This window comes from Pseudoalteromonas sp. BDTF-M6 (genome assembly GCF_018334135.1).
GTDB lineage: Bacteria > Pseudomonadota > Gammaproteobacteria > Enterobacterales > Alteromonadaceae > Pseudoalteromonas.
On the sequence record NZ_JAGXTQ010000008.1, the window covers coordinates 1 to 108999 of the forward strand.

At 49.3% G+C, this 108999-nt stretch carries 96 protein-coding genes, 1 other RNA gene, 1 pseudogene and 1 riboswitch; of the genes and pseudogenes, 45 read left to right on the forward strand and 53 right to left on the reverse strand.

Annotated features, from left to right (window positions below):
• The coding region (locus tag KD147_RS15340) for an IS3 family transposase (RefSeq protein WP_212547736.1) at positions 1–109 on the forward strand (109 nt) is incomplete at its 5' end.
• Between the two features lie 597 nt (positions 110–706).
• On the opposite strand, the gene KD147_RS15345 is transcribed toward KD147_RS15340, so the two are convergent.
• On the reverse strand, positions 707–1873 hold the full coding sequence (locus tag KD147_RS15345) for a hypothetical protein (protein WP_212548415.1): 1167 nt from the start codon (positions 1871–1873) through the stop codon (positions 707–709).
• 57 nt (positions 1874–1930) lie between these two features.
• Positions 1931–3391, reverse strand: coding sequence for a hypothetical protein (locus KD147_RS15350; RefSeq protein WP_212548416.1), 1461 nt, complete (start codon positions 3389–3391; stop codon positions 1931–1933).
• A 149-nt stretch (positions 3392–3540) separates the two neighbouring features.
• Between KD147_RS15350 and KD147_RS15355 the strand changes: the two genes are divergently transcribed.
• Positions 3541–3801, forward strand: coding sequence for a helix-turn-helix domain-containing protein (locus KD147_RS15355; RefSeq protein WP_212548417.1), 261 nt, complete (start codon positions 3541–3543; stop codon positions 3799–3801).
• 57 nt (positions 3802–3858) lie between these two features.
• Here KD147_RS15355 and KD147_RS15360 read toward each other — a convergent pair whose 3' ends face one another.
• Entirely contained in the window at positions 3859–5493 is a 1635-nt protein-coding gene (locus KD147_RS15360) for a GIY-YIG nuclease family protein (protein WP_212548418.1), read from the reverse strand.
• 329 nt (positions 5494–5822) lie between these two features.
• Between KD147_RS15360 and KD147_RS15365 the strand changes: the two genes are divergently transcribed.
• Together KD147_RS15365 and KD147_RS15370 are read left to right on the forward strand one after the other, a co-directional pair.
• Positions 5823–7859 (forward strand): AAA family ATPase, encoded by a 2037-nt coding sequence (locus KD147_RS15365; RefSeq protein ID WP_212548419.1) that lies wholly within the window; start codon positions 5823–5825, stop codon positions 7857–7859.
• A gap of 23 nt (positions 7860–7882) precedes the next feature.
• Complete coding sequence (locus KD147_RS15370; RefSeq protein ID WP_212548420.1) at positions 7883–8320, forward strand: DUF6641 family protein; 438 nt, start codon at positions 7883–7885, stop codon at positions 8318–8320.
• Positions 8321–8549: 229 nt separating this feature from the next.
• Here KD147_RS15370 and KD147_RS15375 read toward each other — a convergent pair whose 3' ends face one another.
• Together KD147_RS15375 and KD147_RS15380 are read right to left on the reverse strand one after the other, a co-directional pair.
• A complete protein-coding gene (locus KD147_RS15375) occupies positions 8550–8975 on the reverse strand; it encodes a hypothetical protein (RefSeq protein ID WP_212548421.1) in 426 nt (141 codons plus the stop codon).
• A 55-nt stretch (positions 8976–9030) separates the two neighbouring features.
• Positions 9031–9726: a hypothetical protein gene (locus tag KD147_RS15380; protein ID WP_212548422.1), complete on the reverse strand. Its 696-nt coding sequence runs from the start codon at positions 9724–9726 to the stop codon at positions 9031–9033.
• Positions 9727–9941: 215 nt separating this feature from the next.
• Between KD147_RS15380 and KD147_RS15385 the strand changes: the two genes are divergently transcribed.
• Entirely contained in the window at positions 9942–10352 is a 411-nt protein-coding gene (locus tag KD147_RS15385; protein WP_212548423.1) for a hypothetical protein, read from the forward strand.
• A gap of 208 nt (positions 10353–10560) precedes the next feature.
• Here the strand turns inward: KD147_RS15385 and KD147_RS15390 are convergent, their stop codons facing one another.
• The 4 genes and pseudogenes from KD147_RS15390 to rsmI all read right to left on the reverse strand — a co-directional run bounded on the left by KD147_RS15390 (position 10561) and on the right by rsmI (position 13950).
• Entirely contained in the window at positions 10561–12087 is a 1527-nt protein-coding gene (locus KD147_RS15390; RefSeq protein ID WP_212548424.1) for a DUF3258 domain-containing protein, read from the reverse strand.
• 108 nt (positions 12088–12195) lie between these two features.
• Positions 12196–12405 (reverse strand): annotated as a pseudogene (locus KD147_RS17070) (DUF6538 domain-containing protein); the annotation flags it as partial.
• Positions 12406–12623: 218 nt separating this feature from the next.
• Positions 12624–12980: RNase P RNA component class A (rnpB, locus tag KD147_RS15395), an RNA gene on the reverse strand.
• 100 nt (positions 12981–13080) lie between these two features.
• Positions 13081–13950, reverse strand: coding sequence for a 16S rRNA (cytidine(1402)-2'-O)-methyltransferase (gene rsmI, locus KD147_RS15400; protein ID WP_212548425.1), 870 nt, complete (start codon positions 13948–13950; stop codon positions 13081–13083).
• 66 nt (positions 13951–14016) lie between these two features.
• On the opposite strand from rsmI, the gene KD147_RS15405 reads away from it, so the two are divergent.
• Genes KD147_RS15405 through dolP form a run of 4 tightly spaced genes read left to right on the forward strand, consistent with a single transcriptional unit; the run spans position 14017 to position 17431 of the window.
• Positions 14017–15930, forward strand: a complete 1914-nt coding sequence (locus KD147_RS15405; RefSeq protein WP_212548426.1) for a penicillin-binding protein activator — start codon at positions 14017–14019, stop codon at positions 15928–15930.
• Positions 15899–16270: a YraN family protein gene (locus tag KD147_RS15410; protein ID WP_105253226.1), complete on the forward strand. Its 372-nt coding sequence runs from the start codon at positions 15899–15901 to the stop codon at positions 16268–16270. Before KD147_RS15405 ends, KD147_RS15410 begins: the two co-directional genes overlap by 32 nt.
• Positions 16271–16861, forward strand: coding sequence for an SIS domain-containing protein (locus KD147_RS15415; RefSeq protein WP_105253227.1), 591 nt, complete (start codon positions 16271–16273; stop codon positions 16859–16861).
• Entirely contained in the window at positions 16862–17431 is a 570-nt protein-coding gene (gene dolP, locus KD147_RS15420; RefSeq protein WP_105253228.1) for a division/outer membrane stress-associated lipid-binding lipoprotein, read from the forward strand.
• Positions 17432–17556: 125 nt separating this feature from the next.
• On the opposite strand, the gene KD147_RS15425 is transcribed toward dolP, so the two are convergent.
• The 5 genes from KD147_RS15425 to KD147_RS15445 are packed head-to-tail and all read right to left on the reverse strand — an operon-like array spanning position 17557 to position 22399.
• Positions 17557–19650 (reverse strand): type IV pilus secretin PilQ, encoded by a 2094-nt coding sequence (locus KD147_RS15425; protein WP_212548476.1) that lies wholly within the window; start codon positions 19648–19650, stop codon positions 17557–17559.
• Entirely contained in the window at positions 19634–20170 is a 537-nt protein-coding gene (locus tag KD147_RS15430) for a pilus assembly protein PilP (protein WP_212548427.1), read from the reverse strand. The genes KD147_RS15425 and KD147_RS15430 overlap by 17 nt, the downstream gene beginning before the upstream one ends.
• Complete coding sequence (locus KD147_RS15435) at positions 20170–20769, reverse strand: type IV pilus inner membrane component PilO (RefSeq protein WP_212548428.1); 600 nt, start codon at positions 20767–20769, stop codon at positions 20170–20172. Before KD147_RS15435 ends, KD147_RS15430 begins: the two co-directional genes overlap by 1 nt.
• Positions 20766–21332, reverse strand: coding sequence for a PilN domain-containing protein (locus KD147_RS15440; protein ID WP_212548429.1), 567 nt, complete (start codon positions 21330–21332; stop codon positions 20766–20768). Before KD147_RS15440 ends, KD147_RS15435 begins: the two co-directional genes overlap by 4 nt.
• The gene (locus KD147_RS15445) at positions 21320–22399 is read right to left on the reverse strand and encodes a pilus assembly protein PilM (RefSeq protein ID WP_212548430.1); all 1080 of its coding nucleotides are present in this window, start codon (positions 22397–22399) and stop codon (positions 21320–21322) included. The genes KD147_RS15440 and KD147_RS15445 overlap by 13 nt, the downstream gene beginning before the upstream one ends.
• A gap of 134 nt (positions 22400–22533) precedes the next feature.
• Here KD147_RS15445 and KD147_RS15450 point away from each other — a divergent pair, with 134 nt between their 5' ends.
• A complete protein-coding gene (locus KD147_RS15450; RefSeq protein ID WP_105253234.1) occupies positions 22534–25128 on the forward strand; it encodes a penicillin-binding protein 1A in 2595 nt (864 codons plus the stop codon).
• 55 nt (positions 25129–25183) lie between these two features.
• Here KD147_RS15450 and metL read toward each other — a convergent pair whose 3' ends face one another.
• Complete coding sequence (gene metL, locus KD147_RS15455) at positions 25184–27529, reverse strand: bifunctional aspartate kinase/homoserine dehydrogenase II (protein WP_212548431.1); 2346 nt, start codon at positions 27527–27529, stop codon at positions 25184–25186.
• Between the two features lie 16 nt (positions 27530–27545).
• Positions 27546–28706, reverse strand: coding sequence for a cystathionine gamma-synthase (gene metB, locus KD147_RS15460; protein WP_212548432.1), 1161 nt, complete (start codon positions 28704–28706; stop codon positions 27546–27548).
• A 175-nt stretch (positions 28707–28881) separates the two neighbouring features.
• Here metB and metJ point away from each other — a divergent pair, with 175 nt between their 5' ends.
• Positions 28882–29202, forward strand: a complete 321-nt coding sequence (metJ, locus tag KD147_RS15465) for a met regulon transcriptional regulator MetJ (RefSeq protein WP_105188540.1) — start codon at positions 28882–28884, stop codon at positions 29200–29202.
• 228 nt (positions 29203–29430) lie between these two features.
• Here the strand turns inward: metJ and KD147_RS15470 are convergent, their stop codons facing one another.
• Together KD147_RS15470 and rpmE are read right to left on the reverse strand one after the other, a co-directional pair.
• Positions 29431–30678 (reverse strand): malic enzyme-like NAD(P)-binding protein, encoded by a 1248-nt coding sequence (locus KD147_RS15470; RefSeq protein WP_105253237.1) that lies wholly within the window; start codon positions 30676–30678, stop codon positions 29431–29433.
• Between the two features lie 525 nt (positions 30679–31203).
• The gene (gene rpmE / locus KD147_RS15475; RefSeq protein WP_105253238.1) at positions 31204–31419 is read right to left on the reverse strand and encodes a 50S ribosomal protein L31; all 216 of its coding nucleotides are present in this window, start codon (positions 31417–31419) and stop codon (positions 31204–31206) included.
• A gap of 251 nt (positions 31420–31670) precedes the next feature.
• Between rpmE and priA the strand changes: the two genes are divergently transcribed.
• The 5 genes from priA to KD147_RS15500 all read left to right on the forward strand — a co-directional run bounded on the left by priA (position 31671) and on the right by KD147_RS15500 (position 36991).
• Positions 31671–33869 (forward strand): primosomal protein N', encoded by a 2199-nt coding sequence (priA, locus tag KD147_RS15480; protein WP_212548477.1) that lies wholly within the window; start codon positions 31671–31673, stop codon positions 33867–33869.
• Between the two features lie 19 nt (positions 33870–33888).
• Positions 33889–34422, forward strand: coding sequence for an SPOR domain-containing protein (locus KD147_RS15485; RefSeq protein WP_212548433.1), 534 nt, complete (start codon positions 33889–33891; stop codon positions 34420–34422).
• A 296-nt stretch (positions 34423–34718) separates the two neighbouring features.
• Positions 34719–35237, forward strand: coding sequence for an ATP-dependent protease subunit HslV (hslV, locus tag KD147_RS15490; protein ID WP_105199337.1), 519 nt, complete (start codon positions 34719–34721; stop codon positions 35235–35237).
• Positions 35238–35250: 13 nt separating this feature from the next.
• A complete protein-coding gene (gene hslU, locus KD147_RS15495; protein ID WP_105253241.1) occupies positions 35251–36579 on the forward strand; it encodes an ATP-dependent protease ATPase subunit HslU in 1329 nt (442 codons plus the stop codon).
• A 37-nt stretch (positions 36580–36616) separates the two neighbouring features.
• Entirely contained in the window at positions 36617–36991 is a 375-nt protein-coding gene (locus KD147_RS15500; protein ID WP_105253242.1) for a gamma-butyrobetaine hydroxylase family protein, read from the forward strand.
• Positions 36992–37063: 72 nt separating this feature from the next.
• On the opposite strand, the gene KD147_RS15505 is transcribed toward KD147_RS15500, so the two are convergent.
• The 3 genes from KD147_RS15505 to KD147_RS15515 form a co-directional block, all read right to left on the reverse strand.
• Entirely contained in the window at positions 37064–38944 is a 1881-nt protein-coding gene (locus KD147_RS15505; protein ID WP_212548434.1) for a methyl-accepting chemotaxis protein, read from the reverse strand.
• A 138-nt stretch (positions 38945–39082) separates the two neighbouring features.
• Positions 39083–40111 (reverse strand): MJ1255/VC2487 family glycosyltransferase, encoded by a 1029-nt coding sequence (locus KD147_RS15510; protein WP_212548435.1) that lies wholly within the window; start codon positions 40109–40111, stop codon positions 39083–39085.
• The gene (locus KD147_RS15515) at positions 40108–40632 is read right to left on the reverse strand and encodes a phosphatase PAP2 family protein (RefSeq protein ID WP_212548436.1); all 525 of its coding nucleotides are present in this window, start codon (positions 40630–40632) and stop codon (positions 40108–40110) included. Before KD147_RS15515 ends, KD147_RS15510 begins: the two co-directional genes overlap by 4 nt.
• A gap of 202 nt (positions 40633–40834) precedes the next feature.
• On the opposite strand from KD147_RS15515, the gene rraA reads away from it, so the two are divergent.
• The gene (gene rraA, locus KD147_RS15520; protein ID WP_212548437.1) at positions 40835–41356 is read left to right on the forward strand and encodes a ribonuclease E activity regulator RraA; all 522 of its coding nucleotides are present in this window, start codon (positions 40835–40837) and stop codon (positions 41354–41356) included.
• An 8-nt stretch (positions 41357–41364) separates the two neighbouring features.
• On the forward strand, positions 41365–42417 hold the full coding sequence (locus tag KD147_RS15525; RefSeq protein ID WP_212548438.1) for a formimidoylglutamase: 1053 nt from the start codon (positions 41365–41367) through the stop codon (positions 42415–42417).
• A 17-nt stretch (positions 42418–42434) separates the two neighbouring features.
• On the opposite strand, the gene KD147_RS15530 is transcribed toward KD147_RS15525, so the two are convergent.
• The 3 genes from KD147_RS15530 to KD147_RS15540 all read right to left on the reverse strand — a co-directional run bounded on the left by KD147_RS15530 (position 42435) and on the right by KD147_RS15540 (position 46360).
• Positions 42435–44159, reverse strand: coding sequence for an EAL domain-containing protein (locus tag KD147_RS15530; protein ID WP_212548439.1), 1725 nt, complete (start codon positions 44157–44159; stop codon positions 42435–42437).
• A gap of 63 nt (positions 44160–44222) precedes the next feature.
• Positions 44223–45449, reverse strand: coding sequence for an imidazolonepropionase (hutI, locus tag KD147_RS15535; protein WP_212548440.1), 1227 nt, complete (start codon positions 45447–45449; stop codon positions 44223–44225).
• Positions 45450–45598: 149 nt separating this feature from the next.
• The gene (locus KD147_RS15540; RefSeq protein ID WP_212548441.1) at positions 45599–46360 is read right to left on the reverse strand and encodes a Rossmann-fold NAD(P)-binding domain-containing protein; all 762 of its coding nucleotides are present in this window, start codon (positions 46358–46360) and stop codon (positions 45599–45601) included.
• A 166-nt stretch (positions 46361–46526) separates the two neighbouring features.
• On the opposite strand from KD147_RS15540, the gene hemN reads away from it, so the two are divergent.
• Complete coding sequence (gene hemN / locus KD147_RS15545) at positions 46527–47897, forward strand: oxygen-independent coproporphyrinogen III oxidase (RefSeq protein ID WP_212548442.1); 1371 nt, start codon at positions 46527–46529, stop codon at positions 47895–47897.
• A 71-nt stretch (positions 47898–47968) separates the two neighbouring features.
• Here the strand turns inward: hemN and KD147_RS15550 are convergent, their stop codons facing one another.
• The 4 genes from KD147_RS15550 to KD147_RS15565 form a co-directional block, all read right to left on the reverse strand.
• Positions 47969–48469 (reverse strand): DUF2489 domain-containing protein, encoded by a 501-nt coding sequence (locus tag KD147_RS15550; protein WP_212548443.1) that lies wholly within the window; start codon positions 48467–48469, stop codon positions 47969–47971.
• Positions 48466–49041, reverse strand: a complete 576-nt coding sequence (gene yihI, locus KD147_RS15555) for a Der GTPase-activating protein YihI (RefSeq protein WP_212548444.1) — start codon at positions 49039–49041, stop codon at positions 48466–48468. The genes KD147_RS15550 and yihI overlap by 4 nt, the downstream gene beginning before the upstream one ends.
• A gap of 9 nt (positions 49042–49050) precedes the next feature.
• Entirely contained in the window at positions 49051–49707 is a 657-nt protein-coding gene (locus KD147_RS15560) for a class I SAM-dependent methyltransferase (RefSeq protein WP_105253252.1), read from the reverse strand.
• 573 nt (positions 49708–50280) lie between these two features.
• Positions 50281–50913, reverse strand: coding sequence for a c-type cytochrome (locus KD147_RS15565; RefSeq protein WP_212548445.1), 633 nt, complete (start codon positions 50911–50913; stop codon positions 50281–50283).
• Positions 50914–51169: 256 nt separating this feature from the next.
• On the opposite strand from KD147_RS15565, the gene yihA reads away from it, so the two are divergent.
• Entirely contained in the window at positions 51170–51817 is a 648-nt protein-coding gene (yihA, locus tag KD147_RS15570; RefSeq protein ID WP_212548446.1) for a ribosome biogenesis GTP-binding protein YihA/YsxC, read from the forward strand.
• Here yihA and KD147_RS15575 read toward each other — a convergent pair.
• The 3 genes from KD147_RS15575 to polA form a co-directional block, all read right to left on the reverse strand.
• On the reverse strand, positions 51775–52332 hold the full coding sequence (locus KD147_RS15575; RefSeq protein ID WP_212548447.1) for a DUF1285 domain-containing protein: 558 nt from the start codon (positions 52330–52332) through the stop codon (positions 51775–51777). The two genes, yihA and KD147_RS15575, sit on opposite strands and share 43 nt — an antisense overlap.
• Positions 52319–52906, reverse strand: coding sequence for a YceI family protein (locus KD147_RS15580; RefSeq protein WP_105188563.1), 588 nt, complete (start codon positions 52904–52906; stop codon positions 52319–52321). Before KD147_RS15580 ends, KD147_RS15575 begins: the two co-directional genes overlap by 14 nt.
• Positions 52907–53354: 448 nt before the next feature.
• Positions 53355–56087 carry a DNA polymerase I gene (gene polA, locus KD147_RS15585; protein ID WP_212548448.1) on the reverse strand — a complete coding sequence of 911 codons (2733 nt, stop codon included), beginning with the start codon at positions 56085–56087 and terminating at the stop codon, positions 53355–53357.
• Positions 56088–56664: 577 nt separating this feature from the next.
• Here polA and elbB point away from each other — a divergent pair.
• The 3 genes from elbB to KD147_RS15600 all read left to right on the forward strand — a co-directional run bounded on the left by elbB (position 56665) and on the right by KD147_RS15600 (position 60578).
• Positions 56665–57315 (forward strand): isoprenoid biosynthesis glyoxalase ElbB, encoded by a 651-nt coding sequence (elbB, locus tag KD147_RS15590; protein WP_105253258.1) that lies wholly within the window; start codon positions 56665–56667, stop codon positions 57313–57315.
• A gap of 177 nt (positions 57316–57492) precedes the next feature.
• Complete coding sequence (locus KD147_RS15595) at positions 57493–57885, forward strand: c-type cytochrome (protein ID WP_105253259.1); 393 nt, start codon at positions 57493–57495, stop codon at positions 57883–57885.
• Between the two features lie 122 nt (positions 57886–58007).
• Positions 58008–60578, forward strand: coding sequence for a bifunctional diguanylate cyclase/phosphodiesterase (locus KD147_RS15600; RefSeq protein WP_349304704.1), 2571 nt, complete (start codon positions 58008–58010; stop codon positions 60576–60578).
• Here KD147_RS15600 and rep read toward each other — a convergent pair.
• Positions 60550–62562: a DNA helicase Rep gene (gene rep, locus KD147_RS15605; RefSeq protein WP_212548449.1), complete on the reverse strand. Its 2013-nt coding sequence runs from the start codon at positions 62560–62562 to the stop codon at positions 60550–60552. The genes KD147_RS15600 and rep overlap by 29 nt on opposite strands.
• 123 nt (positions 62563–62685) lie before the next feature.
• On the opposite strand from rep, the gene ubiK reads away from it, so the two are divergent.
• The 4 genes from ubiK to KD147_RS15630 all read left to right on the forward strand — a co-directional run bounded on the left by ubiK (position 62686) and on the right by KD147_RS15630 (position 65387).
• Positions 62686–62958, forward strand: coding sequence for a ubiquinone biosynthesis accessory factor UbiK (ubiK, locus tag KD147_RS15610; protein WP_105253261.1), 273 nt, complete (start codon positions 62686–62688; stop codon positions 62956–62958).
• Between the two features lie 416 nt (positions 62959–63374).
• Positions 63375–63962: a hypothetical protein gene (locus KD147_RS15615; RefSeq protein WP_212548450.1), complete on the forward strand. Its 588-nt coding sequence runs from the start codon at positions 63375–63377 to the stop codon at positions 63960–63962.
• A gap of 159 nt (positions 63963–64121) precedes the next feature.
• Positions 64122–64331: a hypothetical protein gene (locus KD147_RS15625; RefSeq protein WP_212548452.1), complete on the forward strand. Its 210-nt coding sequence runs from the start codon at positions 64122–64124 to the stop codon at positions 64329–64331.
• A gap of 393 nt (positions 64332–64724) precedes the next feature.
• Positions 64725–65387 (forward strand): Bax inhibitor-1 family protein, encoded by a 663-nt coding sequence (locus tag KD147_RS15630; protein ID WP_212548453.1) that lies wholly within the window; start codon positions 64725–64727, stop codon positions 65385–65387.
• 44 nt (positions 65388–65431) lie between these two features.
• On the opposite strand, the gene can is transcribed toward KD147_RS15630, so the two are convergent.
• The 8 genes from can to ilvG all read right to left on the reverse strand — a co-directional run bounded on the left by can (position 65432) and on the right by ilvG (position 74860).
• Positions 65432–66100: a carbonate dehydratase gene (gene can / locus KD147_RS15635; RefSeq protein WP_105253264.1), complete on the reverse strand. Its 669-nt coding sequence runs from the start codon at positions 66098–66100 to the stop codon at positions 65432–65434.
• Between the two features lie 8 nt (positions 66101–66108).
• Positions 66109–67302 (reverse strand): methyltransferase, encoded by a 1194-nt coding sequence (locus KD147_RS15640; protein ID WP_212548454.1) that lies wholly within the window; start codon positions 67300–67302, stop codon positions 66109–66111.
• A 67-nt stretch (positions 67303–67369) separates the two neighbouring features.
• Positions 67370–68443: an ABC transporter substrate-binding protein gene (locus KD147_RS15645; protein WP_349304705.1), complete on the reverse strand. Its 1074-nt coding sequence runs from the start codon at positions 68441–68443 to the stop codon at positions 67370–67372.
• 30 nt (positions 68444–68473) lie between these two features.
• Positions 68474–70036 (reverse strand): threonine ammonia-lyase, biosynthetic, encoded by a 1563-nt coding sequence (gene ilvA, locus KD147_RS15650; RefSeq protein ID WP_212548455.1) that lies wholly within the window; start codon positions 70034–70036, stop codon positions 68474–68476.
• Positions 70036–71892, reverse strand: a complete 1857-nt coding sequence (ilvD, locus tag KD147_RS15655) for a dihydroxy-acid dehydratase (RefSeq protein WP_212548456.1) — start codon at positions 71890–71892, stop codon at positions 70036–70038. The genes ilvA and ilvD overlap by 1 nt, the downstream gene beginning before the upstream one ends.
• An 89-nt stretch (positions 71893–71981) precedes the next feature.
• Positions 71982–72905: a branched-chain amino acid transaminase gene (locus KD147_RS15660; RefSeq protein WP_105253268.1), complete on the reverse strand. Its 924-nt coding sequence runs from the start codon at positions 72903–72905 to the stop codon at positions 71982–71984.
• A gap of 54 nt (positions 72906–72959) precedes the next feature.
• The gene (ilvM, locus tag KD147_RS15665; protein ID WP_105253269.1) at positions 72960–73202 is read right to left on the reverse strand and encodes an acetolactate synthase 2 small subunit; all 243 of its coding nucleotides are present in this window, start codon (positions 73200–73202) and stop codon (positions 72960–72962) included.
• 8 nt (positions 73203–73210) lie between these two features.
• The gene (ilvG, locus tag KD147_RS15670) at positions 73211–74860 is read right to left on the reverse strand and encodes an acetolactate synthase 2 catalytic subunit (RefSeq protein ID WP_212548457.1); all 1650 of its coding nucleotides are present in this window, start codon (positions 74858–74860) and stop codon (positions 73211–73213) included.
• Positions 74861–75352: 492 nt separating this feature from the next.
• On the opposite strand from ilvG, the gene KD147_RS15675 reads away from it, so the two are divergent.
• From KD147_RS15675 to KD147_RS15700, 6 genes are all read left to right on the forward strand, one after another.
• Positions 75353–76228, forward strand: coding sequence for a TraB/GumN family protein (locus tag KD147_RS15675; protein WP_212548458.1), 876 nt, complete (start codon positions 75353–75355; stop codon positions 76226–76228).
• A gap of 121 nt (positions 76229–76349) precedes the next feature.
• Positions 76350–76541, forward strand: a riboswitch (Lysine riboswitch).
• A 128-nt stretch (positions 76542–76669) separates the two neighbouring features.
• Positions 76670–77566 carry a 4-hydroxy-tetrahydrodipicolinate synthase gene (gene dapA / locus KD147_RS15680; RefSeq protein WP_212548480.1) on the forward strand — a complete coding sequence of 299 codons (897 nt, stop codon included), beginning with the start codon at positions 76670–76672 and terminating at the stop codon, positions 77564–77566.
• Positions 77567–77573: 7 nt separating this feature from the next.
• Positions 77574–78314, forward strand: a complete 741-nt coding sequence (locus KD147_RS15685; RefSeq protein WP_212548459.1) for a 2,3,4,5-tetrahydropyridine-2,6-dicarboxylate N-succinyltransferase — start codon at positions 77574–77576, stop codon at positions 78312–78314.
• Entirely contained in the window at positions 78314–79519 is a 1206-nt protein-coding gene (locus KD147_RS15690) for a PLP-dependent decarboxylase (protein ID WP_105188582.1), read from the forward strand. Before KD147_RS15685 ends, KD147_RS15690 begins: the two co-directional genes overlap by 1 nt.
• Positions 79520–79524: 5 nt before the next feature.
• On the forward strand, positions 79525–80637 hold the full coding sequence (locus tag KD147_RS15695; RefSeq protein WP_212548460.1) for a succinylglutamate desuccinylase/aspartoacylase family protein: 1113 nt from the start codon (positions 79525–79527) through the stop codon (positions 80635–80637).
• Between the two features lie 150 nt (positions 80638–80787).
• The gene (locus KD147_RS15700) at positions 80788–81828 is read left to right on the forward strand and encodes a phospholipase A (RefSeq protein ID WP_212548461.1); all 1041 of its coding nucleotides are present in this window, start codon (positions 80788–80790) and stop codon (positions 81826–81828) included.
• 77 nt (positions 81829–81905) lie between these two features.
• Here the strand turns inward: KD147_RS15700 and KD147_RS15705 are convergent, their stop codons facing one another.
• The gene (locus KD147_RS15705; protein WP_212548462.1) at positions 81906–82802 is read right to left on the reverse strand and encodes a bifunctional GNAT family N-acetyltransferase/hotdog fold thioesterase; all 897 of its coding nucleotides are present in this window, start codon (positions 82800–82802) and stop codon (positions 81906–81908) included.
• Between the two features lie 131 nt (positions 82803–82933).
• Here KD147_RS15705 and KD147_RS15710 point away from each other — a divergent pair, with 131 nt between their 5' ends.
• Positions 82934–83623: a spermidine synthase gene (locus KD147_RS15710; protein ID WP_212548463.1), complete on the forward strand. Its 690-nt coding sequence runs from the start codon at positions 82934–82936 to the stop codon at positions 83621–83623.
• On the opposite strand, the gene dtd is transcribed toward KD147_RS15710, so the two are convergent.
• The 3 genes from dtd to KD147_RS15725 are packed head-to-tail and all read right to left on the reverse strand — an operon-like array spanning position 83620 to position 85876.
• Positions 83620–84057, reverse strand: coding sequence for a D-aminoacyl-tRNA deacylase (gene dtd / locus KD147_RS15715; RefSeq protein WP_212548464.1), 438 nt, complete (start codon positions 84055–84057; stop codon positions 83620–83622). The genes KD147_RS15710 and dtd overlap by 4 nt on opposite strands.
• Positions 84045–84980, reverse strand: a complete 936-nt coding sequence (locus KD147_RS15720) for an alpha/beta fold hydrolase (protein WP_212548465.1) — start codon at positions 84978–84980, stop codon at positions 84045–84047. Before KD147_RS15720 ends, dtd begins: the two co-directional genes overlap by 13 nt.
• Before the next feature lie 2 nt (positions 84981–84982).
• Entirely contained in the window at positions 84983–85876 is an 894-nt protein-coding gene (locus KD147_RS15725) for a virulence factor BrkB family protein (RefSeq protein ID WP_212548466.1), read from the reverse strand.
• An 86-nt stretch (positions 85877–85962) separates the two neighbouring features.
• Here KD147_RS15725 and KD147_RS15730 point away from each other — a divergent pair, with 86 nt between their 5' ends.
• Positions 85963–86604, forward strand: coding sequence for a DUF2959 domain-containing protein (locus KD147_RS15730; RefSeq protein ID WP_212548467.1), 642 nt, complete (start codon positions 85963–85965; stop codon positions 86602–86604).
• Between the two features lie 47 nt (positions 86605–86651).
• Here the strand turns inward: KD147_RS15730 and KD147_RS15735 are convergent, their stop codons facing one another.
• Positions 86652–89009 carry a nitric-oxide reductase large subunit gene (locus tag KD147_RS15735; protein ID WP_212548468.1) on the reverse strand — a complete coding sequence of 786 codons (2358 nt, stop codon included), beginning with the start codon at positions 89007–89009 and terminating at the stop codon, positions 86652–86654.
• Positions 89010–89021: 12 nt separating this feature from the next.
• Positions 89022–89678 carry a DUF542 domain-containing protein gene (locus KD147_RS15740; RefSeq protein ID WP_105188590.1) on the reverse strand — a complete coding sequence of 219 codons (657 nt, stop codon included), beginning with the start codon at positions 89676–89678 and terminating at the stop codon, positions 89022–89024.
• Positions 89679–89809: 131 nt separating this feature from the next.
• Here KD147_RS15740 and KD147_RS15745 point away from each other — a divergent pair, with 131 nt between their 5' ends.
• Complete coding sequence (locus KD147_RS15745; RefSeq protein WP_105188591.1) at positions 89810–90262, forward strand: Rrf2 family transcriptional regulator; 453 nt, start codon at positions 89810–89812, stop codon at positions 90260–90262.
• A gap of 20 nt (positions 90263–90282) precedes the next feature.
• Positions 90283–91497 carry an NnrS family protein gene (locus tag KD147_RS15750; protein ID WP_105188592.1) on the forward strand — a complete coding sequence of 405 codons (1215 nt, stop codon included), beginning with the start codon at positions 90283–90285 and terminating at the stop codon, positions 91495–91497.
• 29 nt (positions 91498–91526) lie between these two features.
• On the opposite strand, the gene KD147_RS15755 is transcribed toward KD147_RS15750, so the two are convergent.
• Positions 91527–92249: a helix-turn-helix domain-containing protein gene (locus KD147_RS15755; protein WP_212548469.1), complete on the reverse strand. Its 723-nt coding sequence runs from the start codon at positions 92247–92249 to the stop codon at positions 91527–91529.
• Between the two features lie 205 nt (positions 92250–92454).
• The gene (typA, locus tag KD147_RS15760) at positions 92455–94281 is read right to left on the reverse strand and encodes a translational GTPase TypA (protein ID WP_105253285.1); all 1827 of its coding nucleotides are present in this window, start codon (positions 94279–94281) and stop codon (positions 92455–92457) included.
• Between the two features lie 487 nt (positions 94282–94768).
• Here typA and glnA point away from each other — a divergent pair, with 487 nt between their 5' ends.
• The 5 genes from glnA (at position 94769) to KD147_RS15785 (ending at position 99920) form a co-directional block, all read left to right on the forward strand.
• A complete protein-coding gene (glnA, locus tag KD147_RS15765; protein ID WP_105253286.1) occupies positions 94769–96175 on the forward strand; it encodes a glutamate--ammonia ligase in 1407 nt (468 codons plus the stop codon).
• Between the two features lie 163 nt (positions 96176–96338).
• A complete protein-coding gene (locus KD147_RS15770) occupies positions 96339–96872 on the forward strand; it encodes a DUF4124 domain-containing protein (protein WP_349304706.1) in 534 nt (177 codons plus the stop codon).
• A gap of 87 nt (positions 96873–96959) precedes the next feature.
• Positions 96960–98012, forward strand: a complete 1053-nt coding sequence (glnL, locus tag KD147_RS15775; RefSeq protein WP_105253288.1) for a nitrogen regulation protein NR(II) — start codon at positions 96960–96962, stop codon at positions 98010–98012.
• Positions 98013–98030: 18 nt separating this feature from the next.
• Positions 98031–99422 (forward strand): nitrogen regulation protein NR(I), encoded by a 1392-nt coding sequence (ntrC, locus tag KD147_RS15780; protein ID WP_105253289.1) that lies wholly within the window; start codon positions 98031–98033, stop codon positions 99420–99422.
• A 15-nt stretch (positions 99423–99437) separates the two neighbouring features.
• Positions 99438–99920, forward strand: a complete 483-nt coding sequence (locus KD147_RS15785) for a cyclic nucleotide-binding domain-containing protein (RefSeq protein WP_105253290.1) — start codon at positions 99438–99440, stop codon at positions 99918–99920.
• On the opposite strand, the gene KD147_RS15790 is transcribed toward KD147_RS15785, so the two are convergent.
• Complete coding sequence (locus KD147_RS15790) at positions 99892–100272, reverse strand: YacL family protein (RefSeq protein ID WP_212548470.1); 381 nt, start codon at positions 100270–100272, stop codon at positions 99892–99894. The genes KD147_RS15785 and KD147_RS15790 overlap by 29 nt on opposite strands.
• A 243-nt stretch (positions 100273–100515) precedes the next feature.
• Between KD147_RS15790 and KD147_RS15795 the strand changes: the two genes are divergently transcribed.
• A complete protein-coding gene (locus tag KD147_RS15795) occupies positions 100516–101463 on the forward strand; it encodes an AEC family transporter (protein ID WP_234399057.1) in 948 nt (315 codons plus the stop codon).
• Positions 101464–101496: 33 nt separating this feature from the next.
• Here KD147_RS15795 and KD147_RS15800 read toward each other — a convergent pair whose 3' ends face one another.
• The gene (locus tag KD147_RS15800; protein ID WP_105253292.1) at positions 101497–101721 is read right to left on the reverse strand and encodes a hypothetical protein; all 225 of its coding nucleotides are present in this window, start codon (positions 101719–101721) and stop codon (positions 101497–101499) included.
• A 571-nt stretch (positions 101722–102292) separates the two neighbouring features.
• Here KD147_RS15800 and KD147_RS15805 point away from each other — a divergent pair.
• Positions 102293–103603, forward strand: coding sequence for a short-chain fatty acid transporter (locus KD147_RS15805; protein ID WP_212548471.1), 1311 nt, complete (start codon positions 102293–102295; stop codon positions 103601–103603).
• A gap of 223 nt (positions 103604–103826) precedes the next feature.
• Complete coding sequence (locus KD147_RS15810) at positions 103827–104540, forward strand: response regulator transcription factor (protein ID WP_212548472.1); 714 nt, start codon at positions 103827–103829, stop codon at positions 104538–104540.
• 4 nt (positions 104541–104544) lie between these two features.
• On the opposite strand, the gene KD147_RS15815 is transcribed toward KD147_RS15810, so the two are convergent.
• The 3 genes from KD147_RS15815 to KD147_RS15825 all read right to left on the reverse strand — a co-directional run bounded on the left by KD147_RS15815 (position 104545) and on the right by KD147_RS15825 (position 108440).
• Complete coding sequence (locus tag KD147_RS15815; protein WP_212548473.1) at positions 104545–106221, reverse strand: SEL1-like repeat protein; 1677 nt, start codon at positions 106219–106221, stop codon at positions 104545–104547.
• Positions 106222–106284: 63 nt separating this feature from the next.
• On the reverse strand, positions 106285–107790 hold the full coding sequence (locus KD147_RS15820) for a YifB family Mg chelatase-like AAA ATPase (RefSeq protein WP_212548474.1): 1506 nt from the start codon (positions 107788–107790) through the stop codon (positions 106285–106287).
• A gap of 35 nt (positions 107791–107825) precedes the next feature.
• Positions 107826–108440, reverse strand: coding sequence for a trimeric intracellular cation channel family protein (locus tag KD147_RS15825; protein WP_212548475.1), 615 nt, complete (start codon positions 108438–108440; stop codon positions 107826–107828).
• Positions 108441–108999 lie beyond the last annotated feature (559 nt).

Sequence of the window (108999 nt, forward strand, 5' to 3'; positions counted from 1 at the left end):
TGATTACATAGAGATGTTTTATAATAGCAAACGAAAACATGGTTCCAATGATTTGCTATCACCAGTAGAGTATGAGAACCGTTACCAAGAACGGCTGAAACGTGTCTAGATTAGCGGTGGCGATTCAGGCTTTAAATTTCAATCAGATGAATCTACCAGAGCGGAATTAAGGCTTGGCAAGCTAAAAGTACCGCTGAATAAGTTTATCTCCGACCATGACTACTTAAACAAGTTTAATAGCATAAAGTCATACAACTTAAGCAAAATTAAGCGCAATGGTTGTTTAGGGCGCTATGAATTGATGGCTATACAAGCGATGGGGCTGACACCATTTTTAAGAAAGCATGACAAATATGAAAGAGCTAAGATCAGGCAAGCAATTAAGCCATACCTAGTACCGGTAATTAAAATGAATGCCATCAAATCTGAGTGGTTAAAGCAGGTAAGTAGCATCTCTACAATGGTTCCCCTTAAGAAGCTAAGTGTTAGACACACAAGCAAGCACAAGGAGAGGTTTAATCATATGTACATGTAAGTATTATAGTTATTTACCAGTTACCCATCATACTAGCGCAAATTGAAGAGTTGAGACTCTCAACTCTTCCTTTTCACCGTTCCTCACACCAGAAGCCGGAATAGGGTGTAAATGTAGTGATTTACTTGCCGCCAATGCTCACACTTCCTACTTACAGCAAGCTTAGCAGCCTTAGCTCCGCGCCTGTTCTTCAGCAATAAACTGGTTCGTTTTGTAATTCACGTAAATTAAGCTAAACAGAATTGTCTTGATTGTGCTTAGCTTTCTTCCAAACTCACTTTCGAGCGTGCGTTTTACACTGAAAGAAATAAAGATGAAAGACGACAACATAATTAAACCAATCACTATATCGGTTGTACCACCTTCAACTGTTTCATAGACCAGCATTTCCACCACAACAGCAACAAGCAGTGCGGTAGGCTGCAAGGCCGCTTTACGCCCGTGTTGGCTGCGCAAAAATCGATTGATTAAAAGCCACAACACCAAGCCACCAGGAATAATGCCAAGCGTAACAACAACAGGGAAGCTTGGGGCTGTTAGCAACCGAGGCTTTACTACAGGTTCCTCAGCTTCCTGACTGTCACGGCCTTCGGCAACGATACTTGCATCTATCTGATACTTCTTGAGCCCCGCTTTCAGCTTTAACGATTTCTCTTTGGAAAGCGATTTTCGAATCACCACTGACCCATCTGAGTATTCTTGTTGAATCACATTCAATGGCCGTTTAACTAGCTTCGCGATAAGCGTTAGCTGACTTGCTAAGCGATCTTTAACGGCATTCTCTTTTCCAAATACAACAGAGTACAAATCCTGATTTTGAGACTCCGTTTTCCTATCCGCGTTAGCCTGATCTAAGCTCAGCTCCTTGGATGCAGGAATAAAACCATCAGGTTCTTTCAGAAGGAAAAGAGGAAAGCCAATTGAACATTCTTCTTTATCAGCCCAATAACGAATGTGAATGTTCTTATTAAATTCGTCTATCCCTATCACTGCACTACTAGGAATGGTAACTTGCTCACCTGTAAGAAAATTTGGGATTGATAACCCCGAGCCAGAAACACTTACAAACGCTTCTTTGTATTTTTTAGAGAATAGGAACTTAAATCCAAAGTCGATCAGAAATGCCCCCAAAATCACAATCAAATTTCCTGTAATCATCACGAGCAACTCAGCCGTCTCTATGAATTCCTGATGACGCGATAAGAAACGCTTAATCACACTGGGTAAAGGCGTTGGATCACTCATAAAGAGTACGCCGCCCATAAAGAAGCATACAATGCCGAAAGCTAAAGCAATCAACCCGACTTCTGCTGTTCTTAAAGATGATTTATAACTCACGACCAACTCCTAATATAATAAGAACTCATACATCCATTTCCTGCTTTAAAATTTATCTTAATTGATCAGGCTGATGCCTGATGACGAGCCACAGCTCTTTATTTTTTGGGCTAGGCCGATGATTTTGCTCATACCATCTTGAGTTGCAGGGTTGTTAGGCTCGGCCGTATCAACGATGACATATTGTTGAGTTCCGTAGGCGGTTACAAAGCTAAGTCTCAACACATACTGGGTATCCAAGCTGAACAGCCCTTTTTTGCCAAACGATATCTCGATTGCCTTACCATTTTTTTCGACCTCATGCCCACCAAAGTGACTAGACAGGCAATGCACTACAGCATATGTGCTGTCTATCGGGTTGCCATACTGTCCAAACGAGAACATCGCATCAGGATACCCAAGGTCTCGAAGGCTTTGGGCCGCTTCACTCGATTGCGCTGCAACAGCGTATTGCCTGCTATTTTCCTTCGCACGCTCTTCGGCTTGAACTATCTGGCGGTTATTTTCGTCTACGGATTTTTGAATAGACTCATGCGCAGCCAAGAATTTGGTTTTAGTAGACCGAGCTTCAGCTAAAATGGCCCTCACCTGGTTAATATTCTCAGCTGGTAGCCCTCGATTTTCGAGCATCTCGCCACTTCGCATTAAGGCTTCTAAGATCGATTCCAGTTCGAATTCATTGGGGAGCTGTGCGCGCCAGTTCGGTGATTGCATTATGGTCTGTAAATCAAGCTGGCCCTTGGCGTGTTGGTCGATAAAGGGGTTAATTTGTTTGTTCAGCTTTGTCGCATATTCATTGAATACAGCCAAATAAGGCTCGTAACGCGTATCCTTTAAGTAGCTGTTAAACTGCTGAGATACGTTTGAGATTTTAGTAAGCAACTCCCTGTCGCTGTAAGTCAACATATCCTTCATGTCCGCATTGCCCGATTGCGTCAAGGAAGTTACTGCCTTTTCCCACTCTGACAGTTGTGATATTTGCTCACGAATGTCTTCAATTGCTCCCTCGGTCAACGCCTGAGGTTGCTTGTTGCCAAGCCCTGTAGCGGCCATTGAAGAAATGCTGTCACGCTCGATTGGTAGCTTTTTGTTTCTAAAGCCATTGCCACTATCATACTGGATACCATATTGGTTCAAGGTGCGCTCTAAATTATCCATCAACTTGCCACCTTTTCCCTTGTACTCATCGGCAAATTGACGGGCTTGAATGTTGGCTTTTATCTCAGCCTTAACGGTCTCAAAATAGGCTTGTTGTTTCACCAGTTTTTGCGTTTTGAAGCCCTCAGCACCGTGCTTTTGCGTGTATTCGGACAGGCACTCCTGAAACCTTTTCTCAATTTCATCAACCAATCCTGTCGACCAACTTCCGAATGGACTTCTGATCCGGTTCGGTTGGTATGCTTTTGGATCAAGGTAAGAACTTTTCTCTAGGTGACTACAGGTTACAGTGGTGGCTTCGGCAATGAATGTCGAGGTGGATAAAGTGATAATGGCGATAGCTTTCCATTTGGCGCTCATATTAGGTTCCCTCAATGGAATTATTAAACGGTTACTTTAACTAAGGAATACTTAGCTCGAACAAATACTAAGTACTCCTTAGTAAATAAGTCAATGGAAAAACTAAGAATCTCTTAGATGAGTTATGAAGAATCAAAGAGATACTGAATATGTCCAAAAGCCCGTTCCCCAAGCGGTTAAAGGAAGCAAGGGAGAGAGCAAAATATACTCAAGAGAAGCTAGGTATCGAAGCTGGTATTGATGAAGGTTCGGCAAGTGCCCGCATGAACCAGTATGAAAAAGGGGTTCATGCGCCCGATTTTAGTATGGTAAAAAGTATAGCGATAGTGCTTAACGTGCCTACGGCCTATTTCTACTGTGAAGAAGATGAGCTTGCCGAAATCATCTGTAGCTATCAACCCGACGAATAATCTCAACTAAGAAATTTCGTCGCCTACTCGTTCTAGATTGCAACAACCGTTGAACTTTCACTTTTTAGTTGTACAGGTAGGCGTTGTGAGTGCACTTTGAACAGACCAACCTTTACTTATACGACTGTGCACTAGCTTTGGTCTAATCCCAAAATACCTTGCGGCATCAGAGATAGATTTAAAAGACTTGTTATTAACTGTTACAGCAATTTTACTTGATTTGGACGGTGTTTTAAGAATTTGCTCTACTGTCCAACCATTATTTTTTCTTTGCTGTGCAACACTATTGTCAATACCGTAATACTCTGCGGCTTGCCTCAAGCTCGAAAAGCTCCGCCCCTCAAACTCAAATGCAATCGGCCCTAAATAATTGTTCTTTGCTTCTAATCCAAAAGCTTCATTTTTGGTCCAACCATCTTTCAAACGCTTTCTCACAGTGCTTGGTGAAAGGCCGCATAATCTGGCCGCTTCCGAAAAGCTTGGATAAACAATACCATCTACCTCTGTCGGGTTAGCGTTGCTTAATTTACACTCGGGGGGAAATTCTAGTTCGAATGCTTGTTCGGGTGTCCAGCCCCTCTGAAGCCTTTGCTTAATTGTTTCATAGTTAAGTCCATATGAGCGAGTTGCCTCAGAAATACTCGGGTATTCTATTCCCTCTATTGTAATGATAGTCCCAAAACTAATTGTCTTAGGGGGGACTTGCAACTCAAAGGCTTGCTCCATTGACCAACCGTTTGATATTCGCCAACGTACCACCTTCTCCGGAAGATCATAAGCTTTTGAAGCTGCTGAGATGCTTGGGTAAGTCACTTCACCAAGTGTAACTGAGGTCTCCCGTGGCGGCCGTGATATGTTCAATGCTTGATCATATGTCCAACCCCGACTCAACCTTGAAGTAGCGGTCTCGTAATTAACATCAAAATGAGAGCAAGCCAAAGCGAAGTTATCGAATGACATTCCACCTATAACAATAGACTTTGGAGCTGGTCCCAATCCAAAAGCCTGCTTTACGGTCCACCCTCTCTTAAGGCGATGATGCACAACATGCGGCTCAAGCCCGTGTTGCCGAGCAGCCTCGGCTCTACTAATGTAGAACTTACCATTCAACTCATAGCTCATGGGAGAAGGTTCAATACCAACGGCCTCTTCAATGGACCACCCAAGGTTGAGCCTTGCCCATAGTGCTTTGTCAGATATGTTGTATGCCTTTGCAAGCTCTGATTGGCTTTCGAAAGTCTCGCCGTGAATTGTAATTGAGTTTTTATGTAATCTTGGAGGTGGAGCAAGTCCGAATGCTTCTAAAATACTCCATTTCGCTTTGACCAGCCTACTCCAGACCAGCTTATAAGGAAGATCAAACGACTCTGCGGCTTTGGTAATACTTGGATACTCTATACCACTTACAACAATAGGTGTACCAGTTGATAATTCACCACCATCTGTGAGGTTATACCCGAGTGGGGCTCTTGTTAGATGAATTTGGATAGCATCAATTTCTTTTCTGACTAGCTCTGCAATTGAGTAAGCAACATCAACTTGCTCAACCTTAAATGCGTCGGAACCATGTTTGAGAATAGCCGCTTTTATTCCAACAGGGTTCTGAGCTGCGTTAGCATGAATAATGTGCAGCCTCCACCTTTCGCTCACTGAGATAGTAGTTAAGCCTATGTAAGCTTTACCTGTTGGCACGCAGGTGGCCTTATATATATATCCAACAGGGTTATCCGTCATTTTTACATTTTATAAAAGTTCGACTGTAAGACTTAAGATATATCGGCACTTAAGCTATAACAAGTTCTCTACTAAAGAGCGAATGCAGTTAATTTGGTTACCAACCTGAAACTGTACTTAATGAACGTTACACAATGTTCTCCAAGCTATACTCGCTGCCTACACACGGCCAAGGCTCACCCTAAAACCGCTTAAGTCTTCCTGATACCTTGGATTAAAAGAAACAGGGTATCAATTATGCTAATCATACACTTACAGCAATATTGCCTTCAGCTGATGGAGGCAGTATGACTCGCTTATATAATAAACTACTGCCCTCTAATATGTATCAGTCCTACGCCACGGGCTATACATATCGAGCGATGACATCTGGCTTTATTGACTCGACTGACTTAATAGCGGTCAAAGGCGCCACCATTAAAAGTATCTGTGGCACCTCCTTTAAGTTCACGGGGCAAAATGAAGACTTCGACAACCTAATCCACCACCTACACCAAAGGTTATCTGTTACCAAAGGCTGTGACCTAGGCCATAACTGCCGAGTGTTTGAACATGGCTTACAGCTACCTGCCAATAGCTGGAAGGTGATTAAGCTGATGGTGGTGCTTAAGGTAAACGGTGGCCTTTACGAATGGATACACTGCTGCCTACCTTCGGACATTCATATCAACTCGATGTTTTCTCATATGATTGGTATCACTGAAGAGGCACTCATTAACATTAACCTTGCCTTGGTGGAAACTGGCCTTGTCCGAGGTTCACAGTACCTTCAACTAGACCAATCGGGTATCCCTCATGCCTTGGTGGAAAAGTTAGTGGGTGAAAAGGTGGCAAGCTACACTGAGTTAATTGAGCCATTGGTACAGATACAACCACCATCAACCTTAGGCTTAAGTGATTTTGAACACCTTGATTTAGAGGATTTAACCGCCTTCCTTGATATCGCGTTAAACCACTCCATTCAAGGGGTCAACCTACTTCTGTGGGGTGAACCTGGCACGGGCAAATCAACCCTGTGCCGCTTGTTGGCTGACACCTTAGGCGCTTCTCTTATCGCAATTAAAGCCTTGGGTGATAACGTCCAACAGCGGGAAATCGATTATGAACAAGAGAAACTTAGCTCTAACCTTAGGCTTCAGCACCACCAACTGATACAACGTATTGTCAGCCATGATGAGAAGTCGTTACTCATGCTGGATGAGGCCGAGGATATACTAGTCCAGCAGGTCTTCAACCACCGAGCATCCGGCGGCAAAGATAACCTACATGCCACGCTCGAAGCCAACACGGTGCCGTGCATTTGGGTCGTTAATTCGGTAGAAGACATCCCTGCCAGTGTGCTTAGGCGGTTTAACTTTGTAAAACACATTTTCGTGCCAGATAACCGCGTGATGGAAGGCATTATCGCCAAAACCACCAAAGGCCTAAGGCTAAGTAAGCCATTCAAAGCACAGCTTGCCACCAAGGAGAATGTCACCCCTGCCAATATCGCCAATGCAGCCTTTATATGCCAAACCATAGGCCGCCAAGGTAAACAGGCTGAGGCGTTGGTGGATAGCCTTATTACCGAAGTCCACCAAGCCAGCGGCTTTAAAACGAATGCCGCCACCTACAAACCACAAATGACGTTTTCACTTGAGAACCTAAATATCAAAGGAGGCAGCAAGGCTTTGGCGGACATAGAACAAGCCATACAGCAGCATGGTGGTGTTCGCTGCTTATTCACAGGAGTCTCCGGCGGCGGTAAAACAGCCTTGGCTCACCATCTTGCTAAGATAGCCAATCTGGAACTCATCACCGTCCGGTGTAGCGATATTCTCGATAAATACGTGGGAGGCTCAGAGCAGAACATCGCGAAGATTTTTAAACAGGCCACCGAGCAACAGGCGATCATCTTCATAGATGAGGTGGACAGCCTGCTGGCAGATAGGTCTGGAGCTTCTCAGAACTTTGAAATACAGCAAGTTAACGAACTACTTACACAGATCGATTGTTTCGAATATCCACTGTTCTTTGCAACAAATTTCGAGAAGCACTTAGATTCAGCTCTAATGAGACGCACAGACTTCAAGCTAGTGTTTGACTATCTAACATCAGATCAAGTCATAAAGCTCTTCAGAGAAGCGTGTGGGCGCTCTCAGATTACAAATTCACAGCTACAGCAGCTAGAAAATCTTAAAAACATCGCTGTCGGCGATTTTGCGATCATCAAACGCAGACAGCAATTTTCGACAACTAAGCTATCCGCCCAAGACTGCTTAAACATTCTCATTACTGAATCCAATCACAAGCAAACCACAAGGCCTATCGGCTTTGTAAAGTAACCACAAACCAAAAGGTAAATACCATGACTAAATCAATATTGAGTTCACTCAAGGCCGTTTCACGCCCCGAGAAAAGCACTACACCTGAGGCCAAACGCCGTGAAAAGCTAATCAGCCGCCTCCAAATCCAACTGGAAATGGCAACGGCTATGGTAAACGGCGAGAGCTACACCTGTTACAAGGAGAAGTGGCAGAAGAATGAGGAAACGGGACAACAGGAGAAAGTCAAAGTCGCCAAGAAGGTCAGCCCTTGGTTTTACAGCCGTAACGGCCAATATTATTTGGAGGTGAGGTTCGCCAACAAGCCATTGGAACTATCCAAAGGCAACCACGCCATTGAGGTTGGTGATAAGGAAAACCTACCAACAGTAATAGAAACTGTGATCGATGCCACCGCCAATGGTGAACTGGATAAGGCGCTTGAGGTGGTCTCCAGTAACCTACCAATCAACAAAGCCTAAACCCTCCCCCAGCCAAGGCCAAACGATAGGCCTTGGCGTATACAAGAGCACCACCAATGAGAAGTGACACATCAACCTATAGCATAAGCATGTAAGGCATATAATTGATTCGCCGCTTTTAGTGCACTTTTTGATTAAACAATACAAGCCAATGGCTGCTTTGTGCTGTGAGTTCAGTCAATAACGCCTGGAGGTGGGCCTTTGGCCTGGAGCAAAATACAGCCGCTTGTTAAATGTGGAGCGAATCATAAATTGCTTTCGCCATTTCATAGTCTATCTCATGCTTCCCATGTGGGGTTGCATTGACGAAGCACCCAATTTCCTGAGGTGAAAACGAAAAGTCCTTAGGAAGCCTCAGTTTTCTTTTAGCTGCCCCATCTGACGAATTACATTGATCGCAGATGGCAGTCATGGGGAATCTACCTTGATTACTCATGTATGGTGCTGAATGATCATGATGTCTATGAAGAGGCGCAACCCAGCCCCAAAAAGCATTGGAGCTATTTGGAAATCTCTTAGCCCACCGCATAACCTCGTACTTGCTTCTTTTGCATGACGGGCAAATCCAACTATCTCCGACCTCTCGCCAAAGATTTTTATAGTGAAGGCCATCATGACTTAGAAATTCTTCGAGTGTTGGTACTTTGATCTTCATAGACGCCTCACGCTTTGTAAGGAGCAAATTGCCGGAGCGAAGTGCAAGTAATTTATTAGCTCATAACTTTGCATACTAGCACCGACACCCCAGAATAACTTTTATACATTGCCACAATGGCTAGAATTATTGGAAACAATATATCTAATACCCAGAGACTTAAAAAGCGAGCTTTGAGACGACGGGATAGGTTATCCATCTTTCCAATGGTAGTTCGCCAGCTATGAATTAAAGGTGTCACCTCATCAATTACTGAGGATAGCGATGAATTAATTGATTCTAGTTGCTGTCGAGCACTTTTTACTTCTTTAGACACTTCGATTTGTGCCTGCATACTTACTTCGTGGCATAAGGCATCAAGCTTATTAGTTGCATTTTTTATTTGCTCGCCAGTTACACTGACTTGGCTTTCGATGAGATGGACTAAATCATAATACGGCTTCGTTTGTTGCTTTTCCCGGCTAAAATTCCATGCGGAGTAATCGATATATGCATGAAAAGCAAAAGACAAAAAGAAATAGAGCGTAATGAAGAAAGCTAGCCCCTGGGCAAGATCATTGCCCAGATTCATGTTGGTTGCTTTGAGACCAAGAAAACCACTAATTTGCAAATTTAACACTGAAATTAGAATACATATAAAACCAGCAGCTAAAAGATTCCTCTTAGCTTTCCTAGCCACGTCACTAAATGGATCATGATCCATGTCGTTTTCATTTATAGCTTTGTAAGTTTCAGGCCTTACTTGGGCCATCTATTTCTCCAGAATTTTGGGGAGCTAACGCTGGCTTAACCGCCGCAAAATAGCGGGCAAAATCAGCGACAAAAGAATGCAAGCTTGCTGTTTTGCATCTCTTGGTCAAAGCTCTCTTGTTAAGCATATAGTTACACTAATGCACAAAAAACTTGGAATAAATGGAATATTCTCATATTCTTTCCATATTCCATTTATTCCAAAGGTGCCAGTAGATGCATTTTGAACCAATTATCCAACAGCAACAACAGCAAATTACTCGCGAAGAGTTGGCTCGCTCGAAACAAGCGATTACTGAATTGCAGCATCACTACAATACTTACGAAGCACAAGTTCGAATGCTCCAAAGTAATATGAAAACTGAAGAGGATGCCATACAGTATTCGACTTTAATGCTTGAATTGAACAGATGCAGAGAAAACTTAAATAGGCACATCAATGCTTATAACCAGCTAGTACAGCTTGCAAACGTGCAATTCCCAACTTCTCGACTAAGTGATCAAGCAAAAAAAGAGATCTATCATTTTTATCATTCTGGGCGCTACAACCAAGTTCAATTGGCATCTCAATATGGCGTTCAACAAAGCACTATAAGTAAAATCGTAAATGGTCCTCAACCTGTTTGAGGGCTATATACTTAACAATTTAATATCGAGCGATTGGGTCGTTTTCCTGACAATGGAAGAAACTTTACAGTTGTGGGGGAAATAAACAGTATTTACAGTGACAGAATGAACGTCCACTTCGCTCTCTGCTGACTATCTGAATAGCTCGAAAGGCGTCTTAGAGAGGAAGCCATTCTCAACTGCGACAATAGCTTTTTAATGTCGCTTCCTAGCCCCCAACTCCAAAAGCATCCACCACCTCAACAAGATTCTTAATACTCGTGGCCTTATGGGTATAGTTGCTGGTGATGCCAAAGGAACTGATCTCATGGCCCACCACTTGTTGAAGGTTGTTCACTGGCACACCGTCGTTCATCAGCTTGGTAATAAAGGTGTGACGGAAACTGTGGAATGATCGCTTATGGCCTAATTCATTGAAGGTTGGAACACCGATGGACTCCATCAGCCTAGGCATCCAGCCCGTTACCTTCACCGACTTATCCAGCTCTTCAAATACCTTTTGGTCACATGCCGTCACATATTCCAGGAAACCACTCGCCATTAAGGCCTTGTGCATTGGTATCTTGCGTTTGGCATTGTCCGTTTTTAACTTTTGATCCTTATGCTCGTCAGTGATCAGGAAGTAATGGCGCTTGGTTTCCTCATCATACCGAATATCTGACTTCCTTAACTGGGCCAGCTCACCAAGTCGCGCCCCTGTGTATATGCCAAGCTGAATAATCCACTTCTTCCAAGGCTGGCGCTCTGTCATGGCGGCATTAAGAAAGTGGTTTAGCTCTAAATCTGAAAACGCGCCACGGGTATTCGATGTAAAGTCACGCTTGATGGAGCAAGGTGACACACTGATGTAATCCACCGTGTCCCTTTTGGCGTAGGCGAAAACCGACTGAGCCCATTTATAAAACTGTTGCACCGACTTCGGTGAAGTAACATCATCTTCAGGTACTTCACACTCCAACCGTTCTTGCCATGTCATTTTGTTGTAGGGCGCGATGTTCATACGGGGCAGTTCAAAGCACCTATCTACAAACCGTCCAATGTCCTTAGGCTTATATTGGTCGATAGGCCTGTCATCCATCACTATCTGCCATACGGTGTGAAACCGTTCATAATCCTTCTGTATTTTCTCGGTTAGTTTTTCCTTCTTGATCTTAAATTCGAGGAATTCGGCATAGACCTCCGAAAACAGTGGACCCTTTGGTTCCTCTTCCACCTCAACCACAGGCGCAACCACCATAGGCTCGGGGGCTTTGGTTAATAAGCCTTGGACTTCTCTCTCTCCTAGGAAGTCTTCATTGAAAATGGATGCCAATAACTCATCCCGTACGGCATTGCTGGCCTTAAGCTTACTCAACAGGACTCGGTAAGGCAGGCTATTAGGCTCAATAGCAAAGCCATGTTCGGCCAACAGTTCATTTGCCTGTTGTGGTATCCCCTCGCCTTCTAATGGTTCGTCCTCCATCCGTGAAAACACCTTCATAACCGAGGACATGGATTCTAGGAAGGACCACCTTTCGTCGTCCGACAAGCCTTTCAGCACCTCAGCGAAGCGATTAACCCGCTCGTCATTGGAGTCGCTATCCGCCATGTGGACGAACAACTCCTTGAATCGGTCATCCAGTTCCAGTATCGACTTATCGCCTAAGGCATTAACGGCGTGGCCACCATCACTGAAACCTTGTTCCAGTTTGGCTATCATTGGGTCTATATCGGCTATGGTTAACTGCTTTTGCATGGCGTATTTTATTTGGTCGAGCTGCTGGCTTATGGAGCTAGTGTCTAACGCCCTAGACCGAATAACAAGCCCCTTTAGCTGTGAAATGAGTGGCTTAAGGCGCTGCACCAATACCAAGGCCACCTCTAGTTTGTGCGTCCTAAGGCACAGCCTTATTTCCCGTACGCCTAGTCGCTTAGGTATTTTGACCCTAAGGTAATACGTAGCCTTACGGCGATATAAATATTGGCACCCTGCTACTGCGCGCATATACACCTCACTAACCAATGCCGATTTCAAGTGCCGTGTACCAAACCATGTACCGTTAAAATCGGGCATTAAACTTGAAAAATCAGACTGTTAGCAAGAATGCTATCAGGCAAGCAAAGCTACCTAAATCAATACCTTAGGAATTTTTTGAGATGCAGTTGTTACGCTGAGATCAGCGATTTGAAGTTGAAAACCGTGTACCAGCGGGTACATGGATTTGCTATGTAATGAAGAAGAATTTTAGAAAACCGCTTGATCTACATAAGCAAATCAAGCGGTTACTAAAATTGATGAGACAGCCTGTAAGCCGGGTTCTGTCGTGGATAATCATTCGTCTAGACCTTGGATCGCTCCAAGGTTCAAGCAACCTACCCGGTTCCGATGTGGGCCACACCATAAGGAACCCTATTTGGTCTTGCTCCGGGTGGAGTTTACCTTGCAACCAACTGTTACCAGTGGCCCGGTGCGCTCTTACCGCACCCTTTCACCCTTACCGGTCCCGAAGGACTTAGGCGGTCTTCTCTCTGCTGCACTTGTCGTAGGCTTGCGCCCCCCAGCCGTTAACTGGCACCCTGCCCTGTGGAGCCCGGACTTTCCTCCCCCTGATCATTTTCGTCACAGGCAGCGATTATCTAGCCGACTCGGGCGCTATTATACCTATTTACTCCTAACTAGCCAGCGTCATTGTTCGGCTAACAGGCCACGGCGTTTACTGTTAAGCGATAACGGCATCAGGCCTTTGGCCTACTGCTGCTCCAACATGCTTTTATATAATGCGTTTTTCTTTAAACCAAAATAATCGGCGGCAACGGCGCAGGCCTTTTTCAGGGGCATATCTGCTTTTAATAACTCAATAAGGCGAATAGCCTCGGGATCGATCGTGGTTTTATCCGCCACCTTACCCGGCAGCATAAGGACAATTTCTCCCTTTTGGCGGGCAGGGTCCTCTTCCAGGAAGGCGATCAGCTCAACCACTGTGCCGCTGAAAAAAGTTTCAAAGCTTTTCGTCAGTTCTTTTGCCAACACCACCTGTTGCTGCGCGCCCAAAGCCTGTTGTAAATCGTCCAAACTGGCCATGATCCTGTGCGTGCTTTCATACATTATGCTAGTGATGCCGCTGTCATGGGCCTGTGAATAGAACTCCTGACGGGCCTTGCTTTTGGCCGGTAAAAAACCAACAAACTGGAATTTATCCGTTGGTAATCCCGAGCAACTAACCGCAGCAATGGCGGCACAGGCTCCGGGAATGGGTGTAACGCGCGCACCGCTGGCGCGACATAGACTCACCAGAGCATAACCGGGGTCACTGATAAGCGGCGTACCGGCATCACTGACCAGAGCGACATTGAGCCCTTCTTCCAACCATTGCAGAACTTGCTGTGCTTTTTGTTTTTCGTTATGGTCGTGCAGGGCCATGGTGCGCTTAGTGATCCCCAAATGAGATAGCAACTTGGCGGTATGGCGTGTGTCTTCAGCCGCGATTAAGTCGACCTCGGCTAGGGTTTTGATAGCACGCTCGCTGATATCATCTAAATTTCCTATGGGCGTGGCAACTATATATAGGGTGCCGGCGTTTGTGTGGGGATGATCGGTTGAAATATCCGCATTGGACATTGAGCTCTCCTGCATCAGTCAGTAAGATAAGCGAATCACACTATGGCCAATTGGAACACAAAGACTGTGCGACTCAAATCGATTGCTGGTTTAGTGCTATTGTCGGGCTTATCAGCCTGCAGCACAACACAAAAGCCCCAAGAAAATGTAAATCCCGCGACAAATATCAGTGCCCCGGAACAGCCCGAGGTCTTGTCGGCACAGCAGCTCTATGAGCAGGCGCTGGAATTAAATGGTGACCAGCAGCGATTTAAATTGGTGGCAGCACAGGAACAAGCCCTTGCCGAGCAGGATTGGCAAATCTTACAAAGTATCAGCGATACCCTGCTGAAGAAGCATCCGCGCTGGCATGTCCAGGCCTTGTTGATCCGCGCCTATGCCCAAATAAAATTAGGTAACCTTAATAACGCCTTACGCGATTCTGCTTCGGTACAGTCACAACTTAGTACCCCAGAACATTTTTACTGGCATCAATTAGTGCAGGGCGCAACCTATGCCCATATGCGCTTAGATCTTCAAGCCGTCCCTTTTTTACTGCGCGCCTCGGAAGCGGCGGACCGCTACGAGCTTGACAATACCGAGGTGAACCCCCTACTTTGGCAAAGCCTGCAGGGGCTGACTACGGGGCAGTTACAAAGCTTCAATAACGGTTCCAGTATTCAGCAAGGCTGGATACAACTGGCGTTAATAAAACAACTTTACCTCGGCCAACCTGTCGAATTGCATAGCGCCTCCAATAATTGGCAACGTCGCAACCCCAATCACCCGGCTAGCTTTGCCTTGGACGAAAAAGTAGCTCAGTTAATGCAGGTTGAACCCTACAAGGTGGCCAATCTGGGTGTTTTCCTCCCCCTCAGCGGTGGCAACCGTGCCCTGGGCGAAGCCGTAAAAAACGGGGTGATTGCCGCGCTGGACAAACATCAGTTTGCCGATGTGTATTTTATTGACGCCAACCTTAGCAACGAAGATATTCAAGCCACCATCAGCGCTCACAATATCGACTTTGCCATCGGCCCCCTGGTAAAAGGCAACATCAACCGCTTTGAACAACAAGCGCTGCTTGAAGGCATTCCCAGCATCTACTTAAACCGTAGCGATTACCTGCGCCAGTCATCGCAACACTTTTATTTTGCCCTGGCGCCTGAGCACGAGCTGGATCAAGCACTGCAGCACTTTATGGCTCAAGGCTTTAAAAAGCCGCTTATTTTAGCCAGCAATGATCGCTCGGGTACGCGCCTAAGCGAATATTTCAGCAATCAGTGGCTACGCTATAACGAACAAGCCCCCTTGGTTGGCTTGTTCGATAACAACAAAGAAATGGAACAGGTGATCACCGACATCCTAGAGGTGGGTCAAAGTGAGGCGCGCATTGAGCTAATCGAAAGCCTGTTTAAGCAAAAGGTAGAGAGCGAAACCCGCTCACGCCGGGACATTGATGTGATTTACCTACTTGCCGACGCCACTCAAACTCGCTTGTTAAAACCCTATTTGGACGTCAACGTCAGCACCTTTGTCGACCGCATCCCTCTGTATGCCAGCTCAAAAAGCCATAGCACCCAAATTGATAGCACCGACAAACGGGACTTAAACGGCTTATACTTTACCGAGCTCCCCTGGATGCTACCGACGACTGGCTTAAATAACATGGCCAACCGCCAACTTAAAGAAACGGTTCAAGGTCTGTGGCCGAATCAAGCAGACATAGAACAGCGCCTGTTTGCCATGGGTTACGATGCCGTAACCGTGATCCCCGAACTGCGCCAGTTGAGCATGCTCCCGGGTAAAAGCCTACCCGGATTAACAGGACAATTAAGCGTTAACAGCGAGGGCGAGGTGGTACGTCATCTGGCGTGGGCACATTATCAATCGCGGCAAATTGCCCCGGTGAATCTTGAGCATATCAGCCCAACGCCGCTGTTAAAGCAAGAGCAGCAAGAGGAAGCAAGCGATGTTTTGGCAACCGAAGGAATGGCGCAATAGCAGAGCAAAAGGACAGCATTACGAGCTCCTGGCCCAGGACTATTTGCAGAAGCAAGGCTTAACGCCGGTCGCTCGTAATTATAATTGTCGTTTCGGCGAGTTAGACCTGATCATGAAAGACGGGCTAACCTGGGTATTTGTCGAGGTTAAGTTTCGCCGTCAGCAAGGGTTTGGCGGTGCACTTTACGCCCTAACGGAGCGCAAACAGCAACGACTTAGGCGCACCATCGCCCATTACGTACAAAAACATGACTTGGCGCACTGTATACTTCGTGCCGACTATGTGGCGATTGAAGGCCAATCGGCACCCCAATTTCACTGGATAAAAAACGTATTATAAATGCAGGAACAAATTAAAGAGCTTTTTACCGAAAGCATCCAAGCGCAAATTGCCGCGGGGGAAGTCTTACCCGGGGTTTTGGAATCGGCGTCTCTTAGCATCGCCCAAGCGCTGATCAATGGCAATAAACTACTCTGCTGTGGCGCTTCCAGCTGCCATATGTTGAGCGACCATTTTGCTGCCTTGCTGGTCAACTTTTTCGAAACAGAACGCCCTTGTTTGCCGGCTATATCTTTATCGCCACAAGCATTAAACCTAAGCCCACAGCCGAGCAGCACCCGCAGCCGGGATATTTATGCAAGGCAAATACGGGCGCTTGGTGAGCAAGGCGACTTGCTGCTGGTACTCGCCATTAATGGTAACGAAAAAGCGGTGATCAGCGCCGTAGAAGCGGCACTTACCAAGGATATGACGGTGATTGCCCTGGTGGGTGACGACGGCGGCGAGCTAGCTGGGCTACTGAGCGCCAATGACGTGGAGATTCGCATTCCCGCCAAACGTCCAAGCCGTATTTTAGAATCACACCTTGTCAATCTACACTGTCTTAGTGAGCTCGTTGACATGACACTGTTTCCTCAGGGAGAAAACTAAATGAATAATAAAAGCCTTGTCGCCGTGTTAGTCGGTAGTTTATTACTGCAAGGGTGTGCAGCCGCCGTGGTGGCAGGCACCGCCGGGGCGGTGACCGCCGCTAATGACCGCCGTACCATAGGCAGTCAGATAGACGACAATAACATTGAAATAAAGGCCACCTTAGCCATTAAAGAACGCATTGGTCAGCGCGACGATGCCAATGTCACCGTGGTCAGCTATAACGGTATCGTCTTGTTACTTGGCCAGGTGCCTAACGAGCAAATGAAGTCGCAAGCACAAAGTGCCGCAGAGAGCGCCGATGGCTTACGTCGTCTGCATAATCAGTTGCGCCTTGGCTCACCAACAAGCATCAGTACACACAGTCACGATACCTGGCTGACCTCTAAGGTAAAAACCCAGCTGCTGGCGGCCGATGATGTAAGTGGTAACAATATTAAGGTGGTCACGGAGAATGCCGAGGTTTTCTTAATGGGCCTGGTCAGTAAAGCCGAAGCCGAACGTGCGGTGCAAATTGCTCGCAACATCTCCGGCGTTGAGCGCGTTATTAAGGTGTTCGAGTACATCTAACAACCCCTACAATATTCGCTATATTAAAAGGCCACCTTAAATAAAGTGGCCTTTTTAATGACTAACGCTAAATAGCGGGCATAAAAAAGCCACTCTTAAGAGTGGCTTTTTCTATCTCGATAGAGTTACAGAGAGCTCTCTACCATGATCTTCGGTGTTACGAAGATAAGTAGCTCACGCTTCTCATTACGCTCACTGGTTGAGCGGAATAGCGCGCCCAGGTAAGGGACGTCGCCTAGTAGCGGTACCTTACGAGCCGAGTTGATGATCTGCTGCTGGTAAATACCACCTAGCACCACGGTTTGACCGTTTTCAACCAGTACCTGAGTCTCGATGCGCTGAGTATCGATGGCGACCGCCGGACCCGTTGGTGTATCTACCGTATCGCCTCGGGTATCCTGAGTGATAGCTAGGTCAAGGATAACCTTGTTATCAGGCGTGATATGCGGAGTCACTTCCAGGCTTAGTACCGCCTTTTTAAAGGTCACCGTAGTCGCACCACTTGAGGCCGACTGCACATAAGGGATTTCAGTACCCTGCTCGATGCGGGCCTTTTTCTGGTTAGCGGTAGTAATACGCGGACTGGCGATGATCTCACCCTTATTTTCTTGCTCCAGGGCCGACAGTTCAAGGTCAATCAAGGTACCATCGGCAAGCTTAGCCACATGCATACCAATGCTGCCCGCTGGGTTGGCTACCGGTAGATTCACATTCAAACGGTCGGTAATGCTTGGTACGATACCATTAGCAGCATCGGTCGCACCAATCAGGTTACCCGACACACCGGTGTCACCACCTTGGTCACTAAAGCCCCAACGTATACCCAGGTCTTCTTGTACGTTATCGCGTACCGTTACCATGCGTGACTCGATAACAACCTGCTTCACCGCCACGTCCAGAGTTTCAATCATTCGACGCACGTTTTCGATGCTCTTAGCCGTATCCTTGATTAACAAGGTGTTGGTACGAGCGTCAACCGACACGCTACCGCGGCTCGAAAGAATACTGTTAACATCTGTTTGCAATAAGTCGGCAAACTCTTGTGCCTTAGCATAGTTAAGTTGAATATACTCGCTGTATAGCGGCTCCAGATCTTCAACTTGTTGCTTGGCTTTTAGCTCTTTGGCTTCACGCGCGGCTAATTCTTCGGTTGGTGCAACCATTAGAATCGAACCTTCCATGCGCTTATCCAGACCTTTCACTCGCAAAACCATATCAAGGGCTTGGTCCCAAGGCACACCGTCTAAACGTAGTGTGATGTTACCCGCTACCGAATCACTTACTACCAGGTTAAAACCATTGTAGTCGGCAATGATCTGTAGCACCGCACGGATAGAGATATCTTGGAAGTTCAGCGACATGGGGCGACCTTGGTAGTCCTTACCATTGCCTAGGAAGCTACGTTTCGACTCATCTTTTTCCAACGTAATGGTAAAGATGTTGTCGAGCTGCTGATAGTTGTAATCAAACGCGTCTGTGGTGTCGATTTCGATGCGACTGTTAGACCCTTCTTTAAAGGTTTCTACCATGCTCACCACAGTACCGAAGTCCATGACGTCCAATTGATAGAGTAGGTCATCGATGATGTCGGTACTATGGAACTCTACAATCACCTTGCCAGCTTGCTCCTGCACGTCAATAGCGGCCATGTTGTCTTGTAAGAAGACCAATACGCGCGCTTCACCTTTTTCGCCGCGGCGGAAGTCCAAGGCTTGAATACGGTTGATGTAGTTAGCACCTTCGTCTTCTTCGGCAATGGTTTGCGACGCATCTTGCGTTGGGTTATCGGAAACGTGTAGATAGAACAAGTTCTTATCGATACGCGTCTGATAAATTTTCAGGCGGTCTAGGTATACGGTTACCTTAAAGCCGTCGTTAACGAACTCGCTGGTTACCTTCTCTACGCCGGCCTTATTGATCAGTACTTCTTCAAGGCTTTGCTCATAGTCGGCCTCATCGAAGAAAAGCTCAATGCGCGCCGGCTCACTGAATACCTGAATTTGTGGTTCGATATAGATTTCCTCATCGAATACAAACTCAACCTCAGTTTCACCTTCCAGTAATGGGTTGTAACGAACGTCGTACAACAAGGGTACGGCGGTCGCAAAACTCGACATAAACAGGGTAGCTACTGCGAGTACCAAAGAATAGATACGATTCATTTTGAATGCGTTATTTTGCATTGTGCTGTTACCTTGATTTTTATGAACTGGAATCATCACCTGCCTCCAACATTTCTAGCTTGGTCAGGCGTTCTTTCCAACATCCTGCTCCATCAGGGATTAACTCTAATAATTCTATGTAGTTATTGCGTACCTGAGTCACTTTGCCGTGATACAAGCCAACGTAATTGCCTCTTGAAATTCGGTGCAAGGTGTCATCTGATGCCTTGACGAGGGCCCAAGTTTGCGGCCCTGAACCGAGTGTGCCTTTCATCGACAGGTTATCCAGTGGATAACGCTCCAAAGGCTCCTTCTTACGCTGTGGATCCGGGTGTAAGCAGTTTTGCACCTGAATCAACTTATCCTGAATCAGCTCAGGCTTGGGCGCCACAAACGGGCTGCGTAAGTCGGATGCGCTGTAAGCAAAATGCTCAAACTGGGCAATTTCGGGAATTGGCTCCACCTTGGGCTGCGTACTGGCTTTTACTTGGTTGATAAACTCTTTTTGCTCGGTCGTGTCATCAAAACACCCACTCACTAACAGTGTTAACGAGGCGACTGCGAGGAGTTTTTTCATTATTCATCCCCCTCATAACGGTAAGTCTTAGCGACCACACTAAAGACTAGCTGGTCATCACCCGTAGCTTCGATTTCAAAGTCATGCAAGCTGATAATTCGCGGTAGCTGCGCCACCTTACCAACGAACTCACCAAATTCGTGGTAGCTTCCTTCAACCTCAATCTTAATGGGTAGCTCGGTGTAGAATTCTTTTTTGATCTCCGGTAGCCAACCGATCTTAACAAAAGTCAGGCCACTGGTTGTACCTACATAGGAGAGGTCATCCAGCAATCCAGGCGTTTCATTCGAGGTCGGCAACTTCTTCAATAGCTGAGAGAATTTCTCTTCCATCTCTTGCATCTGTTGCTTATAGATTTCGAGACGACTGGCTTTGGAATACTTAAAACGATAGCTGTCGCGCAACTCAACTTCTTTATTTAGTACGTTTTCATAGCTACTGATTTTATCTTCCACCAGTAATTTGTAGCTAAAGAACAACACCAAACCCGCAGCGAAGACACATACCAACCCCTTAACCAGGGCGGGCCATTCGCCTATGTTGTCGAGCTCCAGCTCACCCCACTCGATATCACTAAAGGCTTTAAAACCTGAACTCATTGTTTCACCTCGCCAATCTCATCGAAGGACTTCACACTGAATTGCATATTGAAATCACTCAACAAACGAGCCTGCTCTTCCCCGGCAACGATGCCCTGTAGGGATGCTCTCTCTAGTAGGTATGAGCCTTCAACCTGACGAATCATGGTTGATAAACGGTTGTTAGACTCACTCTTACCCGTAATTTGAATTGCATCACCACGACGCTCGAGCGTCGTAAAGTAAACGCCGGAAGGAACGATTTTCGCCACTTCATCCATAATACGCGTACCCAGGTTACGGTTACTTTGCAGCTCTTCAATCAGGCGCATACGCTGTTGTAAGCTTTCTTTTTTCTTATCCAACTCACGAATTTCAGCGATACGCTGATCCAGTACTTGAATTTCGCGTACTAGAAAGTTGTTACGCACATTCTGACCATCGATCATGGCGCCATAGACTTGACTGAGCGCAAACATAGAAACAAAGGCAATCACAATCACCGTTACCAAGATGGTAACGAAGTTCTGTTGCGCTTCCTTCCGCGCGGCTTCACGCCAAGGCAGTAAATTTATATGTGGCATGCTGAGAAGCTCCTCAATGCAAGACCCGTGGCGACGGCGAATTGGGCTTTATGCTTGTCAATCAGCTCCTGATCAACGCGAGAACCCATTTCCATGCTCTTAAAGGGGTCAACAACAACGGTATGAATGCCCAATTCATCGACAAGCAATCTATCCAAACCATCGATCATGGTCGTACCGCCAGATAGAACAATGTAGTCCACTTGGTCTTTACCACTGGTGGTCAAAAACATCTGCACGGCGCGACGAACCTGCTGCAACAAAGAGGTTTGGAACGGCGCCAACACCTCAAAGGTGTAGTTAGGCGGTAAATCGCCCGTGCATTTAGCTCGTTCGGCTTCGTCAAAGTTTTTGTTGTAGTAGGAGACGATGGTGTTGGTATATTGCTCACCACCGAACACCTGGTCTCGGGTATAAATGGTCTCGCCTTTTTGCACCACGCTGACCAAGGTCATCACCGCACCAATATCTACCAAAGCCACCACCTTGTCTTTGGCATCTTCTGGCAATGAGGCATAGGCCACATCCAGACTCCTGCTCAAAGCATAGGTTTCAACATCAACGACCTTGGGTGTGAAACCACCGGCCTCAACCGCTCCGGAGCGCGCTTCCACGCTTTCCGTACGCGCCGCCGAGAGCAACACGTTGACCTTTGACGGGTCAGCCTCGTTGATGTCGAGCTTTTCGAAATCAATGCTTACTTCATCCAGGGGATAAGGGATTAAGCTATCCGCCTCGATTTCGATCTGCGATTCCAATTCAGCATCACTTAATGCCACATCCATAAAGATCACCTTAGTGATCACCGTCTGACCAGACACGGCAACAACGGCGTGACTGATAGACTTTGGAATGCGTCTTCTAAGTTTTGCGATTACGCGGCCAATCGCCTCAATATCTTGTATGTTACGCTCGGCCATAGCCCCTTTGGGCATAGGTTCGATTGCAACAGCATCGAGACGATAACCCTGGTCCTGCTGTGTTAGTAACACCGCTTTAACAGAGTGTGAGCCGATGTCGATGCCCACCATGGCGGGCACTGACTTTTTGAGAAGTCGATTTAACATAAGAGCAACGTGAAACCTTTTTTTATAATTATAATAGACTTATAAATTATTGATGAAAAAATTTTATTCACTTTCTAATCAAGATATACTAGCAACCTCTGCGCTCAATTGGGAGTCCAAATAGGGAATTATCCGTGAAAATATTCAAAAAATTTTTACAAATCCTTTGCATATGTGGCCTCCTGGGCTGTATTACTCTGGTTGCTTTATACCTTTACGTGAAGCCTGACATCCCCAGCGTAGCGGTATTAAAAGATGTAAAGTTACAAACACCAATGCAAGTATTTACGCGGGATGGCAAACTGATCAACCAGTTTGGTGAGAAGCGGCGAATCCCTGTAAAAATCAACGACGTCCCGGAACCACTTCGAAAAGCATTCCTGGCCACCGAAGATAATCGCTTTTATGAACACTACGGCATAGACCCTATAGGTATAGTACGTAGTGCTTTAGTACTAATATCCACTGGTGAAAAGCGCCAGGGGGCCAGTACTATTACAATGCAATTAGCGCGAAACTTCTTTTTAACTCGTGAAAAAGCATATATTCGCAAAGTTAAAGAAATATTTATTGCCATCCACATTGAGCAATTATTAAGCAAAGATGAAATTTTCGAGCTCTACCTTAATAAAATAGAATTAGGAAACCGCGCTTTTGGTATTGGTGCTGCGGCCCAAGTTTATTATGGCAAATCACTCGATGAATTAACTCTAGCACAAATGGCGATGATTGCAGGTTTACCTAAAGCACCTTCGGCATTAAACCCAATTCGCAACCCGGAGCGTGCCAAAGCGCGCCGTAATGTGGTGCTCTCACGCATGCTGGATGAAGGTTATATCAGTACTTCTGAATATCAGGAAGCAACAAGTGCTCCGATCACTGCCACCTTCCATGGTGCCGAGATTGAACTCTATGCCCCTTATATTTCTGAGATGGCCCGGGCCGAACTGGTTGCCATGTACGGCACCGAGCAAGCCTATAATTCCGGCATCAAGGTCTATACCTCGGTAGAGTCGACCATGCAGGCGGCGGCGCAAACAGCTCTTAGAGACAACCTCTATGCCTATGATATGCGCCATGGTTATCGCGGCCCCGAGGCCTACCTATGGCAACACGACAGTGAAGAGCCCCTCAGCGAACAAGAATTAGTGCAGCATTTAAAAGGCGTTAATACACTGGCCGACCTTCATGCCGGCGTAGTCATGTCAGTTGAAGAACAAGCCATTACCGTATTGACTAAAAATAATGAGCGTCTGAGCATAGATTGGGAAGGCTTGAAGTGGGCTCGCACCTTTATCACCCAGTCGCGCCAGAGCTTTGCGCCAAAAACGGCCGCCGATATTCTCAATCCAGGAGCGCAAATCTGGTACCGCTTCGATAAGGACGGCCAGCCCCTCTTGGCACAGCTTCCCGATGCTTCCAGCGCCCTGGTGTCAATCGATCCCAAGGACGGCCGCATTAAGGCCATCGTTGGTGGCTACAGCTTTGAGCAAAGCCAGTACAATCGCGCCGTCCAAGCCAAACGCCAGGTGGGTTCTAATATCAAACCCTTTATCTATTCCGCAGCTTTAGAGCACGGCTATTCCTTGGCCACCATTATCAACGATGCCCCTATCAATCACTGGGATAAAAGTCAGGGCGTTGCCTGGCGGCCAAAAAACAGCCCGGAGAAATACGTCGGCCCTATTCGTGTTCGCCGTGCCCTGGCCCAGTCTAAAAACGTGGTCTCGGTGCGCCTGATACGCGGTGTGGGCGTGGATACCGCCGCCGATCATTTACTTAAATTCGGCTTCAAGGACGAGGATATTCCCCGCAATGAAACCTTGGCCTTGGGCAGTGCCTCATTAACGCCGCTGGAATTAGCTCGCGGTATGAGCGCCTTTGCCAATGGCGGTCACCTGGTGGAACCCTATTTTATTAGCTCCATAGTTACCAGTGAAGACGAGGTGCTTTACCAGGCTCAGCCCTTGCTTGCCTGTAGCAATGAACAGCGCCGCAAAAACGAGGTACTGGCCGAGTTTGCCGAGCTCGCCAAGCTCGAAGAATTAACCACGGATGAAATCCTCGCCAGTGACCAAGCAACAGCCGCTCAGCAAAGCGATGAGCTCCCAATGCCAGAGCAGCAAGCGATTCCAAGCTGCGCACCACGGGTGATTTCAGAGCAAAATGCCTTTTTAATTGCCGATGCCATGAACAGCGCCATTTGGGGTGGCGGTGATTGGCAGCATGGTACCGGCTGGAACGGCACAGGTTGGCGGGCCACTAAATTAAAACGTCGTGACCTATCCGGTAAAACCGGTACCACCAACAACTCCGTCGATACCTGGTTTAGCGGCTTTAATGCCAACGTCATGACCACGGTCTGGGTTGGTTTTGATAACCCGGGTAATCCATTGGGGCGAACCAGCTACAACAATAACCTCGACCGCGGTCAAATCTTTGGGGCCGAGTCTGGTGCTAAGACCTCTCAGCCTGCTTGGATCGACTTTATGCGCGTCGCCCTTGAAGATCAGCCTTATGCGGCAATAGAGCCACCCGAAGGATTAGAATCGGTGCGCATTGACCTGAAAACCGGGCTACTGAGTCATAACAATGACCATACAAGTCGCTTTGAATACTTCATTAAGGGCACAGCGCCAACCCGCTATGTTGAAAAAGCCCCGCCGGTACTTTTTGAAACTCAGTCGCCGGGAGAAAAAGCCCTGCCCACCGAGGATGAGTTGTTCTAACTAAGAAAAAAAGCCAGCGAATGCTGGCTTTTTTATTTCTTAACGAGTACCCGGGTTAGCTCAACCGGCTTGCAAGCCAGTATAGATCTGAATGCACACCCGCGGCAGTGACTTCCTTACCCGCCCCCGGCCCTTGGATCACCAAGCCGTTCTCCTGATACCAATGACTGTTGACGACAAAGATATTGTCACCGGGCTGCAATCCCGCCAATGGGTCATTGGCTGGCACCGCCACCAGCCCTACCTTGGCTTCCACCTTGCCTTGCTCAATGCGCAGGTCGGCGTTGTAACGCAGCACCTTTTGCTCAGCCTTGGCCTGCTGAGCTCGCGACGATACAAACTCATCTAGCGCATCTAGGTTAGTCTGACATTCCTGCCAAGTTCCGGCTGCCAATTGGGTCGGCATTAAGGCGCTCAGATCAATATCATCCAGTTCCAGATCTAAACCCAGTTCACGGGCCAGGATCAGCAGCTTGCGCTGAACATCACGCCCGGATAAGTCTTCACGGGGATCAGGCTCGGTAAAGCCAAGCTCCTGTGCTGCCAACAGCAGCTGAGAAAATGGCACGCTGCCATCATATTGACTACATAGCCAGGATAAGGTGCCGGAAAAAACGCCCTGCACCCGAGTCACTCTATCGCCGCTATTTTGCAGATCAGCCAGGGCGAAGTTAATTGGCAACCCGGCGCCCACGCTGGTGTTATAGCGCCACTGCAGGTTACGCTGGGCCAAATCTTGTTTCAGGCTCTGATACCAGGCAAAGGGAGCCGTCCCTGCGTATTTATTGGCACTGATCAAATGACAATCAGCCTTGGCAAACTGAGGGTAAAGCTGGCTAAAGGGCTCACTGGCAGTGATATCAATCACCACCTTGTGCTCGTAATCAAGCTGCGCCAAACGCGATATTAACTCCTCGTCAGTGTAGTCCTGCGCATGCTGTTCCCAAGCCGCCTGCCATTGTTCGATATCGATACCGCAAGGGTCAAAAAGCAGGCCTTGGCTGCGCACCAGGGCCACTACCTTAACGTCTATATGCTGACGCAAACGCGCCAACTGCTGGACAAATTGCGCCACAAAAACCTCGCCAACATTACCTAAACCGGCCACCACCACGGCCAGTTGCCGTTGAGAGCCCAACAAACGCTGGTGCAAATAGCCCAGGCTATCGGCATCAATCTCTTCATCGGTTAACTGCAAACAATAACCTTCGCCCACATGCGTAAAACGGCCGTTGAGGTTGAGTTCGCTTACTTCCTGTAGCACTTGCTGTTGGCATTTAGCCAGCTGTGCTTGCGGTGCGACCAGGGCAAAACCGTTGACATTTGACTCCAGCAATTGAGCGCGCTCGCCAAAGTGATGTAGTAGCTCGGCACTGTGTTGCTGCGGTACCACTAGATGCCAGGCACCCCTTACATCGCAGGCGATAAGGCTAGTCTGCAATTGACGTCGTAATTGTTCCAGCTCACCCTGTTCGAGCTGCTTAACCTTGATAACATCCTGCTGCGCTAGGGTAGTAATGAAGTGCTTGTGCTTACAACCGCCTTCGCGTACCACCTCGGTTCCTAAGGCGTCGCTCTCGTAGGAGCTGCGCACCGACAATTTAATGGAAGTGCCATGCAAAGGAGACAAAGTTTTGGCATGCAATACGGGATTGCCCAGCGCCGCCAACAATTGTGCCTGGGAACGACAAATTTTATGGTACTTCTGGGCGCTGGCAACCTTTCTCGGATCCGTGCTAAACACCCCCTGAGTATCGGTCCAAATACACACCTCCTCAACGCCCATATACCGAGCAAGTAAGGTGGCGCTGTAATCACTGCCATTACGACCTAGGGTTACCGTCTGACCTTGCTGATCGGCGGCAATAAAGCCGGTGATCACATTTATCTTATCCGCACCAATGAATTGCTGACATTGCTGTTCATTCACACGATGCAATAGCTGCCCATGCTGGGCACAGAGCAATCGTCGCGCATCCAGCGCCTGCGCTTCAACACCGAGTTGTTGCAGATAGCTGGATAATAAACGCGCCGACCAGAGCTCGCCATGAGCTAGCAGGGCAGCCTCGTGCAAGCTGCCCTGCTCAAACTCTTGCCAGACTTGTGTTAATTCCTGCTCCAGCAGAGCTAAAACCTGTGCGTTAATTTCCCCGCTTAACAGCTCATGGATCAGCTCCTGCTGATGATTACGCAACAAGCTAATCACATCCATACCGCTGTGTAGATCTTGCTGCTCAAACGCTTGCCATAACTTAACCAGCGTATCCGTGGTCTTGCCCGCCGCAGACACCACGACTATGTCACCCACCTGGCTATGTGCCAGGATGATATTGGCAACCGCATGATAACGAGCCGCACTGCTTAGGCTAGAGCCGCCAAATTTATGTACTACCTTGGCCATGAAATTAAACTCCCGCCTAGCTTTGTTGAAGTTGTGCAAAGGCACGTTCAAGGTCGGCTATCAAATCTTCTTTATCTTCGATGCCGACTGAAATACGGATCAGGGTGTCTCCGACCCCAGCTGCTAAGCGCGCTTCCTTGTCCATGCCCGCATGGGTCATGGTCGCCGGGTGACAAATTAAACTCTCAACTCCACCCAGGGATTCCGCCAGAGTGAATTGCTGCACCGAGGTTAAAAACTTGGCACTGTCCTTTAACTCGCCCTTGATATCAAAACTCACCATGCCACCAAAACCACTTTGCTGTGCTTTGGCCAACTCATGCTGTGGGTGGCAGGCCAAGCCGGGATAATAGACCTTTTCCACGCTGGGGTGCTGCTGTAAGTATTCGGCGATGGCCTGCGCGTTTTCCTCATGCTGGCGCAGGCGGACTTTGAGGGTACGCAGCCCACGCAAGGTCAGGTAGCTATCGAATGGCGCGCCGGTAATGCCAATATTATTCGCCCACCAGGCCAACTCTTCGCCAAGCTCCGCAGTTTTGCAAACCACGGCACCACCCACCACATCGGAGTGACCGTTAATGTACTTAGTCGTTGAATGCACCACGATATCGCAACCCAATGCCAGTGGGTTTTGCAACGCCGGCGATAAAAAGGTGTTATCCGCCGCCACCAGGGCTCCTACTTGAGCCGCGGCCGCGCACACTGCCTTAATATCGGTCAAGCGTAAAATTGGGTTACTCGGGGTTTCAACCCATACCAATTTTGGTTTAGCAGCGATCAGTTGCTGATAGCACTGAGCGTCGGTGAAATTCACCACCTTCACCTGCAACAAACCACGCTTTGCAAGCGAGGTAAATAATCGATAGCTGCCGCCATAACAGTCATGGGGGATCACCAGGGTATCTTCGGGTGTCAGCAGTTGCGTTACCAGGTGCACCGCCGCCATGCCGGTAGCGGTAATGATGCCGCGGGCGCCGCCTTCTAGCTCGGCCAAAGTCTCTGCGAGAATATCGCGATTGGGATTTCCGCTGCGGCCATAGTCATATTGTCGCTTGGTATCAAAGTCGGCGAAAGAATAGGTGGTGGATAGATAAATTGGGGGCACAACTGCGCCATGGTGCTGATCGGCATCAATGCCATGGCGCACCGCTATGGTCTGTTTATTTAGCTTAGGCATAGTGCCTCCAATTAAAATAGATGTTTAGACGTCCAAAAGGTTAAAATATCCCGATATAGATGTCAAAACATTTATACGTCTAAATAGCTATATGAGGAATATTTGACTATCCTTTCCAACACGATAAAATTTCGGCCTTATTGATGCCTAAGTGACCAAAAACAAGACGCAAATTATGGCCAAGTGGAATGGTGAGTATATTCACCCTTATGCGGAACACGGTAAGAAAGCCCAACAGGTAAAGAAAATTACCGTTTCAATCCCGCTCAACGTTTTAAAAGTATTAACAGACGAACGCACCCGACGCCAGGTGAACAACCTGCGTCATGCCACCAACAGTGAATTGCTCTGTGAAGCGTTTTTACACGCCTTTACCGGACAGCCGCTGCCCAGCGATGAAGACTTACGTAAGGATAATCCGGAAAAAGTGCCGCAAGAAGTGCGTAAGATCATGGCGGAAATGGGGTTAGAGATCCCGGAAATCGGTGACGATTAATGTTTCCAAACACAAAAAAAAAGCCCCAAGCATAACTTGGGGCTTTTTTTTTGGAGACAAATAATACCAATTCTTTTAAGTATGTGATCAGATATAGCGCTGGATAAATGATGTGCTAACAAGGCGGAATTTTTCTTATGTAGCTATTCTACATAGAAAAACTCCAACGCCGTGAGCATGATATTTAGCCCGCTAGAATGATCAGCTATTTAACTGAGTTGGTATAAATTACTTATCGTTCATGTAATCCGCTGGCAACTCAATTTGCGCCACACCAGATGCCACAGCCGCTTCGGCTACCGCCTTAGCAACACGAGGCAATAAACGCGGGTCCATAGGCTTAGGAATAATGTACTGTGGGCCAAACTCTAACTCGGTAACACCCGATGCCGTTAACACCTCTTGCGGTACCGGCTCTTTAGCGATACTACGAATGGCCTCAACCGCAGCGATCTTCATTTCATCGTTAATGGCCGTTGCGCGCACATCCAGGGCACCGCGGAAAATAAATGGGAAACACAATACATTGTTTACCTGGTTCGGGTAATCAGAGCGACCCGTTGCCATGATCAAATCTTGGCGGGCAGCATGTGCTACTTCCGGCTTAATTTCCGGATCCGGGTTTGAACAGGCAAAGACCACGGGCTTGTCGGCCATCAGCTTTAACTCTTCGGCTGAAAGCAGATCCGGGCCAGATACACCCACAAATACGTCGGCATCGGCAATCACGTCTTGCAGGGTACGCTTGTCCGTGTTGTTCGCAAATAACTGCTTGTATTCGTTCAGGTCGTCACGACGTGTGTGGATAACGCCTTTACGGTCAAGCATATAAATGTGTTCGCGCTGAGCGCCACATTTAATTAAAAGTTCCATACAGGCTACCGCCGCCGCACCGGCACCTAAACACACGATCAATGCGTCGCTGATATCTTTACCCTGAATCTCAAGGGCATTAAGCATACCCGCCGCGGTTACGATCGCGGTACCGTGTTGGTCATCGTGGAAAACTGGCACGTTACAACGCTCGATCAACGCTTTTTCAATTTCAAAACACTCAGGTGCTTTGATGTCTTCCAGGTTGATACCGCCGAAAGTATCGGCAATGTTTTCCACCGTGTTGATAAAGTCTTCCGTAGTACGGTGTTTTACTTCGATATCGATCGAATCAAGGCCGGCGAAGCGCTTGAACAATAACGCCTTACCTTCCATCACAGGTTTTGATGCCAATGGACCTAAATTACCCAAGCCTAAAATTGCTGTACCGTTAGAAATAACCGCAACCATGTTGCCCTTCGCGGTGTACTTATATGCGTTGTTGGCGTCGGCGGCAATTTCGCGTACCGGCTCGGCCACACCTGGGCTATAGGCCAAAGCGAGGTCATTAACCGTTTCCGCACTTTTAGTCAGCTCAACGCTGATTTTGCCAGGAACGGGAAGAGCGTGATAATCGAGAGCTTGTTGACGAAAGTCTGACATGAAAAAGTATCCTGCTAGAAATGTTGGTGAGAGTTCAGGTATCAGGCAAACAATACTGCTTTTCCAGCTATATTCCAAGCAATATCAGGTCTATCCTGTTGTGCGAAATTAAGCGGTTTTAGCATCATGTTCCCGGTTAATTATTTTAATTTCCCCCAGCATGAGCGACATTCCCATGCCTGTACGGGGTCAAAAAAAGCAACTGAAGCTGCATAAATCATAACTAAAGATATAAAAAACACAACCGATATAACAATAAAGAATAAAAGATAGACTCACGTGCTATTTTCAAGAAATAAGAGCATATCGCTTCATTTTCCCTTCATTTAACTGCATTGTTTATAGTTTTATAAATACTATGGAGGACAAAAAAAGCCAAGTGACCTGCATCAATACCGGGAATGGATATCACCAATTGTGTTCGGGAAGTGGGAGAAGGTTGTCTAGCAAGACATAAAGCCAACATGCCTGACTAATGGGCACAAAAAAAGCACCCGAAGGTGCTTTTTTCTAATAAGCAATGAATTACTTCTTGCTGCTAAGCGCACCGAAACGCTTATTGAAGCGGTCAACACGACCACCTGTGTCAAGAATCTTCTGCTTACCAGTGTAGAAAGGGTGACACTCTGAACATACGTCAAGGTGAATGTCTTTACACAAAGTTGAACGAGTTTCGAACTTGTTGCCACAAGAGCACGTTGCTGTGATTGCTTCGTACTTAGGGTGGATACCTTCTTTCATGGGGATAACCTCTAAATAGGCCGTATCGCTCTCCAAACCCGCAGTTTGGCACCATACGCGTTAGTTTCAATGTGCTAAGACCAGTAAAATTGTGCTCAGCACCCTTAAGGCCGCGTATTTTATTGAACTCCTGATTAATGTTCAAGCATTAATTGCCGCTATTCACCTCGCTATGAATTTAGTACATTAACAGCATGTCTAATGCTGTGAGTTTCCCCTTGTCGTCTTCACCGAGCACCCAACAAGTCAACATGTTACCTACCTTAGATGAATGCTATGTGGAAGTGGCCATTAAGGTGCCCTTGCACCGCAGTTTTGACTACCTGGTCAGCGACCCGGAACTGGCAGCCAACCTTAAACCGGGTATGCGGGTACTGGTGCCCTTTGCCAATCGTCAGGTGACCGCCCTGGTCTTAGCTCGCAAGACCCATTCCGAACTGCCAAAAGACAAGGTTAAGGCGATACTCAAGGTAATTGATAGTGCCCCGATTATCGATGCCACCCATCTGCAACTGCTGAAGTTTACCGCCCGTTATTATCACTATCCTCTCGGTGAGACTATTTTTACCGCCCTACCTAAGGCACTGCGCCAGGGTGACGACATTGATAAAACCAGCATTAACTATATTCAGCTCAGCGAGAAAGGCCGCGCCTTACCCACCCTCAGAGCAAAAAAACAGCAGGCGCTAATGTCGCAGTTAGCACAGTCCGGTAAATCGCCGGTAACCGAGGTAAAAGCCCTGGGCTTTACCAAGGCCACAATCGATGCCCTAGTTAGTAAAGATCTTGCCGAGATCAGCATCGAGTTTTCCAGTCATTGGCGCGACAATGAAGTAAAAGTCGCGAGCAAGCCGCAATTAAATGCAGAGCAAGCAGTGGCGTGCAGTGCCATCAATCAAGCTTCCGGCTTTACCAGCTTTTTACTCGAGGGTGTCACCGGCAGCGGAAAAACCGAAGTCTACCTGCAATGCTTGGAGGAAGTTATCAAGCGTGGCCAACAGGCACTGGTATTAGTGCCGGAAATTGGTCTGACGCCGCAAACGGTCAACCGCTTTCGCCGCCGCTTTCCCGATACTCCGATTATGCTCTGGCACTCGGCGCTAACCGATAACGAACGGCTACAAACCTGGCGTTTTTGCCAAAAAGGCAGCTGTGCCATCGTCATAGGCACCCGCTCGGCCATATTTATGCCCTTTTTATCCTTGGGTATGATCATAGTGGATGAGGAGCACGACGCCTCCTTTAAGCAGCAAGACAGTCTGCGCTACCATGCTCGCGATCTCAGCGCTTACCGTGCTCAACAGCACAATATCCCCCTGGTACTAGGCAGCGCCACACCGGCGCTGGAAACCCTTCATCGGGCGATTGAGGGCAAATATCATTTGCTGTCACTCACTCAACGGGCACAAACCAGCAGCGATAATCATTATGAGCTGGTCGACATCAAGGGTCAGTATCTGCAGGCGGGCTTAAGCCATGCCAGCCTTGCCTATATGCAAAAAGAGCTGAGTCGCCATAAGCAGGTCATGGTGTTTCTTAACCGCCGCGGCTTTTCACCTTCGCTTATCTGTCACGAGTGTGGCTGGCTCAGCGACTGCCCACGTTGCAGTACCAGTGCCACCTATCATAAGTCCATGCGCCGCCTGGTATGCCACCACTGCGGCGAGCAAACGGCACCGCCAATGCAGTGCCCGGATTGTGGCAGCACACAGATACACCCGGTCGGTCTTGGCACGGAGCAGTTGGAAGAAGCATTAAGCACACAATTCCCCGACACGCCCATCAGCCGTATTGATAGAGATTCAACCCGTAAAAAAGGCAGTTTAGAAGAAGAACTCGAGCGCATTAACCAAGGCGGTGCCCGCATTTTAGTGGGCACGCAAATGCTCGCCAAGGGCCACCACTTTGCCGATGTCAGCCTGGTGATTATCTTGGACGTGGACGCCGGACTACACTCCTGTGATTTTCGTGCCACCGAGCATTTGGCGCAATTACTGACCCAGGTAGCCGGACGCGCCGGCAGAAGCGGTGAGCCGGGCACCGTTTTATTACAAACCCACTTTCCCGAGCATCCGCTGTTGCAGGACCTGGTCAATAATGGCTATCAGCATTTTGCCCGCTACGCCCTGCAGGAGCGCCAGGAAACTGAGCTGCCACCTTATAGTCATTTGGCCTTATTACGCGCCGAAGCCCACGATTTATCGCTAGTGCTTCGTTTTTTAACGGATTTAGTTCCCGCAACCCACATCCCTAAGATACAATTACTGGGACCGATACCCGCCCCAATGGAACGCGTTGCTGGTAAATTTAGATACCAGTTGCATATCCAGGGTGCAGATAGAAGCGCGTTACACGACTTTGTGGCACAACTTATCGACTACTTAGGCACGCATAAGTTGGCGCAAAAGGTGCGCTGGAATTTAGACATAGACCCCATCGATATGATGTAAAGAGAATCGACACACAGGTATGGCTCAACACGACTACATAAATCGCAAAAGACCCCAACGCGGCGCAAAGAAAAAGGCTCCACCGAAAAAGAAGCTGCCTATCTTGCTAATTATCGCCGCCATTATTTTGTGCGCGGGCTTTGGTTATGGCCTGTGGTATATCAAAAATAATGCCGATCCGGATGCCGTCGAACAGGTAAAACAGCCGCCCAAGCAAGAACAGAAGCCGGTGATCCACAAACCCGAAACACCGGAGTTTATCAACGAGATAAAACAGGCCGAGATCGAGGTGGAGGTCAAAGAGGTTGAGCAAAAAGGCCCTTACGTTATGCAGTGCGGTTCATTTAGAACCTATGCCCAGGCAGAAACCCTAAAGGCAAAAATAGCCTTTACCGGCCTGGTAGCAGAGATCCGTCGCACCGAAGGCAGTAACGGCGTATGGTATAAGGTCCGCTTAGGTCCTTACCCTACCAAACGTGGTGCCGAAAGCGATAAAAACAAACTCAAACGCCAAGCCAAAATCATGGGCTGCGGCATCTGGCTGTGGCAGTAATACCAATTCTCTTAAATAGCTAATCATTCTAGCGGGCTAAATATCATGCTAACAGTGTTGAAATTTTTCTATGTAGAATCACTACATAAGAAAAATTTCGCCTTGTTATCATATCATTTATCCAGCGCTATATCTGATCACATACTTAACAGAATTGGTATAAGCCTCAGTTCCCAGTAAAAATACAGCCAGTCTAAGGGGATTTCGCCTTATACCTTGAAATCCCCACACCACGCCCATATTACCTCGCTATTAGACTCAGCAAAGCCCAGTATGATTCAGGGCAAAGGATTCACATGACTACGATAGTTTCTGTACGCCGCGAAGGTAAAGTCGTTATCGGCGGCGACGGCCAGGTATCCCTTGGCAACACGGTAATGAAAGGCAATGCCCGTAAGGTACGCCGCTTATTTAACGGCAAGGTGATTGCTGGTTTTGCCGGTGGCACCGCCGACGCCTTCACCCTGTTTGAACGTTTCGAAGCCAAGCTAGAAATGTACCAGGGTAACCTGACCAAAGCGGCGGTAGAAATGGCCAAAGACTGGCGCAGCGACCGCGCCTTGAGACGGCTTGAAGCCTTATTGGCGGTGGCCGATGAAACCGCCTCATTGATCATTACCGGTAATGGCGATGTGGTCCAACCCGAGCACGACCTTATCGCTATCGGCAGCGGCGGCAACTTTGCCCAGGCAGCAGCCATTGCCCTGTTAGAGAATACCGAGCTATCAGCACGAGAAATCGTTGAAAAGAGCCTTAAGATAGCTGGCGACATTTGCGTATTCACTAACAACTTCCAAACCATTGAAGAATTGTAATTAAGGAGCAGCCATGTCAGCCATGACTCCCAGAGAAATCGTCCATGAACTTGATCAGCACATCATTGGTCAAGGCAATGCCAAAAAGGCCGTCGCTATCGCCCTAAGAAACCGCTGGCGCCGCATGCAGCTTGATGAAGCCCTGCGTCAGGAAGTGACCCCGAAAAATATTCTGATGATCGGCCCAACCGGTGTGGGTAAAACCGAAATCGCCCGCCGTTTGGCCAAGCTTGCCAACGCGCCCTTCTTAAAGGTGGAGGCCACCAAGTTCACCGAAGTGGGTTATGTGGGTAAGGAAGTTGAGACCATTATTCGCGACCTTGTAGAGATCGCCTTTAAAATGGTGCGTGACCAACAGGCTAAAAAGCACAGTTTCCGCGCCGAGGAAGCCGCCGAAGAGCGCATTCTCGATGCCCTATTACCACCGGCGAAAGACAGCTGGGGTGAAACACAGCCAAGCGAGAACAACTCGACACGTCAAGCATTCCGCAAGAAATTGCGCGAAGGTCAGCTAGACGACAAAGAAATCGAGATCGACATTGCCGAGCAAGGTGCCAACGTCGAGATCATGGCGCCTCCAGGCATGGAAGAGATGACCAATCAGCTGCAGAGCATGTTCCAAAACATGTCTGGCGGCAAAACGAAAAAGCGTAAGCTGAAAATCAAGGAAGCATTCAAACTTCTAGTAGAAGAAGAAGCTGCGAAATTGGTAAACCCGGAAGACGTGAAAGAGCTGGCCATCGATGCGGTTGAGCAAAACGGTATCGTCTTCCTGGACGAAATCGACAAGATCTGTAAACGCGGTGAAAGCAGTGGCCCGGATGTAAGCCGTGAAGGCGTGCAGCGCGACCTGCTGCCACTCATCGAGGGCTCTACGGTCAGCACCAAGTACGGCATGGTTAAAACCGACCATATCCTGTTTATTGCATCGGGTGCATTCCAAATGGCCAGACCGTCGGATCTGATCCCCGAGCTTCAAGGTCGTCTGCCGATTCGTGTCGAGCTTGATGCTCTCAGTGCTAACGACTTTAAGCGCATTCTCACCGAGCCTCATGCGTCATTAACGGAGCAACAAATCGCCTTGTTAAACACCGAAGAGGTGAGCGTCGAGTTTACCGATGACGCCATTGAGAGCATTGCCCAAGCGGCCTGGCAGGTTAATGAGAAGACCGAAAATATCGGCGCCCGTCGTCTGCATACGGTAATGGAGCGCTTGATGGAAGAGATCTCCTTCGAAGCCAGCGATAAGGCCGGTACCACCTTGGTGGTCGATGGTGATTACGTCAATCAGCATCTCGGCAACCTAGTTCAGGATGAAGACCTAAGTCGCTTTATTCTATAATTGAAGAGCCTTCGGGCTCTTTTTTATTGGAGCAAAGATGCTAGTTAGTAAATTACATTATCATCGCCGCACCAAGGTGCTGGATATTCACTTTGATAATGGCGAACAGGTAAGCCTAAGCGCCGAATTCTTGCGGGTGCACTCGCCGTCTGCGGAGGTCCAAGGGCATCACCAGGGTCCACCCAAACTGGTTACCAATAAAAAAGCAGTGGCCATTAAGGAAATAGAGGCCGTTGGCCACTACGCGGTGCGCCTGCACTTTGATGATGGCCATCAAAGTGGTCTGTATAGCTTTGGTTATCTTGCCGAGCTTGGTGCTCATGCCGAGCAACTCTGGCAAAGCTATCTCGAGCGCGTAAAAGCGGCCAACGCTCAGCGCGATGCCAGTATCGCCATCCGCGTCACTCCCTAAAGCCTCTTAATGGCGCTACAAATAGACAATAAAAAAGCCGCGGATGCGGCTTTTTTAAATTTTGCGCTGCGCTTAAACCTGATATTTGGCCACCGCTTCGCGTAATACCCTGGCCTGCTGCGCCACTTCTTCACTGGTGTGGGCATTGGTGCTGGCATGGCCGCTGGCCTGCTCGGCGATATCACGAATACGCACCACGTTTTGATTCACTTCCGATGCCACTTGCGATTGCTGCTCAATGGCCACCGCAATTTGTGTGCTCATTTCCATAATGGTTTCGATTTCCTGGGTGATATTACCCAACAGATCTCCGGCTCTTGAAGCCTGCTCGGCGCTCTCTCCGCCCTGCTCACGACAACGTTGCATAATGCTGACCACTTCCTGAGTACGCTGCTGCAAGGCCGAAATGATGTTCTCAATTTCCTGGGTTGAGTCCTGGGTGCGTTGCGCCAAGGAACGCACCTCATCGGCAACCACGGCAAAACCACGACCCTGCTCGCCGGCACGGGCCGCTTCAATGGCGGCATTGAGCGCCAACAGGTTGGTCTGCTCGGCAATACCGCGGATCACATCCAGCACCGAGCCTATGGTATCGGCATCCTTCTCCAACTGCCCCACCACCTGTGAAGCGCCACCCAGGGATTCAGACAGCTCGGCGATACGCGACACCGTTGAGTCCACTTCCTGACGGCCCTGAGCGGCATTGTCATTGGTGGTTTGTGCACGCATGGCAGCTTCTTCGGTATTACCGGAGATATCATGAATAGTGGCTTGCATCTCGGTGGCCGCGGTGGCCACCATGTCCGCTTCCTGCAGCTGCTCTTGTACCCCGGCGCTGGTTGAGGCCGTGGTATTGGCCAGCTCGGCTGTGGCCCCATTAAGGGTTTCCAGTGCGCTGTTAACATCGAATATCAAGCCGCGAAAATCCGAGGTCAAGGCATTGATATTATTACTTAACTCGGCAATCTCATCCTTGCCCTGCACGGGGATTTGCAGGCTCAGATCGTTTTCCTGACGAATGCGGGCAATGGCCGCTACGGCACCCTCGATAGGCTGAATAATGGCGCGACTGGTCATCAGCAGTAATACAAAGACTAACAGTGAAGCGATCACCAAGATGCTTATTGCCAACACCTGAGACGATCGCATCTGCGCATCGATTTGTTCCTTGGTACTTAACAACACCTGGGTAACAAGCTGATCACTGGCTTCCACCGAGGCCAGTAATTTACCCAAGGCGCCGCTTTCCAGATTAAAGCCCAGCGCCTGTTGCGCCTCTACCAGTGCCTTGAACTTAAAATGATATTGAGACAATAAACCGGTCAGGCGCGAACGATAGCCGCTATCAAGATCGGCACTGGCAATCTGCTCCTCCAGGCGGGCAAAATGCTGCTCAAATTTGTCGAAATACTTGCTGTCCAGACGCAACATAAAATCTTTTTCGGCGCGACGCAGTTGCAGCATTAACGCCAGCATTTCAAAGTTCTGTTGCTCTTTAAGTAACTCTTCAACCTTGTGTACGGCACTGCGCAGTTCGCCATAAAGGGCATCTTTGGGGTGTAAGCCGATAACCCGCTGCAGGCTGACCACATGTTCAAAGTCTTCCTTGTAGATACGAACCTGCTGCGCAAACTGGTCAATTTGTTGGGGGGCCACGCCGAGGGCGGTAAATTGCTCGCGCAGATGGTCAATACGATTTTCCAGAGCGCTGTACTCATTGGCAAAGGATTCGAGAGCGTCTTCGTTTTTATAGAATAAGAAGTTTTTCTCGTACTTACGCATGGATAGCTCATGAACATTCAACTCTTCGGCATTTTCCAGGGTGGCGTTGAGCAGGCTCATAACCTGAGCTGCATACATCACCACGGCGAAGAGCACCAATAAAGCCGCTGCGACCACCGCGCCGTTAACTTGAAGGCGGCGTTTGATGGTGAGCTTTTTCATAAAATTCATGGCTAATACCTTATTATTCTTTACGGCAGTATTTTATCCGCGGATTCTAGCTAGCAACGGGGATACATCGCAATCTCTTTGTCGCTTTAAGCCATATTTAGGATGAAAACCGTACTAAATAACTAGCCCAAATTTATGTTAAAGCACTCCTTGCCAAAGTTGCTGGTTCAAACTTTGCCTTTCCTGCCATTGTCCGGCCATCAGCCAGGAAATGAGCGGTGCCGGATCATGAGGGAAATTGATACGCTCTTTTTTATCCATATTAAGCCAATCATCCAGGGCATCCTGATCCAAATAGTGCATCACATGCGCTCTTTTCATGTTTTGCAAGGTTAAGGCATTGGAGTGTTGCTCAAACTGACCATTAAGAGGTTTCAATAAGAGTTTTTTGCCTAAGGTCAGCGCTTCGCTCGACAATTCAAAGCCGGCATTGGCAATCACGCCGCTGGCACTGGCCAGGTCCCGCAAAAAGCCCAACCTGGACGGTTTACGTAAGTGAATGTGGGCCATGGATTGGTCTTGTGCCTGGGGGTGGTAGCAATAAAATTCTTTACCTGGGAAGTCCTTCAAATACGCGATGACTTCACCTAGATCCTCAAAGGGAAGATAAACCAGCACCTTATTATCGACATATTCACTATCGACCGGACCGGCATGCTCTATAAAGGGCGGAATAATGGAATCATCAAAGGGTTGCCAGTGCACACCAAGGTAAACATCGGCGGGAGCAAAGTTACGTATCATCGCCTTGGTCAGTATGTTGTCTCCGGTGACCGGTACACTGTTGGAAAGAAACGCCGCCTGATGGCTCATGCCCACAACCGGCACCTTTTGTCGCTTTGCCGCCCACGCGGTGACTGGCTCAAAATCGTTAATCACCAGATCATAATGCTTTATATCCAGCTCACGTATGTCCTTGAGCAATTCGCATACCTTGGCATTTTTAAGGGTTTTCAGACCATTTACACGACCTCGTTCGGTGACGAAGGTTAACCCCTGGCGGGTCTGGTAAGGGCCGAATTCATGCATATCAAAATACTGGTCGCGACTGCGCCCGGAAAACAAGTAATCCACCTCGGCTCCGGCCTTGGCAAACGCCTTTGCCATCACGCGAGCGCGCGTTGTATGACCATTCCCTGTGCCCTGTACGCCATAAAGTATCTTCATAAAGTCCCTGTGATTAGTAATGCAAATACGGCACAGCCGTACCCAAGTAATGAACCCAACACTATGTCTAGCGGGTAATGCACGCCAAGCAGCACCCGTGAACAGGCCACCAAGGCGGCCCAGCCATATAAGTAGGGTGCGAGTTGCGGATAAAACTGGCCGACAATAACGGCGAACACCCAAGCCGCGGCACTGTGCCCGGAGGGCAGACTGAATTTGTCGCTGGGGCGAATATGAGCATAACGGGTTAACCCGTCACAGGGGCGGACGCGCTGGAACAGATTTTTGGTGAAAAAGTAGATGGGTCGCTCAATGGCATAACCAAGCAGCAACACCAGCAGCAAGGTGATCTGCTCCGGGGTGCTGTAAATCAGCAAATAAAGTCCAAACAAGGCATACAAAATGCCGTCACCGGAGCGCGACATTAAGCGAATGCTATGATGCTGCCAGCGCCGGTACCGAGCTCGAAACAACACCTTAAACAACGCCCGATCAAAACGATCCAGTTGCGCAAGTATCATGTTCTTTCGCCTGTAATATGTTCATAGCTTTGAATATAGTCAGCAAAAATAACAGATACATGACGTTTTTTAGACAGTAATGTGTCTTGCCTTGTTATTTACTTAGGTACTAGGCCATCGCCCCTTTACAGGTCAATACCTTAGCTTGCTAAGCCCCATAACCTAGGTATACTTGAGACAACAAAGTCTCTAGGAGAGTCCGATGGAATATAGTACCTCTGAACTGTGTGATCACTTTGCTGATGTAGTCGATGTACTCGAACCTATGTTCATTAATTTTGGTGGCCGCGTTGCCTTTTGCGGGCGTATTCGCACCATCAAGTGTTTTGAAAGTAACCAGCTCATTCGCGAAGTTTTGCAACAAGATGGTACCAATTCGGTACTCTTAGTCGATGGCGGTGGTTCTACTCGCCGTGCCCTGCTCGACATCGAACTGGCGGAGCTGGCGGTGGAAAACAACTGGGAAGGGATCATAGTGTATGGCGCCGTACGCCATGTCGATGAGCTCGAAGAGTTAGAGCTTGGCATACAAGCCATCGCCTCTATTCCCGTGGCCGCCGACAACCTGGCCCCGGGTGAAGAAGGCATTCCGGTTAATTTCGCCGGCGTTTCCTTCTATGAAGACGATTTTCTGTACGCCGATAGCACCGGTATTATTATCTCCGCCGAAGAGCTTGAACTCGAGTATGTCGAGGACGACGAGCTAATTGGCCTAGACGATTAATCGCCGCTATGGAATATGCAGTTAGTATCTATGACGAGCAGAGCATTGCCGACTTGGTTGCCGCCCGCAACGCCGAGCAGCGCGTCTTTCAAAGCATTGCCCTGCTCGATACCGAGGTGGAATTTAGCCAGGCGCTAAAAGACGCCAAAGATTTTGGTATTCGCTATGTGATCTTAGGCATCCCCGAAGACATAGGCCCCCGAGCCAATCTAGGAAAAGGCGGTGCCGACCAAGGTTTTCGTGCTTTTTTGGCGAAGTTCCTCAATATCCCGGTCAATGAATTTACCCCGGTGCAGGACGTGTTGCTGCTTGGAGAGGTCGATTGTGCCGATCTGCAACAACAAAGTCAGGCACTCGATAATGGTAACGCCGACGACTTAGCGCAATTGCGAGCCTTATGCAGTGAGCTGGATCAACGTATTGAGCCTGTTATCGCCGCCATTTTCGCGGCCGGACTGACGCCCATTGTGATTGGCGGCGGCCATAACAATTGCTACCCGCTCTTAGCGGCCAGCGCCAAGCATTACAACACAGCAGTTAATGCCATTAACCTTGATCCTCACGGCGATTTCCGCGCCCTTGAAGGTCGCCATAGCGGCAATGGCTTCCATTACGCTGCGGCGGAGGGTTACCTGAAGCACTATCATGTGGTGGCATTGGATCAGCAAAAGAATAATGCCGCCATCTTAGCGGCCATGGCCCAGCATGACAGCACCTATACCAGCTATCACAGCCTGAAGGTGCTGGCACAAACCTCGATTGCACAAAGTGTTAATGATGCCCTGGACAGCTTTACCCACCAGGCACCTTTGGCCATAGAGTTGGATATCGATGCCATTACCCTGGCACCAGCCAGTGCCTTGAATTATCGAGGTATGTCTTTAGGTGACGCCGAGCAATATGTGTATAACGCCACCTGCGATAGCGATGTGGCCTATTTACATTTATGTGAAGCGGCACCCAGCCAGGACCCGAATGGCTCCAGCGCCGGTTTTAATGCCGCCGGACAGCTGCTTAGCGCTCTAGTGATCGCCTTCTTACGCGCTCGCTACCACAGCTAAACAAAGAATAAGCGCCTTTACCAGGTAGAGGCGCTTTGCTGCTGGTGATGCCATTGGCGCGTCCAGCTCAATAAACCATCTGCCGGCAGGGGATGGGTATACACATAACCCTGCGCCCCTTGCACGTTAAACTCTTTCACATAGCTTAATTGGGTGCTTGTGCCCACGCCCTGACAAATCACCTTAGCCTTAAGGTGACGGTGCATATCGATCAACCCGTTCAACAATGCTTTGTTGGCACTGGTGTAATCAACATCGGCGGTTAGACTTGGGTCGACTTTAACGTATTCGAGATTGATCTTCGGTAATTTCGCCAGGAATAGCGGTGTTTCACCCATGCCATCGAGACATAAATGAATCCCTTGCTGGTGCAAACGAGTTAATAAGGCCAGGCCGCGCTTATCTAATGACATCACCACCTGTAGCGGGCACTCAATAATCAAGTCTCCCGGCTTCAAGGTGTGCTCACGCAAGATACGGCCGGCGAACTCAACAAACTCGTCGTGAAGTATCTCCTCACCGAAAAGATTGACGCTGACCGGCATGGCCAAACCATCCATTTTCAGCGCCATGGCCATTTCGGCGGCGCGCTCAAGCACATGGAAAGCCAACTTATAGCCTCGCCCCACGGCGCGTAAATCGCTGATAAAGTCTTTCGCTTCTACCACCCCGCGTTCCGGGTGCTGCCAGCGCAATAACAACTCGGCATAAAGCGGCTTGTTCCCTTCAAGATCTATAACCGGCTGGAAATACAAAGAAAAATCACGCTCAAAGTCCGCCGTGCTCAGCAAATGGAGTTGCTGCTGATGGGCAGCGGCTTGCTGCTCAAGAGCGTCATTATAATGGCAGATACGCTGCTGCGGATGATACTCGATGGCTTTGTAGCCCTGCTGCAGTAAATCATCCAACGAGGTCTCAGCGGCCATGCCCGTGCTTAGGGCGATATGTGGTTTCAGTTCCACCACCCCGTGACGAGAATTAAACGGCTTTTGCAGTACTTCGGTAATATCCTCGGCTAGACGCTCATGACAGTGGCTGTCTGGGCTGATATCTATGACCAGACCGTAACACAGAGGGGCAACTTGAAAGACTTCAACGGCAAACTGCTGACGCTTCTGCAGGTTCAACACGGTTGGCTGAGCCGCCACCTGATTAATGCGGGCCAGACTTTGCATCAGTACCAATTCGGCAAATTCCTGACCGAGTGAGCGGTTTAGCTGCTCGTACCCTTCCACCTGCAACAAAAGTAAGGCAACCTGATGATTATGCTCCTGACGCCATAGGTTGTACTGAGTGACCGCCTGACCCCAAGAGATAACGGGCAGGCTGCGGGCGTTGAGTTCATTATGCTGAGCCTGTAACAGCTGTTCATCGTCGTTGCCTTCAAGCTCCATAAAGGCCATGACTTGCAACACTAACGGCAGAATACACAGCCAGGCGAAGTGCAAAGGCAACACCAGGTTCAGAGCAACAACCAATAGTTGCAGAGCCACCAAGGCGCCGCGGGCAATCACCATTTGGCGGCCTTGATGGCGATAGAACAGCCACCAACGCGCGGCAAAGGCCACAACTAAAATCCCGCTGGCGACGTGCCATTGGCCACCAACGTAGGCTAATCCTGCAAGCGAATAACACATCGCACTGATGCCGTCTTTACGTTCGCTGAGCAAGACCACGCTGATCAGCAATGCCATTATAAATAAGCCGCAAATAAAGGCACCAAGGTGAATACTGGTTATCATAGTTTTTATAATCATTGTGTGAGTGGCTGAGAGCCCAGCCACTTAGGATTTAGTCACACATGATCAGAAAGCCTTACTTAATGCACCCTGAATCCAAAGCTTTTTCAAGGGTTCGGTGCCGAATTCATAGCTTAATTGCGACGGGTGTTCGATGTCCCATAAAGCGATGTCGGCACGCATGTTGGCAGCAAGCTGACCGCGGTCATTCAGGCCCAAAGCCTTGGCGGCATAACGGGTCACCCCAAGCAGGCTTTGCCCCGGCGTTAAACGGAATAAGGTACAGGCCATATTCATCATTAATTGAATGGAACACAGCGGTGAGGTACCCGGGTTGAAGTCGGTGGCAATAGCAATGGGCACCTCATAGCGCTGCAATAGCTCGATAGGTGGATACTTGGTCTCGCGCAGATAGTAAAAGGCGCCAGGCAGCAATACAGCGACCATGTCAGCATCCTTCATGGCCTTTACACCGGCTTCATCAAGGTGCTCCAGGTGATCCGCCGACAGCGCCTGATAGCGGGCAGCCAATTCTGTGCCATGCATGTTAGAAAGCTGCTCGGCGTGTAACTTAACATTGAAGCCCAGCTTCTTGGCGCGCTTAAACACACGCTCGGTTTGTGCATGATTAAAGCCGACATTTTCACAAAACACATCAACTGCGCTAGCCAGTTTTTTCTGGGCTACGGCCGGCAGCATTTGCTCGCATACCAGGTCGATATAACCATCGGCATCGCCCTTGTACTCTGGTGGCAGGGCGTGGGCGCCCAAGAAGGTGCTTTCGATATGCAGTGGATGATGCTCATTCAGTAACGCCGCCACTTCCAGCAACTTAATTTCGCTGGCTAAATCCAAGCCGTAGCCCGACTTGGTTTCCACCGTGGTCACACCTTCACGCATCAGGGCGTCAAGACGCTGCTTGGCCTTAGTAAAAAGCTCTTCTGGTTCGGCAGCACGCGTTGCTCGTACCGTGGTGGCAATTCCGCCACCTTGTTGGGCAATGCTTTCATAGCTTTCGCCCTGCAAACGACGCTCAAACTCTTGTGAGCGATTACCACCAAAAACAATATGGGTGTGGCAGTCCACCAACCCAGGAGTCAGCCAGGCACCGCCAGCGGAATAGACGGGTAATGACAATAGATCCACTTCAGGCATCTCTGCCATGGGTCCCACCCAAGCGATTTTATCGCCGCTTAGCAATACAGCGCCGTTTTCGATAATACCGTAGTCATCGTTGGCGGTCGCAACCATGGTTGCGATATTGGCATCAATAATAACCTGATCAATGTGCATGCTGTTCTCCAAAATAAGCCCTACTTGTATAGACAAGAAATTATGCGCCATGTTACACACGGCCAGTGGGCAGCGCAAAATTTATCACCCATGAGAAAAACACCCATTCGCCGCGAGTGTTAAGTTAACTGTGCAGTAATCTTTGCGCTTTAAATATCATGGCCGTAGGTAAAACCAAGTTCCTCGATGGCACCGCCGTTAATGACCCGAGCCACCGGCTGCTCGGCACTAAATTGGGGGACCTGGGTTCCCCTTCGCTGACAATGCACTTGGTAGTAGTTCTGTTTAGACGGGTGGCTCGGATGAACCAGGTTGTAAATGGGTTGCGCCTGCGGGTAGTGTTGAATCAAGGTCAGGATACCGGCTATCACATCATCGCGATGCACCATATTCACCTTATCCTCCGGGTGCGAGGATAGGGTTTTACCGGCAACAAAGCGGCCCGGCTCACGGTTAGGCCCGACCAAGCCGCCTAAGCGCAGCACCTTAGCTCCGGCAGCCAGCGTCGTTTGTTCCGCCTGAGCGAGACGCTGTTGCCGCGCCGTTGCTAAGCTCAAAGCACTGCGCTCATCGTACTGACCGCTTTGCTGATCATAAATCCCGGTACTGGAGCACAGCACAAAGCCTTTACCATTGAGCTGCTGATATAAAGCCAGGGCATGCTCCAGGCTTTGCTGATAGTTACTTGGTTGACGTCTGGCGCCTGGGCTCATGGCACACACCCAATAGGCATCCGTCAGGGACACATTGTGCACCTGGGAACCGTCCTCTTGCAGGGCAAACTGGCGCTCATGGGCTTGCGTTCCCTGCTCTCGATGCGTTGCCTCTACCTGCCAGCCCTGGGCCAAGGCCTCTTGCGCCAGAGCCTCGCCGAGCCAACCGGCGCCGATGATTACTAGTTTCTTATCCATTTATTCGCCTACCCTTGTCGTGCACTGCATCAGTTCTGAGATTAAGCTCATCATACTATTGCCGCCCCAAACCGAACAAGCGCCGCAATTATTGCTGCAGATCAACACTGGGCCGGGGACTTTTATTTACACTGCTTATTATCATTAACCAAAGTAGATATGCGTCGTGATCAAACAAGTGCAGTGGCAAAGTAAGCTAATCAACAAATATAACGTCTCAGGGCCAAGATATACCTCTTACCCAACGGCTTTACAGCTGGAGTCCGGAGCCAATACACAAACCCTGGTGCGGGCTCTAGAGCAGTGCCCAAGCGGTGGGCTGTCCTTGTATATTCATATCCCCTTCTGCCATCAGCTGTGCTACTACTGCGGCTGTAATAAGGTGGTCACCCGCCATCAGCATAAGGCCGACCTGTATCTGGATTATCTGAGCAAGGAAATGGCCTTGCTGAGCACGCATTGTCAGCACCTGGAGGTGCAACAGTTGCATTTAGGCGGCGGTACACCCACCTTCTTAGATAAAGCACAAATGGCCCGCTTGATGGCGATGCTGGAGCAATACTTCACCTTGGCCGGGGATGGCGAGCGCAGCATAGAAGTTGACCCGAGGGATCTCGCCCTTGAGCGGATCGATGAATTACAGCAACTGGGGTTCAATCGCATTTCCTTCGGAGTTCAGGATTTCAATGATGAGGTGCAACTGGCGGTCAACCGCCCGCAATGTGCCAATGAGGTCGAAGCTCTGGTGCGCCGCGCCAAAGAGGTGGGCTTTAATTCGGTTAATGTGGATATGATCTATGGCCTGCCGCTGCAAACTCCCGAATCTTTTGCCGTCTCCATCGAGCGCTTATTGGCTATCGGCCCGGATCGGGTGTCGGTATTTAACTATGCGCACCTGCCGAGCCGTTTTGCCGCCCAGCGTAAGATTAAAGATGCCGACTTGCCCAGTGCCGCGGCCAAGCTGACCATGTTTAAGCAAACCCTGGAGCGCATGATAGCGGCCGACTACCAGTTTATCGGCATGGATCACTTCGCCAAAAAGGATGATGAACTGGCCATCGCCCAGCGCGAGGGGCATCTGCATCGTAACTTCCAGGGTTATACCCTAGGTGGCGACCTGCCCTTGCTCGGCCTTGGGGTGTCGGCCATTTCGCAATTACACGGGCATATCATCCAAAATCAAAAGGAGCTAAAAAGCTATTACGGGGCTTTGGAGCAAAACCAGTTGAGCGCCTGCAAGGAAATCCGTTTAACGGACGAAGACGAGTTAAGGGCGGCGGTGATCAAGCAATTGATCTGTCACTTTGAGCTCGATATGGCGGCATTTTCACAGCGCTACAAATTCGACTTTAAACAGCACTTTGCCGATGAATTAGCGCAACTACAGGGCTTTATCGACGATGATATGCTCACTATCAAGGACGACATTATCAGCATCAACGCCTCTGGCGTGCTCTTTATTCGCATCATCTGCATGTGTTTCGATGCTTACCTGCAAAGCCAGATCAACCAGCAGCGTTTCTCTCGGGTTATCTGATAACTTAGACAGCAAAAAGCCGCCAACAGGCGGCTTTTTTGTGGATATACATGCCGGTTAGGCGTAAATAGCTACATAAATACGTGTTTGCTATTTGGGTCTGCATCAAAATGCATGACCAGCTTTTCGCTATCGGCCAGGATTTGCTCTTCAAGCTCCTGCTCTTTGCGCCAACGGGCACTGTCTTGCTTAAAGATTTCCTTTTTCGAATACTTCTTGCGTGCATCATGAGTCGGCAGGTCTTTGACCGCCTCATACATGGCAAACACACCCGGGTATTCCACTTCCAAGTTCAGCTCTTGCGCACGGCTGTGCTGGCTCATCAATACCCATACTCGCAAACAGCCCTCGGAGTATTCGCACTGACCCTCTTTCATGGCCTTGGCGATCAGGTTAATGCTATCGCTCAGTTTGGCGTTACGGGCGGCACGTTTTTGCGCATATTCTGCCTGCTGTTTTGCCAAACGCTGGTTTTGCTCACGTACCTGCCACAATAAGCGGCCTGCATAAAATGCCAAGCCGGCAACGATCAAGGCACCAATAATTAGAGCTATGATCCACGGGCTAGTCATTTTTCATCCTCGTCATCAAGCCATTCATCGGCCAAAGAGTCATTCATATAGTCATCAAGCAGGTCTTCGTCGTCCTCGAAGTCGTCATCATCCAAACCGAGGATTTCACATAGTTGCTGATGGCGCTCAACCTTAGCATTAAAGTACTTGGCGTCTTTACCTTGCAAGATTTCGCCATTGTCGTGACGCTCGATTAGGGCCAATAGGCGCTCATCGGACTCCAATTGCTCCAGCTCCTGCTCCGGCGTCAGCTCCGGTTCTATATAGGTGCTCAGCACGGCTTGCGGTTTAAGGTCTTTGCGCACCTGCGGCTTTTGCGGCTGCGCCGTCACGGCCTCAGGGGTCAGGCTAACCGGCTTTTTACTGCCCACGCGATTATCTCCGCTGGCACCGCCCTTGGCTTCTGTGCTTTCCACCTTTAACAGCTGGGAGTTACGGTTACCCGCCTGGGCACCCTTTGTCTTTTTCTTGGCGCGCAGCTCTTTTAGCGCACGAAGCTCTCTCAATTTGTCTTTACTTAAGCGCGCGGTGCCATTGTTAATGACTTTGCGTGACTTTTTCTTTCTGGTCATAGCGTGTCTCTACGTTGCGGGCTTTGTTAAAAAGATGACATCGGCCGCGATAAATTCAAGGGTTAATCCAAAACGCTCGGCAATATAGGCAAAGGTTTCTTTGCTATAAAAGGCTATGTGCGTCGGATCATTTTTGTAGTGCCAAGTGGCAAAGCGTTGTACATCGATCACCAGTTTTGTCATTAACGCTAACGTCCCACCTGGGCGTAATAATTCTAGCCACACCTGCAATTGCTGTTGCGGTTGTGCTAGGTGCTCGATCACTTCGGTACTACAAACGAAGTCATAACGAGCCTGTAATACCTGTTGTTGAGGCTGGTAATACAGATCATACAAGGCCACGGTATGCCCTTGCTCTTGTAGCATGGTTGCCAACATGGGCGCAGGGCCACAGCCGAAGTCCAAACCTGAACTGGCCATCGTCAAACGCTCATTCAAGGGCGTAAAAATCCGTGTAAGAAAGCGACGGTAACCTTCATCATTGAGGTCATTCTCGTGCTGATCATAGATGGCTTTTTCATCGGCCGCACTTAGGTGCTGATACGCGGCCACAAACACTAAGGCGCAATCGGCACATTGCCAATAGTCGCGTACTTTATCTTGATGATAATGGCTGATTTGCGCACTGTCGCACAAGGGGCAGGAGATCGCTTTCATGGTGCGCATTGTAACAGGACAAATAAAAAGGCGGTAGAGCAAAACTCTACCGCCGGATAACTCGAGCGCCAACTACTATTGGACACTTCTCCCTTCGACTTTTTTATCAGTCTGTATTTATTATTTTTATTATTATTACTTTCCGTATTGTTGTTATTTTTCTTCCGTGTGGTGCTTTATTTTTCTCGGTCTTCCTAACGCTTTCTACTTCTTCCATGTGGTGCATCTTTCGATGCTCCCCTAGCGCACTAGCTTGTCGCGCTTCCTATGCTCTGATCCCTGTTGTAATTCTTTGTTGCGACAGCAGATAATTTACTGACTCATAAATTAGTTACAACTAATTTATAACTTTTTTATTAAAAAACACCTATTCAGTTATAGTTAACACTAGCCTTTTCATTAAGTTAGCATTAATTGACCATTAAATTTGAGCAATAACTCACATGCAACCATGGTCAATGTCTCACAAGCAAGTAAGACATATCCCTGCGTAAAAAGACCCGTTAAAAAAGCAGCTAATGCTGCTTTTTTAAATACTTAACTAGGTGTCGCCGTTCAGACGTCCACTCTAAGCAGAAACTCTTAGTGCAAGCCACCTAGGTACTTAGAAAGTACTTCAATGTCTTTATCCGTTAGCTTCATCGCGATATCACGCATCATGCCGTTGTGGTCGTTTGCACGCACACCGCTGCGGAATTTCTCAAGCTGACTCTTGATGTACTCAGGATGCTGGAAAGACACCTTAGGGAAACCTGCTAGTGAGGTACCGTTACCACGAGGACCGTGACACGCTGCACAGGCAGGAATACCACGCTCGGCATCACCGGCTTTGTAAAGTTTTTGACCAACTTCCACTACGTCTTCAGGAGTTGAGCCTTCAGACATATGTAAAGATGAGAAGTAAGCAGCCAAGTCTTTCATGTCTTGGTCGCTCAGTGGCATAGCCATGCCACTCATAACAGGATCCATACGACCCTCTTTGCCGCCAGAAGTCATGCCAAGTTTGAATTCTTTCAATTGCTTGTAAATGTACTCTGCATGCTGACCCGCAATCTTAGGGTACATATTAACTGGGGCGTTACCATCTGCGCCGTGACAAGCAGCACATGTAGCCGATTTGTCTTTACCAGCGTTAATGTCGCCATCGAATGCTGCTGCGTTGTTTGCACTCAACACACCAACTAGCAAAGTTAAAGATAGTGCTAATTTCTTCATGGTAAATTCTCTGTTCCAGACCCTGTATTTCAATACAATCGTTTCGATGCAATGGCACTATTCTACACGATAAAAATTTCTCTGGCACGTTTTCTACCCATATTAAACTTATAAAAAGCGGGGTTTTAAGGAAAAAAATTGAAGTGAACTGGATTTAAATCAATTTATCCTGTGGTTGGAGAGCCTTTAGGTTCACCCCAAACTGATATAAAATAACCCTTAGATCAGTTTCGAGCCCCTCACTTCAGGAGTCAATGTGGCTAAATCACGTGTCAATTACACCCAAGCGCAATTCATCACCAGCGCCCCGGATATTACTAAATTACCGGAAGATACTGGTATTGAAATCGCGTTTGCAGGGCGTTCAAACGCCGGAAAGTCTAGCTCGCTCAATACCCTTACCGAGCAGAAATTGGCGCGAACCAGTAAAACTCCGGGCCGTACCCAGTTGATTAATGCCTTTGCCTTAGGCGAAGATCAACGCTTAATTGACCTACCCGGCTATGGTTTTGCCAAAGTTCCTATTGAAATGAAAAAGAAGTGGCAAAAATCGTTAGGCGAGTATCTGCAAAAACGCCAAAGCCTTAAAGGTCTGGTGGTACTGATGGATATTCGCCATCCATTAAAAGACTTGGATAGACAGCTTATCGAATGGGCCAGCGGCAGCGATATTCCGGTGTTGGCGCTACTCACCAAGGCCGATAAATTCAAACAGGGTAAGCGTAAATCCGAAGTGCTTAAGGTACGTCGAGAACTAGCCGAAGTTTCCGAGTCTATCAAGGTACATGCCTTTTCTTCGCTAAAAGGCACGGGCTTGAACGAGCTGCAAAAACAGCTCGACGAATGGTTTTTAGGCCCGGTTCAGGTTAACCCGCCAAGCGAAAACGAAGCCGCCCCGGAATAAAGAACAAACTCCTGCTGCGTGGTCTCGACCAACTCCTGAGCCCACGCATAAAACACCGCCCGCGACACCTTGGCCTCGACATTATGAGGCAACTGCAAATAAGGCACTTCCTGGCCATGAACATCTTTGTGCAGCACCAGCGGATGCAACTCACCGACTATAAACTCACGGCCGATATTGTCACGGCAGATCAGCAGCGGATGATGTGTGTCATGCTCGGGCAACTCTTGCAGGCGCCAATCAATGATGAGCAGGGGCGCATCGGCAACGCTGATGGCCATTTTTTCAACCGGTGTTTTTAAGTAATACTGATCCTGCTCGCGGCACAGCACCTTGGCAAAAAGTTGCACCAGTGGCATGCGCTTAATCGCACTGCCTTGATGGTGCCAAATGCCGTCGGCGCTGATATGAATATCAATGGCGCCGCAATCCTGCGGCTGCCACTGCTCCATCGGCGCGCTTTGCTGTTCGATCAAGCGCGACAAGGAAGCCAAGGGGTCGTTATTTTGACTCATTCAGGGTCAGCACAAAAGAGACTGGCACGGCGCGGGTAATGGATTTCAACCCGGCCACTTTTTGCAACTCGTCAATGCCCGAGGTCAGGGCAAAATCAGCAGGCTTTACCAATACAGGTGCCATTGAGCTTACCTGGATATTATTGTTTTTATCCAGGCTGGCCAGCAGATCGATATTAACGGTTTGCGTTTTCCCATGCAGGCTGACGGTCGCGTCCAGGTTGGCTTGCGCGCTACCTTGTTGCTTAAGCTCGGCCAAAAGCGCTTTAACATCCGCCTGCAAAGTTAATGCAGGAAACTCTACGGTGTTAAATAACATCTTCTGCATGCGCTCGTTGCGAATAGGGATCTGCGTTTCCACGCTGGCAAGGTCTATGGTTAAATTAAACTCACCGGCGTCGCTCAACACCCCGGAAATCTGCTTAAAGTAATGATTTTCTGCTATTTGGTTATTCTTAACGGAAACAAAATTCACACGGCTTTGGTCATTGGCCACCTGCCAATCGGCATGAGCCTGAGCACCACCGAATAGCGCGGCGGAGAGCAAAAGTGTACGAGTAATCGAATTAAACATAACGCAGTTCCTTAATTAGCGAGATTGACCTAGGGTAAGTTGGATCCTAGAACTAGAGTGTAATTGAGATAACGGCGAAAGTTAATATAGGAAGAAAAAGCCGGCTTACCAATTAGCAAGCCGGTTATAGCAATCTGGGGAGAAGCTATCAATACGCTGTACCATCGCTAGGCGAGTGGCACATCATCAACAGGATGTCCTACAGGATGAGGACGGGCGGACTTTACCAAATCACCCCCCATAAATAAACGCCCTCGCCCCCTTTATGCGCATATTTAATTCCTTATAAACCAAAAAAAACCAAATATTATACAATTTAACAAAAGCTTAACTATTGAACAGTTTTTGCAAAAATTTTTCGCAGGCACCCAGCCTAAATTGGCAAAGTGAGTATGACGGGACAAAAGATGAAGAATAAGGGGAGCCGACGCTCCCCCTTTTATTTGACTTAGTGTGCTTGTTGCCAGTTGTCGCCACTGTCGGCTTCGGCGATCAAGGGCACATCCAGCTCGGCGGCTGCGGCCATCAGCGCACAAATTTGCTCTGTGTAGGCGGCAACATCCTGCTCCTTGATTTCAAACACCAATTCATCGTGCACCTGCATCAGGATCTTCACGCTGTCCTTGGGCTGCTCAGTTACCCACTGATGCACGCTGATCATGGCTTTTTTGATGATATCGGCTGCCGTTCCCTGCATTGGCGCATTGATCGCTGCACGTTCGGCGGCCTTACGGCGAGCACCGTTACGGGCGTTGATCTCAGGCAAATGCAATCGACGACCGAACAGGGTTTCCACATAGCCCTTATCGGCGGCACTTTCACGAGTACGCTCCATATACTCTAAAACACCTGGGAAGCGCTCAAAGTACTTATCCATATAGTGCTGGGCTTCGTGGCGCGGAATATCTAACTGACGAGCCAAACCAAATGCCGACATGCCATAAATCAAACCGAAGTTAACGGCCTTGGCCTTACGACGCATATCGCTGGTTACCTCATCGAGTGGCACCGAGAAAACTTCACTGGCGGTGGCGCTGTGCACATCCAGTCCCTCAGCAAAGGCATTAAGCAAACCCTTATCCTGAGATAGGTGCGCCATAATACGTAACTCGATTTGCGAGTAGTCGGCGGCGACGATTTTATAGCCGGGACTGGCGACAAAGGCTTCGCGAATACGACGGCCCTCTTCCGAACGAATCGGAATATTCTGTAAGTTCGGATCCGTCGAGCTTAAACGCCCGGTGGCCGTTACCGCCTGATGATAGGAGGTATGCACCCGCTTGGTTTTCTCATTGACCATCAACGGCAGCTTATCCGTGTAGGTGGACTTAAGCTTAGATAAACCGCGGTGCTCGATGATCAATTTAGGCAATGGATAATCGTGGGCCAGCTCCTGCAATACCTCTTCGGCCGTAGAAGGTGCCCCCTTCGGGGTTTTCTTAATCACCGGCAGTTCAAGCTTCTCAAATAAGATGGCTTGCAATTGTTTCGGGGAGCCGAGGTTAAACTCCTCACCGGCCATCTCATAGGCTTCTTTTTCCAGCTCCTGTAGACGCTCACCCAGACGTTGCGAGTGCTGCGCCAGCATCTGCGAGTCAATCACCACACCGGTACGCTCGATATCGGAAAGCACGTCGACTAAGGGTAATTCAATATCGCAAAACACCGACTTCAGCTTGTCATCGGCTGCGACCTTAGGCCATAAATGCTGATGCAAACGCAGGGTAATATCGGCGTCTTCGGCGGCGTAAGGAGCGGCTTTTTCTAGCTCGATTTGGTTAAAGGTCAGCTGCTTTTTACCCTTGCCAGCAATGTCCTCAAAACTGATATTTTTGTGGCCCAGGTATTTTAGCGCCAGCGAGTCCATATCATGGCGGGTGCCGACGCTGTTAAATACGTAGGACTCCAGCATGGTGTCGAAGGCAATGCCGTTAAATTCGATGCCAGCATTGGCGAGAATACTCTTATCGTATTTAAGGTTTTGTCCGACCTTGGCTTTATTTTTATCGCTTAAGATAGGCCCTAGCTTGGCCAGGATCAACTCCAACGGCAGCTGCTCGGGAGCCCCTGGATAGTCATGGGTAATGGGTAAATAAGCGGCTTCGCCTACTTCCACGGCAAAGCTCATGCCCACAAGCTGCGCCTGCATATAGTCCACACTGGTGGTTTCGGTATCAAAGGCAATCAGCTCGGCATCCTGTAACTTCTTAACCCAGGTATCTAGCTGCTCTTCGGTTAAGATGGTTTCATAATGGGCGTCCGCTTTCGGTACTTCCTGTGCATCAGTAGGCGTGTCTAAATGCGTGTCGGTATCCGTGCCCTTATCCAGCAGCTCGGCGAGCCAGCGGCGGAATTCACATTCACCGTATAGTTTAATTAATGCATCGGTATCCGGCTCAAGTAATTTCAGCGTCTCAAGATCGGATTCAAGCTCGACATCAAGCTTAATGGTTGCCAGCTCATAGCTCAGTGGCAATTGACCAACCGCATTACGCAGCTTTTCACCAATTTTGCCTTTGATCTCATCGGCATGATCAATAACCCCTTGTAAGGAATCATATTTGTCCAGCCACTTCACCGCGGTTTTCGGGCCACAACCCTCAACACCTGGGATATTATCAACCTTATCACCCATGAGAGCGAGGTAATCGATAATACGCTCCGGGCCCACACCAAACTTTTCTTTTACCGAGTCGGGATCGGAAATACTGTTGGTCATGGTGTTGATCAGGGTGACATGCTCGTTCACCAGCTGCGCCATGTCTTTATCGCCGGTCGAGATCAACACGTGGCGTTTTTGTTCGCTGGCGATTCGGGCATAGGTGCCAATCACATCATCCGCTTCCACACCTTCAATGCTGATCAGCGGAAAACCCATGGCCCGAATGATCTCGTGCAAGGGGGCAATCTGGCTGCGCAGGTCATCCGGCATAGGCGGGCGATGCGCCTTATATTCGCTGTACATATCGTTGCGGAAGGTTTTGCCCTTGGCATCAAAGACCACCACCATATGGGTTGGGTCATATTGCTTTACCAGGCTTTTAAGCATATTCACCACACCATAGATGGCGCCGGTGGCCTCCCCTTTGGAGTTAGTCAAATGCGGTGGCGCATGATAGGCGCGAAACAAATAGGAGGAGCCGTCAACTAAGATAAGCGGATTTTCAGGGATTTGCGCCATTTTTCAGCACTCTAATAGGGTTATTGCTAATGGCTAAAGGATGCCATAAGGCGACTAAGAAAACGAGCAACAAAATGGTGCAAACCGTCTTTACGCTGAGTTCTTAGGCTCGATTTGTCATTGTTGACTATAAGATGCCTACCGTCGCAGAAAATGATCGGGGAAAAACAGTGTCACCCTGTCTGTGCGTTGCACTGATCCGGCGCATATGCACCATTATAAGCTGTGGATAACTTTGTAGATAAAAAGCACGAGAAAACCTCCGAAGTCATAAAACTGACATCAGATTAAATTTAACTCTTTGTTTTTAAGCGAAAAAAAGAAGAGACTCCGTATCTTATTTTCTTATTATTTTTTTAATCCTTTGTGGAAAGTGGTTATTGGTAAGGAGCGTTTAGAGTAACCCTTCTAAATAACCAGCTAAGCATTCTAGCATAATGGATCAAAGATCCCAGCGATCCTTTATAACTTTTTTCTCTTAAGCTATGGTTCATAAAGCATAAATGAGCATTGACGGGAGCTGGCTTAGCTGGCTACCTTACTGTTTTAGTTAATTTTCAGTTAGGAATTCAAAGTTATGACCAAGGTAGCGATCATCCTTAGCGGCTGTGGCGTGTTTGATGGGGCCGAAATTCACGAATCGGTATTAACCCTGCTTTATCTCGACCTGGCTGGCGCCCAATACCAGTGTTTTGCCCCCAATATCAATCAACACCATGTACTCAACCACCTGACCGGTGAAGAACAGCCGCAAACACGCAATGTTCTTGAAGAAGCAGCGCGCATTGCCCGCGGTGAGATCCTTGATCTAAAAGAGTTGAACGTTGACGACTACGATGCCCTGGTAGTGCCAGGCGGCTTTGGCGCCGCAAAAAACCTTTGCGACTTTGCCCTAAAAGGCCCTAATAGCAGCCTTAACGCCGACGTTGAGCGCGCATGTAAGGCCTTCGCCGAGCAGCATAAACCCGCCGCCTACCTGTGTATTGCCCCGGCGATTATCGCCCATATCTATCCGCAAGGTACCAAGGCGACCATAGGCAATGATGCCGACACCGCCGCCGCGCTGACCGCGTTAGGCGCCGAACATGTAGAGTGCAGCGTTGATAACATAGTGGTTGATGAGCAGGCCAAGGTGGTTTCTACTCCGGCTTATATGCTGGCAGGCTCGATTAAGGAAGCGGCCAGCGGCATTGAAAAGGCAATTAATAAGTTGCTGAGCTTGGTTTGATGGGTGAGCAAAAAACAACCAAATACAAGTAAAAATTTGCGCTAAAGCATAAAATGCCTACTTTTTAACACATTAATAAAGGCTAGGCATTTTATAAATTGTTTGGCGAGGTTATAATTTGCTGATATTTCGTCACCCGGTCGCTTTGACCGCTAGCATCCGAATGAGCAAAGAAACATGAAGAAACTATCTGCCGCATTGTTATTGTTATCCACCGCTGTATACGCACAGCCTCAAGACAACGCTATGACCGAAGAAGCGATCAAGAAACGTCTTCAGCCTATTGGCGCAGTTTATCTAGCTGGTCAAACGGCTGCCGCTGATGCCGCCCCTGCTGGCCCGCGTAGTGGTGAACAAGTGTATCAGGCTTCGTGTTTCGCCTGTCACGGCTCTGGCGCACTAGGTGCACCTAAAACAGAAGCCGACTGGGCACCACGTCTAGCCAAGGGTGAAGACACCCTGCTTGACCACGCAATTAACGGCTTTAACGCCATGCCTCCTCGCGGTACCTGCATGGACTGTTCTGATGATGAGATCAAAGCCGCTATCGCATTTATGACTAAGCAGTAAGCGCCTTAGTACCTAACATCTTGTTTAAAGGGAGGCTTTGCCTCCCTTTTTGTTATCTGAATACCTTGACCTGGGTTACAAAAGATGGAATATTCGACGGTTAAGATTTAGCCAAAAACCTAGTGGCACGTTCAGTGGATGAGTGTTCGGTAAATAAGTTGCGTAAGCAAAACAAGCGGTTAAAGGAACTGCTGCAAAAATATAAGCATCAGCATCATCTCCAGTATGCGCTGATCGGCCTTTCAGAGCAGGCCAGTACACACCCGGATCTCAATTCCTTTTATCCCGCAATTCGACAACTCCTCGCCGACTATGTGCCCAGTAAAAACTTCTACGTGGTGTTACAAAACCCCAGCTCAGGGTTACTTGAGCTCTCCTATTTCGTCGATCAAAAAGACACTCAGTCGCACCCTGAGCTAACCGAGCAACATTTTGAGCAAAGCCTCACCGGCTATGTGTTTCGCTCCCAGGCCACGGCGTATTTTAATCGCGCCACCATGGCGGCGGCAGCGGCAGAGGGTAAATTCAATTTACATGGCACCCGCTCAGAGCATTGGTTAGGGGTCCCCATTTATCAAGACACCCAGGTTATCGGCGTCATGGTGTCGCAAAGTTATGAGCAAGAGCTTGGCTACAGCCAGGAGCAAATAGAGCTGTTCGAGGTGATCGCCCTGTACTTGGCCACCGCCATAGAAAGGGTGAAAAAACGCGAGCTCCTAGAGCGACAGGTGGAACAGCGCACCCTGGCACTCACACAAAGTAATCACGCCCTCAATGAGGAAATTGCCCAGCGCAAAAAGGCACTGGAGCGCCAGCAAACCCTGTTTCAAATTGCCGAACTCGCCACCCAGGCGATCCAGATAGACGATGTGTATTACCATGTTCATCAGATCATGAAATCCATCACTTATGCACAAAACCTCTATATTGCCCTGTATGATCGCGATAATAATTGGCTGACCTTTCCCTATGCCGTTGATGAAAGCGACCCGGACTTTAGCCCCCGCCCTTTTGCCAAAGGCTACAGTGAGTTAGTGCTTACCAGCAAAAAATGCCAATTGATCAGCCGAGAGCGCGGTGAACAACTGTGCCAACAGGGCCTGGTCGAGCGCACCCGGGCGCTTACCCAAACCGGACGCTGCACCAGTTGGCTCGGCGCACCGCTGAAAACCGCTCAGGGAGTTATTGGCTTGATCGCCTGTCAAGCCTACAACAATAAATATGAGTTTGTGCAAGAAGACGTCGAGCTGATCGCCTACGTTTCCAATCAAATTGCTAATGTCTTACAAAACCAGCTCTCACAGCAGGCACTCAGGCAAAGTCATCAGCAGTTGGAATTGCGTGTGGCCGAGAAAACCAAGGAGCTGCGCCAGGCCAATGTCCATCTGCAACTGCAAATAGACGAGCGGCGTAAAATAGAGCAGCAGTTGTACCATGACGCCCATCACGATGCCCTTACCGGGCTGCCCAATCGCAATCTTTTTATCGCCCAGCTCGAGCGCACCATGGCACATTATCAGCACCTGCCCGAACAAAATTTTGCCGTGCTCTTTATCGACCTCGATAAGTTTAAAGACATCAATGATCAGCTCGGACACCAGTTCGGCGATCAATTCCTGATTGCCGTGGCCACCAAGTTAAAACAATGCGTGCGCGAACACGATTTGATCGCCCGTTTGGGCGGCGATGAATTTGTCGTCTTGCTTTCACGCCTGCAAGAAAAGCAGCAGGCCGAGGATGTGGCCAAACGCATTATTGCGGTGATGCAACAGCCCTTCTGTCATCAGGGTAACTGCATTCAAGGCGGCGCCAGCATAGGCATTACCTTTAGCCATGAGCACTATGGTGACATTGATGAGGTGATCCGCGATGCCGATGCGGCCATGTATTACGCCAAGCAAAGCGGTAAAGGGCGCTTTGAGTTTTATCATCCCTTACTGAGTTATACCGATGAGCAAGCGCACCGGCCAAGCGAGCACCATTTAATGGACTTACACACCCATTTTCAAAGCAGTCAGGTGTTCGGTGCCGACCAGCAACCAATTTGCCAATTGCTCAGCGCCTATGGCGAGCATCCGGTGCTCGGCAGCACCAGTTTCGAGCAACTTAAACGCTTTGGCAGCGATCGCTATGAACTGACCCAGGTGGAGCTAAAATTATTGCAATCCGGCTTTGCCCAGCATCAAAATCAAGGCTTAACCCTGCTCAATTGCTCGGCGCAGCTACTAGAAGATGAGTATTTCCCCTCTCTGTACACGTGGGTGAGCCAGATAGATGCCATCGAGCATTTATGCTTGCTGTTTGAGGAGCCGGAGTTGAGTTGTGCCAGTGCCAAGCAGCTGCACAATCTGGAGACCCTGAGCCAAAGTGGTGTGTACATCGGCCTGAATAACTTCGCCAAGGAGCGCTGTGAGCTTGGGCTGTTGGCACAATTCCCCTTCTACTGCGTGCTGTTAAGTAACACCTTTAGTCGTCGCCTGCTGCAAGAGCCTGCCTATGCACGTATGCTGCCCGGCATAGTGGCGCTGACCCAAGAGGCCAACTGTAAACTGATGACCAAATGCCCACAGGCTTCGGCCGAGCGTGATAAACTTGAGCGCCTGGGCATAGAATACTTTGTCGGCCAGCGCTCGCCGCTGGCACAACAAAAACAACTAGATACGCTTACTTCTTTAACATCGCCCGCAAATTAGCGACCCGTGCCTGCCCCTGTTGCATGCGCTGCTCTTGGTTTTGCGGCGGCTTTCTCGCCTCAAAGGCAAGATCCTGCTGCGGCAGCTCCTCAACAAAGCGACTGATCTCCGGCGTGATCACCTCACCGAATTGACGGCGGTTTTTGGCATAGGTCATTACCAGTTCCTGCTGGGCCCGGGTAATACCCACATAGGCTAAACGGCGCTCTTCTTCGACATTGTCCTCATCGATGCTGCTTTGATGCGGCAGCAGGCCTTCTTCCATGCCAACCATAAACACATAGGGATATTCCAGGCCCTTGGAAGCATGCAGGGTCAGCAATTGCACCGCATCGCTGTCGTCCTCTTCCTCATTACGCTCCATCATATCGCGCAGCGCCAGCTTGGTGACCACCTCAGGCAAGGTCAAAGGTTCATTATCGGCATCACCGGTGAGCATATCGGTGATCCAGCGGTACAGCTCGGAAACGTTCTTCATACGCATCTCGGCGGCCTTGGCGCTGGTCGAGGTTTCGTACAAATAGGCTTCGTAGTTGATCTGGCGCACCAGATCCTTGACCGCCTCCAAGGTGTCGCTGCGCTGGGCATTATCGGCCAGCTCCACCACCCAGCGAGCAAAGCCCATCAAGGCATTAAAGCCACGCCCTTGCAGGCGCCCGGCAAGCTCGGGCTCAAAACAGGCGGCAAACAAGCTGATGTGTTTTTCATTGGCCAGACTACCGAGTTTTTCCAAGGTCACCGGGCCGATTTCCCGCTTCGGGGTGTTGACGATGCGCAAAAACGCATTGTCGTCATCCTGGTTCACCAAGAGGCGTAAATAAGCCATCATGTCCTTGATTTCTGCTCGGCCAAAAAACGACATGCCGCCGCTGATCTTGTAGGGAATGCGGTTGCTCATCAGCGCCTTTTCAAATAACCGGGCCTGATGGTTACCGCGGTAAAGAATGGCGTAATCCTTGTAATTGGTGCGTTTGGTAAACTTATGGGAGATGATCTCCGCCACCACCCGCTCCGCCTCATGCTCCTCATCCCGGGTGGCGATCACCTTGATCTCCTCGCCATAATTGAGCTCACTAAAGAGCTTTTTATCGAACACATGGGGGTTATTGGCGATCAGTATATTGGCCGCCTTTAGGATGCGTCCGGCGCTGCGGTAGTTTTGTTCCAGCTTGATCAGACGCAAACCGGGAAAGTCTTTACTGAGCAGCACCAGGTTTTGTGGCTTGGCACCACGCCAGGAATAAATGGATTGGTCGTCGTCGCCTACCACGGTAAAGCGGGCGCGCTGCCCCACCAAGAGTTTCACCAACTGATATTGACTGGTGTTGGTGTCCTGGTATTCGTCAACCAGCAGATAACGAAAACGGTTTTGCCAGCGCTCGCGCACCTCGGCATTGGAGCCCAGCAAGAGGGTTGGGATCATAATGAGATCGTCAAAGTCCATGGCGTTATAGGCGCGCAACTGGGTTTGATAGCGGGCATAAAGCTGAGCAAACAGCGCCTTTTGCGGCTCCCTAGCCATGGCAATGGCTTGCGGCGGCAGGATCAGCTCGTTTTTCCAATCGCCAATTTGCATTTTCAGCAGATTGAGTAAATCTTTATCCCCTTGCAATTCATCGGCGGTCAGCTCATTAAGCAGCTGATTGGTATCCTGATCATCAAACAGGGAAAAGCCCGCCTTAAAGCCTAAGGTCTTCAGCTCTTTTTTAATGATCTCCAAACCCAAGGTGTGAAAGGTCGATACCCACAAGCCCTTGGCCTCTTGCTTGCCCAAGGTTTGCGCCACCCGCTCACGCATTTCCCGCGCCGCCTTGTTAGTAAAGGTCACCGCAGCAATATTTCGCGCCTGATACTGGCAGTTTTGCACCAGGTGGGCGATTTTATTGGTAATAACCCGGGTTTTGCCCGAGCCGGCACCGGCCAACACCAGGCAGGGTCCGCTAATGTACTTTACCGCTTCATTTTGCTGGGGATTGAGCTTCATAAACACTAATCTAAATCACATGGGACCGGCTATTTTAGCCTATCTGTGAGCGCGATACAGCCATGATAGGCAGGGCTTGGGAAATTAGTTACACTTAGGGCAGATAAAGATAGGAGCCAGAACATGATTAACCCGAGCAAAATTGAAGAAATCGCCCGCCAAATCGGCAGCAACATGCCAAAAGGCATGCGCGATATCGCCGAGAATTTTGAGACCAAAACCAAACAGGTATTGCAAAACAAACTGGCTGAAATGGATTTTGTCAGCCGTGAAGAGTTCGATATTCAAAGCCAGGTGCTGGTGCGCACGCGCGAAAAACTAACGGCACTGGAAGAGAAGGTCGCTGCGCTTGAAGCCATGCTGGCGGCACAAGCGAAGGACGCTGACGCAGAGTAAGCTTTCTCTAGCTTTAGTGGTATACGAACCACTGATGTCCTCCTTGGTATCTTGTCGCGTTGGGCGACGAGCGACCGAAGCACAGCTTCGCAGCGCGAGAAGGTGGAGGCATGGATGCCGTAACTTCGTCACGAACAGGAACCAAGCTTCTCGCCCCCCTTTTCGGATGCAATATAAGGGGATTAAGCTGATACATCTGAGTTTCAATTTAGCTTAAGGCAATTTGTAAGTTTGATTAGAGAAGAGCGGTCGTTCATCGATTGTTCCCTTCAACCTAGTTTCTTTCACTTTCCATCTGATTTAACATGAGTTTTGCTTTCACTAATGAAACCTCATTCGTTTAATGCGCCTACCTTACAAGGTAGGCAAGCTTGCAAGGTCTCATTAATACCCTGTTAGGCGGCTAGGAGGTCAATTTGCCTGGGTTACAAAATATTATGGCTGGGGAAGGTTTTATTCGAACGTATGATCTTTTAGAGGCGTTGAGCAATGATGTTAATACTGCCTTCAAAGTTCTCGAAGAGGACAAGCAAAATCAATATTTTAGGCGTAGTGTTGTTCGTGCGGTATTTTCATATGTAGAAGCTGTTATCGAGACCATAAAGGTAGAGGTTCGGTCTAGCTTGCGGTTAGAAAGACCAAACTTTGAATTGAGCAAGAAGGAAGTTGAGCTGTTAGGTTCACTATTTGCTATATCGGAAAATAAAGGACGTCAGCTTCCGCTTGAGCAAAATTTAAAATCAACTTTTAAGTTGGCGGCAAAAGTTTGGGATTTGGATTTTCGCTTGCTGACTGATAGTGAAGATTATCGAGATTTTGTAATTGCCAAGTCTTTTCGAAATAAGCTTACTCACCCTAAGACATATTATGATATTGAAGTCACAGATGATGATATGCACTATCATGCTACCGCTGGAATGTGGGTACGAGCAGAATTCGAAAGATTAATGAAGGCTAGAGTTGACAGTTTGGAAGTGTATGTAAATAAGTACATGGTTAACTAATTGGTTCGCGCGCCTAACAAACTGTTCAAGAGTGGTTCGCAACGCGTGGCATTTTTACTATGCGTTGGTTTTAGTGGTTAAGGTGGTATGCGGCGGCTTTTGTATTGCGTTGCTCACACCTTAACAGGGCGTTATACATCTTAATAGATGAGAAATTAGATGAAAAAATATAGCCTTAAAACATTATCCATTTTTATCACGCTAGGATTGCTCACATCTTGCTCAAGTGTAAAAGAAGCGGGAAGAGATTTTGGCGGTGCTGTCAAAGAAGTGACTACAGAAATTGGTCATGCTTCAAGGGATGCAGCAAAAGCTATTAAGAAAGAGACGAAAAAAGTAGTCTCCGATATTAATAATAATGAAGAATGATTGGCATAATGTATAACAAGCGCGCAGTAAATTGCGCAGGACTGTCACCGCTTCTCAGCGCCAGCTGAACACGCTGGCTGTTACAGGGTCCGCTGCTGGGACTTAATATCTTATCAGAACGCTCCGGAACTAACAGGCATCGATCTTCCCGTTTAGAGTCGCGGGGGTTCCAAGGGACGGTTGGCGCAAACCGCCCTTTGGTTGCCGTCGCCAACGCGGCAAATTCTTTCGGATCAAAACCCCACTTACAGATATCACCAATAATCTTACATATTGATTTATTGACGTTTTTAATAGATTTCCCCTCCATCTATTTATAGACTGCCCGCTCTCCATAGGGTGACACAACCAATAAAGCCACTCGCTTCTCAAATGAAAAAGGAAATCACATCCATGCTCGAGTCTGATGTTTTTAATCGACGAGCCACCAGCAGCAAAGAAATCAGCCCAGGTCTTTACAATCTGACCATAGGGCTGTGTTTACTCTGGGGTTTTTCTGTAAACTGGTTTTTGGTCGTTAATATCGACCCGCAAACCCTGTGGGCCATCAACCCCTGGGTCTTCTTTATCGGCTATTTTGCCTCCTGCTTTGTCGGGGTCTGGCTCTTTAACGAGTCGGAGAAACCAGTTGTCAGCTTTCTCGGTTACAACCTGGTGGTGGTGCCCTTTGGCTTAATCGTTAATATGGTGGTGGCGCAATACAATGAGGTTCTGGTGATTGAGGCGATTCGACTTACCGCCAGCGTCACCCTAATCATGATGCTGTTGGGCTCCATGTTCCCTCGCTTCTTCCAACGCATTCTCGGAGTATTAAGCATCGCCTTGCTGGCGGTCTTAGTGGTCGAACTATTTCAAATATTTGTCTTGGGGATACATCATGAGTGGATCGATTGGGCCGTCGCGGTGATCTTTTGTGGTTACATTGGCTACGACTGGGGCCGAGCAAACCAAATACCGAAAACCCTGGATAATGCCGTAGACAGTGCCGCAGCTCTGTATATGGATATAATTAACCTGTTCTTACGCATCCTTCGCATACTAGGACGAAAGCAGTAACAAAAAAGGGAAGCTCATGGCTTCCCTTTTTCATCTTACCGAGGTTAGTCAGTCAGCTCGCCGCGAACACGCTTAGCCACGTCTTCAAGGGCTTCTTTATAGCTGTCGCCCAGCTCCTGCTGACAACGTGCCACTGAATTCATGTCATGCAAACGGCCGTTTTCCAAGCTGTACACCCAACCATGTACCGTTAGTTCCTGGCCTCGAGCCCAGGCGTCTTGCACTATGTTGGTACGACATACGTTACGCACCTGCTCAATCACGTTGAGCTCGATAAGGCGGGCAAGGCGCTCCTTCTCCGGGGCTTGCTCAAGCAGTTCAAGATGGCGTTCTTTGATATCGCCCACGTGACGCAACCAATTATCGATCAAGCCAAATTTGGCTTCGTCCAGAACCGCTTTAATACCGCCACAACCATAGTGACCCACCACCATGATGTGCTTCACCTTAAGGACCTCAACGGCATACTGCATGACCGACAAACAGTTGTGGTCGGTGTGCACTACCACGTTGGCAACATTACGGTGTACGAATAGCTCGCCCGGCATCAAATCAACGATCTGGTTGGCTGGTACGCGTGAGTCCGAGCAGCCAATCCACAGATACTCAGGATTTTGTTGCTCTGAAAGTTTCTTAAAGAATTCTGGATCTTGTTCGGTAGTACGCTTAGCCCACTGCTTATTATTTTCAAAAAGATGACTTAAGTTTTTCACAACAACTCTCAATTTAATTTCGCTTCTATAAAGATATTTCTCGGTGTCAGTGACGCCTCACAAAACTCGAAAATATCCACCCGATAATTTGCTTGCTGCAAATATAAAGCACGATCGAGCACGAGCCAAACCTCAATTGCCCGTCGAAACAGATGTCTTACCAGTTCAATACGGTCGGTCATGTGTTTTCGATCAGCGCCCAAGGCCAAATAATGCGGATAATCCAAGTCCTGTGGCAGGGTTAAACCCTTCTGCGTGGCCGCCCACTGGCAAAAATCTTTAAACTCGCCGCTAAATACTTGTTTGCCCACCGAAGGCACCGGAGTGTACTCACTGCGAGCAAACACATCGCGCACCAGCTGATCAAAACCAAGACGCCATTGCACCTCGGTTTGGCGCAGTCGCTGCACTCGCTGCCCGGCGGTCACCGTTTGCTGCAAGGCGAGTTTCAGATCGCTACTGTAAAAGCTGTTTTGGCTGGCCCCGGCGGCCTGGCTCATGGCCTGGTAACGCTCGCCGTCAATAAACAAATGATAGCAGCACGGAGAAATAGATAAACGTGGTGTGCCCAAGCGGCTGGCCTGACGCATCAGTTCCTGATGCAAACCGCCGCAGGCATGCAGAGCCACCGCATGGTCGCACTGGCGCAACCAACTCTGGCAATCATCCTCAAGCACATTGGCAACATTAAAGCGTATTGGTAAGGAAAAACGCTGCGCCAGCTCTTCTCCCTGGGCGCATAACTGCGGCTGAATTTCGACACTCTGTACGCCGATACCATATTGATGCGCCAACAAACGCCCTAAATGACCCTTGCCCGCACACCACTCCAACAGGGTTGCGGCGTTTTCTTCGGGCTGCAAATGGGCGACAAAAGCCTGCAGTTGAGTGAGCTTTCTGCCCTTAATGCCATTGCTTAACCAAAAAGGTAAGGTCGCTTGCTCGGCCCCGCCGTGACGTTGTGGCAACACACTCAGCTTATCCAGCTTTACCAGCTCGGGAATGTAGGAGTGAAAAAACGCCAGCAACTGCTGAGGATCGGCTTCAAGCTGCGCCACCTGCTCATCGCTTAGATCATCAAGTACCCGGGCCAGCTCGGGCCAGGGGTATTGGCTACAGGAAAAAGCCACACACTGCCAATAACGGCGGGTTTGATACAAGAGGTGATCCAGCGCTTCAAAGTGCGCGAGCAAGGCAGACATAAGGGTACGACGGTTAACAATTTGCCGGCGATTATAGCAAAGTAAGTGCCGGTACGTCGCAGTAAATCTATGCCTTCTTGGAATGGCGGGCGCAGTAAAACAGATGAATATAGGCGGGCACCGCCACCATCATCAATACCAGGGCCAGCACCATCATCCAAGATAAATTCATCGGTGAGTGCGGCGGCGCTGGGCGATAAATAAAGCCATCGAAGTGCATAGCCAGCTTTTTCGGCTCCAGGTGGTAAAGCTCGGTGATCACCCGCCAACGCGCATCCGACATGGCGCCGATGGAGTTACCCGACTGCATGATCAAGGGCTTGAGCTGATCCGCTTCAAACGCCAGCTGCTCCAAGGACTTATTGAGGGCGTAATGTTTTTGTGTGATGGCAAGGGCGTGGTCGAGATTCAGTAAGGCATAGCGCCAGCCGCGCATGCTCGCCTGATAAAATCGCTCGACTACTTCAGGGGAGTGGGCAATCAGGTGCTGCGAGGTAAAAAGCACGTCGCCATAAACGTTCAGGCCATAGCGCTTGGGACATACCAAGCGATAGTCTATGCCTAACTGGCTGAGCTGATAGGGCTCATTGGTGACATACACCTGCATGGCATCGATTTCCTGCGCCAGCCAGGCATCTAAATTGGACTTGCCCACATGATCCACCACCTCAACGTTGACCTGGCGATGATCCAACAAGCTCATCAGCTCCGCATCTTCACCCTTGGTAAGCAGGCTAATGCGCTGCCCCTGAAAGTCTTCGGGATTGAAAATCGCCGAGTCTTTGCGCACCAACCAGCAATAAGGAGAAGATTGCAGCAAGGCCGCCAGTGCTACCACCGGCTTGCCTTCGAGCCTTTGCTTGATAATACCCGAGTGAGTAATACCGAAATGCGCGCTGCCACTGAGCACCTTGGTCATGGTATCTGTGTCCGTTGGCGGCGCCGGCACTATATTGACCTCTAAACCCGCATCACGGTAGTAACCCAGCTCCTTGGCAACATAATAACCGGCAAACTGAAATTGATGTTGCCACTTAAGCTGCAAGGTTACTTCGGTAGGCGCATCGGCCCAAACCCAAGGCGTGGTGCACAGCAGCAACAGCCGAACATAATAGCTAGCGAATGCAGTTATTTTGTTCACGATTCATCCTTGATTACGTTGACTATTCCACTATAAGCAAGCTTCGCTAATATTGCCAGCCGCACTCCCCTGGCCTTGACGATGAGCCAAAAACTGACGATAACAGGGGTTGTTCGTTTCATCTATATATTGATAGCCCAAGCGTTGCAAATGCTGGTTAAAGGCCCCTTTATCCGCCTCGGGAACCTCAAATGCCGCCAGCACATTCCCAGTCGCGGCACCATGGTTACGGTAGTGGAACAGGCTGATATTCCATTTACTACCCAGGGTGTCCAAGAAACGCGCCAAGGCACCGGGATATTCGGGAAACTCAAAGCGCAACAAGCGCTCTTCCAGTTGCTCGCTGGGCTTGCCACCGACCATATAGCGCACATGCAGCTTGGCCAGCTCATTATCCGACATGTCCACATAGTCGTAACCTTGCTCGTCCAGCGCCGCCAGTACCTCCTGCAGTTCACTGGCGCCCTGGCGCAGACCAATACCAACAAAGATTTGTGCCTCGCCGGGCCCGGCATACCGGTAGTTAAATTCGGTAATGGCGCGCCCCCCCAGGGACTGGCAAAAACGTTTAAAACTGCCCTTTTCTTCCTTAATGGTGAACGCCAGTAGGGCCTCATTTTTCTCACCCAGTGCGGTGCGCTCGGCAACATGGCGCAATCGATCAAAATTGAGATTGGCGCCAGAGAGCACAGCCGCCAATTTCAGCCCCTTCACTCCCGTGCTCTGCACCCACTTTTTCAGCCCGGCCAGCGCTAAGGCACCGGAAGGCTCGGCCACGGCTCGGGTGCCGACAAAAATATCCTGTACCGCAGCACAGATTTCATCGCCGCTAACGGTAACCACTTCGTCGCAAAACTGCTGTGCCAACCTAAAGGTTTCGGTGCCGATGATCTTCACCGCCACACCATCGGCAAAGCTGCCGACGCGCTCTAGTTCCACCGGCTTACCGGCGCTCATAGCTGCCTGTAAACAGGCGCTTTCTTCGGCTTCCACGCCAATCACGCGAATATCCGGACGCAGAGACTTAATATAGACCGCCATGCCGGCAAGCAAACCACCGCCGCCGACCGGCACGAACACCGCATCGAGTTCTGGCAACTGCTGCATCAGCTCACGGGCTATGGTGCCTTGGCCGACGATCACATCCGGATCATCAAAGGGGGGCACAAACACCGCGCCTTGGCGCTCGGCAAGAGCCAGCGCATGGGCCTTGGCGGCATCGAAATGGTGACCATGAAGTACCACCTCGCCACCGAAGTTGCGCACCGCATCGACCTTGATCTGCGGCGTGGTCAGGGGCATCACTATGGTGGCCTGATGACCCAGTTCGGTGGCACTCAGTGCCACCCCTTGGGCATGGTTGCCCGCCGAGGCGGTCACCACCTCGGAGCCTGTGGGTAACTTGCTTAGCTTGTTATAAGCGCCGCGCAATTTAAAAGAATAAACCGGTTGCTGATCTTCCCGTTTAAGCCAGATTTGTGAGCCCAGTTTGGCTTCCAAGGCACTGAGTTCACTGACCTCGGTTACCTTGACCAGGGGCTCCATATTGGCCTGGATGATGGCGCGAAAATAATCGAGTTCGGTGGCCGCCATCAGCTTAACTCCTCAAGCTTTTGCAGGTCGCGCACCGCCCCCTTATCGGCACTGGTGGCAAGCAAAGCATAGGCTTTGAGAGCTGGCGTCACTGCGCGCTGACGTTCAAGTGGCTTATAGGCCTGCTTGCCACGGGCCTCTTGCTGGACACGTCGCTCTGCCAGTTGCTCCTCGCTCAGCGCCAGGTTGATACCGCGATTGGGAATATCAATCACCACCTTGTCACCATCTTCTACCAAGGCAATGGCGCCGCCACTGGCCGCCTCTGGCGACACGTGACCGATGGATAAGCCTGAGGTCCCGCCGGAAAAGCGGCCATCGGTGATCAGCGCACAGTCTTTATCCAGGGCCATGGACTTTAAGTAACTGGTTGGATACAACATTTCCTGCATACCCGGGCCGCCTTTAGGGCCTTCGTAGCGAATGATCACCACATCGCCCTTTTGCACCTTGCCCTCAAGTATGCCATCAACGGCATCATCCTGAGATTCATAAACCCGGGCGGTGCCACTAAACACCAGCATCTCCTCGGCAACGCCGGCGCTTTTGACAATGCAGCCATTGGGCGCCAGGTTGCCGTAGAGCACGGCCAGGCCGCCGTCCTGACTAAAGGCATGTTCGACACTGCGAATACAGCCCTGCTGACGATCCAGATCCAACTCATTCCAACGATAATCCTGACTCATGGCTTTGGTGGTCCGAATGCCTGCCGGACCAGCGCGGTAAAAGGTCTGCGCCTGGGTATTTTCCGAGTCGGTAGCATCGAAACGGGCGATCACCTCGGCCAGATTTTCGCCGGCCACATGGCCAACGGATAAGTCCAGCTTATCAGCCTTGCCCAGTTCATTGAGTATGGCCATGATGCCACCGGCACGGTGCACATCTTCAATATGGTATTGCTGCGTGGCCGGCGCCACCTTGCAGAGAAATGGCGTGCTGCGGGATAGTCGGTCGATGTCCGCCATATCAAAATCAACACCGGCCTCTTGCGCCGCAGCCAACAGGTGTAACACGGTATTCGATGAGCCGCCCATGGCGATATCCAGGGTCATGGCGTTCATAAAGGCCGCCTGATTGGCGATATTGCGCGGCAGTACAGACGCATCATCGTCGCCATAAAAACGGTTACACAAGTCGACGATACGCTGACCCGCTTCCACATAAAGCTGCATGCGATCCTTGTGGGTCGCCAGTGTGGTGCCATTACCCGGCAGAGCCAGACCTAAGGCTTCCAGCAAGCAGTTCATGGAGTTGGCGGTAAACATGCCGGAGCAAGAGCCACAGGTAGGACAGGCCGAGCGTTCAACCTGCTCCGAGTCCTCATCACTGACCGTGGGATCGGCACCCTTGACCATGGCATCGACCAAATCCAGCTTGATATCTATATTGGCTAGGCGAGTTTTACCCGCTTCCATGGGGCCACCGGAGACAAAGATCACTGGGATATTTAAACGCAGTGCGGCAAGCATCATGCCCGGGGTGATCTTATCGCAGTTAGAGATACACACCATGGCGTCGGCGCAATGGGCATTGACCATGTATTCCACCGAGTCGGCGATAAGGTCGCGCGATGGCAAGGAATAAAGCATGCCGCCATGGCCCATGGCGATGCCGTCGTCGATGGCTATGGTATTAAACTCGCGGGGGACGCCACCGGCGTCGCGAATAGTCTGCGCCATCAGATCGCTGAGCTGGTTTAGATGCACATGCCCGGGCACAAATTGTGTGTACGAGTTCACCACGGCGATTATCGGTTTTTTAAAATCGCTGTCGGTCATCCCGGTTGCTCGCCATAGGGCACGGGCACCCGCTCGTTTACGTCCCTCGGTTGTTGTTGCACTGCGTAATTTAGCCATGTCTACCTCGATAATTTTGCGAACACCAATGTGTGTCGACTTTCCTCATTCCCAAAAAATATGGCAGCGTCAACACGCTGCCCTCAGTATTAGTCGTTTACGTATTCCAACCAGCCATGCGGGTCTTCGCTTTGCCCCTTAACCAGGTCAAAGTAGGCCGTTTGTAACTCTTCGGTGATAGGACCTCGCTCGCCCTGACCCACCTGGATTTGATCCACGCTGCGCACCGGCACGATTTCCGCCGCGGTGCCGGTCATAAAGAACTCATCGGCAAGATACAAGGCTTCACGCGCAATGGGCTCTTCACGTACCTCATAACCACGCGCTTTCGCCAGTGTCATTATGGTGTCGCGCGTTAAGCCCGGCAGAATACAGGCGGTGGTCGGCGGGGTATAAAGCACGCCATTTTTGATCACGAAGAGGTTTTCACCGGCGCCTTCGCTAAGCAGGCCATTGGTATCCAAGGCGATGCCTTCAACATAGCCATTACGCTTGGCCTCACCAGAAATAAGCTGTGAAGACAGATAGTTACCACCTGCTTTTGCGGCCGTTGGCATGGTATTCGGGGCCAAACGGTTCCAGGATGAAATACACACATCCACACCTTGCGCCAGGCTGTCATCCCCCAGATAGGCTCCCCACTCCATTGCCGCCACGGTAACCTCGGCACGATGGGATTTGGGGTTCAGGCCCAAGCCCACATGACCCAGAAAGGCGAATGGACGAATATAAGCATTGGTAAAACCGTTTTGTCTTACCGCATCCTTACACGCCTGATTGAGCTGCTCTAAGGTAAAGGGAATTTCCATACGGTAGATCTTGGCCGAGTCATACAGCCGCTTCATATGATCGGTTAAACGGAAAATCGCCGGACCGTTTGGCGTGTCATAGGCGCGAATGCCTTCAAAGACCGAGCTACCATAATGCAGGGCGTGGCTTAATACGTGCGTTGTCGCTTGGTGATAGGGAATCATTTCGCCGTTATGCCAAATCAGTTCAGAGGTTTGTGTCATGTGTTGTACCTTCTTTAAAATCCAGTTGCCTAACCGGCCCAAACGGGGCGCGGATTAACTTGCTTGTTGTTGTAGTTGCGCCATAGTGACACTGTGCACATCTACTAATTTATTTAGTTGCTGTGTTAAAAGATAGATAGGTTTATCGCTATCTACCGTGATATTGACCGCATATTGATCTTGGTCACAGGCCAACTCCAGGGCGGTCAGCTTAAAGCCACGGTGACGAGCCACACGCAGAAAACGCTCCACGGCCACGGTTTGATTCGCTAAGTTTAGGGTTAAACGGTGTTTCATGGTTGCTCCTAGGTGTTGGCTTGGGTCAGCATTTGGTCATTGGCGGCACCCGGTGGAACCAGGGGCCAAACATTGTCTTTGTCGTCTATGCATACGTGCAGTAAATAAGGGCCCTGACTGCTTAGCATGGCATCCAGAGCCGCATCAACTTGGTCTTGATGGGTGATGCACTGGCCGTCGATGCCGAACACCCGCGCCAAGGCAACGAAATCGGGGTTATCGGAGAGGTTGGTCTCGCTATAACGTTCGGCAAAAAAGAGCTGCTGCCACTGACGCACCATGCCCAAACGCTGGTTATCTATCACCACAATTTTCACATCCAGGTTATTACGGCGTATGGTGGCCAATTCCTGGATATTCATCATGATCGAGCCATCACCGGACACCGTCAGCACCATGTCGGTCGGCCGCGCTATTTTGGCGCCTATGGCCGCCGGCAGGCCAAAGCCCATGGTGCCGGCACCGCCGCTGCTAAGGTGGTTGCTCGGGTGAGAAAACTGCATATGTTGCGCCACCCACATCTGATGCTGGCCGACATCACAGCAGACCACGGCATCAGCACTTAAACGCTGCGACAGCTTGTTGAGCAAGGCCGGGGCGTAAACCGTTTCGCCGGGATAGTCATAGCGCCAGGCATGCTGCTTCGCCAACGCATGGATATGCGCGCACCAATCCGGCTCGGTAACAAAACAATGCAGCTGCGGCAAGGAAGCTTTTAAATCCGCCACCAAGGATGCGGCAACCGGCTTGCGTTTACCCACCTCGGCGACATCAATATCCAGGTGAATAACCTGAGCATTGGGGGCAAATTTAGTCAGATTACCGGTCACCCGGTCGTCGAAACGGGCACCGATACACAACAATAGATCGCATTGCTGTACCGCCAAATTGGCCGCTTCGCCACCATGCATACCCAGCATGCCAAGGTTTAGTTCATAGTCTGGCGTGACGCTGCCCAGGGCCTTGAGCGTTTGTACCGCCGGCATCTGGGTTTTATACAAAAACTGCATCAGTTGCGCTTGTGCATCCGCGGCCTGAACGCCGCCGCCGATATAAGCGACCGGACGCTGGCATTCGCTAAGTAGCTGATTGGCCTTATTCACCTGCTCCTGGCAAGGCTGTGCGGGCGCGTCGCAGTCGGCCAACCAGGGTTGATACTGGGCTTCACCCATTTGGATGTCCTTGGGAATATCCACCAACACAGGACCGGGACGACCGCTTTGGGCCAGGTGAATGGCCTGCTGTAATATGGGCGCCAAATCTTCACTGCGCTCAACCATAAAGCTGTGTTTGGTACAGGCCAGCGACATGCCCAAAACATCCACCTCTTGGAAGGCATCGGAGCCGATGGCGGCGGTGGGAACCTGGCCGGTGATCGCCAATAAGGGCACCGAGTCCATCATGGCGTCGGCCAAGGCGGTGATCAAATTGGTGGCACCCGGACCACTGGTTGCCATGCACACACCCAGCTTGCCACTGCTGCGGGCATAGCCAACCGCGGCAAAACCGGCACCTTGCTCGTGACGGGTGAGATAGTGGGTTACAGGAGATTCATACAAGGCGTCATAAATGGGCATGATGGCACCGCCTGGGTAACCAAAAACCTCGTTTATTCCTTCCTTTGCCAATATCTCCACAACTAATTCTGCGCCGGTCATTGTCCTCATTCCTCAATGTGTTGGCCCTGAAACGAAAAAGCCCCCCGAACTTTTCAGTGCGGGGGGCCTTAAGCGTGTTAATTTTTTAACGCACTACGAAGCCCCCGCGGTAATAATAATCACCACGGTGTTAATCACTAGGACTAGGCTTGATAGCAGGTTAAACATATATAAATTCTGTCTTAATCTAATTAAAAATCTAAATGGACGGCTATACCGTCGCTCTTTTTCTATTAGTACCGCGAGTACCGGGGCAAGTCAACCACAAAAACAATGCAAAATACCAACTACAAAAGAGGGCTGGCGCATAAAAAATCCCTAAAATAATCTCTTACTTAAACCTAATAACCTTATAGCCCTCAACCGCAACTAACTTACCTTCGCTTGCCAATAGCACTAGCTGATTAATTTTTCCCAATTATTTTTCGGTCAATGGGTTTTATGAGTTAACTCGGTTACACTCAAAAGCGACTCTAGTATCAGGATGACACGATGAAAAAATTAACTGCATTTTGGCTCTTTTGCCTGTTTATTATTTTTACCCAACCCGCTTTTGCCGAACTGACACCGGCTTTATGGCAGGTGGAAAAACAAGGAAAAACCTCGTACTTATTCGGCACTGTGCATGTTGGCGATAGCAGCATGAATGGCCTGCCCAAGAAGATCGAAAAAGCCATCGGCAACAGTGATGCCGTGGTCGTAGAAGTTGACTTAAGCGCCCTGACCGCGGTGCAAATTCAACAGCGCTCCATGCCATTTTTAATGCTGCAAAATGGCCGAACCTTGGACTCGGAACTCAGCCCACAGAGCTATCAGCAACTTGACCAGTACTTCGGTGAAAAAAGCATTAATATCAAGATGTTTTCTGCGCTAAAACCTTGGGCCGTGTTACTGACCGTAATGCAGATTGAGCTGCAAAATGCCGGCTATTCGGACCAATTCGGCATAGACAAACAGGTAATGGCCAGCGCCGCACAACACAATAAACCCATCATTGAGCTGGAGTCCCTCGAACAACAGTTAGAAATGTTTACCGTCATGGAAGAGCACGCCGACCATATGGTCGCCGACACCTTTCGACAAATCAGTCAATTTGACGATAATTTTCAGCGCCTGATCGACGGCTGGAAAAAGGGTGAAACGGCGATGCTGGCCGAGGCCTATGAGCAGGCCTTCGATGACTCCGAATTTGGCCAACTTAATGAGCATGTACTCTTGGTTGAACGCAACCATAAGTGGATAAAACAACTAGAAAAACCCCTGAGTGAGCAATCCCTGTTTATTGCCGTTGGCGCCCTTCATCTGGGTGAAGAAAACGGTTTGATCAAGTTACTACAGGGCCAAGGTTTTAAAGTGACACGTATCTAAATTGACGCCAACCGGCGTGGATAAATACGAAAATTTGTGCCGCGATGAACGTTGACAGCGTGGTATGGAAAGTGTTTGAATAAAAAAACACCCTATTGATTCGGCCATTTAGATGGCCGCAAGGGCTAGAAGAGGTGCGTCATCCAGGTAGTTATGATGAGGAGAGCAAGCTCCAACGACTCATAACGAGGGGGATGTACGCCGAGAGGTGAGGTAAATTGCTTAATACTCCCTCGGGCGCTTGGGTTGAATCCCGGCGACTGTCACCAATAGCACATGATTGCTATATGTTTGGTGGAGAGCTTCTGGTCTTAGCATAACAGGCCGGCAAGCCTTGTTACGTATAAGCCCATTCGCTCTTCGAATTTAACCTGTTCGAGTCGGCGAATGTGGAAACCACTCCCCTTTGTTGCTCTCGAACTCGCACTAAGTTCGGATGAGATGACAACTACTCAATCGTTATCACACACTGTGCTGTGGACAGCACTGATCACCCCGATGCTTGAAGATGGCGGCATTGACTTTGACGGTCTGAGCGCGCTGGCTCACGAGCAAGCGGCAGCCGGTAATGGCCTGCTGATCCTTGGCTCCACCGGCGAAGCCCTGGCCCTGGATATGGCCGAGCAACAAGCCGTGGTGAAACACATTTGCGCCCTGGAGCTCGACACCCAAATCATGGTCGGCGTGGGTGGCTACAACCTTGACGCACAGCGCCAATGGCTGGCCTTTTGTAATGACTACCCGATAGACGCCTATTTGCTTGGCGCTCCCTTGTATGCCAAGCCCGGTCCGGTAGGACAAGAACAATGGTTCCGCGCTTTGCTAGATGCCAGCGAACACCCCTGCATGCTTTACAACGTACCCGGTCGTGCAGCGGTCAGCCTGGACCCGCAGGTACTTGGCAAGTTGCAAGAACACCCGCGCTGCTGGGCCTTGAAAGAAGCCAGCGGCAGCATCGACTGTTTTGAACAATATCGTCTTGCAGCACCCAAATTGGCGATTTTCAGCGGCGACGACGCGCTTATCCCTTACTACGCTCAAGCCGGCGCCGCCGGATTGGTGTCGGTGGCGGCTAACGTGTGGCCCGAGGCTACGCACCACTTTGTGCAATTGAGCCTGCAGGGGCAAAGCCACAATGCATTTTTACATTGGCGCGAGGCGGTGGCGGCGCTCTTCCATGTCAGCAACCCTATTCCCACAAAGTGCTTGTTACACACGCTTGGACGCATCACCTACCCGACTCTGCGTGCCCCGTTAACTCATACAGAGGTGGATGATTTACAACCACTTTTACGCGTACACGACAGCATCACATCTTGGCATTCAACACAGGTTTAAAATTTTCATGAGCTGGTTAGAACTTCTTAATAATTTAGAAACGGGCGCCGTTCGCGCTGCATCACAGGACGAAAATGGTCAATGGCAGGCCAATATCGAGGTTAAACAGGGCATTCTTGAAGCCTTTAAAAACGGCACCAATACCGAATTCCCCGGCGGTTTTGTCGATAAAGACAACCTGGCACCGCGCGGTTTTAGCGCCGAAGACAATGTCCGCATAGTACCGGGCGGCACCTCGGTACGTCGCGGTGCCTATGTGGCTGCGGGCACCATCATTATGCCACCGGCGTATGTCAATATTGGCGCCTTTGTCGATGAAGGCACCATGGTCGACAGCCATGCGCTGGTCGGTTCTTGTGCCCAAGTCGGTAAAAACGTACACCTTAGCGCCGCAGTGCAACTCGGTGGTGTATTGGAGCCAATCGGCGCCAATCCCGTGGTAATCGAAGACGATGCCTTTATTGGCGCTGGCTGCGTAATCGTCGAAGGCGTGGTCGTGAAAAAAGGCGCGGTACTGGCGCCGGGTGTACGCCTGAGTGCCACCATTCCAGTTTATGACTGTGTCAATGAGCGTCAGCTCGACAAGGGTGAACCCATCCCGGAAAACGCCATTGTGATCCCTGGCTCACGTCCAAGCTCAAGCGACTGGGGCCGTGAGCAAGGCCTGTCGATGAGCTGTGCCCTGATTGTGAAATACCGAGATGAGCAAAGCGATGCATCATTAGCGCTGGAAGAGGTGTTACGCTAATGCGCCCTGTCGGTACCGAATTGCAAGGGCACCTTGAGTGCATCAGCCAGGAGCAGCTGGAGCCGTGCTTTGTCTACGATCTCGACGCCTTACGCCAGCACTTGGATAAGCTGATGGCACAAGACGTGGTCAAGCTCTGGTATGCGGTCAAGGCCAACCCCTTGTCGCGTATTATCCGCACCCTGGCCGAAGCGGGCTTCCAGTTCGACGTGGCCAGCAGCGGCGAGTTGCATCAGGTACTGGCACAACAAATCAACCCGGAGCAGGTACTGAATACCGGCCCGGCGAAATCAAGACGACAAATCGATGAATTTATCGCCCTGGGCGTGCGCACCTTTGTGGCCGAAAGCCTCAATCAGGTGCGCTGGTTAAACCAGGCAGCTCTGGCTCATAAGGTGCAGCTAAAACTCTTGTTAAGGGTGCAACTGCGCTGGCCCAAGGGTGAGAAAAATCCGTTGGGCGGTGACACCCTCACCCCCTTTGGTCTTGACCCGCAACAGTGGCACGGTCTGTATCTGGCCGACTATCCGGCGCTCACCTGCATCGGCGTGCATATTTTCCAATGGGGCAATATGCTCAGCGCCGATAAACTGCTAAGTCTGTGGCAGCAAATGCTACCACCACTTCAGGCCTTAAGTGAGCAGCTTGGTTTTGCCATGCAGGTGCTTGATTTAGGCGGTGGCCTGGGCGTTCCCTATGACGACGAAAGTGAGCCGCTAGCCTGGCAGGATGTACTTACGGCGCTGGAGCAGATAAAACGCGAAAGCGGCGTGCAGGAGCTGTGGATGGAGCTAGGTCGTTATGCAGTGGCCGAGTGTGGCTATTACCTAAATCCTGTGGTTGAGCAAAAGGAAAACTATGGCGAGCAGCAGTTGATCGTCAGTGGTGGTATCAACCACCTACTGCGCCCTGCCGTGGCCGGTCAGGCCTTCCCGTGCACCCTATTGCGTACCAGCGAGGCGCCCACGAGAGCATTCAATATTCATGGGCCCTTGTGTACGGCGCTGGATAGCCTGGGCACCCACTTGCTTCCCGAAGACATTAACGAACAGGACTGGCTGGTGTTTGCCCAAACCGGTGCCTATGGGTTCACCGAAAGCATGCCGTTTTTCTTGTGTCACCCGCTGGCGGCGGAGTATGTGATCCAAGACGGCAATTTACATCTTTTGCGCGAAAGTGCTGCCCCCAGCAGCTATTTGAGGTAGTCGCCATGAACAAGATTGAGCAACAAAATATTCAGGTTGGCGAAATCGCCAACGGCCTGCCGCTGACCATTCCTGTTTACCGCCTTAAGGGTGATGGTACGGGTAAAAACGTCTATATCCAGGCCAATATGCATGGTGCCGAGGTACAAGGCAATGCGGTTATTTATCAATTGCTTGAGCAACTTAAAAACTTAGGGTTGCACGGCGACATCACCTTGGTGCCCTATGCCAACCCCATCGGCTGTAACCAAAAATCGGGGGAATTTACCCTGGGTCGTTTTGACCCCATAACCGGCGTTAACTGGAACCGCTTATATCACTACAACGCCGAGCTAGTCAGCCATTTTGCCGAGCAAAGCGACAGCCTCTGCGATCAAGATTTGATCGCTCAATTTAAAGCAGCTCTAGTCGATGACGTGGAGCAGCGCTTAAATGGTCCGCAGCATGCGTTATCTACGGGCAAGCGTATTGCCCTGAATCTGCAACGCCTGGCGCACCAAGCGGATATCGTACTGGATTTGCATACCGGTCCCATTTCGGCCAAGCACCTGTATTGCCCCGAGTATGCCCGTGCCAGCGCCCGCTATTTTAATATTGAACATGTGCTGTTGATCCCCAATGAATTCGATGGCGCCATGGACGAGGCGGCATTTTGCCCCTGGTGGGAGCTGCAAACTCAACTAAAACGTCGGGGCCGCGATTTTGAGGTGCCGGTGGAGGCTTACACGGTGGAACTGGGCTCGCAAGAGCGCATTGATTTAACCGAAGCCTTGGACGATGCGCAAAGCATTTTAAGCTACTTGAATTACCAGGGCCTGTTTGTGGATGCCGCCTATCAGCCTGAATCCATGCAGCGCCACGCCTGTTATCTGAAAGACTATGTAGCCTATTATGCGCCTATGGGTGGGATGATCGAATATCTGGCCGGGCTGGGCGAGCACCTGAAAGCCGGTGATGCCATTGCCCGTATCCTGAGAATGGAGCGCTATTTAAGTGAAGAGGCGCTGCATACCTTGCGCTTCGACCAAGATGCCATTGCGATTTTGCACTTTGCCTCGGCCAGTGTAAATCAGGGCACCGAACTCTATAAATTTTTTACTAATACCTTCGAGTTATAACCAATTGCGTGAGAGTCAGTGAGAGGTACTCACTGCTAATGGGCGGCCTAGCCGCCCATTTTTTCAGCTTAAATTCACCTAATTGCTGCGAAAGTAGCGTCCTAACAGTATAATTCTTCATATCTCCAACGATTTAATAACAGGCAAGTTATGGATTGGCGCTATCTAATTACCGGCCTAGCCACCAGCACACAGCTGTGGGCAGCCGAGCCGGACCCCACGCAGCAAAGTCAACAGCAAAAACAACTCGATATTGTTAAGCAGTGTATTCTCAATGAAGTCATCGGCGGCGATGGTCAGCAGACAATCGATCAATTGCGAGAAAAATGCGCCGCCCTTGAGGTGAGCCGAAAGCTAAGCGCCATTGATAAGCGTAAAGCTCGAGAGCAGGTGACGGAAAAAAACCGCAACGTGATCACCCCGCACAACCGTAACTATATTTTGCCCGTCACCTATATCAAGCACCCCAACGAAGAGCCCTTTGGTGATGATCTTGATAACCTATCTCAAGGTGATGATGGTGAAAACCTGGATAATGTCGAAATTAAATACCAACTTTCGCTTAAAGTTCCTGTTTTCGACGACTTTAGCGACAAGGACCAGGCCATTTATTTTGCAGTGACCCTGCAATCGTACTGGCAATTCTACAACGACGATATTTCCTCGCCGTTTCGCGAGACCAACTATGAGCCGGAAATCTTCTGGATCAACTACCTAGATGAAGAAAACGTCTGGTGGGGTGATGAACTCGCCGTTGCCCTGGGGATCTCGCACCAGTCGAATGGTCGCAGTCAGCCCTATTCACGTTCCTGGAATCGCATCTATGCCAACTTTATCTGGGAGCAAGACGGCTATGTATTTAGCTTTAAGCCCTGGTACCGCCTTCCCGAAGACGAAAAAGATGACCCAATGGAAGCCAAGGGCGATGACAACCCAGATATTTACAAGTACATGGGTTACTTTGAGTTTCGCGGTGTACGTCGCTTTGACGACCACGAGGTCAGCTTTATGCTGCGCAACAACCTCAACTCGGACAACCGCGGTGCCCTGCAGCTTGACTGGTCCTTCCCGCTTTGGGGCCGCCTGCGCGGCTATGCCCAATATTTCAATGGCTATGGCGAGAGCATGATCGACTATAACGCCGATATTGAACGCTTTGGCGTTGGTATCTTGTTGACCGACTTGCTGTAAAAAGCAGCCATTAACGACAAAAAAGCCAGCATCATGCTGGCTTTTTTATCGATATTAAAAACTCTTTGGCAATAGCGTTATTTAGCCACTACGACAAAACGTCCTTCAAACTCGCCAACCAGGGTATCGCCATCATAAATTTTCACCGGCACCTGATAGCAGGCTTTGCCATCGCTTTCCAATTTATCAAAGCAGCCTTCACAGACCTGTTGATCAACATGTGCTCTGGGCGCTGATTTGATTGGCTTCATGTACTTGATGTTGGCGTTGGCAAGAACGATGTCACCCTCTTTACCCGCCTCTCTCAAGGCAAGGTAGGTTGCGCCCCAGCCCGCCAGGGTCGCCATGGAATACACCGAGCCTGCAAACATGGTGTTATGCACATTGATATTGGCATCCAGATCGGCCACCACACTAAACTGCCAGTCCGTGTAGGACTCCACCTTGATGCCCATCTTATCGCTGATGGGAATGGATTCACGCCAGGTATTTTGCAGCACCTGAGTCCAGTCCGGATGACGGAACCAACCCGGCTCACTGGGACGTTGCTTGACCATGCGCCAATGCTGTACATCACCATAAGCCAGATGCGCTTTTTCTTTTAGTTCATAGCCGTGACGCTTATAGAACTCAAGCGCTCGCTCGCGGGCAAACAACACCAACTCGTCGGCGTTTTGCGTCCAGGCAATCTTCTCTAGCTCGTGCAATAAACGGCTGCCCAAGTGCTGGCCACGATGTTCTTCGGCCACCGCCATGTAGCGCACCTGAGCCTGCTGACTATTGTTAAAATGTAATCGGGCGACGGCGATCACCTCACCTTCTTTATTTTTGATAAAGCGGTGTTCTGATTCCTGCTCTAAATCATCCTGCTCGCTGCCGCGAGGCTGATCCCATGGCGCGCGTAATACCTGCCAGCGCAGTTGGTAATACGCCTGCCAATCATCACTACTTTGTGGGGTGGTTACCTGGAACATACTTCCTCCAATCACTTTTTTGCCATCCACCTTACAAGATTTAACGTCATGCGCAAATAACACTAAAGCACAACAAGATAAATCATCGTAAAAGATTATGCACAGCCAGAGGATGGGTCTATGCTGAGCTAATGAACGCCACACTTATACACAACGACGAGGCATCAAAGCACTTTATTACCAATTGCGCCCAACTGGGACATTTACTTTATTGGTATCGACAAGGTGGCACTCGTATCGAGGTTAGACAACAGCAAGAATTTCGCTGGCTGTTGCTTAATCACACCCTGCAATCCGTCATTGCCGCCAATCAGCCACAAAGATTACTGCTGCCCCACCTGCATATTATGGCGCAATATTGGCAAACACTAAAAAGACCTGAGCGGGTGTTGGAGCTGGGCCTTGGCGGCGGCGCCATTCGCAATTACCTGCTATACAGCTATCCCGAGGCCGAGCTGGTCTCGGTGGAGCACAATGCTCAGGTGATCCACTGTTACAAGCGCTTTTTTAGTGCGGGGAAAGTCGGCAACCTTTGCTGCCTTGATGCCGAGCAGGCACTCAACCGTTACGGTCGTTTTGACTGGCTAGTGTTAGATTTATTTAGTGAACTGGATGCGCCGCTGTTTTTATATCAGCGGCAATTTTATGAACTGCTGCGCGAAGCCTTGGTGCCCCACGGACATATTTTTATTAACTTTTTGGCACACCATCCCAGCCAGTTACATCATTTGCAGCGCCTTCTTAGCGCTACGTTTGGCAAGGGCGTGCAAATTATGTCCGTGCCCGGCTATGCCAATCATGTGTGCTTTATCAGCCTCTAAACCGCCAGGTTAAAGGTCACCGGGCCGTCATTGGTTAAACTCACCTGCATGTCGGCGGCAAACTGCCCGGTGGCGACGCGGATCCCTTGCGCTTGCGCCTTAGCGACAAAGTATTCATACAAATGGGTAGCCTGATCCGGGGTTGCGGCACTGGAAAAACTCGGGCGCATGCCCTTTTTAGTATCCGCCGCCAGGGTAAATTGCGACACCACCAACAGCTGGCCGCCAATGTCCTTAAGACTGAGGTTCATCTTGCCCTGCTCGTCGGTGAAAATCCGGTAGTTGCTCACCTTATGCAGTAGCTTATCCGCCTGCTCTTCGCCGTCGGCTTTTTCCACCCCGAGCAACAACAAAATGCCCTGATCTATTTCCCCAACAATACTGCCTTCAACTTCCACCTTGGCGTTACTTACACGCTGAATTAATCCTTGCACCGAGACCTCTTTAACTGCAGATACATATGGTCGGTCGCCCGACATAGAGCCTGACAATATACCTCATTTTCAGGGGCGCGACCAAGCTCGGCGACTATTTGCAAACGGGCTTGCAACTGAGTTGCCAGGCGCTGTACCCGAGCAAAGGAGCAGCGCAAATCATAGCGCCCATGGACCATATAAACAGGTAACGTTTTAAGACTAGCGGCCTTTTCCAGCAGGTGATCATCCGCTAAGAAAAACCTATGTATGAGGTAATGCAGCTGCAATCGCGCCTGCTGCAGATGATGGTCATGCTCTATGGTTTGCCGGCCCAGTTGCTGCTGCCAGGCGCACCAGGCGTTAGCGGCTTCTATCTGGGTCAACTCGTTGACATCAAAAAGACGTTGGTGATAGTCCTTTACCAGTTCTTCCGGATCGAGTTGCTCAGGATTAAACAACCGATACTGCTGTGGGTAAAATTGTGCCGCCGCTCCGTATGGGCCTAGGCTCCAGGCGTGATCTTCGGTGGCGGCTAAATAGCTTGCCCACAAAAGTAGGGAGGACACCTGCCGAGGATAAGCAAGAGCGTAGCAAAGCGCCAGCAAGGCACCAAATCCCTCGCCACACAGGCTCCAGCGACTCAGGCCAAAATGGTCGCGGATCTGCTCTAAATCCGCAACCAATAGGTCAAGATTGTTATGTTCACAACTGTGTGGAGTGGAATGACCACAGCCTCGTTGGCTGTAGAGGAAGAGACGATAATGGTTGGGGTTAAAATAGGCACAGAGAGCGCGATTAAGGCCGGCGCCCGGGCCATCATGGCAGACAATCAGCGGAAAACCGTCGCGATTGCCGTGCTCTTCGATCTCGAGTTGGTGCCCATGGGCGACGGCGAGGTGATAAACCTGCCGCGGCGCCCCAACGGGATAGCTTAGCGCCATGCTCACTCCTTGCGAGCGGCAACCTCCTCGGCAACGATATCGTTGATGGGTGGTCGGCTCACACTAATACATACGGTAAATTCCGCGCCCAGCAAGACCACAATCCACGACAGATAAACCCAGACAAACAAGATAGGCACGGTGGCCAAGGCGCCGTAGATCAGCTCGTACGAGGGAAAATGGCTAATGTACAGTGCAAAACCTTTCTTGGTCAGCTCAAATAACAAGGCCGCAAAAATAGCGCCTGGGATCGCTGCCCTAAAGGGAACGCGGGTGTTAGGTACTAGAGTATAGAGCATTATAAAGCCCGCGGTGGAGATCACATAAGGCAGTGACTTAATCACAAAGCCACTAAACCCGGGGATCCCTTCATCGGCAAAGGTCACCAGAGACACAATATAAGAGGTCGCGCCTATGCTTAGACCAAGCAGTACGGGCCCTAGGCTGAGCACCATCCAATAGATGGCGAAAGAAATCATCGCCGGGCGCTTTTTCTTAATGCGCCAGATACGATTGAGGGTGGCATCGATATTACGGATCAAAAACAGCGCCACCACGGCTAAAAAACTGACGCCCACCGCGGTCATCTTATTGGCATTGCCGGTAAAGGCGCCGATATGCTCTTTGATCACATCGGATGACGTCGGCAATAAGTTGGTGAATAGAAACTTCTCAATGGCAATGCGGGTATCTTCAAAACCGGGGAAGGCCGAGAAAATAGCCACACCCACCGCGATTAAAGGCACCAGGGATAATAAAGTGACATAGGCGAGGTAGCCGGCATTAACGGCGATCTGATCTTCACCACACCGGGTAAAAAAGTAACGCCACCAGCGCGGCTGGGCTTTCACCCAGATGGCCAGGGTTGTTCTTATTTTTTCACTATCCCACTTCATTACTAACCCAGATAAGAAAATCTTTTGCTTATCATAGCAATCAGCCACATAATTTACAGTATCAAGTTTAGAGACAGGACACTCAAATGCTCAAAAAAATAGCCCTAGCGACGGCTTTTCTTTCCCTTAGCGCCTGCCAATCCGCTTACTATTCGGCCATGGAATCCGTAGGCGTACATAAGCGCGATATTCTTGTCGACCGAGTGGAAGAAACCAAAGAGTCGCAAGAAGAGTCTCAGGAAGAGTTTCAATCCGCCCTTGAGCGCTTAAGCACCCTAATCAACTTTGATGGCGGTGATCTGCAAGACGCCTACGAGCAACTCAACGACGACTACGAGTCAAGCCTGGCCGCCGCCGAAGAGGTTAGCTCCAATATCGATAAGGTCGAAGATGTGGCCGAAGCCCTATTTGACGAGTGGGCCGATGAGCTGGAGGAATACAAAAGCGCCTCATTAAAGCGTGAAAGTGCGAAAAAACTGCGCGCCACGCAGCGCCAGTTTGCCCAACTGCTGCGCTCAATGCGTGCCAGCGAAGCGAAAATGGAGCCGGTGCTTGAGTCACTGCAAGACAATGTGCTCTACCTTAAGCACAACCTTAATGCCCAGGCCATTGCCGCCATTAAGGGTGAGTTTGCTAACCTGCAGCGCGATATCAAGGTGCTTATCGACGACATGAACAAGTCGATTGCCGACTCTAACCGCTTTATCGAACAAATGAGTCAGGGTTAATCATCATGGTAAAAAGGAGTCGCACGACTCCTTTTTACTTGTTATGGCTACTTAGCTCCCTCATTAGCTTGAGTGCAGCCGCCACAGCATGAATCATTATCAATTGCTCCCTGCTCGGTCCCGGCTAGCACCGGTGATGTCACTCCTGTAGTGACAGGCAGCGATACATCCTTATCAATACCGAACACCCCTTTCACAACCTGCCACGTCACCGCAAAAGCACCAATAATGAATACCACATCGCCAATGGTGCGGATCCAACGCAATGCCACTAATACATCGCTTTGCAATAAAGCCTCTGAACGGGCATACCACAAGCCCTTGGATGCGCTGGCGTAAAATTGAATTAAGCCCACAGGCAGTAAGCTGGTAAACAGCATCAGGGCCAGACCGATATTCATCCACCAAAATGCTGTTTTCATGAGTTTGTCATCAAATTGCATAGTGGGGCGAATATAGCGTAACACCAACAAGGTAAAGCCCAGAGCAAGGAAACCATACACGCCAAATAGCGCCGCATGAGCATGCGTTGCCGTGGTGTTTAAGCCCTGTACATAGTACAAGGAAATGGGTGGATTGATGGAGAAGCCCAATACGCCCGCTCCCAACATATTCCAAAATGCGACGGCGACAAAAAACATCAAAGGCCATTTTAATTTTGCCATCCATGGGCTGCGCTCTTTAAGCTTGTAATGCTCCCAAGCTTCATGGCCAAGGACAATAAGTGGCACAACTTCCAACGCACTAAAGGTCGCGCCAACCGCCATAACCGGTGTGGTTGTACCTGAGAAGTACAAGTGATGGAATGTTCCAGGCACGCCACCTAATAGGAAGAGTGACGCGGAAGCCAAAGAGGCAACGGTCGCTGAACGCTTAGAAACCAGACCCATACTATGGAAGATAAAGGCTAATGCTGCGGTAGCAAATACCTCAAAGAACCCCTCAACCCAAAGATGGACAATCCACCAGCGCCAATACTCCATCACCGAGATATGGGTACGCTCACCGTAGAAGAATCCTGCGGCATAAAATAAACCAATGGCTACAACCGAGGCACTGAACAAAGCCAAAAGGTTTTTATCACCTTCCTGCTTAAAAACAGGCAGAATCGCTCTCAACATCAGCACTAGCCAAAATGCTACGCCAGTAAATTTACCTATCTGCCATACACGTCCTAGATCAACGAATTCATAGCCCTGATGACCGAGCCAGAAGTTTAAATGCGCAGGCATGATTTGTGCGATAGCCAGATAGTTGCCAACAAATGAGCCAACAACCACGACCACTAAGGCCCAGAATAAAATGTCTACACCCAGCTTTTGGTATTTGGGGTCACGTCCACCCTTGATAATCGGAGCCAAGAATAAGCCTGCGGCCAAAAACCCTGTAGCTATCCAAAACAGCGCGGATTGAATATGCCAAGTACGCACTAAGCTATAAGGAAACCATTGCGATGTCTCTATACCATAAAAGCTTTGTCCTTCGACTGTATAGTGTGCCGTGAAGCCGCCCAGCAAAACCTGAAAAGTAAATAGCGCAACCACTAAGAATAGATATTTACCCAAGGCTTTTTGCGATGGCGTTAACGAAAATGAAGTGATGGGATCCTGCTTAGGCGGCGTTGGTGCCTCATCATCTTTATGCAAAAAGGACCAAGCCCACACGAGCGCACCTATGCCAGCGATCAGCAAAACGACGCTGACAATTGACCACATAACGTTTTCTGCTGTTGGTTTATTATCGATCAGGGGTTCATGAGGCCAGTTGTTAGTGTAAGTGGCCGAACCATCCGGGCGCTCAGTGGCTGCCGCCCAGGCCGTCCAGAAGAAGAATTCTGTTAGTTTTTTGCGACGTTCGGCATTGGGTAAGGTAATTTCTTTCATCGCATAATGTTCACGCGTTTGCTTTAATTGCGGATCACCTCCGAATAGCGCATCGTAATAAGCCGCCGTTTTCTCAATGGCAGCCAAGCGTCGAATAGATAGGGTTACCGTACCCGAAGTTGGATCGTAGGTGTTGGTTCTGTACTCTTTTTTGAGAGCCCAAAGTAAAGGCTGCTGCAGCTCTTCTGACAGTTCGTCAAAACTCACTCCATGCGTGTCTTGGGCGGCTAGATCCAGCCACTGTGTGAGTTCACGATGCAACCAATCGGCTGTCCAATCAGGCGCCTGATAGGCACCATGCCCCCAAATTGATCCTAATTGCATCCCCCCGACCGATTGCCAGGCGGTCTGCCCATCTAAAATGGCTTCTTTAGAAGTGTAAGTGTGGCCGTCCTGACTAATAAACTGCTCGGCAATAGGTGGCGCAACACGATAAACCTCTTTACCAAAATAACCGAGGATGGCGAAAGTGATGGCGAGCACCGCAAACAGTGTCCACCATAGTTTTTTATATTCTCTCATAATCTTGTTCCCTTAAACCCTTGCGAATAAGGTGTTGTTTTCAATATGTATATGCATATTCAGATCACTAATAAATTCCTGTAAACCAAGATATAAAGCGGTCCATGTATTACAGGCTTGTGGGTGCAAAGTAACGTCATTGGTCATGACATAAATCTTTTCTATATCTTGGAGATGTTGCTGGTGCTCGGCAGTCATCACACTGATCGGCCCACTGACCATTGGGTTTACAGGAGTGCTAGCTAGAAGAGGAAATAATATTTGCTCCTCTTTTTGCATGTGTGCTTCAAGTTCCGAGCGCATTTCATGCAGATGTGCAGCGAGGCCTAACGGGCACAAGCTATGATCTTGGTGCACCGTTTCAACACGCTCACTCAGACGAATCAGTTCGTCTAGCTGTTGACGATGAACTTGGTGGTAGCGGGATAAAATATAATCAATCAGCTCATTGTTCGTATATTGCTGAATCTCCTTTGGCTGTGCTCGTTTTGCCAGTTCTTCAATCTGCGTAGCGACTGTATGAGTTTCCACCCCGCGCTTTCTAAGTGCATCGGCCAAAGTGACCTCAGCGTGACAACAGAAGTTAACTCGGTTAGCGAACAAGATAGCTGTAGCTCCGGGTATATGGGTTGCAATTTGGCCGACGGGCCAACTCAGATAATCTTCCAACTTAACCTTCCTCTATAACATGCATTTCAAATGAATCTTAATGAGCGAGTTTACACCCCCTTTTTAAAGATGTAAAATAAATGCATATTTAAAATTATGAATAATTAATTTGCTGCTAAGGTCCCTAGTTAATGAATATCACCCGATTTACTGACTATTCACTGCGTGTGCTTATATACACAGCGCTCCATGACGGGCAGACCGTAACGATAAAGGCGGTGGCGGAGAAATACGATATTTCCAAAAACCACCTTATGAAAGTTGTCCAAGAGCTAAGTAATAAAGGCTATCTAATCGCTACTCGTGGAAAAAATGGCGGAATCCGGTTAGGGCGCGAGCCATCATTAATCAATGTTGGCGAGATAGTGCGGCTGCATGAGCAAAACTCCGTTCTAGTGGAATGTTTTGGCAGTGATAATCAGTGCGTAATTACCCCTGCCTGCAAATTAAAAACTATTTTATCTAAGGCAATGGAGCAATTTTTTGCTCATTTAGATCAATATAGCTTGGCCGACTTAGTGAATTCGGACTCTCAATCGGAGCTAAAACAATTGTTGCAAGTAAGCGAACCATCTACATTTTGAGATAACAAAGAGAGGTTATCATGGCAGTGTTACTACCCAGTGGACAAATTGCGGAACCCAGTGAAGAGGCTCGGGGCTGGGCTTTTTTCCGTTTAGCGTTTCGCCCGCTGTTTTGGCTCGCGGCACTATTCAGTGTATTGAGTATTACGGCGTGGAGTTTGAGCTTTACCGGCCATATACAATTTACTCCGTTTGGCGGCGGCTATTTTTGGCACATTCATGAAATGCTATTCGGTTTCGCCGTTGCGGTGATTGCCGGCTTTTTACTCACCGCAGTGCAAACATGGAGTGGCATTGAAAGTATTAAAGGGCGACGCTTAGGCGCCTTAGTCTTACTTTGGCTCAGCGCACGAATATTGCTCGCCTTTCCTGGTTTGGCTCCCGATGCTTTAATCATCACCCTCGACTTAGCTTTTTTACCGGCCACCGCTTTTTTCTTGGCGCAACCGATTATTAAAGCGCAGCTGTGGCGCAATCTATTTTTTATTCCCGTTCTGTTACTGATGGCCGTCTTAAATGCTTTGACCTACTTGGCCTTGTTTAACCTCATCGAGACAAGTTTTGTCACCTTAAGCCATAGCATGGTTCTAGCTATTACCCTAGTCATGGTGATCATGGGTGGGCGGGTTTTCCCTATGTTCACCGCCAACGGCACACAGACACCGCGGGTAGCCAATATTGCTTGGCTGGATAAAGTCGCCATTATCTCGGTAATCGCATGTATTTTCTTAACCCTCATGGGGCCATCAATTCCGCCTGAAGTACAAGCCGCATTATTTATTTTTGCAGGCGTGAGTAACTTTATTCGTGCGCTGCGTTGGCGTATTTGGGTCACTTTAACAACCGCATTGGTTTGGCCATTGCATATTAGCTATTGGGCTATATGCGCAGGTTTAATCATGCTTGGCTTAGTTAAATTATCCCTGCTCACTCAACCCTCGTTGGCATACCATGCCATCACCGTTGGTGGCATTGGCTTAATGATCCTGGCAATGATCTCACGTGTGTCATTAGGCCACACTGGACGCATGATAAAGGTCGGAGCGGTAATGACAGGAGCATTTATTGCTATGTTCACCGCCCTTGGCGTACGCGTGTTGGCACCGCTTTTAAGCGATCAATATCAAGTACTTATTTTGCTCTCCGCTGGCCTTTGGGGGTTTGCCTACCTGATTTATGTCATCACCTATGCGCCCGTGGTATTTAAACCCCGTGTCGATGGCCGCGATGGTTAAACATGACGGCGTCAATACGCCGTCTCTGCCTAACGTTTTTTACTGCGCCCATTTAAGGCTGGCGTCACGACCAGCATCACGCCGCTGACAAAAGCAAACACAGCAATGAAGGTCAGCACACCATTTATCATCCTGGGATGATCAATCGCGGTACTTTGGAAAAACACCCGTCTTCCACCATCAACCCGCTCTTCAAATTTTATCCCTAGCATATCAAAACTGTATCTATAGGTTTTATCGGCCCGCAGATACATTTCCTTTCGCTTCTTATCCACTTCTTCGTGGTCTTGCTCATCAGCTAACAAATGGCGCCACCTTGAAAAAACATCATCTGGCTCAGAATCTTTTATCACCCCTTGCGACTCATAAACGATTTGCCGCTCAGGGAACAGCAGGGCATTGTGGGCGCAATAGAAAAGTGCACTGCCAAACGCAATCAAGGCAATGGCCCAAATCTGCATCTGTGCCCGGCGACGCTGTAACGCACTTTGCTGTTGTTGCAGATATTGCTTGGTTTGCGTGATTTGGTTCAGCTGCCCGCGGTCTATACCCTCTCCCAACTGTTCCATAAACTGTTCGACGGTAAGATTAAACGCGCTTAATAAGCGCTCAAAGATATCGTGAGAAGGGGTCGATTTATCATTTTCAATCTTAGACAAGTAGCTTTGCTCTATGCCTACCTTGACCGCCAGCTCGGGCTGACTCAACTGATACTGCTGACGCAGATTTTTTATTGCCGTTCCTAAACTCATTTCTGCTCTCCGTGTAGATAATCAGCCCAAGTCTTTCTAATTCCTTAAAGAATAAAAACATGAATAGTGATGAATACTCAAAAATTTTCAAATGACTATTCACTTATCAAAGAACTAAGTGAACTTTGCGCGGCAACTTTTTAAAGCGCACAAAAAAGCCCGCAATCAATGCGGGCTCTTTTTTGCAACTAGCTCAAGGAGCTAATTAGCTTTTCTTCGCTTCACGCGAAGCACGCTTACGCTCGTTTTCCGTTAGGAAACGCTTACGAATGCGGATGTTTTCAGGCGTTACTTCTACCAGTTCATCATCATCGATAAACTCAAGCGCTTGCTCAAGGGTCATCTTGATAGGTGGAACTAGGGTTTGCGCTTCGTCGGTACCTGAGGCACGTACGTTGGTTAACTGCTTACCTTTAAGGGCGTTTACAGTTAGGTCGTTATCACGGCTGTGAATACCGATAACCATACCTTCGTATACTTCAACACCGTGACCGATGAATAGCTTACCACGCTCTTGTAGGTTAAATAGCGCGTTAGTTAGCGCTTTACCTTGAGCATTAGCAATCAATACACCGTTCTTACGTTGACCGATCTTACCGCCTTTGTGAGGACCGTAGTGATCGAAGGTGTGGTACATCAAACCAGAACCCGACGTTAGCGTCATGAAGTCAGTTTGGAAACCGATTAGACCACGGCTAGGAACCATGAAGTCCATACGGATACGACCTTTGCCATCTGGAGACATGTCGGTCATTTCCGCTTTACGCAGACCAAGCTGCTCCATGATTGAACCTTGGTGTTCTTCTTCACAGTCAATGGTGACCGTTTCATACGGTTCTTCAAGTACACCGTCAACTTCACGAAGGATTACTTCAGGGCGAGATACCGCCAGCTCGTAACCTTCACGACGCATGTTTTCAATCAATACGCCTAGGTGTAGTTCACCACGACCCGATACACGGAAGCTATCTGGGTTGTCCGTTTCTTCAACGCGTAGCGCTACGTTGTGTACTAGTTCGGCTTCTAGACGCTCTAAAATGTTACGTGACGTTACGTATTTACCTTCTTGGCCTGCAAACGGTGAGGTGTTTACAGAGAAAGTCATGGTTACCGTTGGCTCATCTACGCTTAGCGGAGGAAGTGCTTCAACGTTATTTACGTCACAGATAGTGTCAGAGATTTTCAGCTCGCCAAGACCGGTAATAGCGATGATGTCGCCCGCAGTGGCTTCTTGCGCTTCGTGACGATCAAGACCTAGGTAAGTCAATACCTGACCTACTTTACCGTTACGCGTTTTACCATCAGCACCAATCACAGTTACTTGTTGGTTCACCTTCACGGTACCGCGTTTGATACGACCAACACCGATTACACCTACGTAAGAGTTGTAATCAAGCTGAGAGATCTGCATTTGCAGTGCACCTTGAGGGTCCGCATCCGGTGCTTCTACTTCATTGATGATGGCTTCGAACATGGGTTCCATGTTGTCTGATGGCTCATCAAGATCAAGCGTCGCCCAGCCATTGATAGCCGATGCGTAGATCACTTTAAAGTCTAGCTGTTCGTCGGTCGCACCTAGGTTGTCGAATAGATCGAAAACCTGGTCCATTACCCAATCAGGACGCGCACCCGGCTTGTCGATTTTGTTGATAACAACGATTGGCTTCAAACCCTGTGCGAACGCTTTCTGCGTTACGAAACGCGTTTGCGGCATAGGACCTTCTTGAGCATCGACAAGAAGAAGTACAGAATCAGCCATCGATAGTACGCGCTCTACTTCACCACCGAAGTCAGCGTGTCCCGGAGTATCCACGATGTTGATATGGTAATCTTTCCAGTTGATTGCCGTGTTTTTGGCTAGGATGGTAATGCCACGCTCTTTTTCAATGTCGTTGGAGTCCATCACTCGCTCTTCGTTACCACCGCGAGTTTGCAGTGTGCCCGATTGCTCAAGCAATTTATCAACCAGAGTCGTTTTACCATGGTCAACGTGCGCGATAATCGCAATATTTCTTAACTTTTCGATGCTCATATATCTACTTAAGAGGCAAGCCTCATTGTTCCTAGATGATCCACGCCCGGCAAACAGCTACCAGCGTTGGGTTTAAAAGGGCGCGTATTATCCCTTATAACGTCACTAGATGAAAGTTTATCCAACATTATTTTTCTGTGACTGTGACCTAATTGTCACAACACGCCATTAAAGTGGATAAAAATCAACCACAGCGAAAATCTTAGCAGGTATTTTTCAGCTAACCTATGTATCTTGAAAAGCGAAGGTGTTTAACTAACAAACAAGGGGCGACTAACACGCCTCGGCCGCGCCTCGGCAGTGCAAATGTGTACGCACTAAAATAACGCAACAGCGCACCAAAAAGGTGCAAAAAAACTAAAGCCAGAAATTATATTTACAAAAAACCCTTTATAAATAGAAGGTTGAAAAGTTGGCACGCTTTAAGCTTACTAGCGCACAATTGCAGTAACATGCAGCACACAAAATATTCCTAGTTGGAGGACACATGTCTCATACGGTTTTAACTTTTATTAAAGAAAATGACGTTAAGTTCGTAGATTTACGTTTTACCGATACCAAGGGTAAAGAACAGCACGTTTCTATCCCACATCACCAAGCAGACGAAGATTTCTTCGAAGAAGGTAAGATGTTCGATGGCTCTTCAATCGCTGGTTGGAAAGGCATTAACGAATCTGACATGGTGCTTCTACCTGACGCTGACAGCGCTAAGCTTGACCCGTTCGCAGAAGAAACCACACTTATCGTACGTTGTGACGTAGTTGAGCCTTCAACTTTACAAGGCTATGAGCGTGACCCCCGTTCAGTAGCTAAGCGTGCCGAAGAGTACATGCGCTCTACCGGTATCGCTGACACTGTACTATTCGGTCCAGAGCCTGAGTTCTTCCTGTTTGACGACGTGAAGTACAAAACCGATATGTCTGGCTCTATGTACAAAATCGATGCCGAAGAAGCGTCTTGGAACTCAGATAAAGATTACGAAGGCGGTAACACGGGTCACCGTCCAGGCGTTAAAGGCGGTTACTTCCCGGTTGCACCTGTTGATTCTTCACAAGACTGGCGTAGCGCAACGTGTCTAGTTCTTGAAGAGCTAGGTCAGGTTGTTGAAGCACACCACCACGAAGTAGCAACAGCAGGTCAGAACGAGATCGCTACTCGCTTCAATACCATGGTATTGAAAGCGGACGAAATTCAGGAAATGAAGTACGTTATCCACAACATGGCGCACCTTTACGGTAAAACGGCAACCTTCATGCCTAAGCCAATCGTAGGTGATAACGGTTCTGGTATGCACTGTCACCAATCACTAGGTAAAGATGGCAAAAACATCTTCGCTGGTGACAAGTACGGCGGTCTTTCTGAAGAAGCTCTTTACTACATCGGTGGTATCATCAAGCACGCTAAAGCGATCAACGCCTTCGCTAACGCTTCAACTAACTCATACAAGCGTCTAGTTCCAGGCTTCGAAGCGCCGGTAATGCTTGCTTACTCAGCACGTAACCGTTCTGCTTCTATCCGTATTCCTGTGGTTCCTTCGGAAAAAGGTCGTCGTATCGAAGTGCGCTTCCCTGACCCAACGGCTAACCCATACCTAGCCTTCTCTGCAATGCTAATGGCTGGCCTTGACGGTATTAAGAACAAGATCCACCCTGGCGATGCCATGGACAAGGATCTATACGACCTACCTGCAGAAGAAGCGGCAGAAATCCCAACTGTTGCATCTTCACTAGACGAAGCCCTTGCTTGTCTAGATGCAGACCGTGAGTTCCTAACTCAAGGTGGCGTATTCACTAATGACCTAATCGACGCTTATATCGCGCTTAAGTCACAAGAAGTTGAAAAGCTGAACATGACAACTCACCCTGTTGAGTTCGAAATGTACTACAGCGTATAAACTAGATAATGACAATTTAGTTATATCATGTGTGTTCTCAAAGCCTGCTCTGCAGGCTTTTTTTATGGAAAAAATACAACCTTTGGACTAAAGTTAACACTTAGCCAATAACTTGGCTTATTTTGGTAACTATAAGAATAACAACCATAAAATAGGATTTCACGTGAACACAAGGCTGTATATTTTAAGCATGGTCGTGCTGCTATCTATTCTCAGTACAGCATGGGCCGCACCGAGCAAAAGCATCTACGTTTACAAGGATGAGAATGGCGTATTGGTGTTTTCTGACACCCCGCGTAAAGGGGCGGAAAAAGTCACCCTGAACGCGCCGATCATGAACATGCCCACCATAGACACCAGTGTTCTCGACGAAACCGATGACGAACTGGAGGCGGTAAAGTTTAATATCACCATCACCTCTCCGACGCAGGAAGAAACCATCCGAGACAACACAGGTTCGGTGCATATCAGCGGGCAGGTGAAACCAAGGTTTTTGCAAGGGCACAGCGTCCAGCTGTTTATGGACGGTCAAGCCTATGGCGAGCCACAAAGTTCCAGCCTTTTTGCCCTGCGTGACGTCGATCGCGGTGAGCACAACCTGGTATTGAAGCTGCTCAATAGTGAGGGCGAGGTATTGGCCAGCTCCAAGTCCGTCACCTTCTTTATGCATCGCCGTTCGGTGATCACCGGCCCTTAACCGGAGTGGCGCCAAGGAAATAGCTGCGCACTCCTCCTTAAACCTGCTAAGATAGTTGCACCATACTGGTGCAACCGACTACTAAAGATGAAACTTCACGGCGATTTTTTCCAACAGATGTGGGAAAACCTGCATACTGCCATATTAATTTTAGATAAAGATTTTAACCTGGTTTATGCCAACACCAGTTGCACCGAACTGCTTGGGCAGGGCCTAAAGCGCATTCAAGGCCAACCCTTCACCTCGCTTTTTAACTATCACTCGGTGGAGCTTGAGCGCATCGCCAACTACACCCTCAAGCAAGGGGTGGATTGCCACCAGCACAGGGCTGACGTGGTTTTTGTCGATACCCGCCATGCCAACTTAGCGCTCAATAGTCGCAGAATTAATTACCACGGCGAAGCATTTTTACTGCTTGAAATCCGCCAAACGGATGAAGAAATTCGCCTCGATCAGGCTTCCAACCAAATGCACCAACATCAGGCGGCCAGAACCCTGATCCGCAATTTAGCGCACGAAATTAAAAATCCCCTCGGTGGAATTCGCGGAGCGGCGCAATTATTGCAATATGAGGTTGATCAGCAGGAGCGCGATGAGTGTGCACAGCTAATCATTCACGAAGCGGATAGATTAAGACAATTGGTGGATAGGTTGTTGGGACCAAACCAACGCTTACAAAAGCAAGCGACCAATATCCACCAAACCCTCGAGAATGTATTAAAGCTCTGCGTGCTGGATAACAATAAAGATATTGCGCTAATTAAAGACTACGACCCGAGCATTCCGGATGTGGTGGTTGACGGCGATAAAATTCAGCAGGTCCTCCTTAACATAGTGCGCAATGCCATGCAGGCGCTCAGTGCCGGAGGCGAAATTAAGGTATCGACCCGGGTGCGCTATCATGTGCGCCGCTACGATACGACACTCAAAAAAGCCCTGCAGATCAAAATTTGTGATAATGGCCCAGGCATAGCGCCCGAGGTAAAGGAAACCCTGTTTTATCCCATGGTCACCAATAAGGAAGGGGGCTCGGGATTGGGACTGTCGATAGCACAAACCTTGATCGATCAACATCAAGGCTTTATCGAGTGCGATAGCTGGCCGGGCCATACTGAGTTTACACTGTACTTGCCACTGTAAGCGGCTAAGAGGGCTATGATGAAATCTGTTTGGTTGGTAGATGACGACGCATCGATTCGCTTTGTGCTGCAAAAGGCGCTCACGCGCAGCGGTTTTCAGGTGGAAAGCTTTGATAACGCCCAGGATGTATTAACCGCCCTGACCTTTTCTCAGCCCGCGGTACTGCTCTCGGATGTACGCATGCCCGGAATGGACGGCATGGCCTTGTTAGAGCAAATCAGCGAAGAGAACCCCAATCTACCGGTGATCATCATGACCGCCCATTCGGATTTGGACTCGGCGGTGCAGGCCTTTCAAAAAGGGGCCTTTGAATACCTGGCCAAACCCTTTGATCTGGAAGAAGCGGTCAACGTGGTTGATCGCGCCGTACGTGCCCACTCGCAAAAGAAAGCTAAAAAAGCCACCAAGGAACAAAAGCGTTCGGTAATTATCGGCGAGGCGCCAGCCATGCAGGAGGTCTTTCGCGCCATAGGTAAGCTCAGCGCCTCCAGTATGAGCGTACTGATCAACGGCGAGTCTGGTACGGGTAAAGAACTGGTCGCCAGTGCCTTGCACCAACATAGCCCACGTAAGGATAACCCCTTTATCGCCCTGAACATGGCCGCCATCCCCAAGGATTTGGTGGAGTCCGAGCTCTTTGGCCATGAAAAAGGTGCCTTCACCGGTGCCGACAGCGTACGCAAGGGACGCTTCGAGCAAGCCAATGGCGGCACCTTGTTCCTCGATGAAATCGGCGATATGCCTTTGGACGTGCAAACCCGCTTATTGCGGGTACTGGCCGACGGTGAGTTTTATCGCGTTGGCGGCCACCAGAGCATTAAGGTGGATGTGCGCATCATCGCCGCCACCCACCAGGATTTAGAGCGCCTGGCGCAACAGGGCAAGTTCCGGGAAGATTTATTCCACCGTTTAAATGTGGTGCGTTTAAAATTGCCGCCACTGCGCGAGCGCACCGAAGACATAGAGCAGTTAGCCGAATACTTCCTCAACAAAAGCGCCCAGGAATTAAAGGTGGCCAGTAAAACCCTAAGCCCACAGGCGTGTGAGCAGATGAAACTGTTCCATTGGCCGGGTAATGTGAGACAGCTCGAAAATACCTGCCGCTGGCTCACGGTTATGGCGCCGGGGGAATATATAGGTGCGGAAGATCTGCCGCCTGAGCTCAGTGCCAACACCGAGCAGGAAGTCGATGCCGACTGGCTGGATCTATTCCAGCAGTGGCTTAACAACGAATTTAAACAAGGCAAAGACAATGTCTGGCCCGATATTCAGGCTCAGTTGGAAACGCGCCTGATCAAATCGGCCCTGGCCAGCTGTGGTGGTCATAAGCAAGAAGCGGCGCTGCGCATTGGTTGGGGACGCAACACATTGACGCGTAAGTTAAAAGAGCGCAATATTACCACGTCCTAACAGGCGTAAAAGGCTATGAGACTACTGGAAAACATCGCCATGTTTAAACGCATGGAAATCATTAACAGGGTGCCCTTCTTCCGCGATTTTGAGCTGGCCGAGCGGCAAATGCTGCTGGAGTCCTTTTCGCATTGGTATATGGTGCGCCAGGGGCAATATGTGTTTAAACAGCATGAGCAACAGAACCAGTACCTCTATATCGTGCTCAGCGGTGAATTAATCGTCTTTCGCCAGCATGATAATAAAAACCTGGGTCATATTCATCCCGGCGAATTTGTCGGTGAAGGGGCCTTTATCAGCCACAGAGAGCGCAGCACCAATGCCCGCGCCAATATCGATACCGTAGTGCTGGCCATAGATCCACAGGCGCTGATCAAGCTACCGGTTGTGGTGCGGGAAAAGATAAAAGATCAATTGATTGTCGGCATGAGTGAGCGTATTGCCAAGCTCAGCTCCCATAATGGTGATGTTAGCGAAACGTCTGCCACGCCTGCATAAGGGCGAGCAGGTCTTCAATGCCACACGCGGCAACTAATTCAGACTCATCCAGCACGAGCTCATCCGCGGCATAGGCGTCAAGGTCATCCTCACCATGATGCAAACCGTGACTTTCAAAAAGCACCTCTCCGTGAGCCATCACTACCCGCATCTCTTTACCGTTGATCACCAGCTCTTGAGCGCCGTTCGCCGAACTTCGTGACGACTCCTGGTTTAGCGCCTGCTGAAAACGCTGTAACAGTTCATCATTGTCATATAACTCATCGTTGAACCAGCGCGCCACCAAACGGTGCTCGTCACTGAGCTTCACACGCTTGCCCCAAAGGGGATCAGAATATAGCTGATATTCCATAGTATTTAGGCCCTTGCGAATAAGGCGCGCATCATACCAACAAGCATAGCTTTAACCAATTAACTTAAATAGCTAATCATTCTAGCGGGCTAAATATCATGCTCACTGTGTTGGGATTTTTCTATGGAGAATAACTACATAAGAAAAATTCCGCCTTGTTATCACATCATTTATCCAGCGCTATCTCCGATCATATACTTAACTATTGCCCAGGGAATTAGTTGTCCGGTCTACTCCCTGAGCATGTTAAAATCTCTTCATGTACCGCTAGTTACTATCACCATGCTCGATACCTTTGCCATTATTTTTCCACTGATTTTTATCGCCGGAGTCGGCTTTACCTGTGCCAAACTGCGCTTTCTTAACGGCGAGCAACTCTCCGGTATCAGCCGCTTTATCTTTTACATCAGTATTCCGGTGTTTTTATTTATCAATATGGCGCAGGCACAGCTAAGCAGTGTGCTTAGCCTGGAGCTGATGCTGAGCTTTTATATTCCGGTTGTACTGATCTTCACCCTGATGCTGATTCTTTATAAGTCCTACTGCGGAGACTGGGCACAGGGAGCGGTGCTGGCACTGGGGGCCAGCTATTCCAACACAGTTTTAATCGGTCTTCCCATTGCGATTCAGGCACTGGGCAAGGACATTGCCGCCACCGTGTTTGTGCTTATAACCTTTCACAGCGCCCTGCTATTTTTACTGACCTATGCTTTTTCCGGGCGCTCGCAACGAGTAAGCTGGCTGACCACGGTGCGCCAGCTGGTGTTTAATCCGGTGATCATGGCCATTAGCTTGGGGCTGCTATTCAACCTAAGCGGTCTGGCCTTACCCAAACCCTTGGAAAGCGGCCTGGCGCTGTTAGCAGAGCCCGCCATTGCCGGAGCCCTGTTTGTATTGGGCGCCAACTTACATCATTACCAAATTCGTCCCGGGCTACACTTGGCCCTGATGCTCTCTGTGAGCAAGTTGTTGCTCTTACCCGCCTTGGTGTGGCTGCTCGCCAGCCAAATTTTTACCTTGCCACAACCACAAGTCTTGCTCGTGGTTTTGCTGAGTGCCTCGCCTTTGGGTGTAAACGCCTACTTGGTGGCGAAACAACTTGATACCCGCAGCGAGGTGCTGGCGAGTACTGTGGTATTGAGCACCCTGCTAAGCATCATCAGCTTTTTCTTCTGGCTGACCTTGGTATAAAAAAAGCGTGCTCTAGGCACGCTTTTTTCCGATTCAATCGTAAGAGCGGTATTTGGCGGCGTCGATAATGGCCCACACATACGCAATTGCAGCAACAATGCCGGGTACGACCAAAAACCATAAGGCAGCACCACCGAAAAAGAAGATGGCAAATAACAAGGCCGCGAGAATACGCCCCTGTACCAACTGCCCCAGTCCTGGGAAGAATACATTACATAAAGCGGCGATTACGTTACCACCTGAACCTTGTCCTGACATATAAGCCTCGTTAGTCAATTACTATTCTTAATTACCATAACCAATTACAATATTCAGGCCAACTTTTTATACTTAATTTTCAGTCAGTTAAGATAAAAGCCATTTTGTAATTCCAATAACTTTAGCCTATCATGCTAAAGTTTAGTCTTTTTAACATTACCCTATCTATGTTAAGAGAGTAATAGTTAAGACAATAGGGTCTGTTGACCTTTGTTGTTTGTTTCTGCAGCAGTTTGTAGTGTATTTATACAAGGCGGCACATGTGTGGTGTAGTTATTCTACATGAACATGTAACAACACAGTAGAAATGCGCTACAAGCGCTGCCCTATGGGTTCACCTAAACGCATCCTGCTCTGTGTTGCTCGCTATGTACATAGGCGAGCAAGACCGAAGCAATGCTTCGCAGCTTAGCGAGGTGAGCGCATGGATGCGCGATGTAACCAAGCTTCATGGATGAATTTAACCACATAAATCAGTGATTATATTCATCAGAATGCGTTTAGATTGAACATAAAGTAAACCGCAAAGATAAACAGACCCTAATAATTAATACCAAATAGTTGCAGACCTATGCTCGCCAAAATTGCCAAACCCATAGCCAAACTGACCGACAAATACATGCCGGACCCGCTGCTGATCGTTATGTTGTTAACCCTGGTCAGTTTTATACTCGCTCTTCTAAGCAGTGATCATTCACCACTAACCCTAGTGCAGATGTGGGGGGGCGGCATTAGCAACCTCTTTACCTTTGCCATGCAGATGCTGCTGGTCTTGGTATGTGGCTATTTGCTGGCAACCACGCCCAGCGTTGAGCGCGGTTTAAATTTTGTCGCCCGACGATTGGACACGCCCGGTAAGGCGGTGGTCGTCACCACCTTGGTCGCCCTTTTAGCCAGCTGGCTTAACTGGGGTTTTGGCCTGGTTGTCGGCGCCCTGTTTGCCAAGGCGGTGGCTCGTTTTTGTCGCGTAGACTACCGAGTATTGGTGGCCAGTGCTTATTCCGGCTTTATTATTTGGCATGGCGGCCTGTCCGGCTCAATACCACTGACCATAGCCACCCCTGGGCATTTTGCCGAACAGCAAATTGGTCTGATCGACACCTCGCAAACCCTGTTCTCAACACTGAACCTGGCACTGGTCATTGGCCTGGCCGTTATTTTGCCGCTGCTTAATTACTGCTTGCTGCCTAAGCCACAAGACGCCGTTTATGTCGATGCTCAGCAACTGCGCCCCGATAACGAAATGACAGAACAGAACGCATCAGGCAACGCCTTAGAGCTGGCTCGCTGGCCCACCGCGACGCTTGGCATACTGGGGCTTATTTATTTGGGCAGCAGCTTTTATACGGGCGCACAAGGGTTGAATCTAAACACCATTATCGCCCTGTTTTTATTTTTTGCCCTGTTATTACAGCCCAACACCAGTGCGCTGATCACCCAGCTCAATAATGCGGTGCGCAGCGGCAGCGGTATTGTTATTCAATTCCCATTTTATGCTGGCCTAATGGCACTGATGAGCCAAAGCGGCTTGGCCAAAGACATATCTGAACTGTTTATCGCCCTTTCCGACAGCAGCACCTTGCCGATTTGGAGCTTTCTCAGCGCCGGCCTGGTCAATATTTTCGTTCCTTCGGGAGGCGGCCAATGGGCGGTACAAGCCCCTTTACTGCTACCTGCGGCTCAGGCCCTGGAAGTGCCGGTATCATCGGTGGCTTTGGCCGTGTCTTGGGGCGATGCCTGGACTAACTTAATCCAGCCATTTTGGGCCATCCCGGTGCTGGCTATTGCCGGCTTAAAGGCCAAAGACATCATGGGCTTTTGCCTGATTCAACTATTGGTCAGCGGCCTGTATATCATCTTGCTGTTGGCTCTACTCGCGTAGGCCATAAACTGACATTGGCACACGCTAAAATCCGGCGTTAACAATATGATGTGGGAGTAATTTACGGAACATACTCTGCACCAAAATATTATTTACACAGACTCACCAATAACGGTAGGCCTCAAGGCTTTGACGTAAATAGTTGGCAGTGAGGCCATTACACTATAAAGTTGGGGTGAATACCGTCACCTATTTAGGTCAATAATACGCTAGGTAAAACCAAATGCCCGTTCATGTGTTACTTGTTGAAGACGATGAGCTACTTGTTAAGCGCATCGAAAATCATTTTGCCAATACCGAGTTTTGCATCCATGTCGATAGCACAGGAGCGCAAGCATTGGCGTTGGCGCAAGCATCACAGGCCGATACCCAGCAAGCGATTGAATTAGCCATAGTCGATATTGTCTTACCCGCGAAGGATGGCCTCACCCTCGCCCGAGAGCTAAGCACCCTCACCGAGATGGGTGTGATTATGCTCTCCAGCCGAGACTCACAATCGGATCGCATTGCAGGTCTGGCGCAAGGGGCCGATGACTATATTTGTAAGCCCGTTGATTTGCTGGAACTCGAATTGCGCATGCGCGCCGTGTATAAACGTCTGCATGGCGCCGCAAGTCAGGCCAATGACAGCACCGAATATATCGAGTATGCGGATTTCAAACTGCACCCGGATAATCGCACCCTGATCACCGCCGGCAATGAAGAGCTGCGCCTTACCGAGGCGGAACATAAGGTTTTGATTTGTTTAATTGCTAATGCCGGTAAGGCCACCTCGCGGGAAAAGGTCTCAGAGGAAATAGGACAACCGGATTGGAGCCCTACGGATCGCACCGTGGATGTGCTGATTGGTCGCCTGCGTAAGAAGCTTGGCGATGAAAAAGAGCAAAAGCGCATTGTCACTGTGCGTGGCAAAGGCTATATGCTCTCTTCAAGTTAAGGCTTTAAAACAGGATATTACCTTGCTGGTAAGCCGCCAGCGACTGTTGGAACGGCGCCTGATCAAAGGCCTGTTCATTGGCTTCGCTTAATGCCTGCTGCTGATAATCAACGGCTTCTTCAAAGTTACCCAGTTTAGCGTGTGCCGCGGCCAAGTAAGCGTATGCAAGCGGGTGGTCATTTTCATCCGCTACTTCCTCGGCCAACTCGATGGCCTTTTCCAGCTCACTGCCATTATCGGAATAACGCACATACCAACCGGCCAGCTTACGCTTAGCAATCAGGTTGCCCTGCAGCGCCGCCTTTTCTAACCAATACTTAGCCTGCTCCGCATGTACCGTGGCGCCATCGGCTTTAGCCAATAAGCATTTGCCCAGTTGTAATTGTGCTCGAGTGTGCTCTTGCTTCGCTGCCAAGGTTAGCAGACGTAGATTACAGTTCACGCCAAGTTGAAAAAGTGTATCGCTGTGCCCGCCCATGGCGGCCTTCTGCTGCCAATAGCGCCACTGTTTTTCCTTTTCTTGGTTAATCAGTGGCTTAATATCCACATAGGCGAGAACCTGGTCATTTAAATACTCGGGATTGATATCCTGATTATTGTAGGAAAAATGCACGTGGTACCAGTTTTCATCTTTTAGCTCCCCGTCCGCAGCACTAAGCTGCCATTGCTTCATTAACTTTTCGGCATTTTTACGTAATACCTTGGGGATCTTTACCTGCTCAAATGGTTGCCACTGGGCCACCTTGCCCTCGGCATTCAGATTAACCAGGTAGGAAAAATTAAAATTATTGGTCCCAAGCTTTGCCTGCTTGGTAAATTCTGGTTGCGTGATACTACTAAAGCTAATTTGTGGCGCCACAACCGGTATGGCCTGTACCCCCCCGTCGATAGCATGGTACTGAGGCTGGCCATTCAACAACTTTAATAGTGTGGCCAACTCTGCCTGAGCATTAACGTCATCTCTTTTAGCCTGTTGCAATAATTGCTGCGCTCTGGCCTCAAGCTTTTTACTCACTTCACTGTCTTGAGCACCGGCAAAAACACCGCGAATAATACCGTTGTTAAATTTTCTATCGGCGGCCACAAAGCGCGTCTGGCTGAGCTTTTCGGCAATGCTTTGACCGAACTCGGGAGCCGGATAGGAATTCAGTAAAACTAAATCCCGCGGCACGCCATTTTTATCTATATCAAAAAGGTAGCTGGCCAAGCCCGGTACACCATCGTCTTGCAGTGCGTCAGGGTAAGCCGTTGCTGGGTTGACGGTTTTATCTGGGGTCGGGTTATAATTCAGGGTGCGACTTAACTCATAATTGATGCTCTGACTACCGGATTTACCGTAACGAGCGATAAGATCAGCGGCGAGAGTTTTTGCCTTGACTAACTGTGACTTATCTAAGCGTCGAGCCACCGACTTTCTAGCTTGCTCGGCCATTTTAAAATCATTGTCTATGGCAACGGAAAAATAACCATAGGCCTTAATTGGATCGGCCTTCACGCCTTGTCCACGCAGATACTGTACCGCCAGGTTAAACTGACTGCGACCATCGCCAAGCTCGGCGGTTTGCTCAAATAAGGTAAAGGCTTTTTGGTATTGTTGATCAAGATAAAAAGTCATGGCATCGCTGGCATTTGCCAGACAAAGTTGAGGTAACAGCGCGGCCGCAAAAATCCACTTTTTCATTGAACACTCCAATAAGGCTAATCCAACAATGTTAACAGCTGGTAAATACAGGTGCAACGGCTATTACCCCAACGTCGCCACCATGCGTTCAAAGGCTCGATAACTTAAAGCCTCTTTAATGGCGGCTTGAGAAATCTCGGGCTCGCCGGCAAGATCGGCTATGGTTCTCGCAACCTTGATAATGCGCTGATGAGAGCGTGGCGATAACTTAAACTGCTCGCTGGCTGCACCGAGGTAATCACGACAAGGTGAAGTTAATGCGCAATGGGTCTGTAGCTCCTGAACAGAGAGCAAGGCATTGGCCTTGCCTTGGCGCTCTTGTTGCCTCTGCCAGGCCACAATGACACGGGAGCGAATGGTGGCGCTGTCTTCCTCCGCATGAGGTGATAGCAACTGGGCACTGGGAATGCGAGGCAGCTCAATCTGCAGGTCTATGCGGTCGATGAAAGGGCCCGAGATACGCGCCAGATAACGCATTACCTGATCTGGGGTAGCGCGCTTATCGCTATAATGCCCGGTGGGACTGGGGTTGAGCGCAGCAATAAGCTGAAAACGAGCAGGAAAGTCCACCTGCTGAGCCGCACGAGAAATAGTAACCTTACCGGTTTCCATCGGCTCTCTTAAACTGTCTATCACCTTACGCTCAAATTCCGGCAGCTCGTCCAAAAACAAGACGCCGTTATGAGCAAGGGATATCTCCCCGGGTTTCGGCTTCGATGAACCGCCAACCAAAGCGACCGCGGAGCAGGTATGATGAGGGCTACGAAAAGGCCGCTGCAGCCATTGGCTAGCGTCGATGGCTTTTCCCGAGACCGAATATACGGCAGCGGTTTCCAAGGCCTGCTGTGTCGACATTTGCGGCAATATTGTCGCGAACCGCTGTGCCAACATGGACTTACCCGTTCCGGGGGGACCGCTAAAGAGGACGTTATGGCCCCCGGCGGCGGCGATCTCCAACACCCGCTTGGCCATGGCTTGACCCTTAACGTCACTGAAGTCAACGGGCGCTGGCCTGGCCCTTTGCGCTATGGGAAGGGGCGTCACCAAGTCCAGCTTCTGCTGGCCGGACAGATCATGCCAGAGCTGCTGTAGTGAATAGGCGCACTTGACCTTGGCAGTGTCGATTAGCGCCGCCTCGTCTTGATTTTCTGCACTTAAATACACCAAGCGTTTGGCCTTATTGGCGGCCAACACCGAAGGGATCACCCCACGGATCGGCCGCAGCTGACCATCGAGCCCAAGCTCGGCGAGCAGCTCCACCTCAGCAAGATTGGCAAACTTAAGCTGCTCTGAGGCTATGAGTATCCCCACGGCGATGGCAAGATCGTAACGCCCTCCCTCTTTGGGCAGATCGGCGGGTGCAAGGTTAACGACAATGCGTTGGCTGGGAAAGATAAAGTGACTATTTTCAATGGCACTGCGCACCCGGTCTTTTGCTTCCTTTACCGAGGTTTCTGGTAAACCAACGATATTAAAACTGGGCAGGCCGGAGCCGAGATAGACCTCAACACGGACCTCAATGGCTTCGATGCCGATTTGTTCACGGGTATATACTTGCGCTAAAGACACATCCCTGTCTCCTTGCCTGACTAGTTAATCTAAGTCTAGCTAGGATATCGAAAAACGTATAAGCCCAGATTCCAACGAATTGCGATAAGGCGAACCAATAATGTAGCGATACCGCCTAACCACATGGCTAACTGTGGGTTGGTATCCAGGCGCATTAAGACTATGTATAAGCCGGCCCCGACCACACAGGCAATGGCATATAAGGGACCCTTGAGTAGCATAGGTACCTCTCGCGCCAAGACGTCGCGAATAACACCACCAAAACAACCGGTGAGGACCGCCATGATCACCGCGGTCATCGCTGGCACCCCGACATCAAGCGCTTTTTGAGCCCCCATAATGGCAAAGAAGGCAATCCCCAGGGCATCGGCGACTTGTAAGAAATAGTGAGGGAAGCTTTGCTTGTAGTTAAGCCACACAATGGTAACAAAGGCCGTGATAAGGATTGTGATGAAGTAACTGGTATCATGCACCCAAAACACCGGCACATCTAAAATCATATCGCGCAAGGTACCACCACCGATAGCGGTCACAGCGGCCAAGATGATTACTCCAAAGCCATCCATATTCTTTTCATGAGCCAAGAGAGTGCCTGAAATTGCAAAAACGGCTACACCTAACAGATCAAACCAATGATAAAGCTCATACATAGACACGGCTCACGGACAAAAACTCTTTGTAACATAAGCATAAAAGTACTGGCAACCTTGTTTAGATCAGGCTTTTCGGTAGTGGTGCGACAATACTCATCGAATTATTGCAGTGCAACTCTAAGTGGAGCAATAAATCAGACCCAAGACGGGCAACAAAGAAGGGTTAGATACGGGTTTTAATGTTTTAAACGCCAGAAAGCAAAAAACCCGCTTCATTGCTGCAACGGGTTTCTTTAATTAGGCGAAGTAAGACCGAAGCACAGCTTCGCAGCTTACTGAGGTGAGGTCATGGACGACCGAGGTAACCAAGCTACAGGGACGTATAGTTGAAACCACTCTTAATCGTGCCACCTCTTATATAACAATAAGGCTCGGCTATTCGAGTGTTATAGATTGGTATAAACTGCTTTGAATAGATTGGTCAAAAGTCAGAAAGCAAAAAACCCGCTGCATTGCTGCAACGGGTTTCTTAAATTAGGAGCCTGGTGATGACCTACTTTCACATGGCAAATGCCACACTATCATCGGCGCAGTTCCGTTTCACTTCTGAGTTCGG

Excerpts from the sequence above, each read along its gene's own strand:
- KD147_RS15350 (WP_212548416.1), bottom strand. The coding sequence starts at position 3,391 with ATGAGCGCCAAATGGAAAGCTATCGCCATTATCACTTTATCCACCTCG.
- KD147_RS15355 (WP_212548417.1), top strand. The coding sequence starts at position 3,541 with ATGTCCAAAAGCCCGTTCCCCAAGCGGTTAAAGGAAGCAAGGGAGAGA.
- KD147_RS15365 (WP_212548419.1), top strand. The coding sequence starts at position 5,823 with ATGACTCGCTTATATAATAAACTACTGCCCTCTAATATGTATCAGTCC.
- KD147_RS15370 (WP_212548420.1), top strand. The coding sequence starts at position 7,883 with ATGACTAAATCAATATTGAGTTCACTCAAGGCCGTTTCACGCCCCGAG.
- KD147_RS15375 (WP_212548421.1), bottom strand. The coding sequence starts at position 8,975 with ATGAAGATCAAAGTACCAACACTCGAAGAATTTCTAAGTCATGATGGC.
- KD147_RS15380 (WP_212548422.1), bottom strand. The coding sequence starts at position 9,726 with ATGGCCCAAGTAAGGCCTGAAACTTACAAAGCTATAAATGAAAACGAC.
- KD147_RS15385 (WP_212548423.1), top strand. The coding sequence starts at position 9,942 with ATGCATTTTGAACCAATTATCCAACAGCAACAACAGCAAATTACTCGC.
- KD147_RS15390 (WP_212548424.1), bottom strand. The coding sequence starts at position 12,087 with ATGCAAAAGCAGTTAACCATAGCCGATATAGACCCAATGATAGCCAAA.
- rsmI (WP_212548425.1), bottom strand. The coding sequence starts at position 13,950 with ATGTCCAATGCGGATATTTCAACCGATCATCCCCACACAAACGCCGGC.
- KD147_RS15410 (WP_105253226.1), top strand. The coding sequence starts at position 15,899 with ATGTTTTGGCAACCGAAGGAATGGCGCAATAGCAGAGCAAAAGGACAG.
- KD147_RS15415 (WP_105253227.1), top strand. The coding sequence starts at position 16,271 with ATGCAGGAACAAATTAAAGAGCTTTTTACCGAAAGCATCCAAGCGCAA.
- dolP (WP_105253228.1), top strand. The coding sequence starts at position 16,862 with ATGAATAATAAAAGCCTTGTCGCCGTGTTAGTCGGTAGTTTATTACTG.
- KD147_RS15425 (WP_212548476.1), bottom strand. The coding sequence starts at position 19,650 with ATGATTCCAGTTCATAAAAATCAAGGTAACAGCACAATGCAAAATAAC.
- KD147_RS15430 (WP_212548427.1), bottom strand. The coding sequence starts at position 20,170 with ATGAAAAAACTCCTCGCAGTCGCCTCGTTAACACTGTTAGTGAGTGGG.
- KD147_RS15435 (WP_212548428.1), bottom strand. The coding sequence starts at position 20,769 with ATGAGTTCAGGTTTTAAAGCCTTTAGTGATATCGAGTGGGGTGAGCTG.
- KD147_RS15440 (WP_212548429.1), bottom strand. The coding sequence starts at position 21,332 with ATGCCACATATAAATTTACTGCCTTGGCGTGAAGCCGCGCGGAAGGAA.
- KD147_RS15445 (WP_212548430.1), bottom strand. The coding sequence starts at position 22,399 with ATGTTAAATCGACTTCTCAAAAAGTCAGTGCCCGCCATGGTGGGCATC.
- metL (WP_212548431.1), bottom strand. The coding sequence starts at position 27,529 with ATGGCCAAGGTAGTACATAAATTTGGCGGCTCTAGCCTAAGCAGTGCG.
- metB (WP_212548432.1), bottom strand. The coding sequence starts at position 28,706 with ATGCCTAAGCTAAATAAACAGACCATAGCGGTGCGCCATGGCATTGAT.
- metJ (WP_105188540.1), top strand. The coding sequence starts at position 28,882 with ATGGCCAAGTGGAATGGTGAGTATATTCACCCTTATGCGGAACACGGT.
- KD147_RS15470 (WP_105253237.1), bottom strand. The coding sequence starts at position 30,678 with ATGTCAGACTTTCGTCAACAAGCTCTCGATTATCACGCTCTTCCCGTT.
- rpmE (WP_105253238.1), bottom strand. The coding sequence starts at position 31,419 with ATGAAAGAAGGTATCCACCCTAAGTACGAAGCAATCACAGCAACGTGC.
- priA (WP_212548477.1), top strand. The coding sequence starts at position 31,671 with ATGTTACCTACCTTAGATGAATGCTATGTGGAAGTGGCCATTAAGGTG.
- KD147_RS15485 (WP_212548433.1), top strand. The coding sequence starts at position 33,889 with ATGGCTCAACACGACTACATAAATCGCAAAAGACCCCAACGCGGCGCA.
- hslV (WP_105199337.1), top strand. The coding sequence starts at position 34,719 with ATGACTACGATAGTTTCTGTACGCCGCGAAGGTAAAGTCGTTATCGGC.
- hslU (WP_105253241.1), top strand. The coding sequence starts at position 35,251 with ATGTCAGCCATGACTCCCAGAGAAATCGTCCATGAACTTGATCAGCAC.
- KD147_RS15500 (WP_105253242.1), top strand. The coding sequence starts at position 36,617 with ATGCTAGTTAGTAAATTACATTATCATCGCCGCACCAAGGTGCTGGAT.
- KD147_RS15505 (WP_212548434.1), bottom strand. The coding sequence starts at position 38,944 with ATGAATTTTATGAAAAAGCTCACCATCAAACGCCGCCTTCAAGTTAAC.
- KD147_RS15510 (WP_212548435.1), bottom strand. The coding sequence starts at position 40,111 with ATGAAGATACTTTATGGCGTACAGGGCACAGGGAATGGTCATACAACG.
- KD147_RS15515 (WP_212548436.1), bottom strand. The coding sequence starts at position 40,632 with ATGATACTTGCGCAACTGGATCGTTTTGATCGGGCGTTGTTTAAGGTG.
- rraA (WP_212548437.1), top strand. The coding sequence starts at position 40,835 with ATGGAATATAGTACCTCTGAACTGTGTGATCACTTTGCTGATGTAGTC.
- KD147_RS15525 (WP_212548438.1), top strand. The coding sequence starts at position 41,365 with ATGGAATATGCAGTTAGTATCTATGACGAGCAGAGCATTGCCGACTTG.
- KD147_RS15530 (WP_212548439.1), bottom strand. The coding sequence starts at position 44,159 with ATGATAACCAGTATTCACCTTGGTGCCTTTATTTGCGGCTTATTTATA.
- hutI (WP_212548440.1), bottom strand. The coding sequence starts at position 45,449 with ATGCACATTGATCAGGTTATTATTGATGCCAATATCGCAACCATGGTT.
- KD147_RS15540 (WP_212548441.1), bottom strand. The coding sequence starts at position 46,360 with ATGGATAAGAAACTAGTAATCATCGGCGCCGGTTGGCTCGGCGAGGCT.
- KD147_RS15550 (WP_212548443.1), bottom strand. The coding sequence starts at position 48,469 with ATGACTAGCCCGTGGATCATAGCTCTAATTATTGGTGCCTTGATCGTT.
- yihI (WP_212548444.1), bottom strand. The coding sequence starts at position 49,041 with ATGACCAGAAAGAAAAAGTCACGCAAAGTCATTAACAATGGCACCGCG.
- KD147_RS15560 (WP_105253252.1), bottom strand. The coding sequence starts at position 49,707 with ATGCGCACCATGAAAGCGATCTCCTGCCCCTTGTGCGACAGTGCGCAA.
- KD147_RS15565 (WP_212548445.1), bottom strand. The coding sequence starts at position 50,913 with ATGAAGAAATTAGCACTATCTTTAACTTTGCTAGTTGGTGTGTTGAGT.
- KD147_RS15575 (WP_212548447.1), bottom strand. The coding sequence starts at position 52,332 with ATGAGTCAAAATAACGACCCCTTGGCTTCCTTGTCGCGCTTGATCGAA.
- KD147_RS15580 (WP_105188563.1), bottom strand. The coding sequence starts at position 52,906 with ATGTTTAATTCGATTACTCGTACACTTTTGCTCTCCGCCGCGCTATTC.
- polA (WP_212548448.1), bottom strand. The coding sequence starts at position 56,087 with ATGGCGCAAATCCCTGAAAATCCGCTTATCTTAGTTGACGGCTCCTCC.
- elbB (WP_105253258.1), top strand. The coding sequence starts at position 56,665 with ATGACCAAGGTAGCGATCATCCTTAGCGGCTGTGGCGTGTTTGATGGG.
- KD147_RS15595 (WP_105253259.1), top strand. The coding sequence starts at position 57,493 with ATGAAGAAACTATCTGCCGCATTGTTATTGTTATCCACCGCTGTATAC.
- rep (WP_212548449.1), bottom strand. The coding sequence starts at position 62,562 with ATGAAGCTCAATCCCCAGCAAAATGAAGCGGTAAAGTACATTAGCGGA.
- ubiK (WP_105253261.1), top strand. The coding sequence starts at position 62,686 with ATGATTAACCCGAGCAAAATTGAAGAAATCGCCCGCCAAATCGGCAGC.
- KD147_RS15625 (WP_212548452.1), top strand. The coding sequence starts at position 64,122 with ATGAAAAAATATAGCCTTAAAACATTATCCATTTTTATCACGCTAGGA.
- KD147_RS15630 (WP_212548453.1), top strand. The coding sequence starts at position 64,725 with ATGCTCGAGTCTGATGTTTTTAATCGACGAGCCACCAGCAGCAAAGAA.
- KD147_RS15640 (WP_212548454.1), bottom strand. The coding sequence starts at position 67,302 with ATGTCTGCCTTGCTCGCGCACTTTGAAGCGCTGGATCACCTCTTGTAT.
- ilvA (WP_212548455.1), bottom strand. The coding sequence starts at position 70,036 with ATGGCGGCCACCGAACTCGATTATTTTCGCGCCATCATCCAGGCCAAT.
- ilvD (WP_212548456.1), bottom strand. The coding sequence starts at position 71,892 with ATGGCTAAATTACGCAGTGCAACAACAACCGAGGGACGTAAACGAGCG.
- KD147_RS15660 (WP_105253268.1), bottom strand. The coding sequence starts at position 72,905 with ATGACACAAACCTCTGAACTGATTTGGCATAACGGCGAAATGATTCCC.
- ilvM (WP_105253269.1), bottom strand. The coding sequence starts at position 73,202 with ATGAAACACCGTTTAACCCTAAACTTAGCGAATCAAACCGTGGCCGTG.
- ilvG (WP_212548457.1), bottom strand. The coding sequence starts at position 74,860 with ATGACCGGCGCAGAATTAGTTGTGGAGATATTGGCAAAGGAAGGAATA.
- KD147_RS15675 (WP_212548458.1), top strand. The coding sequence starts at position 75,353 with ATGAAAAAATTAACTGCATTTTGGCTCTTTTGCCTGTTTATTATTTTT.
- dapA (WP_212548480.1), top strand. The coding sequence starts at position 76,670 with ATGACAACTACTCAATCGTTATCACACACTGTGCTGTGGACAGCACTG.
- KD147_RS15685 (WP_212548459.1), top strand. The coding sequence starts at position 77,574 with ATGAGCTGGTTAGAACTTCTTAATAATTTAGAAACGGGCGCCGTTCGC.
- KD147_RS15690 (WP_105188582.1), top strand. The coding sequence starts at position 78,314 with ATGCGCCCTGTCGGTACCGAATTGCAAGGGCACCTTGAGTGCATCAGC.
- KD147_RS15695 (WP_212548460.1), top strand. The coding sequence starts at position 79,525 with ATGAACAAGATTGAGCAACAAAATATTCAGGTTGGCGAAATCGCCAAC.
- KD147_RS15700 (WP_212548461.1), top strand. The coding sequence starts at position 80,788 with ATGGATTGGCGCTATCTAATTACCGGCCTAGCCACCAGCACACAGCTG.
- KD147_RS15705 (WP_212548462.1), bottom strand. The coding sequence starts at position 82,802 with ATGTTCCAGGTAACCACCCCACAAAGTAGTGATGATTGGCAGGCGTAT.
- KD147_RS15710 (WP_212548463.1), top strand. The coding sequence starts at position 82,934 with ATGAACGCCACACTTATACACAACGACGAGGCATCAAAGCACTTTATT.
- KD147_RS15720 (WP_212548465.1), bottom strand. The coding sequence starts at position 84,980 with ATGGCGCTAAGCTATCCCGTTGGGGCGCCGCGGCAGGTTTATCACCTC.
- KD147_RS15725 (WP_212548466.1), bottom strand. The coding sequence starts at position 85,876 with ATGAAGTGGGATAGTGAAAAAATAAGAACAACCCTGGCCATCTGGGTG.
- KD147_RS15730 (WP_212548467.1), top strand. The coding sequence starts at position 85,963 with ATGCTCAAAAAAATAGCCCTAGCGACGGCTTTTCTTTCCCTTAGCGCC.
- KD147_RS15735 (WP_212548468.1), bottom strand. The coding sequence starts at position 89,009 with ATGAGAGAATATAAAAAACTATGGTGGACACTGTTTGCGGTGCTCGCC.
- KD147_RS15745 (WP_105188591.1), top strand. The coding sequence starts at position 89,810 with ATGAATATCACCCGATTTACTGACTATTCACTGCGTGTGCTTATATAC.
- KD147_RS15750 (WP_105188592.1), top strand. The coding sequence starts at position 90,283 with ATGGCAGTGTTACTACCCAGTGGACAAATTGCGGAACCCAGTGAAGAG.
- KD147_RS15755 (WP_212548469.1), bottom strand. The coding sequence starts at position 92,249 with ATGAGTTTAGGAACGGCAATAAAAAATCTGCGTCAGCAGTATCAGTTG.
- typA (WP_105253285.1), bottom strand. The coding sequence starts at position 94,281 with ATGAGCATCGAAAAGTTAAGAAATATTGCGATTATCGCGCACGTTGAC.
- glnA (WP_105253286.1), top strand. The coding sequence starts at position 94,769 with ATGTCTCATACGGTTTTAACTTTTATTAAAGAAAATGACGTTAAGTTC.
- glnL (WP_105253288.1), top strand. The coding sequence starts at position 96,960 with ATGAAACTTCACGGCGATTTTTTCCAACAGATGTGGGAAAACCTGCAT.
- ntrC (WP_105253289.1), top strand. The coding sequence starts at position 98,031 with ATGAAATCTGTTTGGTTGGTAGATGACGACGCATCGATTCGCTTTGTG.
- KD147_RS15785 (WP_105253290.1), top strand. The coding sequence starts at position 99,438 with ATGAGACTACTGGAAAACATCGCCATGTTTAAACGCATGGAAATCATT.
- KD147_RS15790 (WP_212548470.1), bottom strand. The coding sequence starts at position 100,272 with ATGGAATATCAGCTATATTCTGATCCCCTTTGGGGCAAGCGTGTGAAG.
- KD147_RS15795 (WP_234399057.1), top strand. The coding sequence starts at position 100,516 with ATGTTAAAATCTCTTCATGTACCGCTAGTTACTATCACCATGCTCGAT.
- KD147_RS15800 (WP_105253292.1), bottom strand. The coding sequence starts at position 101,721 with ATGTCAGGACAAGGTTCAGGTGGTAACGTAATCGCCGCTTTATGTAAT.
- KD147_RS15805 (WP_212548471.1), top strand. The coding sequence starts at position 102,293 with ATGCTCGCCAAAATTGCCAAACCCATAGCCAAACTGACCGACAAATAC.
- KD147_RS15810 (WP_212548472.1), top strand. The coding sequence starts at position 103,827 with ATGCCCGTTCATGTGTTACTTGTTGAAGACGATGAGCTACTTGTTAAG.
- KD147_RS15815 (WP_212548473.1), bottom strand. The coding sequence starts at position 106,221 with ATGAAAAAGTGGATTTTTGCGGCCGCGCTGTTACCTCAACTTTGTCTG.
- KD147_RS15825 (WP_212548475.1), bottom strand. The coding sequence starts at position 108,440 with ATGTATGAGCTTTATCATTGGTTTGATCTGTTAGGTGTAGCCGTTTTT.